The sequence below is a fragment of the Pseudomonas sp. 2822-17 genome, assembly GCF_002742485.1.
GTDB lineage: Bacteria > Pseudomonadota > Gammaproteobacteria > Pseudomonadales > Pseudomonadaceae > Aquipseudomonas > Aquipseudomonas cyclaminis.
Window position 1 is genome coordinate 115,344 of the sequence record NZ_LJRZ01000371.1, and the last position, 89,807, is coordinate 205,150.

Here is an 89,807-nt window from a genome sequence, read left to right on the forward strand (position 1 = left end):
TTCCTGCAAAGCGACAAGGTCGATTTGATCCTCGCCAACATGACCGTGACGCCGGAACGCAAGGAAGCAGTGGACTTCACCAACCCCAACCTGAAAGTCGCGGTACAGGCCCTGGTGCCTAACGACAGCGCGGTCAAAAGCCTGGATGACCTAGCCACCCGCACCACCATCGTCACCACTGGCACCACCGCCGATATCTGGCTGACCAAAAACCACCCGGACTGGAAACTGCTCAAGTTCGAGAAAAACTCCGAGTCGCTGCAAGCACTGTCGGCTGGCCGTGGCGATGCCTACGCCCAAGACAACCTGGTGCTGTTCAGCTGGGCCAAGCAGAACCCTGGCTATCGTGTGCTGGAAGAGAAGTTAGGTGATGAAGCGCCGATTGCGCCGGCGGTGAAGAAGGGCAACATCGAACTGCGCGACTGGGTGAACGCCGAGTTGGCCAAGCTGGGTGAAGAGAAGTTTTTGCTCAAGCTGTATGACCAATATGTGCGTAAAGAACTGAGCGATGAGACCAAGCCGGAGAGCGTGATTGTTGAAGGCGGGAAGTGGCAGGGCTGATTCTTCATTGATGCTACTGGCCGCATCGGGGGCAAGCCCCCTCCCACATTTGACTGTATTCACACATCAGAATCTGTGAAACCAACCCATTTTGGGAGGGGCGATGCGACGATTCGACTTGCCCCGATGAGGCCAGTGAATCACCTCAAAACGTGCTGGCCCATGCAGATAAGGAACCCTGAACTAAGCTCACAGTCGCATACACACTGGCACATCGCATCGCGCACAAGGAGTCTGCATGGGCGGTCGTATTTCCACTTGTATTGTCGGCCTGGGTTTAGTGGTGTTGCTGAGCGCTTGCGGCCAGGAAAAGGCCGAACCCAAGCAGCATTCCCGGGTCTTTGTGCAAACCGTGCAGTCGGCGGATTTTGCCGCGGCGGTCACACTGACCGGGGATATCCAGGCCCGTGTGCAAACCGACCTGTCCTTTCGCGTCGGCGGCAAGATCATCCAGCGCATGGTGGATGTGGGTGACCGCGTGACCGCCCGGCAAGTGCTGGCCAAGCTCGATCCCAAGGATTTGCAGACCAGCGTCGATTCCGCCCAGGCCCAGGTCGTGGCGGAGCAGGCGCGGGTCAAGCAGACGGCGGCAGCCTTTGTGCGCCAGGAAAAACTGCTGCCAAAGGGCTACACCAGCCGCAGCGAATACGATGCCGCCCAGGCCGCGCTGCGCAGCAGCCAAAGCGCCCTGGCCGCTGCCCAGGCTCAACTGGCCAATGCCCGCGAGCAACTGGGCTACACCTCGCTGATCGCTGAAACGCCCGGTGTGATCACCGCTCGCCAAGCGGAAGTCGGCCAGGTGGTGCAGGCCACTGTGCCAATTTTCAGCCTGGCCAGCGACGGCGAGCGTGATGCGGTGTTCAACGTTTACGAATCCCTGCTGGTGGAACCGCCGCCCGATGCGCCGATCACCGTCAGCCTGTTGGATAACCCGAGTATCAAGGCCCAGGGCAAAGTCCGTGAAGTCACGCCTGCCGTGGCGGCCAACACCGGCACGGTACAGGTGAAGATTGCGCTGCAATCGCTGCCCAAAGGCATGCAGCTCGGTTCGGTGGTCAGCGCCACCGCCAATGGGCAGGCCAAGCGGAGCGTAGAGCTGCCGTGGTCGGCATTGACCAAAGACTTGAGTGAACCCGCGGTGTGGCTGATTGATGGCGACGGCAAGGCGCAACTGCACAAGGTCACGGTGGCCCGTTACCTCACCGGCAAGGTCATCATCGGCGATGGCCTTACAGGCGGTGAAAAAGTCGTGGTAGCCGGTGGGCAATTGCTGCACCCCGGCATGCTGGTCGAGATTGCCCAGCAGGGAGCCCAGCCATGAAGCGCCTGACGCTAGCCCTCGCCGCCAGCCTGCTGCTGGCGGCCTGCTCCAAGGAAGAGGCGCCGCCCGAGCCCGTGCGCCCGGTGCTGTCCATGGAAGTGAAGGCCGAAGACCAGGAAACCCTCGGTCGCTTCGCCGGCACCATCCAGGCGCGCTATGAAAGCAATCTGGGCTTTCGCGTTCCGGGACGTATTGCCCGCCGCGCCGTGGATGTGGGGGCTGAAGTGGAGAAGGGCGCCTTGCTCGCTGTGCTCGACCCCACGGATCAGCAAAACCAATTGCGCGCCGCCCAAGGCGACCTCGCTCGCGTCCAGGCGCAATTCATCAACGCCCAGGCCAACGCTCGTCGCCAGCAGGAATTGTTCAACCGTGGCGTCGGCGCCCAGGCGCAACTGGATATCGCCCAGACCGACCTGAAAACCACCCAGGCCTCACTCGACCAAGCCAAGGCTTCGGTCAACCAGGCCAAGGACCAGCTCAACTACGCCGAGTTGCGCACCGACCACGCGGGCATCGTCACCGCCTGGAACGCCGAGGCTGGCCAGGTGGTCAGCGCCGGCCAGCAAGTGGTGACCCTGGCGCGCCCGGACATCAAGGAAGCGGTCATCGACCTGCCAGCCGGCCTCGCCGAGCGCCTGCCACCTGACGTGGTGTTCCTGGTCGCCAGCCAGTTGGACCCCAGCGTCAACACCACCGCCATCGTGCGCGAGATCGAACCCCAGGCCCAAAGCGCCACCCGCACCCGTCGCGCCCGGCTGACCCTGAGCGATACGCCTGCCGCATTCCGCCTGGGCACCGCCATCAGCGTGACCTTGAGCACGGCCATCGCGCCGCGCCTGGAATTGCCCCTCAGCGCCCTGCAAGACGTCGACGGCAAGACCCGCCTCTGGATCCTCGACACCCAAAGCCAGACCGTGCAACCGCGTGATGTCAGTGTCGTCAGCCGGGACAGCCACAGCGCGGTGCTCAACGGCGGCGTCAAACCCGGCGAACGTGTCGTCACCGCTGGCGTGAACAGCCTGAAGCCCGGGCAAAAAGTCAAAATCGACGAGGACAGCCCGCGATGAAAGGGAGCTTCAACTTATCCGACTGGGCCCTCAAGCATCAGTCCTTCGTGTGGTACCTGATGTTCGTCGCGCTGTTGATGGGCGTGTTCTCGTACATGAACCTGGGCCGCGAGGAAGACCCTTCGTTCACCATCAAGACCATGGTGATCCAGACCCGCTGGCCAGGCGCGACCCAGGAAGAAACCCTCAAGCAGGTCACCGACCGCATCGAGAAAAAACTCGAAGAACTCGACTCCCTCGACTACGTGAAAAGCTACACGCGGCCGGGCGAGTCCACGGTGTTTGTATTTCTCAAGGACACCACCAGCGCCAAGGCCATCCCGGAAATCTGGTACCAGGTGCGCAAGAAGATCGACGACATTCGCGGCACCTTCCCTCAGGGTTTGCAGGGGCCGTCATTCAACGACGAGTTCGGAGATGTATTCGGCTCGGTCTACGCCTTTACCGGCGACGGCCTGTCCATGCGCCAGTTACGCGACTATGTGGAGCAGGTGCGCGCCGAGATCCGTTCGGTGCCGGGGCTGGGCAAGGTCGAGATGATCGGCCAGCAGGACGAAGTGATTTACCTGAATTTCTCCACGCGCAAACTGGCCGCCCTGGGCGTTGACCAGCGCCAGGTGGTGCAGAGCCTGCAATCGCAGAACGCCGTGACCCCGGCGGGCGTGATCGAGGCCGGGCCGGAGCGGATTTCGGTGCGCACGTCGGGGCAGTTCGCCTCGGAAAAGGACCTGGCCAACGTCAATCTGCGGCTCAATGACCGTTTCTATCGCCTGGCGGACATCGCCGAGATCAGCCGCGGCTACGTCGACCCGGCGCGGCCGATGTTCCGGTTCAACGGCAAACCGGCGATTGGCCTGGCCATCGCCATGCAGAAGGGCGGCAATATCCAGTCGTTCGGCAAGGCCCTGCACACCCGCATGGACGAACTGACCGCCGACCTGCCGGTGGGCGTCGGGGTGCACAAAGTCTCCGACCAGGCCGAAGTGGTGGAAGAGGCCGTCGGCGGCTTTACCAGCGCGTTGTTTGAAGCCGTGATTATTGTGCTGGTGGTGAGCTTTATCAGCCTCGGCATGCGCGCCGGGTTGGTGGTGGCGTGTTCGATTCCGCTGGTCTTGGCGCTGGTGTTCGTGTTCATGGAATACAGCGGCATCACCATGCAGCGGGTGTCGCTGGGCGCGTTGATCATCGCCCTCGGCCTGTTGGTGGACGATGCGATGATCACCGTGGAGATGATGATCACGCGCCTGGAAAAGGGCGAAACCAAGGAGCAGGCCGCGACCTACGCCTATACCTCGACGGCGTTCCCGATGCTCACCGGTACCTTGGTGACCGTCGCCGGTTTCGTGCCGATTGGCCTCAACGCCAGTTCGGCTGGCGAGTACACCTTCACCCTGTTTGCGGTGATTGCCGTGGCGATGCTGGTGTCGTGGGTTGTGGCGGTGCTGTTTGCGCCGGTGATCGGTGTGCATATCCTCAGCGCCAAGGTCAAACCCCACGACGCCGAGCCTGGGCGCATCGGGCGCGCCTTCAACGGCGGCATGCTCTGGGCCATGCGCAACCGCTGGTGGGCCATCGGCATTACCGTGGGCTTGTTCGTCGCTTCGGTGTTCTCGATGCAGTTCGTACAGAACCAGTTTTTCCCGTCGTCGGACCGTCCGGAAATCCTCGTCGACCTCAACCTGCCGCAAAACGCCTCGATCAACGAGACGCGCAAGGCCGTTGACCGCCTGGAAGCGATCATCAAGGACGACCCCGACATCGCACGCTGGAGCACCTATATCGGCCAGGGCGCGATTCGGTTCTATCTGCCCCTCGACCAGCAGTTGGAAAACCCGTACTACGCGCAGTTGGTGATCGTCAGCAAAGGCCTGGAAGAACGCGGCGAGCTGATTGCGCGCCTGCAAAAACGCCTGCGTGATGACTTTGTCGGCATCGGCAGCTTTGTGCAGCCCCTGGAAATGGGCCCGCCGGTGGGGCGTCCGATCCAGTATCGCGTATCCGGCAAAGACACCGACCAGGTGCGCAAGCACGCCATCGAACTGGCGACGCTGCTGGATAAAAACACCCATTTGGGCGAGATCATCTACGACTGGAACGAGCCCGGCAAAGTGCTGCGCATCGACATCGCCCAGGACAAGGCAAGGCAACTGGGGCTGTCGTCGGAAGACGTGGCCCAACTGATGAACAGCGTGGTCAGCGGCGCGTCGGTGACCCAGGTGCACGACGATATCTACCTGATCAACGTGGTCGGCCGTGCTGAAGACGCCGAACGCGGCACCCCGGAAACCTTGCAGAACCTGCAGATCGTCACGCCCAACGGCACCTCGATCCCGCTGCTGGCGTTCGCCACCGTGCGTTACGAACTGGAGCAGCCGCTGGTGTGGCGTCGCGACCGCAAGCCGACCATCACCATCAAGGCCTCGGTGCGTGACCAGATGCAGCCGACGGATCTGGTCAAGCAGCTCAAGCCCGAGATCGATAAATTCAGCGCCGGTTTGCCGGTGGGTTACAAGGTCGCCACGGGCGGTACCGTGGAAGAAAGCGGCAAGGCCCAAGGCCCGATCGCCAGCGTGGTGCCGTTGATGCTGTTCCTGATGGCGACCTTCCTGATGATCCAGCTGCACAGCGTGCAGAAGATGTTCCTGGTGGCCAGCGTGGCGCCGTTGGGCCTGATCGGCGTGGTGCTGGCGTTGATCCCCACGGGTACGCCCATGGGCTTTGTGGCGATCCTGGGCATCTTGGCGCTGATCGGCATCATCATTCGCAACTCGGTGATCCTGGTGACGCAGATCCACGAATACGAAGTGGCCGGCTACACGCCGTGGGATGCGGTGGTGGAAGCCACCGAGCACCGGCGTCGCCCGATTTTGCTCACGGCCGCAGCGGCCAGCCTGGGCATGATCCCGATTGCGCGTGAGGTGTTCTGGGGGCCGATGGCGTACGCGATGATTGGCGGGATTATCATCGCCACCTTGCTGACGCTGCTGTTTTTACCGGCGCTGTATGTGGCCTGGTACAAGATCCGCGAGCCCAAGCAGGAGGAACGCGTTTAACGGGCGGAGTGCGGTCAAAATGTGGGAGGGGGCTTGCCCCCTCCCACATTTGGAAATGTGTTGCTTCTACGGTTTTTGCCATACGCTGGCCAGCCACGGCTGCTGTTCGCGCGGTAATCCGGCGGGCCGATAGTAGTGCTCCAACTCCACAAACCCCGCCGTCGTCAGCAACTCTTGCCACGCCGCCAAGTCGTGATACGACCCATACCGCGGCCCGTTCCAGCCTTCCTGGTTCTCACCCCGTGGATTTGAGCTGAACAGCACGCCCCCAGGCTTCAATGCGCCATGCAACTGCTTGAGCACACGCGGCAGTTCCTGCTTGGGGATATGAAACAGCACTGCATTGGCAAAGATCCCGTCGAAGCGCTCATTGGGTAAATCCAGCTTGAGAAAATCCTGCTGCAACACCTCGCAGCCGCTGTCTTCACGCGCCATCTGCGCAAACCGCTCCGAGCCGTCCAGCCCGACGGCGATGTGGCCCATGCGGGTAAAGGTCTGCAAATCCCGCCCCGGCCCGCAGCCGAAATCCAGCACGGTGAACGGCGCCGCGCCTTGGATATGCCGCAGCAGCGCGTCGATGTTCTGGCTGACATCGTGGTCGCGGGTGCCTTCACGGAAGTCCTCGGCCACTTTGTTGTAGTGGCCGAGGGTAGTTGAGGTGATCTGGTTGAGGTCGTCGGGCTTGAGGGTCATGACGGGGAATACCGGGCGCTGAGATGGCCCGACTATACCTCACCTCTTGTTCAGCACCCGCGCCAGGCGATCGCCGCCCAGTTGAATCACCGCCACCAGCACCACCAGCAGCACAATCACGGTGAGCATGATCTGCGTGTCAAAACGCTGATAGCCGTAGCGGTAGGCAATGTCGCCCAAGCCGCCTGCACCAATCGCGCCGGCCATGGCGGACGAGTTGATCATGGTCACCAGCGTAATCGTAAATCCGCCGACAATTCCCGGCAGCGCTTCCGGCAACAGCACGTGCCAGATGATGTGCCAGCGACGGCAGCCCATGGCTTGTGCGGCTTCGATCAGACCGTGGTCGACCTCGCGCAGGCTCACCTCGGCGATCCGCGCAAAGAACGGCGTGGCAGCGATGGTCAGCGGCACAACGGCGGCCCATACGCCGTAGGTAGTACCGACGATCAGCCGGGTGAACGGGATCAAGGCCACCATCAGAATCAAAAACGGAATCGAGCGGAACAGATTGACGAAGGCCCCGAGCACGCGGTTCAGCGCCGGCGCCTGGTAGATGCCGCCCTTGTCGCTGGTCACCAGAAACACCGCCAGTGGAATCCCCACCAGCAACGCGATCAGCGACGACACGCCGACCATCAACAAGGTGTCGATGGCGCCCTGCAATAAACGATCAAACCACATAGCCCAGCACCTCCACCTGTTGTGCCCAATTCGCGGCGCGGTTGCGCAGTTCTTCGGCGCTGTGGGGGGAGCCATTTACCGCCAGCAGCAATTGCCCCAAGGCATGGCCCTGGATGCGTTCCACGCCGCCTTGCAACAAGCGCACGCGCCCGCCGAGGGCGCTGAACAGCGCCGCCAGGTCCGGTTCATCGCTGGCACTGCCGGTGAACTGCAAGCGCAGCACCACGGCGGCGTCCGTGGACGAAGGCGTGCTCTGCAAACGGCTTTGCAGTTCTTCCGGCAGCCCGTGTTGCAACGGCGCCAGCAGGGTTTTGCTGACCTCATGCCGAGGGTTGCCAAACACTTCCCACACCGGGCCTTGCTCGACGATACGCCCGTGTTCCAGCACCACCACGCGGTCGCAGATGTCGCGGATCACCGCCATTTCGTGGGTGATCAATACGATGGTCAGGCCCAGGCGCTGGTTGATTTCGCGCAGCAGGCCGAGGATCGATTGCGTGGTCTCCGGGTCCAGCGCCGAGGTGGCTTCGTCGCACAGCAAAATTTGCGGGTCGTGCACCAGTGAACGGGCGATGCCCACGCGCTGTTTCTGCCCGCCGGACAGCTGCGCCGGGTAGGCCTTGTGCTTGTCCTGCAAACCCACCAGCTCCAGCAGTTCGCGCACCTTCTGCTCACGCTGGGGCTTGGGCACGCCGGCGACTTTGAGCGGCAGCTCGACGTTCTGCCACACGGTCTTGGCCGACATCAGGTTGAAGTGCTGGAAGATCATGCCGATACGCCGACGCAGCGCCACCAGGCGGTCTTCGTCGAAGTCGCCGATGTCCACCTGATCGATCAGTACGCGCCCGCTGCTCGGTTGTTCCAGGCGGTTGATGGTGCGGATCAACGAGGATTTACCCGCGCCGCTGCGGCCGATGATGCCGAACACTTCACCGCGCTGGATCGCCAGGTCGATGGCTTGCAAGGCATGCACCGTGCCGTCGTAGGTCTTGCCCAGGTTGATAAAACGCACATGGGCGCGGTTCAGGTCCGGATGCAGTTCAGTCTGCTCGGCGTCCCTGGGCGGTGTGCCCAGGTCGCGCAGTTGGGTGTTGGCGGCGGTCATTTTTTAGCTTCCCAGCCCACTTGGTAGAGCTTGCCCAGGGATTTATCCAGGGCCGCGCGCACCACCGGCGAGTGCTGGTAGATGTCGACGAACTTGATCACGCGCGGGTCAGTTTTGCTTTTCGGTTGGATCACGAACTGGATCACGTATTCCGGGTGGTCGAGGCCGTCAAACAGCAGCGCCGATTCAGCATCGAAGGTCTTGGACAGGCGGATATAGGCCGGATAGCCCTGCACCAGGTCGGCGTCGTCATAGGCGCGCACCAGTTGCACGGCCTCGACTTGCAGGATTTTGATTTTCTTTGGATTGGCGACGATGTCTTCTTCGGTGGCCTTATAGCCTACGCCCGGCTTGAGCGTGATCAGCCCGGCCTTGGCCAGCAGTTGCAGGCCGCGACCGCTGTTGATCGGGTCGTTGGCGATGGCCACGCTGACGCCTTCGGGCAGTTCGTTGAAGCTTTTGTACTTCTTCGAATACAGCCCGACGTTGTTGATGATGCCCGGCGCGTAGGGCACCAGGTCAAACCCGGCGGCGGCCTTGGCGTTTTCCAGAAAGGGGATGTGCTGGAAGTAGTTCACGTCGATATCGCCGGCGGCCAGGCTGACGTTGGGTGCGATCCAGTCGGTGAATTCCACCAGCTCGACGTTGAGGCCCTGCTTGCCGGCTTCGGCGACGGCGGCTTCCAGGGGAATCGCGAAGGCGGCAGTGGTGCCGACTTTGAGCGGCGCATCGGCGGCGAACACCGCCGAGCTGAACAACCCGAGGGCCAGGGCCAGTGCTTTGACTGGGTGGGAGAGCAGTATTTTTTTCATGGTTTATTTCCAGTCATAAGTTATTAGTGCAAACAGTGCAGATCCAATGTGGGAGGGGGCTTGCCCCTCTCACATTTTTTTGTTCAGTGGCGGTAGGTTGATCCGGTGTGTTGTTCGGGTAGGCGAGCACTGGTGTGGAAGACTTTTTCGCGCAGCGTTCCGGTCTCATAAGCGGTCTTGTACGAGCCCCTTCGCTGCAACTCCGGCACGACCAGATCGATAAAGTCCACATAGCTCTCCGGCGTCACAATCCGCGTCAGGTTGAACCCATCCAACCCGGTTTCGCTGATCCAGGATTCCAGCTCATCCGCCACCTGCTCCGGCGAACCCACCAAGGTGATGTAGCGCCCGCCCAAGGCGTGCTGCTCCAGCAATTTGCGCCGGGTCCAGTCGTTGTTCTGCAGGTTTTTGGTGGCTGACTGGATGGCATTGCTCTTCACGTACTGGATCGGTTCGTCCAGTTCGTACTCGGCAAAATCAATCGCGGTGGACGCCGAGAAGTGCGCCACGCCGGCCTCTGCGCTGGCGTAGCTCAGGTATTCGGCGTGCTTGGCCCAGGCCTGCTCTTCGGTAGCGCCAACGATCACGTTGAGGCCCATGAACACCTTGATGTCATCCGGATTGCGTCCGGCCCCGACTGCGCTGGCGCGCACCTTGTCGACCTGGGCTTTGGTCGACGCTTTGTTCTGCCCGCTGATAAACACGCACTCGGCATGGCGCCCGGCGAACAGCAAGCCACGGTCCGAACTGCCAGCCTGGAACAACACCGGCGTGCGCTGTGGCGACGGTTCGCACAGGTGATAACCCTCAACCTGATAGAACTCGCCGTGGTGCTCGACCTTGTGCACCTTGCCCGGCTGCGCGTAGATCCGTTGCGCCGGGTCGTTGATCACCGCGTCGTCTTCCCAGCTGCCTTCCCAAAGTTTGTACAGCACCTCCAGGTACTCATCGGCCTGGTCGTAGCGGCGGTCGTGCTCGACCTGCTCGGTAAGGCCCATGGCCTTGGCGGCGCTGTCGAGGTAGCCGGTGACAATGTTCCAGCCTACCCGGCCACGGCTCAGGTGATCGAGTGTGGACATGCGTCGGGCAAACAGATACGGCGGCTCATACGTCAGGTTGGCGGTGAGGCCGAAGCCCAGGTTTCTGGTGACGGCCGCCATCGCCGAGACCAGCAGCAACGGGTCGTTGACCGGCAGTTGGATCGACTCCTTGAGCGGTACGTCGATGGAGTGTTGGTAGACGTCGTACACGCCGACGATATCGGCGATAAACAAACCGTCGAACAGCCCGCGCTCCAGGGTTTGCGCCAACTCAGTCCAGTACTCGATGGTCTTGTACTGGGTGGACGTATCCCGTGGATGGGTCCACAGACCGTGGTTGATGTGCCCGATGCAGTTCATGTTGAAGGCATTGAGCAGGATTTTTTTCTTTGCCATCAAATGGTCCCCCGCAGTGGCGGGTTTTCATCGTTGAGGTAGTAATTGCCCACCGCGTGATACTTCCAGCGCACCGGGTCGTGCAGGGTGTGCACCCGTGCGTTGCGCCAGTGGCGGTCGAGGCCGTGTTCGGCCAGGGTCGCCTGGCTGCCGGCGAGTTCGAACAGCGTGCTGCCGGCGGCGAGGGAAATTTCGGTGCTCAAGGCGCGCACTTCGGCCACCGCAATCGAGGCGGCGGCGACGGTATCGGCAGTGGTGTCGGCCTGGGCGCGGTCGAGGTATTCGCCCGAGCGTTCCAGCAGTGCTTCGGCGGCATGGAGACGGACGCTCAAGTGGCCGAAGCTCTTGAGCGTCAACGGGTCTTCAGTCGCTTTGTCGTTGCCGGAATCGATCCACGGGCGGGTCTTGGTGCGCACAAAGTGCAGCGCGTCCTCAAAGGCGGCGCGGGCGATGCCGGTGTCGATGGCGGCGTGAAGGATCTGCGCCAGCGGGCCGACCGTTGTCGGGCGTTCGAAGGCGCTCTGGAACGGGATTACGTCCTGGGCGGCGACCCACACGTTGTCGAACACCACCGAGCCGCTGCCGGTGGTGCGCTGGCCAAAGCCGCTCCAGTCGTCGATCACACTCAGGCCTTCGCTGTCGCGCGGGACAAACGCCAGTTGCTGCACGCCGTGCTCATCCACCACCGACGTCGGGATGTGTTGCGCGTAAATCGCACCGGTTGAGTAGAACTTACGGCCAGTGATGCGAAAACCGTCGCCGTCGCGGGTGATGCTTGTGACGCGGTCGTGAGCGGTCTTGGTGCCAAGTTCGGCCAGGGCGTTTCCGAAGCGTTGGCCGGCAAGGACTTCGGCGTACAGGCGTTGTTGCTGCGCCGGGCTGCCGTTCACGCGCAGCACTTCCAGGGCGTAGAAGTGGTTCTGCGGGATCTGGCCCAGGGAGGCGTCGGCCTGGGCGATCAGCGCGATGACCTTGGCCAGGGTGGCGTTGGATACACCGGCGCCGCCGTACGCCTTGGGCACGCTGATGCCCCACAGGCCGGAGCGCGAGAACACGTCCAGCTCGGGCAAGGGCAGGCGGCGCTCACGGTCGCGCAGGATGCTGTCACGGCGAAAGTCTTCGGCCAGGTCGCTGGCGACAATAAGGGCTTGTTCATCGCTGGTGATCACCGCGACGTGATGAGAAAGGGTCATGCGTATTTCTCCAGAGGTCTGGTCGGTTAAATCCAGGAGTGACGAGCGGGTAACGTGCCGTTCAGGCGATAGGCGCCGATGGCGTGATACTTCCAGCGCACCGGGTCGTGCAGCGTGTGCACGCGCGCGTTGCGCCAGTGCCGGTCGAGGTTGAACTCGGCGAGGGTGGCGCGGCTGCCGGCCAGTTCGAAGAGCTTCTCGCTGACCAGCAGCGACACTTCGGTGGTCAACACTTTGGCCTCGGCCACGGCGATTGAGGCGCGTGCGGCGGACTGCGCGGTGATCGGCGCGGCGCTGACCTGGTCCAGCACCTGGCCGGCCTTGCGCAGCAGCGCTTCGGCGGCGTGCAGTTCGATCTTCAGCCTGCCGATGTCGGCGATCACATACAGGTCATCGCTGGCGCGTTCGACCTTGGCGTCGATCCAGGGGCGCGAGCGTTCGCGAACGAAAGCGATGGTGTCATCAAGGGCGCCACGGGCGATGCCGGCGTCGATGGCCGCCTGGATCAATTGCGACACGGCGCCCTGGATGTTCGGGCTGTCGCCGATGCGCCAGTTGTCGACCACCAGCTCGGCGTCGACCGGCACCTGGTCCAGCACTACGGTGCCGCTGGCGGTGGTGCGTTGGCCGAAGCCGGACCAATCATCGACGATGCGCAGCCCTTCGGTGCCCCGGCGCACGAATGCCATGACTTGCTTGCCGTCGTCGTTCAGCGCCTTGATCGCTACCCAGTGGGCAAACAACGCACCGGTGGAGTAAAACTTCTGGCCGCTGATCACGTAACCGTCGCCCTTGGCGGTGATGCGTGCCTTGAGTTCCAGGGTGTTCCTGGTGCCCCGCTCCGGGCCGCCGTTACCGATGCGCCAGCCGTCGAGCACGCTCTGGAACAGCTGCTTTTTCTGGCGCTCGGTGGCCGCGCCCTGCAACAGGTGCAGGATGCCGAAATGGTTTTGCGGGATCTGTCCCAGGGCCGGGTCTGCCGCGCTGATGATCGCGAACACGTCGGCCAGGGTCACGAAGGACACTTGCGGGCCGCCGTACTCGCGGGGAATGGAAATACTGCCCAGCCCGCTGCGGGTGAACTGTTCGAGCTGCGCCCATGGCAGCTTGCGTTGCTGGTCGCGCGTGGCGGCTTGCAGGCGCGCGGCCTGGGCCAGCTCGTGGGCGGCGTTCAGCGCTTGGGCGTCGTTGCGCAGCACGGCGGCCGTCAACAGCAGCGGTGCCACGTCCAGATCTCGTTGGGGGGGTGTTAGAGCCAAGTTAGACATCAGCGCCGCTCCTTGGCTGCACGTAATGCCCTGGCGTTGCGCACCGGGGTAATTCTGACCATACCGACCTCGCATTCAATGAAATGAAAACAGAAAAATCAAAGAGGTCCGGTGGTCCGGTGCATATACCCTAAGCGTGTTAAATATTTAAATAAACTAACTTTTGGGAATATGCATAGAAGGGCAGTCACCCAGGTTCGCAGGGTGAGCCGAGCGGGCGGGGTTGATAGACCGGCGCGGCGCCGGCCGGGCGGGTTGGCGCGCAGGCGGCAATGCGTAACGTGCGGGCTGGCGCCCAGCGCGAATTATTGCCGACACGGTCCAGAATGCAGTAGGTCACTTCCAGGCGGCTGTCGTCACCGGCCTCGACAATCAACGTCGACGGCACCCACACCTGTACCGCGTGGCCGACGGCCTTGGGCTGAATCTTCGGCAGGTCCAGGCGCACGTCGCCCCAGCGCAGGGTGATGGCGTCGCCTGTGGTCATGTTCAGATAAGGCTCGATGGTCAGCGGGATCCCCCGCCGTACCTGGCTGGCGTTGACGCCATAGCGGCGAATGGTTTCTGGCAGGCCGACCGGGGCCAGGTTCTGGTTTCATCGCTGTAGAGTGCGCAGGGCAGGCCTCCCGGAGGCGTAGTTTTCACGCGCAGGTGCGCCATGGCCGAGCGTGCCGGAGCGCGGCCGATCTGCATGACCTGGTAATGAACCTGGGCGACACCCTCCTGCACAAAACTTTCCGGAACCCGCAGGCGAGTGGGCATGCCGACCTTGCACGCGGTCACCCGCCGTGAGGCCGCAAAACAGTTGTTCCAGAACAGTTCGATCAGGTCGCCTTCATCCATGCCGGGGTAGGGCGCGATATCCACCAGCAGCTGTGTGGCTGCCAAGGCATTGATGCCGTGTCGAAGGGCCTGGGGCAGCGTCGGGGCGATGAGCCGTGCCGGGGGTGCGATGCGCGTCATAAGTAATCTCCTTGATGCAGCCAGCAGCAATCGTTCCAGCCCTTTGGCGCGGGTGCGCAGGGGGGCTGAAAGGAACGATTCAGTGAGTAGCCGGGATAGGATCCAATCCTCTGGGCCTTAGATAAGAGGGTTGGCCAGGGAGCGTCAATGGCGGCAAAAGGCTAAACGGCGGGTTTGGGGATATTCAGATGGGTCTGACTGGGCGGGGTGTTTTAAGGGGCGAGAGCGGGGGTGTTTTACCGGTGTGCGCGCGGACTTCCTGTAGGAATACAAACGATGGAGAGGAAGCGATCTGCCTCTCCATATTCAGGCGCGCGTCAGTGAGCCAAAAACTTGCTCAGGAACTGTCGGGTGCGTTCTTCCCTGGGGTTGGCAAACAACGCCTTGGCTTCGCCTTGCTCCACGATCACGCCCTTGTCGAAAAAGATCACACGGTTGGCCACGTCTCGGGCAAAGCTCATTTCGTGGGTGACGATGACCATGGTGCGATTCTCTTCAGCCAGGCTGCGGATGGTCGCCAACACTTCACCCACCAGCTCCGGGTCGAGGGCCGAGGTTGGCTCGTCGAACAGAATCACTTCCGGCTCCATGGCCAACGCACGGGCAATCGCCACGCGCTGTTGCTGGCCACCGGACAGGCGCCGTGGGTAGGCGTCTTCCTTGCCCGCCAGGCCAACCCTGGTCAGCAGCTTGCGCCCGAGGGCAACAGCATCTTCGCGCGGCATCTTCTTGACCACGCAGGGCCCTTCGATGACGTTTTCCAGCGCTGTGCGATGGGGGAACAGGTTGAAGTTCTGGAACACAAAACCCACGTGTTGACGCAGGCGCCGCACCAGGCCTTGCTGCTGGTTGAGCGGTTTGCTGCCGTCGATCTGGATGTCGCCCACCTTGATACGGCCGCTGGTGGGTTCCTCAAGGAAATTCAGGCAGCGCAGGAAGGTGGTCTTGCCGGAACCGCTGGGGCCGATGATGGCGACGACTTCGCCTTCCTTGACCTCAAGGTCGATACCGTTGAGCACCACCTGACCGTTGAATTGTTTGGTCAGTTTTTCAACCACGATCATGCTTCAAGACTCCAGGTCATGCCGGTTGACCCGGTCTTCCAGACGGTTTTGGAAATGCGCCAGGATGCTCGCCAGTACCCAGTAGATCAGGGCGGCGGACAGATACATGGTGAAAATTTCAAAGGTACGCGCCGACACCAGTTGCGCCTGGCGAAACAGCTCCGGCACCTGGATGGTGGCGGCCAGCGCCGTGTCCTTGACCAGCGAAATAAAACTATTGCCCAGCGGCGGCAACGCAGTGCGCATCGCTTGCGGCAGGATGGCCCGACGCAGGGTCTGCGCGCGGGTCATGCCGATACTGGCCGCGGCTTCCCACTGGCCACGCTCGATAGACGCGATGGCGGCCCGCAGGATTTCACAGGCGTAGGCGGCCATGTTCAGCGAAAAGCCGATCATGGCGGCCGGGATCGGATCCAGCTCGATACCCACTTGCGGCAAGCCGTAGTAGATCAAGAACAGCTGTACCAGCAAGGGCGTGCCGCGAAAGAACGACACGTAGACGCGGGCAGTCCAGCTCAGCAGCTTGAAGCGCGACAGGCGCATCAACGCCAGGCCGAAGCCCAGCAGCAAGCCGAAAAACATGCCGCCGAGGCTGAGGATCACCGTGTAATACGCGCCCTTGAGCAGAAAGGGCGCGGAGTCCAGCGCGAGTTGGAGACTTGCCTCCATTATTGAGTGACGTCAGCGTTGAAGTACTTCTCGGACAGCTTCTTCAAGGTGCCGTCGGCGCGCAGCTTGTCGAGGGCCTTGTTCACCGCTTCCAGCAATTCAGGCTCGCCTTTGCGCAGGGCGATACCGGATTCCTGGCGGGAGAAGGCATCGCCGGCAGCGGCGGTTTTCGGGGCTTTCTTGGCGTATTCCAGGGCGGCCAGGCGGTCGATCAGGATGGCGTCGATACGGCCGACGTTCAGGTCCTGGAATTTGGTTGGGTCATCGTTATAGGTCTTGATGATGGCTTTGGGTTGATTGTCCTTGAGCCATTGTTCGTAGTTGGTGCCCAGGCCGACACCGACTTTTTTGCCGGCCAGGTCGTCAGCGGTCTTGATGCTGTCGACGTTCTTCTTGAGCACCAGCGCCTGGATACCGGAGACGGTGTAAGGCGTGGAGAAATCGTACTTCTTCTTGCGCTCTTCAGAGATGGTCACCTGATTGACCACAGCGTCCAGGCGCTTGGATTCCAGGGCAGCGAGGATGCCGTCCCATGGCGTGGCCTGCAGCTTGACCTTGACGCCCAGCTCCTTGGCCAGAGCTTCGGACAGCTCGACTTCGAAACCGCTGAGCTTGCCGCTTTCATCGACGAAGCTGAACGGTGGGTAGGTGCCTTCCAGGCCGATCTTGATCTCGCCGGCCTTTTTGATGTTGCCCAGTTGCTCGCCGGCAACCGCTTGGCCCAGCAGCCCGGCGCCGAGCGCCAGACCCAAAGTGCCGACCAGCAAGGTGCGACGGAATACGGAAATAGTCATGAAGAGCCCCTGTGTTTTTTATGGTGAGCGAAGCAGATGACGCAGTAGTCGTATCCTGCCTTAAAGCGCGAAGCGCGTCTTCGCCTTCGGCGCGATGATAAAGGCAGGTTTTAAGACTTGAAAATAATATAAAACTTAATTCATATTCCATTTTTGAATATAAGTTGGATCCAGTGTGGGAGGGGGCTTGCCCCCGATGCCGTCGGGTCAGCCAGCATATTTGTTACTGATCGACCGCAATCGGGGGCAAGCCCCCTCCCACCTATAGCCCGCGTTTATTCAGTTGAAAACCGAGTCATAAGCAAACAACGCCGGCGCCCCACCGGTGTGCAGGAAAATGATTGGCCCATCTTCAAAGCGTTGACGCCCGATGCCGTCCAGCAGACCGGCCATGGCCTTGCCCGTATAGACCGGGTCCAACAGCAGGCCTTCCTGGCTGGCCAACAGTTTGATCGCGGCCAAGGTGCCGGCGTTCGGTTCGCCATAGCGCGGACTGAAGTATTCGTCCCACAGGATTACCTTGAACGCTTCGGGGATATCCACACCCAGCAACTCGGCCGTGCGCTCGGCCAGCCCTTGCACTTTCGGGCGCTGGGCTTCGTCGGTGCGCGACACGGTGATGCCCACCACCGGCAGATTCGGCAGCGCTTCGCTCAACGCCAGGGCCAGGCCGCTGTGGGTACCGGCACTGCCGGAAGCCAACACCACGGCGGCGAATTCGATGCCGCTGTCTTCGATCTGCGCGGCCAGTTCCAGGCCGGCGCGCACATAACCCAGGGCGCCGAGGGCATTGGAGCCGCCGATGGGCACCAGGTACGGCTTCTTGCCGCTGCTGCGCAGGCGATCGGCGAGGGCGTTGAGTTGGTCGTCGACGTTATCGAGGTTTTCCACCAACTCAACTTTAGCGTCGAACAGTTCCAGCAGCAGGCGGTTGCCGTTGCCGAGGTAGTTGGGGTCGTCGGTGCCGGTGGGGTTTTCCAGCAGCGCGACGCAGCCCAGGCCGAGTTTGGCGGCGAGGGCGGCGGTCTGGCGTACGTGGTTGGACTGGATCGCGCCAGCCGTCACCAGCGTGTCGGCGCCCTGGGCGATGGCGTCGGCCGCGAGGTATTCGAGTTTGCGCAGCTTATTGCCGCCCATGGCCAGTGGCGTGGTGTCGTCGCGCTTGACGTAGATGTCACGTCCCAACCAGGTCGACAACCGTTCGAGTTTTTCCAGGGCGGTGGCGCCGCCGAGCAGGTCCAGGCGGTTAAAACGGTCGAGCTGTTGCTTGATCATGGCTACGCACGGTGGCTAAGGGATAAAGCGACTATAGGCAGGCACTTTTCATCGGGCAACCGTCAATCGCTTATGCCCGATGGTTCTTAGCATCACACCATTGGTTCTTAAGGGCGGCCGAGGTGCATACCGTAAAGTGATTGCCATTACGTCAGGAGTGAATACCGTGAGTGAGCGTTCCAGCCATTGGCAATTACAGACCATCGTCAGCCAGTTGCGCGGTGCCCGAGACGCGTGGCGAACGCGCAATGGGCGCTTGAGCGGCGAGCATGGCGGCCGCGAGTTGCCGTCCCGAGAAGCCGTTGCGCAGATCCTCGAAGCTTTGTGCGGCGCACTGTTCCCGATGCGCCTGGGGCCGGCGGATCTGCGTGAAGAAAGTGAAGACTTCTACGTCGGCCATACCCTCGACGTCGCGCTGAATGCGTTGCTTGCCCAGGCACGCCTGGAGCTGCGTTATGCCGCGCGGCAGGGCGGCCAGGACGACAGCCAGATTGATGCCCACGCCATCCGCCTGATCCAGGATTTCGCCCTGGCCTTGCCGTCCCTGCGCAGCCTGCTGGACACCGACGTACTCGCCGCCTACCACGGCGACCCGGCCGCGCGCAGTGTGGATGAGGTGTTGCTGTGCTACCCGGGGATTTTGGCGGTGATTCACCATCGCCTGGCCCACCACCTGTACCGCGCCGGTTTGCCGCTGCTGGCGCGGATCAGCGCGGAAATCGCTCACTCGGCCACCGGCATCGACATTCACCCCGGCGCACAGATCGGCCCGAGTTTCTTTATCGACCATGGGACGGGTGTGGTGATTGGCGAAACCGCGATCATCGGCGAGCGGGTGCGTATCTACCAGGCCGTCACGTTGGGCGCCAAGCGCTTCCCGGCGGATGAAGACGGGCAGTTGCAGAAGGGCCATCCGCGTCATCCGATCGTCGAGGACGATGTGGTGATCTACGCCGGGGCGACGATCCTGGGGCGAATCACCATTGGCAAGGGTTCGACCATTGGCGGGAATGTGTGGCTGACGCGCAGTGTGCCGGCTGAGGCGAACATCACCCAGGCGAATCTGCAGCATGATGATGGGGCGCAAAAGTAGAGAACCTGCACCGGTCACCTGTGGGAGGGAGCAAGCCCCCTCCCACATTTTGACGGCATTCCACACGGAGACCGTGTTTCAGTCAGCAGTCGCTGAACGATTTCCTTTGCTCACCCGTCATACCACTCAGCCCTGCGATTAGTCCCGGACCGCCTATTCATGTTTAACTTGAACGCTCGTTCAAGTTAAACCCGGTGGTTCGCTGCCCGCTCACAACAGGAGGCTTACCTTTGCTGAGTCCGTTATTTACAGCCACATCCTTCAACCTCGGGGTGCATCGTTCATGAGTGCATCGTCCACCCCTGCCAGCGGCCAAGTGCGCATGAATGCGCCGGTTTTCTATTTCGCCGCGACCTTCATCCTGCTGTTCGGCATCACTGTCATCGCTATCCCGCAACAGGCCGGTGCCTGGCTGCTGGCGGCGCAAAACTGGGCGGCCAATACGGTCGGCTGGTACTACATGCTGGCGATGACCCTGTATCTGGTCTTCGTGGTGGTCACCGCGCTATCGGGCTACGGCAAGATAAAACTCGGTGCCGACCACGACGAGCCCGAATTCAGTTACCTGTCCTGGGCCGGCATGCTGTTCGCGGCCGGCATCAGCATCACGCTGTTTTTCTTCTGCGTATCCGAACCCCTGACGCACCTGGTGCAGCCGCCACAAGGCGCGCCGATGAACGCCGATGCGGCGCGTCAGGCCATGCAGATTCTGTTTCTGCACTGGGGCCTGCACGGCTGGGGCGTGTTCGCGTTTGTCGGCATGGCGCTGGCGTATTTCGCCTACCGGCATAACCTGCCGCTGGCGTTGCGCTCGGCGCTGTACCCGCTGATCGGCAAGCGCATCAACGGCCCCATCGGCTATGCGGTGGATGGCTTCGGCATCATCGCTACGGTGTTCGGTCTTGGCGCCGACATGGGCTTTGGTGTGTTGCACCTTAACTCTGGCCTCGATTATCTGTTCGGCATTGCCCACACCCAGTGGATTCAGGTTGGCCTGATCACGTTGATGATGGGCGCGGCGATTCTGGTCGCAGTAGCCGGCGTCGATAAAGGCGTGCGGGTGATGTCCGACATCAACATGCTGCTGGCCTGCGCGCTGCTGCTGTTCGTGTTGTTTGCCGGGCCTACCCAGCATTTGCTCAATACCCTGATCCAGAACATCGGCGATTACCTCGGTGCGCTGCCGACCAAGAGTTTCGACGTCTACGCCTACGACAAACCGAGCGACTGGCTGGGCGGTTGGACGGTGTTCTACTGGGCCTGGTGGATCGCATGGTCGCCGTTCGTGGGCCTGTTTATCGCACGGATTTCCCGTGGCCGTACCATTCGCGAATTCGTGTTCGGCGTGCTGCTGATCCCGCTGGGCTTCACCCTGGCATGGATGTCGATTTTCGGTAACAGCGCCATCGACCAAGTGCTCAACCACGGCATGGCCGCGCTCGGTCAGTCGGCCATCGATGACCCGTCGATGAGCCTCTACCTGCTGCTGGAAACCTATCCGTGGAGCAAAACCGTAATCGCGGTCACGGTGTTCATCAGTTTCGTATTCTTCGTCACCTCGGCCGATTCGGGCACGGTGGTCTTGTCGACCCTGTCGTCCAAGGGCGGCAATGCCGATGAAGACGGGCCCAAATGGCTGCGGGTGTTCTGGGGCGCGATGACGGCGCTGGTCACCAGTGCCTTGCTGTTCGCCGGCAGTATCGACTCGCTGAAATCGGCGGTGGTGCTGACCTCGCTACCGTTCTCGCTGATCCTGCTGCTGATGATGTGGGGGCTGCACAAGGCGTTCTATCTGGAGTCGCAAAAGCAGATCGCACAGTTGCATTCGTTGGCGCCGATCTCGGCTTCACGCAAAGGCAAGGGCGGCTGGCGCCAGCGCTTGAGCCAGGCGGTGCATTTCCCATCGAGGGATGAGGTGTACCGTTTCCTTGAGTCGACGGTGCGCCCGGCGATTGAAGAAGTGACGGCAGTGTTTGTCGAGAAGGGCCTCTCGGTGGTGACCCAGCCGGATCCGTCCAACGACAGCGTCAGCCTGGAGATCGGCCATGGCGAGGAACATCCTTTCGTCTACCAGGTGCAGATGCGCGGCTACTTCACGCCGTCGTTCGCCCGTGGCGGCATGGGCTCCAAAGAGATCAACAACCGCCGCTATTACCGGGCGGAAGTTCACTTGAGCGAGGGCAGCCAGGACTACGATCTGGTGGGCTATACCAAAGAGCAGATCATCAACGACATCCTCGACCAGTACGAGCGGCATTTGCAGTTCCTGCACCTGGTGCGTTGAGGTGATCTTGTCGTTCCATTCGGGCAGCCATTTGCTGTAAAACGAAAGGGCAGACTTAAGCGATTCAGCTGGTTAAAAGGCCTGGGAATAACCTTATTCCCAGGCCTTATTTGCCCTAAGCCCAGAGAGGATTCGATGACGTACATTGCTGCCGAAAACCGCTATGAATCTATCCCGTATCGCCGCGTAGGCCGCAGTGGACTGGTGCTGCCCGCACTGTCCCTGGGGCTGTGGCACAACTTTGGCGACAGCACCCCGATCGACACCCAGCGCGCCCTGTTGCGCACCGCGTTTGACCTGGGGATAAACCACTTCGACCTGGCTAACAACTACGGCCCGCCCTATGGCAGCGCCGAGATCAATTTCGGCCGTTTGCTGCGCGAAGACTTCAAGCATTACCGCGACGAATTGATCATCTCCAGCAAGGCCGGTTGGGACATGTGGCCCGGCCCTTACGGCCAGGGCGGCGGCTCGCGCAAATACGTGCTGGCCAGCCTTGACCAGAGCCTGCAACGCCTGGGCGTCGACTACGTGGACATTTTCTACTCCCACCGTTTTGACGCCGACACCCCGCTGGAAGAAACCGCCAGCGCCCTCGCCACGGCCGTGCAACAAGGCAAGGCGTTGTACATCGGTATCTCGTCGTATTCCGGGGTGAAAACCCGTGAAATCGCGGCGCTGCTCAAGGAGTGGAAAGTGCCGCTGCTGATCCACCAGCCGGCCTACAACCTGCTCAACCGCTGGGTAGAAAAAGACCTGCTGGATACCACCGAAGAACTCGGCGCCGGCTCGATCGCTTTCACGCCACTGGCCCAGGGTTTGTTGACCGACAAATACCTCAATGGTGTGCCAGCGGATGCACGGGTCAATCGTCCAGGCGGTGGTTCGTTGCAGGCCAAGCACTTGTCCGAAGCCAACATCGCCCACGTACGTGCGCTGAACGAAATCGCCCAGCGTCGTGGCCAGAGCCTGGCGCAACTCGCACTGGCCTGGACGCTGCGTGATCCACGGGTCACCAGCGCGCTGATCGGCGCGAGCCGGCCGGAGCAGATTATCGAGAACGTTGGTGCGCTGAAGAACTTGAGTTTCAGCGCGGAAGAACTGGCGGAGATCGATCGGTTTGCGCAGGAAGGTGGGATTAACTTGTGGGAAAAGCCATCGACGGCTGAATGACCTGACACAACTGGGTCAAAAGTGTGGGAGGGGGCAAGCCCTCCCACATTTGATTTGCAGTGTGGCTAAAAAGGCACATCCCCCAGAATCGTCGCCCGGTGCATCACCCGCCGTTGTGGCCGGTAGTCATCCACCGCGTAATGCTGGGTCACGCGGTTGTCCCAGAACGCCACGTCATTCTCCTGCCAGCGCCAGCGAATGGTGAATTCCGGGCGCGTCGCGTGGGCGAACAGCAGCTTGAGAATCGCTTCACTCTCGGCCGGTTCCAGTTCGTTTATTTTGGTCGTGAAACCATCACTGACAAACAGCGATTTGCGCCCGCTCACCGGATGCGTACGCACCACCGGGTGTGACAACGGCGGGTTCTTTTTGCGGGTTTCTTCCCAGCGCAACAGGTCTTCTGCGGTGTTGCCGAAGCGCTCCAGCGGGAAGGATTTGGTGAAGTCGTGAGTCGCGGTCAACCCATTGAGCAGCACCTTCAACGGCTCGGACAACGCCTCATACGCCGCAATCCCACTGGCCCACAACGTGTCGCCGCCAAACGCCGGCAACAGTTTGGCACTGAGCACCGCGCCGAGCGCCGGGGTGGGCAGGAAGGTCACGTCGGTGTGCCATACGGCGTTGTCGCGCACGTCGGTGACGGCGGTGTCGAGAATCAGCACTTCGGGCTGTTCCGGCACGTTGGGGTAGATCGGGTGAATGTGCAGGTCGCCGAAATTCGCCGCGAACCGCGCCTGTTGTTGCGGGGTGATGGCCTGGTCGCGGAAGAACAGCACCGAGTGAGTCAGCAGCGCCTGTTCGATGGCGTCGCGCTGTTCGAGGTTCAGAGGCAGGGTGATATCGACGCCACTGATCTGGGCGCCCAAGGCGGTGCTTAATGGCGTAACGGTCAGGCGGCTCATTTAATTCTCATCACTCAGTGTGCCTGGCCATGCCAAGGCACTAATTTACGCTGCAGGGCGCGCAGGCCCATTTCCATGGCGAAAGCGATCAGGGCGATGACCAGAATCCCCAGCACCACCACATCGGTGACCAGGAACTGCGCCGCCGACTGCACCATAAAACCCAGGCCGCTGGTGGCCGCGATCAGCTCGGCAGCGACCAAGGTGGACCAGCCCACACCCAGGCCGATGCGCACCCCGGTGAGGATATCGGGCAGGGCGCTGGGCAGGATCACATGGCGGATCAGTTGGGCGCGGGTAGCGCCCAGCGACTGCGCAGCGCGCAGCTTGGCCGGGTCGACGGTGCGCACCCCCGTCGCGGTGGCGATGGCAATCGGTGCAAAGATCGCCAGGTAAATCAGCAGCACTTTGGACAGCTCGCCGATGCCGCACCAGATCACGATCAATGGCAGGTAAGCCAAAGGCGGAATCGGCCGGTAGAACTCGATCAGCGGGTCGAGAATCCCACGGGCGATGCGGTTGGAGCCGATGGCGATGCCCACCGGCACGGCGGTCAGCACCGCAAAGCCCAGGCCCAGGCCGATGCGGCTGAGGCTCGCGCCCAGGTGCTGCCACAAGGTGGAGTCCATGTAGCCCGTGGTGGCCAGCAACCAGCCCTTTTGCAACACGGCGGATGGCGGCGGCAGGAACAGTGGTTCGATCAAGCCGGTGGCGGTCACGGCCCACCAAATGGCCAGTAACGCGATTAGCGTCAGCAGGCTGATCCAGCGCGTACTCAGACTGCGGCGCACCGGAATCAGCACCGGCGTGATGGCGGTGGCGGGGAGTTCGTAGCTGCTCATGCGGACACCTGCCGTTGCGAGAACACTTTGCCCAGCACGTGTTCGCGGGTCTCGATAAAACGCGGGTCGGACTTGATCGCCCGCGCCGATTCGCCGGCCGCGTAGCGTTGGCCGAAGTCCAGGCGCAGGCGCTCGACGATCTGGCCGGGGTTGGGCGCCAGCAGGATCAGATCAGTGGCGAGGAACACGGCTTCTTCGATGTCATGGGTGATCAGGAACACCGGCTTGGCCGTGCGCCGCCAGACTTGTAGCAATAACTCCTGCATCTGTTCGCGGGTAAAGGCATCGAGGGCGCCGAAGGGTTCGTCCATCAACAACACCCGTGGGTCTGCCGCCAAGGCACGCGCCAGGCCGACACGTTGCTTCTGGCCGCCGGAGAGCTGCCAGATACGGCGGCTGTCGAAACCCGCCAGGTCCACCAGCGCGAGCATTTCCCGGGCACGTACTTCGCGTTGCGCCTTGGGTACCCCGGCCAGTTCGAGGCCAAAGCCGACATTGGCCAGCACATCCTGCCAGGGCAGCAATGCATCGTCCTGGAACACCACGCCGCGCTCGGCGCTGGGGCCTTTGACCGGCACGCCATCAAGGGTGATGCGCCCGGCAGAAGGCTCGACAAAACCGGCAATCAGGTTCAACAGCGAGGTCTTGCCACTGCCGGACGGGCCAAGGGCCACCAGCAATTGCTGGGGGCCCAGGTCGAGTGAAATATCCGCCAGTACCGGTTCCGGGGCACCTGGGTACTGTGCGCTGATGCGCTCCAGTTGTAGCAAGGCCATCGCGATGAACTCCTTGAATCAGTTAGTGATGAACTTGGCGCTGACGTAAGGGGCGTAGTCCGGCAGCACGGCGTCGACCTTGCCTTGTTCCTTGAGGAACGCAGCGGTATCGGTTACGGCCTTGGTGGTCGGTGCGCCGAGCAGGGTCACCTGGTCCGCGGCCAACGGGTAGACGTTGCCTTGCAGCAGCAGCGGAATATCGCTGGCTTTTGCGCCGGAAAGCTTCACCAGTTTGTCGACGTTGCCTTTGTCGGCGAGCCAGGCTTGTGGGTCTTTGCGGTAGGCGGAGTAGGCATCCAGAGTGACTTTGGCGAAGGCCGTGACGATTTCCGGGTGCTTCTCGGCAAAATCCTTACGCACGATCCACGCATCGAAGGTTGGCGCACCGAACTTGGCCAATTCGCCGGAGGTGATCAGCACTTTGCCGTTTTCCTTGGCCACGCCCAACGCCGGGTCCCAGACGTAGGTGGCGTCGATGTCACCGCGCTTCCAGGCGGCGATGATCGCCGGTGGCGCGAGGTTGAGGATGGTCACTTTGGCTGGGTCGATGTTCCAGTGCTTCAGCGCGGCCAGCAGGCTGTAGTGGCCGGTGGAGACGAAAGGCACGGCGATTTTCTTGCCGATCAGGTCCTGGGGGCTGTTGATCCCCGAGCCATTGCGCGCCACCAAGGCTTCGGCGCCGCCGATCTGGGTGGCGACGAGGAAGGTTTGCACTGGAACTTTGCGTGTGATCGCTGCGGTCAGCGGGCTGGAACCGAGGTAGCCGATCTGCACGTCGCCGGAAGCGATGGCGGCAATGATATCGGCGCCGTTGTCGAATTTGCGCCAGTCGATCTTGGCGTTGGTGGCTTTTTCATACGCACCGTCGGCCTGGGCGACTTTGGCCGGGTCTACGGTGGTCTGATAAGCGATGGTCACATCCGCCGCCTGGGCAAACAGGCTGGCACCGGCCAGTGACAATGCGGCCAAGAGGCGCAGAGGGGTAAGCAGTTTCAAGGGGAAGCTCCTCAATCAGGCGGCCGAGGGTCGGCGTGTGAGGAGACTAAATGATCTAAGAATCCGAAAATAAATAACATTTTCGAATTAGCTTATGTGGAGAACAGCTGCAGCGGGTTTTCAGTCAAGTGAAGGCAAATGTGGGAGGGGGCTTGCCCCCGATAGCGGTGGAGCTGCCAGCTAATGTGTAGCTGACCCACTGCAATCGGGGGCAAGCCCCCTCCCACATGTCGAGCCAGATTCGGCTTCAGTCAGTTGCTGATGGCCAGGATGCTCGCCTGGTACGACCCGACAAACACATCAAAATCGCCCACTTCGTTCTGCTCCAGCTCCGCCTGCTGTGCCAGCGATTTACGCGCCAGTTCTTCAAACCGCGTCTGTTCCTCGGCAGCCAGTGGCTCCTGGCGGAAATACTCGGCATGCAGCTGGCTCTGGTGCAGGGAGAACTGCGCAAAAGTCTCTTTGCGCTCAGCCATCGCTGCCAGTACCTGGGCCGACGGCGTCAACGCCGGGTCGTTGATTTTCGCCAGTTGGGCGTCCAGCGCCTGGCTGTGCTCGCTGATACCGTGGCTCTGATCGAGCAGGGCGGCCAGCGGTGCAATCTTCTCCAACAGTTCGGTGGCCCATTCCTTCATGTCCACCGGCGCGCCGTCGCGCTGCAATTGCAGGCCTGGACGGCGACCTTCCTTGACCACGCTGAGGAAGTTGGCGGTGGCATTGCCGCACGCAGTGTTGGCGAACAACGGGCTGTCGTTCAGCGCGCAGTACAGCAGGAATGCGTCGAGGAAACGCGACTCCGGCAGATCGATGCCCATCGGCAGGAACGGGTTGATGTCCAGGCAGCGCACTTCGATGTACTGGATGCCACGGGCCACCAGCGCCTGGATCGGCCGTTCGCCGGTGTAGGTCACGCGCTTGGGGCGGATGTTGGAGTAGTACTCGTTTTCGATCTGCAGGATGTTGGTGTTGAGCTGCACCCACTCACCGTCCTTGTGCGTGCCGATTTCGACGTATGGCGCGTAGGGCGTTGCCACCGCTTCACGCAGGCTGTCGGTGTAGCTCGCCAAGTCGTTGTAGCACGGCGTAAGCCCGGCTTGGGCGTTGCTCTGGTAACCCAGGTCGCTCATGCGCAGGCTGGTGGCGTAGGGCAGGTACAGGGTGTCGGCGTCGAGCACTTCCAACTGGTGCGAGCGACCGCGCAGGAAACCTGCGTCCAGGGCCGGCGAGGCACCGAACAGGTACATCAGCAGCCAGCTGTAACGGCGGAAATTGCGGATCAGCGCGATATAGGCCGTGGACTGGTAGTCGCGGTCGGTGCCGACGAATCCTTCAGTCTCCTTGAGCAACGGCCACAACTGTTCCGGCAGGGAAAAGTTGTAGTGGATGCCGGCGATGCACTGCATGGTCTTGCCGTACCGCAGGGCCAGGCCCTTTCGGTACACGTACTTGAGCTGTCCGATATTGGAGGTGCCGTAGTAGGCAATCGGAATATCTTCCTCGGCCGGCAACGGGCACGGCATCGAAGGGCTCCACAGGTATTCGCTGCCCAGCTTGGTGTAGGCAAATCGGTGGATCTTGTCCAGGTTGCTCAGGGTGTCGGCCGGGTTGGGCAGGGCTGGGGTGATGAACTCCAGCAGCGATTCCGAGTAGTCGGTGGTGATCAATTCATTGGTCAACGCGGCGCCCAGGGCTTCCGGGTGCGGCGTTTGCGCCAGGCGACCTTCACCGGTGACACGTAGGCATTCACGCTCGATGCCATGCAGGCACTGCTCTAGCAGGGAGAGGTGTTCGCGCTTGCCGAGCAGAGCCAGGCGGCGGTTGAGAAGTTCGCTCAAGTTGGATTCCTTCACGCGTCAGTCGCCCCAATATGGGGGTGGGCAGGACGGTCTACAAGGGTGAAGTTAAAACTGGCGTGATCGCCTGGTTTTGAGTCTATTTGACCCGCGGTAAATAAAGCCTACTTCACTCCATGAATTGGGCCATAGCGCAGCGGGAAAATTCCGACGCCGTTATCGCAGCGCCGAAATTAACTCAAATCGAGGGTGGGGAGCTATAGGACAGCGAAGGTGCCCTGTGCTTTTGCGACAAGTCTTTCGTCCTGATACACATCGGCTTCGACCACCAACGTGCGCCGGCCGGCGTGAATCACCCGGCCGGTGCACAGCACATCCCCGTCTTCCACGGCGCGGATGTAGTTGATCTTGCACTCGATGGTCGCGCTCTGCTGGTCAAAACCATGGCTGCTGGAACAGGCCAGGCCCATGGTGATGTCCACCAGGCTGAAAATCGCCCCGCCATGGAGCTTGCCCGCACGGTTGCGCAAGTGCGGCTCCAGGGTCAGGGCCACCTGTGCAACGCCTTCTTCAAGGTGTTGCAGGCGGCAGCCGATCAGTTCGCTGAACGCGCTCTGAGTCAAACCGGCCGGGATTTCCATCAGCGTTTCTTCAACTGCTTGGCGTTGGCGAACAGCGAGGCCATGGCGTTGTTGCTTGGCGCTGCAGTTGCGGTTTCCTTGCGCGGTTGACTGCTTTCGGAGCGGTTCTGCGACTGGCGCGGTGCCGAGCCTGGGCGTGCGCCACGGGCGCCGTCGATTTTCTCGCCGGGGGTGTCGCTCATGCGCATCGACAGGCCGACGCGTTTGCGTGGAATGTCGACTTCCATGACTTTGACCTTGACCACATCACCGGCTTTCACCGCTTCGCGTGGGTCCTTGATGAATTTCTCCGAAAGCGCGGAGATATGCACCAAACCGTCCTGATGCACGCCGATATCCACAAAAGCGCCGAAGTTGGTCACGTTGGTCACGACACCTTCGAGGATCATGCCCAGTTGCAGGTCCTTGAGGTCTTCCACGCCCTCCTGGAACTCCGCGGTCTTGAACTCCGGGCGGGGGTCGCGGCCGGGTTTTTCCAGTTCTTGCAGGATGTCGGTGATGGTCGGTACGCCGAAGGTTTCGTCAGTGTACTTCTTGGGGTCCAGGCGCTTGAGGAATGCGGCGTCGCCAATCAGCGAGCGGATGTCGCGGTCGGTTTCGGCGGCAATGCGTTGGACCAGTGGATACGCTTCCGGGTGAACGGCCGACGAATCCAGCGGATTGTCACCGTTCATTACGCGTAGGAAACCAGCGGCTTGTTCGAAGGTTTTCTCACCTAGGCGTGCGACCTTTTTCAGCGCGGCGCGGGTTTTGAACGCTCCGTTCTCGTCACGGTGAGTGACGATATTCTGCGCCAGGGTGGTGTTCAGGCCGGAAATACGTGCCAACAGCGCGACCGAGGCAGTGTTTACATCCACGCCGACCTTGTTTACGCAGTCTTCCACCACCGCATCCAGGCCACGCGCCAGTTTCAGCTGTGACACATCGTGCTGGTACTGGCCGACACCGATGGATTTAGGGTCGATTTTCACCAGCTCGGCCAGTGGATCCTGCAGGCGGCGGGCAATGGACACGGCGCCACGGATCGACACGTCGAGGTCCGGGAATTCCTTGGACGCCAGCTCCGACGCCGAGTACACCGAAGCCCCTGCCTCCGAGACCATGACCTTGGTCATCTTCATGGCTGGGTATTTTTTGATCAGCTCGGCGGCCAGCTTGTCGGTTTCACGGCTGGCGGTGCCGTTGCCGATGGCGATCAGGTCCACCGCGTGCTTGGCGCACAGGGCGGCGAGGATCGCGAGCGTCTGGTCCCACTTGTTATGCGGCACGTGCGGGTAAACCGTGGCGTGATCCAGCAGCTTGCCGGTGGCGTCGACCACCGCGACCTTGCAGCCGGTGCGCAGGCCAGGGTCAAGGCCCAGGGTGGCGCGCGGGCCGGCCGGGGCGGCCAGCAGCAGGTCGTGCAGGTTGTGGGCGAACACGTTGATGGCTTCGGTTTCGGCGCCATCACGCAATTCGCCCAGCAGGTCGGTTTCCAGGTGGGTGTAGAGCTTGACCTTCCAGGTCCAGCGCACCACTTCGCCGAGCCACTTATCCGCAGGACGATTCTGGTTCTGGATGCCGAATTGTTGACCGATCATGCCTTCGCACGGGTGCATGCTGCCCGGCAGCTCGTCGCCGACTTTGAGCGCGGAGCTGAGAATGCCCTCGTTGCGGCCACGGAAAATCGCCAGGGCACGGTGGGACGGCATGCTCTTGAGCGGCTCATCGTGTTCGAAGTAATCGCGGAACTTGGCGCCTTCTTCCTCTTTGCCGGCGATGACGCGAGCACTGAGGGTGGCTTCCTGCTTGAGGTACGTACGCAGTTTTTCCAGGAGGCTGGCGTTTTCGGCGAAGCGCTCCATGAGGATGTACTTGGCGCCTTCGAGGGCGGCCTTGACGTCGGCGACGCCTTTTTCGGCATCGATAAAGCGAGCAGCTTCGGTGTCCGGGGTGAGCGACGGGTCGTTGAACAGGCCGTCGGCCAGCTCGCCCAGGCCGGCTTCGAGGGCGATCTGGCCCTTGGTACGACGCTTTTGTTTGTAGGGCAGGTAGAGGTCTTCAAGGCGGGTCTTGGTGTCGGCGAGCTTGATGTCGCGCTCAAGCTGTGGGGTCAGCTTGCCCTGTTCCTCGATGCTGGCGAGGATACTGATACGCCGTTCGTCGAGTTCCCGCAGGTAGCGCAGGCGCTCTTCCAGGTGACGCAGTTGGATGTCGTCGAGGCTGCCGGTCACTTCTTTTCGGTAACGGGCGATGAAGGGCACCGTGGAGCCTTCGTCCAGTAGAGCGACGGCCGCTTCGACCTGTTGGGGGCGTACACCGAGTTCTTCGGCGATGCGGCTGTTGATGCTGTCCATAAATCCACCTGAAATTCTTAGAAGCAGCTCGCAGGCCCGGAAAACAAGGCCTTGCGCGGCTGGTTGAGCGGCCTGACGGGCGCCGCTGCCTGGGTCAAGAGGCTGCCTATTGACCCTCGAAATCGAAAAAATCACCGCAAGCGGGTAAAAAAAGCCCCGGCAGTAAACGGTAACGATCTGACATTGCCCTGCACGGAGGCGCCGCATTATAACCAGCGTTCTGTCCTTGAGGGCTACTGCGCCAGTGGTTGTACGGCGCGGGTTTGCTGGCAGTCGAGGAAAAATCTGCTAACAATGCACACGGTGCGTATAACGGCAGCTAGGCCATAATGCGCGCCGAGATAAGAGGAGCATCCAATGAGCAGCACTGCACAAACTGCTGAAGGCGAAAAAATTCTCATCGTAGATGACGATCCGGGGCTGAGCAGCCTGCTGGAGCGATTCTTCAATTCCAAGGGCTACCGTGCCCGCGCGGTGCCAAACACCGAGCAGATGGATCGCCTGCTGGGGCGCGAAGTCTTCAATCTGGTCGTACTCGACCTGATGCTGCCTGGCGAAGACGGTCTGACCGCTTGCAAGCGCCTGCGCGGCGTGAACAATCAGATTCCAATCATCATGCTCACTGCCAAGGGCGATGAGCTGAGCCGCATCAAGGGCCTCGAACTGGGCGCCGATGACTACCTGGCCAAACCCTTCAACCCGGATGAGTTGATGGCGCGGGTCAAGGCCGTATTGCGCCGTCAGGCACTGCCAGTACCGGGCGCGCCGGGCAGCGAAGATGAAAGCGTTACCTTTGGCGACTACGAACTGTCGCTGGCCACCCGCGAGCTCAAGCGTGGCGACGAAGTGCACATGCTCACCACTGGCGAATTCGCAGTGCTCAAGGCCCTGGTGATGAACGCGCGTCAGCCGCTGACCCGCGACAAGCTGATGAACCTGGCCCGTGGTCGGGAGTGGGACGCCCTGGAGCGCTCCATCGACGTGCAGATTTCCCGTCTGCGCCGGATGATCGAGCCGGACCCGTCCAAACCACGGTACATCCAGACGGTTTGGGGTGTGGGCTATGTGTTCGTGCCGGATGGCACCGCCACCAAGTGATCGATGATTTGCACGGCGGGCATTCTGGCGTTTGACTCCGTGAGGGTCGACGGGATGCCCGGCGTCTGCAATTCTGCGAGCGCCGTTCGTTCCTGCAAGGTGTCCAGCTGTCATCTATGAAAACCCCGCTGTGGTTCCCACAAAGTTTCTTTTCCCGCACCCTTTGGCTGGTGCTGATCGTCGTTCTGTTTTCCAAGGCACTTACGCTGGTTTATCTGTTGATGAACGAAGATGTGCTGGTGGATCGACAGTACAGCCACGGTGTCGCCCTGACGCTGCGCGCCTACTGGGCCGCTGATCCCGAGAACCGCGAGAAGATCGCCAAGGCCGCCACCCTGGTGCGCGTGGCGGGCGCGGGTGTGCCCGAGGGCGAGCAGCATTGGCCCTATAGCGAGATTTACCAGCGCCAAATGCAGGCCGAACTGGGTGAAGACACCGAGGTCCGTCTGCGTATGCATGTGTCTCCGGCATTGTGGGTGCGTGCGCCGAGCCTGGGTGAGGACTGGCTGAAAGTGCCGCTATACCCCCATCCGTTGCGGGGGCAGAAGATCTGGAACGTGCTGGGCTGGTTCCTGGCGATCGGGTTGCTTTCAACGGCATCCGCGTGGATTTTCGTTCGCCAGCTCAACCAGCCCCTTAAACGGCTGGTGTTTGCCGCCCGGCAATTGGGCCAGGGGCGTAGCGTCCGTCTGCCGGTAAGTGATACGCCCAGTGAAATGACCGAAGTGTACGGCGCGTTCAACCAGATGGCGGAGGACGTCGAACAGGCCGGACGCGAACGTGAGTTGATGCTGGCCGGCGTGTCTCACGACCTGCGCACGCCGCTGACGCGATTGCGATTGTCCCTGGAATTGATGGGCAACCATACCGACTTGACCGACGACATGGTCCGTGACATCGAGGACATGGATGCGATTCTCGACCAGTTCCTTGCGTTTATCCGCGATGGCCGCGACGAGGTGGTTGAGGAAGTCGATTTGACGGATCTGGTGCGCGAAGTGGTCGCACCCTACAACCAGAACGGCGAACAGGTGCGCATGCGCCTTGAGCCGATCCAGCCGTTTGCGTTGCGACGTGTGTCGATGAAGCGTCTGCTGAACAACTTGATCGGCAACGCCTTGCATCACGCGGGTTCGGACGTGGAAGTGGCTGCGTACGTATCGGGCGACAGTGCCGCGCCCTATGTGGTGCTGAGTGTGATGGACCGCGGAACAGGGATCGATCCGGCGGAGCTGGAAGGTATTTTCAACCCGTTTACCCGTGGGGACCGCGCCCGTGGAGGCAAGGGCACTGGGTTGGGGCTGGCGATAGTGCGGCGGATTGCCTCGATGCATGGCGGCAATGTTGAGTTGCGTAACCGCGAAGGCGGCGGCCTTGAGGCGCGGGTGCGTTTGCCGCTTGGTTTGATGCTACCCAGAGACGCGGTTTAGCAAACAACGCAGATCAAAATGTGGGAGGGTGCTTGCCCTAATGCCAGTCCGCTAACACTGTGCCTGTGGCGGGGGAGCGAGCTTCCTCGCCACAGTTTTTTTACCCTTACGGCTTCAAGCCCCTAGCCCTTGCCCTTGGTCCTGGTCATATTCGGCCCACCATTTTTCTCCAGGTGCTGAATGATGATTCCCGCCACATCCTTGCCGGTGGTGGTCTCGATCCCTTCCAGCCCCGGCGACGAATTCACCTCCATCACCAGCGGCCCATGGTTTGACCGCAGGATATCCACACCCGCCACGGCCAAGCCCATCACCTTGGCCGCCCGCAATGCGGTCATGCGCTCTTCTGGGGTGATCTTGATCAGGCTGGCACTGCCGCCACGGTGCAGGTTGGAGCGAAACTCTCCAGGCTTGGCCTGGCGCTTCATTGCCGCAATGACCTTGTCGCCCACCACGAAGCAGCGGATATCCGCACCACCGGCTTCCTTGATGTATTCCTGAACCATGATGTTCTGCTTGAGGCCCATGAACGCCTCGATCACCGACTCGGCTGCCGTTGCGGTTTCACACAACACCACGCCGATGCCCTGGGTGCCTTCCAGTACCTTGATCACCAACGGCGCGCCGTTGACCATCTCGATCAGGTCCGGGATGTCATCGGGGGAGTGGGCAAACCCGGTGACTGGCAGGCCGATGCCTCGGCGGGACAGTAGTTGCAGCGAACGCAGTTTGTCTCGCGAGCGCGCAATGGCCACGGATTCGTTCAAGGGGAACACCCCCATCATCTCGAACTGGCGCAACACCGCGCAGCCATAGAACGTCACCGAAGCACCGATACGCGGGATGACGGCATCAAAGCCTTCCAGCGGTTTGCCGCGGTAATGGATCTGCGGCTTGTGGCTGGCGATGTTCATGTAGGCACGCAACGTGTCGATCACCACCATTTCGTGGCCACGTTCGGTGCCGGCCTCGACCAGGCGGCGGGTGGAATACAGACGCGGGTTTCGCGACAGCACAGCAATCTTCATGCAGCACCTGGGGCAGAAATAGTAGAGACCGGGAACACCGGCTTGTCTTGAACGTACTTGATGCCTGGGTTGACGACCAATTGGCCGTCAATCAGCGCCTTGGATCCCAGCAGCAAGCGGTAACGCATGGCCTTGCGGCAGGCCAGGGTGAATTCCACCCTCCATACCCGATCACCCAACGCCAGTGTGGTGCTGATCACATAGCGCACCTGCGCGTGACCGTTGGAGCTCTTGATGGTTTTCATCGTCACCAGAGGCGCTTCACAGCGGCGGTGGCGCAGTTGCACAACAGTGCCCAGGTGCGCGGTAAAGCGCACCCACTGCTCACCGTCACGCTCAAAGGGCTCGATATCGGTGGCATGCAGGCTTGAGGTGCTGGCACCGGTGTCGATCTTTGCGCGCAGGCCTGCCACTCCCAAGTCGGGAAGTGCCACCCACTCACGCAGACCCACAACGGTCAAATGGTCAAATGTCTTCAAAATGAGTAACCGATCAATTCGCCCAGGCTTTCGGTGAAACCTCGGCCATTGCTTTGAATGCAGGCTTGGCGAACCAATAGCCTTGCATCAGAAATATTCCACAGTCAGACAGAAAGTCGCGTTCGCCGGCACTTTCGATGCCTTCGGCGATGACAGTAACGCTCAACTGCTCACAGATTGTGACAATCCCCTTGACGATCACCTGACGGACACGATCCTGGTCGACGTCGCGGATTAGCGCCATGTCGAGTTTGATAAAGTCAGGTTGGAAATCAGCCAGCAGATTCAGCCCCGAATAGCCCGCGCCGAAGTCGTCGATGGCGGTCTTGAAGCCGAACTCGCGGTATTCACGCAGAATATTCGTCAAATGGCGATAGTTATCTACATGCTCGCTTTCGAGCGTCTCGAAAATCAGTTTGTTCAGCGGGAAATTGTGCGCGCGAGCCGCCTCCAGGGTGCTGCGGATGCACAACTCCGGACGGTACACGGCGTTGGGCATGAAGTTGATGGATAGGTGGGTTTGCATCCCCAGGGCGGCGGCACCGGCAATCGCCTGGGTGCGGCAGCGCTGGTCGAAGCGGTAGCGGTTGCTTTCGTTGACTTGGTCCAGCACCGACAACGCCCCTTCGCCTTGTGGACCGCGCACCAAGGCTTCGTGGGCAAAAATCGAATGATCCCGAAGGTCTACGATTGGCTGGTAGGCGAAAGCAAAATCGAAACCCAAAGGTTCGTTTTGCTGGCAGCCTACGCAACGCTGGTCAGGCGAGGTGAGTGAAGTGGGAAAGTCGGTCACGGCGTATCCTCGCGAAAACAGAATGCTATCTGGCGTATCTTAGGTGAGCCTTGGGGTTTATGCGTCGAAGGGTTTCAACGGTAAAGTTGCGACATTTTTCAGAGCGAGGAATTCAAGTGGCTCAAAAGCAGGAAGAGGAAGAAAAGGTCCGTCTGGACAAGTGGCTGTGGGCGGCGCGTTTCTATAAAACCCGTGCCCTGGCCAAGGCCGCCATCGAGAGCGGCAAGGTGCACCATCGCGGCGAGCGCTGCAAGCCGGGCAAGGAACCGCGTGTCGGCGATGAGTTCCAGATTCGTACCGGTTTTGATGAAAAAACCATCGTGGTCCAGGCACTTTCAATCGTGCGCCGTGGTGCGCCTGAGGCTCAGGCTCTTTACGCCGAGACTGAAGCCAGCATCGCCAAGCGCGAAAATGCTGCGGCGATGCGTAAGGCAGGGGCTTCAGGCCTGACCACCGATGGCAAGCCGAGCAAGAAGCAGCGTCGCGATCTGTTCAAGTTTCGCGGCAGTGGCAATGACGACTAACTGCGTCAATTACCAGTCAAAAGCAGATCCCGTGGGGGAGGTAGCGCGCTCCCAGATGTAGCCTGTGGTGCTAATGGGGTGCGCGCAGAAAACTCAAGCGCCCGATCAATGGCCATTTGGCCATCAGCCCAAACACCGGCGTCGTTGCCCGCCTCAGCATTCCCGACACCACCGCCGCAAACGGCGTGTAATAACCCCAGCCCGTCGCCGGAGCTTCCACTTGGCTTGGAACAAACCCGGATTGTTCATAAACTGTCCCTCTTCGCTCTATTCAAGCGCTCTGTTTCCAGAAGAAAGCCGCACCAAAACGGTGCTAAAGCGTTTAACGTTATAAACCTTGTAATCAATTCGTCATCAATTCAGATACCCAGACCTATGACTGATCTACCGGATACCGACTTCACCCAACGTTTCATCTTCGACGAGAGCGACGCCCGCGGCGAGATGGTTTCGTTGGAACTGAGCTATGCCGAAGTCCTCGCCAAGCACGCCTATCCGGAGCCGGTCGCGCAACTGCTTGGAGAGCTGATGGCCGCTGCGGCGTTGCTGGTGGGCACCATGAAGTTCGACGGTTTGCTGATCCTGCAAGCCCGCTCCGAAGGCCCGATCCCGCTGCTGATGATCGAGTGCTCCAGCGAGCGTGACATCCGTGGCCTGGCCCGTTACGAGGCCGACCAGATCGCTGCGGACGCGACCTTGGCTGACCTGATGCCGAACGGCGTTTTGGCGCTCACCATCGACCCGACTGTGGGCCAGCGCTACCAGGGCATCGTCGACCTCGACGGCAAAACCCTCTCGGAATGCTTCACCAACTATTTCGTGATGTCCCAGCAAGTCGGCACCAAGTTCTGGCTCAATGCCGACGGCAAGCGCGCCCGTGGCATGCTGCTGCAACAACTGCCGGCTGACCGCATCAAGGACGACGATGATCGCGCTGAAAGCTGGCGGCACACCATCGCCCTGGCCGACACCCTGAAAGCCGAAGAACTGCTGGGCCTGGACAACGAAACCATTCTGCACCGCCTGTACCACGAAGACCCTGTGCGCCTGTTTGATGCGCAAAACCTGCGCTTCCATTGCAGTTGCTCCCGCGAGCGTTCAGGTAACGCCTTGGTCAGCCTCGGCCTGGAAGATGCGCAAAACCTGGTGGTAGAACACGGCGGCAATATTGAGATTGACTGCCAGTTCTGCAACCAGCGCTATCTGTTTGATGCTGCCGATGTCGCCCAATTATTTGCCGGCGCAGGCATCGACACCCCATCCGACACCCGCCACTAAAACGTTTAAGCACAGGTAAATCACCTGAGAAATGCCGAGATAGCGCTGTTCTGACGGGAGGGCCCTACTCTTTTTGGGCTTTTCTGGCATAATCCGGCCCACTTTTTTCGCGGTAGTAGTGCGCAACTTTCTACTACAAAACGTTTGGAGCACTCGGCCATAGGCCGACGGGGAACCTCATGACGCAAGCCAATAACGCCGTATACACCGATCTGAGTGTTGACGATCTGGTCAAAGAAGCCCTGCAGCGCGGTGAAGGCGTGCTTGCCGATACTGGCGCACTGGTCGTAGAAACCGGTCACCGCACCGGTCGTTCGCCGGTTGACCGTTTCATCGTTGAAGAGCCTTCCACCCAGGACGCTATCGCCTGGGGCCCGATCAACCGCAAGTTCCCGGCCGACAAGTTCGATGCCCTGTGGGCTCGCGTCGAGGCTTTCAATAACGCGCAGGAGCACTTCGTTTCCCACGTTCACGTAGGGGCTGCCGAAGACCACTACCTGGCCGTGAAGATGACCACCCAGACTGCCTGGCAGAACCTGTTCGGTCGTTGCCTGTTCATCAACCCGGCCCAGTACAACCCGGCCGGCCGTGACGAATGGCAAGTGCTCAACGTGGCCAACTTCGAGTGCGTGCCAGAGCGTGACGGCACCAACTCCGACGGCTGCGTGATCCTCAACTTCGCACAGAAAAAAGTGCTGATCGCCGGCATGCGTTACGCCGGTGAAATGAAGAAAGCCATGTTCTCGGTGCAGAACTTCCTGCTGCCGGCTTCCGACGTACTGCCGATGCACTGCGCCGCCAACATTGGCGAAGCGGGCGACGTCACCCTGTTCTTCGGCCTGTCCGGCACCGGTAAAACCACCCTGTCGGCCGACGAAAGCCGTTACCTGATCGGTGACGACGAACACGGTTGGGGCGAAGGTGTGGTGTTCAACATCGAAGGCGGTTGCTATGCCAAGTGCATCGACCTGTCCGAGAAGAACGAGCCGGTCATCTGGAAAGCCATCAAGCACGGTGCAGTATTGGAAAACGTCGTGATCGACGACGCCAAGCACGCCGACTACGCCGACGTGAGCCTGACCCAGAACAGCCGCGCCGCGTATCCGCTGGAGCATGTTGCCAAGCGTTCCGAGAAGAACCTGGGCGGCGAGCCAAACGCAGTGATCTTCCTGACCTGCGACCTGACCGGCGTGCTGCCACCGGTGTCGATCCTCAGCGAAGAACAAGCGGCCTATCACTTCCTGTCCGGCTACACCGCACTGGTGGGTTCGACTGAAATGGGTTCGGGCAGCGGCATCAAGTCGACCTTCTCCACCTGCTTCGGCGCGCCGTTCTTCCCACGCCCGGCCGGTGAATACGCAGAGCTGCTGATCAAGCGCATCCGCGGCTTCGGCTCCAAGGTCTACCTGGTCAACACCGGCTGGACCGGCGGCGGCTATGGCGTTGGCAAGCGCTTCAACATTCCGACCACTCGCGGCGTCATCGCAGCGATCCAGAGCGGCGCGTTGATCGGTGCGCAAACCGAACACCTCGACACCATCAACCTCGACGTGCCACTGTCCGTACCGGGCGTTGAAACTGGTCTGTTGAACCCACGCAACACCTGGGCTGACAAAGCCGCTTACGACGAAGCGGCGAAGGCGCTGGCCGGTCTGTTCGTTGAGAACTTCAAGAAGTTTGAAGTGAGCGATGCGATCAAGGCTGCGGGTCCTAAGTTGTAAGACTCGTTTGTTGTGAAAAAGCCGCCTCTTGTGGGCGGCTTTTTTATTAGTTACGTTTTCTTGTTCCGGTAAGTTCTTTTTCAAAATCTTTTATTGTCTTTATATCCTTTTCAATTTCTTCGGAGGCAGGCATGGTTTCATATAGGCCAGGTGCTGTGTCATGTCCTTTGAACAGTGCGCTGCACTTCCCCATTGCTGTTTCAATAATTTGGATGTCGTCGTCACTAATGTCTTTTAAGCGTTTCAGACGGTTTGTCTGTATCGCGCGACCGAAGCGCTCTACAACTTTGTTTAGTAGCTTTTCTTCAACAAGGCGTTCCCAGGCTTCTCGTAGGTATCCGTAGAATGAGCCTGCTTGGTTGTTATAATCTATCTCACTAATTAGCTCGGTTTTTTTAAGCTCTCGAAGCATAGCATCTAGTTGAATTATTCTTTTAGAGGTTGGCAATGCATCCCATGGGAGGGAGTTTTTTACTATGCCTGAGTTTTTTAGGCTACGGTCCAAACTCGCTATCTGGATATTAGGGTTGGTCGAGGTTTCTGCCTCTTCAAGTAGGAGTTTTAAGAAAACAATTTCGTGAGTGAAAATAATGACTTGTCTGTCGAGCGACTCTTTGATTAAACGGCGAGCGATTTTCAATCGCCATTTATGGTCTAGAGAGTTTACTGGGTCATCGAAAATAACACCGGATCTGCGGTTGTCTGCTTTAAGTTCTGCCAGAATACTGGCGAGTGCCAAACATTTTTGTTCGCCTTCGCTGGCGATTTGGTGAACGCTGATTGATTTTGATTCTGCTAAAGAAATTTTGAATAGTTGTGATCCATTACTACTTCTAGTATTTGCGCTTACGCTGTAATTTCTGAACCCGAGTTCTTCTAGTTCTGTTGTAAAGTAATCTTTTAGAGAGGTGGTTAAGTAGGTTTCGCTTATTGAACTGCTGAGTTGTGTAATGGTCCTTGGGTTAGTTTGGAGTTTTATTTTTGAATACGCGTCATGTTGTTTTTTTCTTTTTATCTCTGCTTCAATGTTGGTTTTGTTATCTAGTAAGATTTTTTTCGAATTCAGTTCTCTTACTGTATTTTGTTTTGCGAGGAAAATAGTTTCTAATGCAGAATCGTCAATGATTTTTGATAGCTCAGATTGTAGAAAGTCGACGTATTCTGTAATTTCTGTATAAATGGACGAATCAAAGTTGTTGATGCTTTCTGTTATGCGCTCAATGTCTCCGTTTAAAATCGTCTCTTTTATCTCTGCGAAGTCTTTTTCAAGCTTGCTTGTTTTACTTGCGAGATTAAGTATATTTTCATTGGTTTGTGTAATCACGGACTCAAAGGGTTTGATTTCTAAAGTAATAGTCTTAATAAATGAGATTTTATCTGATAGTGCTTTGGCGGCTTTGTTTGAGTTTATCTGTGTTTGATCTTTTGCATATGCTTCGAACCGGGCGAGTCTAGCGCTTGAGCTTTCAGATATTTTTTGCAAGCATAAAGGACAGTTTTTATCTTGCTCTGGTGGGAATTTAGAGTTTTGCCCTGTTGTGATGAAAAAACTCTCAGCAGCAGTCCATAAAGATTTCCAGACGGGTGAGCCGACATTTTCTATCGGTAAGTCAGCAAAAGCATAAGTTCGAGCTAGTTCTGCTGCCTGATGCGTATGGTTTTTTTCATTATCAAGTCTCAAATAGTCTTCAAGAAAGATTTTAGAAGTGATTAGTTGTGATTTTTTTATTGCTTCTATCAGAGGTGTTATTGATTTTATCTTTAGATCTATTGTTTTTCTTAGCTCTGCTGCTGTCTTGGATTTAAGGTTTAGTAGCTCCGTTTTTAAGGACTCAAGATCAAGTAGCTCTTGTGCTGTTATACAAGCTGAGTCAAGCTGGGCTGATGTTGTTTTGTGAGAAAGGCTGTTGATGAATTTGCTGGAACCTGTGTTTTCTTCAGTAGTAGGTAGAGGGAGTGGTTTTGATATTGCTTTTATTTTTTCATCTGCTGCATCTCTTATTTTATTATTTGCGGCTATTAATTCATCTAGTAGGTGTAATCCGGCAGGCCGGTAATCCAACTCTCCTTCTTTTTCCAAATAGTGAAATGCTGATTTTGCATCAAAAACTCGGATGGATTTTAATTCGGAGATGTCTTCGGCTTTGTAGATCCATTCTACGTGGGCGGGATCAGATTCTCCAACTTGATAGGATATGCTGGCGGAGAGCTTGCTAGGTTGTGCGAAAAAGGCATTCCCGATCACGACAGGCTTTTCGCCTCTGGTCAGGCATGCATTCTTAAGTATTTTTGATAGACTTGATTTGCCCGATCCGTTGTCTCCATAAACGACTGTTAGTCCTGTTTTGGCAAACTCTAGAATTTGATCAGTCGCTAGTGCAGAGATATTAAATGTAGGTCCTAATGATTTTAATGTTACTGGGTGTTCTTCTATGCGGAATCCAGTTGAAGATATAGGGACCGAAAAAGATTCAAAGTCTTCGAATTGCTCTGGGAAGCCAGCCTCTTTTCTTGATATCCGGTAAAGGAGTGTCTGGTCTTCGATGTTTAATTTTTGCTTTTCAATAAGCAAGCGGATTGCATGCTTCCACCAAATGGGCCTATTCGGTTCGTTAATCCAATCAACAATCTGTGCTATGGCGCTCATATTATTTTCCTTTTTAGAATGTGCACTTGCGTAGAGTTTTATGGTCCTGCAATTCAAGCTGTTAAAAGTTATTTGTGTTTGTGGTTTTTGAAGGTTGGTATGTTTTTTATATTTCGTAAGGATTTTGCAGAGAGTTCTCGATCTAAACAAAGATTTTCCGAGTGGATGTGCGTATTAGATTTTGTGTATGCTCGACTCGCATACGTAGCGGAGAAAAGCAATGCGGGGTAGTTTTGAGGCGTTAGAAATTTCCGTTTTGTAGAAAACATTTTCCATCCTTAGTCAGTTCCGTCCGACCGAGAAAACTCTGCTCTGGTCAATCTATCCAGACTAGTTCGAAATAGTGTCAATTTGCTAGCTTTACTTGTTAGTCAGACCGAGACTTTGGTCGTGCTATGAATCAGAGCGGACATTCAGTTCACGCCGATAAATGCAAAATAGCTGCTCCTATCACCACTAAAGCTACACCCAGCATTTGCACTGTCGACAACCGCTCCTTAAAAAACACAAACCCCAGAATCGCCGCAATCCCACCTGACAACGTACTGATCACCGTCACTACCGACACCGATCCCGCCATCGCTCCCCACGAAAACGCCGAAAATCCACCCAGGTTCATCAGGCTTGCCCCTGTCAGCGTGGCGCAGTTTTTCAGCGGCGGAATTTTCAAGCCGTCCTTGATCTTCAGCATCATCACCACTAGCACGCACAGCCCTACCAGGTAGCCGAGCCACAGCATGGTGATCGGCCCCAGCGCCGGCAGCGTGTAGCGACCTTGCAGCCAGAAGCTCGTGCCGTACAGCAACGCGGAAAGCATCGCGTAGGCGATGGAGCGGTTTGAGCTGTCGTGTGGGATGCCAGTGTCCTTGTGGATGCTGGAGAGGATCACGCCGATGACGCACAGGGCGATGCAGCCGAGTGGGATCAGGCTGATGTGTTCGCCGCTGGCCCAGGACAGCAGGGTGGTGACGACGCCGTAGGACGTCACCAGCGGCGCCACGATGGCGGCTTTGCCCAGGGCGAAGGCCTTGGACAGGGCAAGGGCGCCGGAGACGGTGAAAAGTGCGGCGGCAATGCCCAGCAGCCAGACGCTCATCGAGGCGGTCAGGGATTTGAAGAGCAAGGCGGGGAAGATGACCAGCAGCAAGGTCATGATCACGAAGCCGAGGGCCTGACCGAAGTACACCGCGCGCTTAACGCCAACGGCCCTGGCGTTGAGACCCACGAGGAAATCCGTACCACCCCAGAGCAGGGCGGCCAGCAGGCCCATTGTTATGTCCATGTAGGTCCTTGTTGTTTTGAGCGCGGCTTGCCAGGTTAGCGTAGATCCAATAAGGCCACCGCAGAGTGCCAGAATCAATCGAGGTGAACGTTTTGGGGCTGCTGCGCAGCCCAGCGCGGGACAAGCCCGCTCACCACAGGGTTATGTGTCAGCCTTAAGAGTTATGTAGATACCCATGCCTATCGGGGGCAAGCCCCCCTCCCACATTTGAGTTCCGGTGTGTTTGGAGTCGGCGTTCGCTCAGCTCAGGTTTTCCAGTGTCTGCGTGTCCCAGCTGTGCGTCTTGATGGCCAGGTAGAGCATGCCGATGGTCAGCGGGACCTTGTCGCCATGCCCCTTGCCCCGGCGCTTGAGGAAAACATCAAAGACCGGCGGGTTGAAGTAACGGTAAGTGTCGTAGTCGCCCAGGTCGAGGGCGAATTCCTGCTCCAGGGCGTCCATGAGTTGTTTGGCTTCATTGCCGTCACAGCCCAGGTCGAAATTGAGTGAGGTTTGCAGGCGGATGGTCTTGTGTTTCGGCAGGCCGATTTCCTCGTGCAGCAGTTGCAGGAGTTGCTGCATGACGGGGTCTGCGGGGAAGTTGGGGGCGAGGTTCATGGTGGGGGCACGCAGGAGTGGGTGGGGGGGACGATTGCTTTGGTAGCGGTACTTGTTCTGGCTGGTTAGCAAAATGATGCCTGTTACAAAAGCGATGACCGGCAGGCTCTCTATCAGTGAATCCCTTATCCAAGAGGTGGCGCAGAATAAGATTGTCGGACCGCTTACCACAAGGACGAGTCCAAAACCTGTTCTGAATATGGGCCGCTTGATTGTTTTGTCGGCTAAGGCGGCAAGGGCCCAGAGTAGGATCAGGCTGATCCAATGGATGTATTCGATCATTGTATTAGCCACCTTGGAACTGCCGGACCATCGCCGAGAGCGATCGCTGAGGACCGATGCCTCCGTTGACCTGAGCGTCGAGCCCTATAACGACGTCACCCGCGTGGTAGCTACGAATGAGGCACTTGATAGCGAGACCCACGGCTGCACCGGCGGCGAGTCCAATTGCTGGCGATGCGAGGCTCATTGGCGCTGATACGGCACCGCTGATTAATCCTGAAATGATTTCACCGCGAATGTTGAGCAAATCGGCATGTTGCCGGGTGAGTGGCTTCGAGATAGCGACTGTCATTTTGCAAGGCAAATCACGGGCGAGCATTTTGTCGTATAGGTCCACCTTTCGTTGGCGCAACGCATTTGCGGATGTGCCTGCCTCTGGGAGGCAGAGGTTTGCCAGTGCGTGCCGTTCGGCAGGTAAGACAATAAGGCGGAGCACCGTGAAGGTGATTCCGTAATGACCGATGTATTGAGTCCTTTCGATGTTCACGGGTTTCTGCCAAGAAAGTTGAGACCGCGCTATTTTCATTCAACTGCGGGTAACTTCTGTAGAGGGCTAAGCAGGTGTTTGGAGCAGTTTGGGAAGGGGATGTCGCTGTGTTTAGAGGTTTCCTACAACTGTTTCCGGTGTTTGTGGCTTGGCAGCGACCTTGCTCACCAGTTCGGTCTGGCTTTGACGTTGCGCAACTCCCCGGCCCAGTCGTAGATGTCACCGAACAGCGTGCGATGGATGTGTTGCAGGCGGTCGAGGTCGTAAGGAGGTGGAAAGAGCGGCAGGTTGCCTACCGCGATTTCGGATAATTCACGCTCGGCCTGGTGCAGGCGTGCTTCGTCGAGCAAATCGAGGCGGTTACGCAGGACGCAGCTACCGGGGTAGCAGTACGGATCCTGGCCCACCCCGTATTTGTCGAGCATCAGCGTGGGGTGTTGCGGTACTTGGCAAGGACGGCTTCGCGGGTCGGCAGGGGTTTGTCGACGTCGGCCGGTTGGGTGTCGAAAGCGCAATGCTTCGGCGGGTAGGCGGGATAAAAACCACGTCACATTTTGTATAAAAACTCCGCCAGTCGGCTGAATTCAGCGTATGTTTCACCGCAAAATCTTGTAGGGCGATTCCGCCCGCTACTTAAAGGGAGTTAAGCATGGGTTTGCTTCGTGTCGCTTCGGCGATGTCATTGTGTGCGTTGGCTTTTGCTGTCCAGGCCGAGCAGTTGCCGATTGAAGTACTCAGCGCCGTGGTCAAGGACCAGAAAATCGCCGACGCCGAAGTGCTGCTGCAACGTAACGGCGCGCAGAATGTGGTGGGCCGCACCAACGGCCAGGGCCAAGTCACTCTGAGCAGCGAGGCCGCCGACGATGCCAGCAACCTGCTGATCATCAAGAAGCCCGGCTATTCCAACCTGGTTGTGAAATGCCCGTGCAAGGGCATGACCTACGCCATCAGCCCGGTGATGGACAACCTCGACGGCCTGCGCGTCGTGTTGACCTGGGGCCAGACACCGGCAGATCTCGATTCCCACATGATCTTCCCCGGCAACAACATCTACTTTGATAACCAGAAAGGCACCGACGCCGAGCTGGACGTGGATGACACCGACAGCTACGGCCCGGAAACCATCACCCTGCAGAAAAAACACTACGGCGAAAGCTATGTCTACGCCGTGCATGACTACAGCAACGGTAGTAATCCGGGTTCGCGCCAGCTGTCCAGCAGCGAAGCCAAAGTGTTTGTGTACATGGGCCAGTCGTTGGTGCGTACTTATTACGTGCCCAAAAACCGCAGCGGCAACTTGTGGACCGTATTCCGCATGACCGGCAGCGGCGACTTCCAGGACATCAACACCTTCAGCGGCGTCACCGTGAATGCGGCGAATGTACTCAATGAGGTCAAACCGCTGCTCAATGACAGCGTTGCAGTGACCGCGGTTACTGTCAGCTCTTCCGTACAAACTGATGCGAAGCGTCTGAACCTGCAAGGCGAAGCCGCCTACCAAGCGGGTAATCTCGACCAGGCCATCGACCTGTTCCGCCAGGCCATCGAGTTGGACAATGGCTTCGGCAAGGCCTACGGCAACCTCGGCCTGGCCTATCAGAAAGCCGGTAACACGGCCGAGTCGATCTGGGCCAACCGCAAGGCTATCGCCCTGGCAACCGGTGCAAATGCTGCGACGGTACGCGCCGGCGCCTACTACAACATTGCGCGGATCTACGAAGCGGCGGGGCAGTTCCCGGATGCGTTGCGTCACTACCAGTTGGCCAAGGAGCAAAAGGCTAATCCGGTGTATGACACGGCGATTGAGCGGGTGCGCAATCGCTGATTCAGTTGTAGCGCAGTTCTGAAAATGTGGGAGGGGGCTTGCCCCCGATAGCGGTGGGTCAGCCAGCTTATTTGTCGCTGACCCGCTGCAATCGGGCGCAAGCCCCCTCCCACATTTGGTTTGTGGTGTTCCTACAGCCACAGTCGAACTTGTCGAATTTGGCCCAAGGCCATTGCTGCACCCTGTGTATCATCCTGTCTCTCTTTTCCATGCGACCTTTCTCGATTCGCTGAGCTTACTGGGCTACGTTTTTAAGCCACCTTCAGCGGTCAATGGAGTGACAGCCTATGCACGACACCCTCCAGCAGGTCTTTGGTTACCCCCAGTTTCGTTTGGGCCAGGAAGAAACGGTCAGTGCCGTTCTGGCCGGTCGTTCGGCGGCCGCAATTTTCCCTACTGGGTCGGGTAAATCCCTGTGTTATCAGCTGTCGGCAGTGTTGTTGCCGCACCTGACGCTGGTGGTCTCGCCGCTGTTGGCGTTGATGCAGGACCAGTTGGGCTTTTTACAGCGCCATGGCATTTCGGCAGGCAGCATCGATTCAGCCCATAGCCGCGAAGACGCCAATGACGTCATGGCCCGCGCCCGTTCCGGTGAACTGAAAATCCTGATGATTTCCGTAGAGCGCTTGAAGAACGAGCGTTTTCGCAACTTTCTGCAAAGTGTGCAGATCTCGCTGCTGGTGGTGGACGAGGCGCACTGCATTTCCGAGTGGGGCCATAACTTCCGTCCGGACTACCTGAAGCTGCCGGACTACCAGCGCCAGTTCAAGATCCCACAAGCTCTGCTGCTGACGGCTACAGCCACGCCCAAGGTGATTGCCGATATGCAGGCGAAGTTCGCCATTGCGCCGGGTGATGTGGTGACCACGGGGTTCTACAGGCCGAACCTGAACCTGTTGGTCGAACCGGTCAGCGGTGCGGATAAGCGCCGTCGCCTGGTGCAGTGGATGAACGAGCGCGCGAACCAGCCGAGCATCGTCTACGTCACCCTGCAGAAAACCGCTGAACAGATCGCCGAGCATCTGAATCGCAATGGTATCCAGGCCGAGGCGTATCACGCCGGTTTGCCCCACGATAAACGTGAGGGCATCCAGCAGCGCTTCATGGGCGGGCGTTCCAATTGCATCGTTGCCACCATCGCGTTCGGCATGGGCATCGACAAGAGTGACATCCGCAATGTGGTGCACTTCGACCTGCCCAAATCCATCGAGAACTACAGCCAGGAAATCGGCCGTGCCGGGCGTGATGGGCAGCCCTCGGACTGTCTGGTGTTGGCCAACCGTGACAGCCTGAATGTGCTGGAAAACTTTGTGTACGGTGACACGCCTGAGCAGGAGGGTATCCGCCGGGTGCTGGAGGACTTGCAGGCGGCGCGCAGTGAAGGGCAGTGGGAGTTCTTGCTGAGGTCGCTGTCGGACCACAGCAATATCCGCGAGCTGCCACTCAAGACGCTGCTGGTGCAGTTGGAACTCAAGGGCGTGATCGCACCGCGCTACGCGTTTTATGCCGAGTACCGGTTCAAGTACTTGATCGAACCTGAAGCGTTGCTGGCGCGGTTTTCTGGTGAGCGGCAGCAGTTTGTCGCGGCGATTATCCAGGTGTGCAAGCGTGCGAAAACATGGGCGACGGTGGATTTCGATGCGCTGTATCAACAGCACAATGCCGAGCGCAATCGCGTGGTGAAGGCGCTGGATTACTTCCAGGAACAGGGCCTGATCGAGCTGGAAAGCAAGCAGATGACGGAGGTCTACAGCCTGCTGAACACCGACTTTGATCCACAGGTGCTGAGCGCCGAGTTATACACAGGCTTCAAGCAGCACGAGGTGACGGAAGTGGCGCGGATTCACGCGATGCTTGATCTGTTCGCCACCGAGCAGTGCCTGGGTCAGCGCCTGGCCCAGTATTTTGGTGATGAAAAAGCCCCTCAACGCTGCGGACATTGCTCGGTCTGCCACGGCCATGTGGCGCACTTGCCGTCACCGCCAGGCCTACCGCCGCTTGTGGATAAAAATTTCATGGGGCTGTGCGGTGATTTTATCCACAGGCATCATGAGCACACGGGCGAACTGCCGGGTGCGGAGCGGCTGACGCGCTTTCTCGGTGGCATCAGCGTGCCGCTGTTTACCAAGCTGAAGGCGCGGGGCATTCCCGGTTTTGCAGCGCTGGAGGACTACCCCTATGCCGACGTCCGCAGCTGGTCCGAAGTCCATTTGAATGACCTGTAAACCCACATTCACCCGAGGTGCCCATGCCTGATTCAGTGCCACAGCGTGCCGATTACCCTCACTTCCAACCGATCATCACGCGTTGGCACGACAATGACGTGTATGGCCACGTGAATAACGTCACCTACTACAGCTTTTTCGATACGGCGGTGAACACCTACCTGATCGAGCAGGGTGGGTTGGATATTCATGGCGGCGACGTGGTGGGGTTTGTGGTGAGTTCGGCGTGCGATTACTTTGCGTCGATCGCCTTCCCCGAGCGTATCGACATCGGCCTGCGTGTGAGCAAGTTGGGCAATAGCTCAGTGCAGTATGAGTTGGCAGTGTTCAAGGCAGGCGAAGAAGAAGCCTGCGCGGCGGGGCGCTTTGTGCATGTTTTTGTGGACCGGGGGTCGAACCAGCCGGTGACTATTGCGGGGCTGTTGCGCGAAGCGTTGCAGCGGTTGGTCATCCAACCCTGATTTTTCAAGCTGCACTGAAGCAAATGTGGGAGCGGGCTTGCTCGCGAAAACGGTGAGTCAATCAGCACATCTCTAGCTGAAAGACCGCCTTCGCCAGCAAGCCCGCTCCCACATGGGTATGCAGTGTTCGTTAAACCGCGAGCTTACCGGTGACGGTAGTGATGCTTGTTCTTGCGATGCCCGTAGGCATGGCCGCGGCCTGGGTGATCATCACGGTCATAGCGACGGTAGTCACGGCCACGATCACGACGATCATCGTCATCGCTCTTGTTGCCCATGTAGTTGCCCAGTGCACCGCCCGCGCCACCGCCGGCGGCAGAGCCGATCAGTGCACCGGTGCTGCCGCCGACACTGCGGCCTACGACGTTGCCGCCGGCTGCGCCCAGCGCGCCGCCAATAGCGGCTTCGCCACGGCTGCGCTTGTCGGCGCCGACTGCACTACCACCTGCTCCGCCCAGGGCCGCGCCGATGGTCGAACCGGTATTGCCGCCCAATTGCTGGCCGACGACAGAACCTAGAACCCCGCCCAATGCGCCGCCTACACCGGCTTCGGTGGTGCCACCGGCCATGGCTGCGCCACTGACCAGGCCAAGGGACAACAAGAGAATCGAGGAGAACTTCATTCGGGAAACCTCAAGAGGATGACGGCGCGATCCTGAGGCTGTATTGACATGGTGACAATAGAAATCCGACCAGTAACACGAGTTGTACACAATTCGCTAAGTTACTGTTTTAGATCGGGAACTTAAGTGATTTTTGCGGGTCATTAGCTACTTCGGAACGGCCGCTTTTATGCAAAAGCGGCCTTTTTTGTGTCCGAAATGATCAGTCAGGCCGTACGCGCCATTATCAGGCCATTGTCACTCGCGGCCTCTAAACGGATCGCCACGAACTTTGACGTTGGCGTATGGCTGCCATCCCCAGTGCTTTCCAGAGGCACCAGCGGGTTCACTTCCGGGTAGTAAGCGGCTGCCTGGCCTGCCGGAATATCAAATGCCAGCAAGGTGAAGCCTTTCACACGACGCTCACGGCCATCTTCCCACAGCGACACGATGTCGGCCTTCTGCCCTGGCTTGAAGCCCAGGCGGATGATGTCGGCCTCGTTGACGAACAGCACATCACGCTGGCCTTTTACGCCGCGATAACGGTCGTCCAAGCCATAAATGGTGGTGTTGTACTGATCGTGGGAGCGCATCGATTGCATGATCAGGTCCGGTACCCGGCCCGTGGCGTGGGTGCGTTCGTGGATCAAGTCTTTGGGCAGGATGTTCGGGCGGAAGTTGGCCCGGCCCGACGGGGTGTTCCAGCGGCGTGCGCCGGCAGAGTTACCCAAGTAGAAGCCACCTGGGTTTTTGATTTTCTCGTTGAAGTCCTTGAAGCCCGGGATGGTGTCGGCAATCAGGTCGCGGATGCGGCTGTAGTCGGCCACCAGCCAGTTCCAATCCACCGGCTTGCTGCCCAGCGTCGCGGCGGCAATGCCGGCGAGGATTGCCGGCTCGGATTTCATCAGCTTCGACAGCGGTTGCAGTTGGCCGTTGGAGCCGTGAACCATGCTGAACGAGTCTTCTACCGTGACCGCTTGCGGGCCATCGGCCTGGATGTCGATGTCGGTACGGCCCAGGCACGGCAGGATCAGCGCGTCCTTGCCATGCATCAGGTGGCTGCGGTTGAGCTTGGTGCTGATCTGCACGGTCAGGTCGCAATTGCGCAGCGCTTCGAAGGTGCGCGGGCTGTCCGGGGTGGCTTGGGCGAAGTTGCCGCCCAGGCCGATAAACACTTTGGAGCGGCCTTCCAACATGGCGTGAATCGCTTCCACCACGTTGTGGCCATGGGTGCGCGGTACCTGGAACTTGAAGCGACGCTCCAGCGAGTCGAGGAACGCCACCGGTGGGCGCTCGTTGATGCCCATGGTGCGGTCGCCCTGCACGTTACTGTGGCCACGTACCGGGCACAGGCCGGCGCCTGGCCGACCGATGTTGCCGCGCAGCAGCATCAGGTTGGCGATTTCCTGGATAGTCGGCACCGAGTGGCGATGCTGGGTGATGCCCATCGCCCAGCACATGATCACATTCTTGCCTTTGGCATACATGCGCGCCGCTTGCTCGATCTCCACCAACGGCAGCCCGGACTGCGCGACGATTTCATCCCAGGAGGTGTCGTCGATCTGGCCCAGGTAATCAAGCACGTTGGTGGTGTGCTCGTTGAGGAAGTCGTGGTCGAACACGGCTTCCTTGCCTTCGGCTTGCGCCTGGCGCTCCCACAGCAGCAGGAACTTGGCCATGCCGCGCAGGATGGCCATGTCGCCACCCAATGCGGGGCGGAAGTAGGCGGTGTTGGTCGGCTTGTCACCGTTGGTGAGCATTTCCAGCGGGTGTTGCGGATGCTGGAAGCGCTCCAGGCCGCGCTCTTTCAGCGGGTTGATACACACCACCTGGGCGCCGCGTTTGACCGCTTCACGCAACGGTTCGAGCATGCGCGGGTGGTTGGTACCAGGGTTCTGGCCCCAGACGAAAATCGCGTCGGCATGTTCGAAATCATCAAAGGTCACGGTGCCTTTGCCGACGCCCACGCTCTGCGCCAGGGCCACGCCGCTGGCCTCGTGGCACATGTTCGAGCAGTCCGGGAAGTTGTTGGTGCCGTAGGCGCGCACGAACAACTGATACAGGTATGCCGCTTCGTTACTGGCCCGGCCCGAGGTGTAGAACTCGGCCATGTCTGGGCTGGGCAGTGCGTTGAGATGTTTGCCGATCAGGTCGAAGGCCGCTTCCCAGCTGACCGGTGTGTAGCGGTCGCTTTCGGCGTCGTAGCGCATCGGCTCGGTCAGGCGGCCCTGGTATTCAAGCCAGTAATCGCTCTGTTCCAGCAGTGCAGTGACGCTGTGTTTGGCAAAGAAGGCCGCATCCACACGACGTTTGGTGGCTTCCCAATTGACCGCCTTGGCGCCGTTTTCGCAGAACTTGACCATGCCGCTTTCCGGCGAGTCGCCCCAGGCACAGCCCGGGCAGTCGAAACCGCCGTTCTGGTTGGTCTTGAGCATCATGCGCAGGTTCTTCAGTGCGTTGTCACTGGTCAGCCAGGCCTGCGCCACGCTGATCAGCGCGCCCCAGCCACCCGCCGCGCCTTTATACGGCTTATAGCGCGGGGTTGGGGTTTGGTCGGCTTGATGATGATTGCTCACGGCTGGTTCTCCATCGCAGGGCTGTAGACCCGCGGCGCACTTTTCTGCGGCAGGTGGATGAGATTGAGGTTATGCCGGCGTGCCCATTGCAGGGCCAGGCCGGTAGGCGACGACAGGCTGACCAGGGTCTGGATGCCTGCGCGCAACACTTTCTGGATCAATTCGAGGCTGCAACGGCTGGTGACAATCGCCAGTCCGCCGTCGGTCGGGATCTTTTGGCGGATCAGCGCACCGATCAACTTATCGAGGGCGTTATGGCGGCCGATGTCTTCGCGGCCCAGTAACAATTCGCCCTGGCTGTTCATGAACACCGCCGCATGTACCGCGCCGCTGTATTGGCCCAAAGGTTGGAAGGCGCTGATGCGCTGGCGCAGGCCATCAAGCCATTCCGCTGGGGGTAGCGGTGCGCCGGGCAAGACTTCAAGGTCCGGCAGGGCTTGTTCCACCGCCTCTACACCGCATAAACCACAGCCGCTGGTACCCGCCAATTGACGACGTTGCTGCTTGAGGTTCCAGAACGCGCGGCTGGAAATCTGCACCTGGGCGTACTGTGTCGAGCCGGAGCCACTGAGTTTCAGATCATAAATGTCGCTAACGTCAGCGATAATGCCGCTGCCGACGCTGAAACCGACGATAAAGTCTTCCAGATCCGTCGGCGTGACCAGCATCACCGCCTGGCTGATGTCGTTATAGGCGATCGCCAACGCCACTTCTTCCGCCAACGCAGTGCTGGCGACCTCTGTGTGTTCGAGATTGCAGTATTGATAGCTCTGGCTGGCGGCGGGCGCGGGCGTTTCAGAGGCGGGCGCCGCGCAGACTGGGCGCTTGGCGTTCATGGGGCAGTACCACCGGCGGATTGATCAGTGTTTAGACTAGGCGCGACAAAGCGTCGCGTCTAATTGCCAGTACTGATCTACCGATAGATGGCGTCGATCAAGACTCGGTTTGCGATTTCTGAAACAGCGCGAAACACGCCTCGGCCAACGCAGAGCGCGGTGCACTGCGGCGCATGATCAGCCCAAGACGCGCGAGGGTGTGGGCATCCTCGATAGGTTGCAGGCGCAAGTGCTCGGTGAGCGCATCCAGGCCGCCGTCCAGCGGCATTACCGCGCAGCACAGTCCGCCGTGCACCGCTTGCAGCAACTGATGGACGGCATCGGTCTGCAGCAGCGGTTGGGGGGTGAGCCCACGGCTGTGGAAGTTGTGGTCGATGGACTGGCGAAAGTGCATGCCGCTGGTGAGCATGCCCAAAGGCAACTCGATCAGTGCTTCCCAGCTCAACGGCTTGTCACCAAAGCTGAAGAACCGCTGGTCGTAGAGCAAGCCCATGCGGGTTTCTCCCAGGGCCAGCGAGTCAAAGCGTTCATTATCCAAACGTTCCAGATAAGAGACGCCCAGGTCCAAGCGGTTGCTCGCCAATTGTTCAAGGATTTGTTCGGAGCTCAGGGCCGAGAGCTCAAAGCGCAGGCTCGGGTGCTCTTTATGCAGTTGCTGCATCAACGCCAACGGATCAAAGCTCGACAGTGGCACCACGCCCAAACGCAATGTGCCCACCAGGTTGCCGCGACAGGCAGCGGCTTCAGCCTGCAAACCGTCATACGCCGCCAGCACGGTGCGGGCCCACGCCAGCACCCGTTCGCCGGGCGCGGTGAAACCTTCGAAACGCTGGCCGCGATTGACCAACGGCAAGTCCAACTCTTCTTCGAGGCTGCGCAGGCGCATCGACAGGGTGGGCTGGGTGATGTGGCAACGTGCCGCTGCCTGGCCGAAGTGACGGGTTTCGTCGAGGGCGATGAGGAATTTCAGCTGTTTGATGTCCATCTTCGCTCCAGGGCTTATTCCAATGGCGGGGGGATTCTAGCGCGTTTGGGTCTTTGGCCGGGCTGGAACCCAAATCTGTAGGACTGGTCTAGTCTTGGGCATCTGGAATACAACTACCAAGGAGAGCGCACTAATGAGTATTTTCAGCTTTATCAAAGAAGCCGGCGAAAAGCTTGTCGACCTGTTGACGCCGGGTAATGCGAACGCGAGTGAGCAGTTGAAAGACCACGTGTCGAAGGTGGGTCTGGGGAATCCGAATGTGCAGGCCACGGTGGATGGCGACAAGGTGACCGTGACGGGGGAGGTCGCTACCCAGGAAGAGAAAGAGAAAATCCTGCTGGCGCTGGGCAACATCGCCGGTGTTGCCAGTGTGGATGACCAGATCACTGTTTCCGGGCCGGCGGTTGCCGCTGCCCGTTTCGTCGTAGTGAAAAAGGGCGACACCCTGAGTGCGATCTCGCTGGCGGTGTACGGCAACGCCAATCAGTACAACAAGATTTTCGAGGCCAACAAGCCGTTGTTGTCGCACCCGGACAAGATCTACCCGGGTCAGACACTGCGTATCCCTGAGTAAAAGTGTGGGAGGGGCTTGCCCCCTCCCACATTGGGTTCAGAGTCCCGCAATGAGGTCGCGGTAGTCCTCTACTGCTGCAAACTCCGCCGTGTCCTTGGGGCCTTTTTTACTGTCCGGCTCTTTTACCGCCAGCAGATGCCCTACACCAAAATCCCTGGCGCTACGCAGGATCGGCAAGGTGTCGTCGATAAACAGGCTGCGCGAAGGATCAAACTGGATGTCAGCGTGCAGGGCATCCCAGAATTGCGGGTTTTCCTTGGCAAAACCGTAATCATGGGAGCTGATCAATCGCTCGAAATACGGCGCCAGTTCAATGCGTTCCAGCTTCAATGACAGCGAATCACGATGGGCGTTGGTGATCAGGATCACACGCTTGCCGGCCTGTTTGATCGCGGCCAGAAAGGTGTCGGCATCCGCGCGCAAGGCGATCAAATGGGCGGTTTCCAGCTTGAGCTCGCGCACCGGGATCTTCAGTTCCGCGCTCCAGAAATCCAGGCAATACCATTGCAACTGTCCGGCGTTACGCTCGAACAGTGGCAGCAATTCCATCTCGGCCATGGCCCGGCTCACCCCGTGCAACTCGGCGTAACGCTGGGGCAGGTGTTCCATCCAGAAGTGGTTGTCGTAATGCAGATCCAGCAAGGTGCCGTCCATGTCCAGCAGGACGGTGTCGATGGCGTGCCAGGGCAAAGAGGGCATGGGGCGTTCTCATGTAAGTAAAGATATCCGACACAGACAATCGGAAAAGCCACGGTATAGTAACCCGATCACGCCAAGGAGCCGCTTATGCGCCAGAAACCCACCGTCCTCGCCCGCGAAATAGTCGCCAGTAGCCGTTTGTTCCGCGTGGAGGAAGTGCAATTGCGCTTTTCCAATGGCGTTGAACGGACCTACGAGCGCCTGGTGGGGCGTGGTGCCGGCTACGGCGCGGTGATGATCGTGGCAATGATCGACGAAGATCATGCCTTGCTGGTGGAAGAGTACTGCGGCGGTACCGACGAATATGAGTTGTCCTTGCCCAAGGGCCTGATCGAACCGGGCGAAGACGTGCTGGCGGCGGCAGACCGTGAGCTCAAGGAAGAAGCCGGCTACGGCGCGCGACAGTTGGAACACATTACCGAGCTGTCGCTGTCGCCTGGTTATATGAGCCAGAAAATCCAGGTGGTGCTGGCCACCGATCTTTATGAAGAGCGCCTGGAAGGCGATGAGCCCGAGCCGATGCGCGTGGACCGGGTCAACCTGCGCGAGCTGTCGCAGTTGGCGCAAAACGAGCAATTCAGTGAAGGTCGCGCCTTGGCGGCGTTGTACCTGGTACGAGACCTGTTGATCCAGCGTGGAGCGTTTAGCGCATGAGCGAACTGTTTTTAGGCCACTCGTTTATCGCCCCCGTGATCGAACTGGCTCGCCAGGCGGGAGAAGTCATCCTGCCGTACTGGCGCGCCGATGTGGCGGTGACCTCCAAGGCCGACGATTCGCCGGTGACGGCAGCAGATCTCGCCGCCCACCATCTGATTCTCGCTGGCCTTACCGCGCTGGACCCAAGTATCCCGGTGCTGTCCGAAGAGGACGCCGATATCGATCAGAGCGTGCGCGCCGGCTGGACGCGTTGGTGGCTGGTGGATCCGCTGGACGGCACCAAGGAATTTATCGCTGGCAGTGAAGAGTTCACCGTCAATATCGCCCTGATTGAACACGGGCGCGTGGTGTTCGGTGTGGTGTCGATGCCTACCAGTGGCCGTTGCTACTTTGGCGGTGCGGGGTTGGGCGCCTGGCGCTCCGATGTGAACGACGCACCCAAACAGATCCAGGTGCGCGCAGCGCCAGCGTCGGGTGAGGCGTTTACCGTGGTTGCCAGCCGTCGACATACCAGCCCTGAGCAAGAGCGTTTGCTGGATGGGTTGAGCGCTGACCTGGGCGAGTTGAAGTTGGCGAATATCGGCAGCTCTTTGAAGTTCTGCCTGTTGGCCGAGGGCAGCGCCGACTGCTACCCGCGCCTGGCGCCGACTTCGCAGTGGGATACGGCGGCGGCTCAGGGCGTGCTCGAAGGCGCGGGAGGCGAGGTGCTGGAGTTGAGTGGTGAGCCGTTCAGCTACCCGGCGCGAGAATCGTTGCTGAACCCGTTTTTCCTGGCATTGCCGGCGAAGGCCGCGTGGCGCGAGCGGTTGTTGACCTTGGCAAGATCTTAAAACCATCGCAGATCAAAATGTGGGAGGGGGCAAACCCCTCCCACATTTTTTTTGTGTATTGGCTTCTAGCGGTGCAGGACGTATTGGCCGGTGAAGGCCACTGCGTGTTCCTCATCGCCCTCATTCACAATCCACGTCTCCAGCGCCAAGCGCGCCCGGCCGTAGCGCTTGTAGGTCGCCAAAAAGCGCTTCCACACTTTCTCCTCCGGCGCCGCGCACACAGCGGTCGCATCCCGCGTCACTGGCAGTGGATAACTGATCTGCCCTTCCTGAATCACGATATGCCCGTCTTCAACCCCTTCCTCGCGCAGTTGCAGGTGCAGCCAGCCCCAACCGGCCAGCACCGCGCCGCAGTAGAGGCTACCGCCGAACATGGTGCTCTTGTGGTTGATATTGGCTTGCAGGGGCAGGTGCAGCCGCAGTTGCCCGCCTTGCCAGTCGAGCACCTTGAGGCCCATTTCCCGGGTTAGGGGGATGTCGTGGTGCAGGACGGATTCCAGGTAACGGCTGTCGCGGCTCATGGGGGCCTCTTGGTGGGTGGGCAGGGTCATTCGTCGTCAGCGCTTTGGTTGGCGAAGTTCAGGCCGTGCTTGCGCAGTTTGTCGTGCAAGGTCTTGCGCGGCACGCCGAGGGCTTCTGCGAGGCTGCGCATGGAGCTGTGGGGGCGGGTCAGTTCGGCGGCGATCAGGCTTTTCTCGAACTGCTCGACTTGCTCGCTCAAGCCGCCTGGCGTTGAAGTCAGCACATTGCTGGCGGTATTGTCCGGCGTGCTGTCGAGTGCCAGTTCCAAGCCCAGCGCAAAGCGCTCGGCGGCGTTCTGCAATTCCCGCACATTGCCCGGCCAGTTGTGACGCAACAACAGTGCGCGTTGGCCCGGCTGCAGCTCGTGCAACGTCAGGCCGTGGCGGCTGCTGGCTTCGTCGGCGAAGTGCTGGAACAGCATCAACGCATCTTCACCGCGCTCGCGCAGCGGCGGAATGCGCAGCGGCGCGACGTTGAGACGGTAATACAAGTCGGCGCGGAAACGGCCCTGGTCGGCGGACTGGCGCAGGTCTTCCTTGGTGGCGGCGATGATACGGATATCCAGCGGGATCAGTTGATTGCCGCCCAGGCGTTCTACTACGCGCTCCTGCAACAGGCGCAGCAGTTTGACCTGTACATCCAGGCTCATGCTTTCAATTTCATCGAGGAACAAGGTGCCGCCGTTGGCAAATTCGAACTTGCCGATGCGGCGTTTCTGCGCCCCGGTAAAGGCGCCGGGTTCGTGGCCGAACAGTTCGCTTTCGACCACCGATTCCGCCAGGGCACCGGCGTTGATCGCCACAAACGGGCCGCTGCGGCGGCTCGACAGGTCGTGCAGTGCACGGGCCACAACTTCTTTGCCGGCGCCGGTTTCACCCAGGATCAGCACGTCGGCCTTGGTCGCCGCCAGTGCGCCGATCTGCTCGCGCAGCCGCAGCATCTGTGGCGAGTGGCCTACCAGGCGCGTGCTCAGTTGCTGGCGGTCGCTGAGGGCCAGACGCAGGCTGCGGTTGTCCAGTACCAGGCGGCGCAGGGCCAGAGCGCGACGTACGCTGTCGAGCAGCGAATCGCTGGCAAAGGGTTTTTCAAGGAAGTCATAGGCGCCGGCGCGCATGGCCTGTACCGCCAGCGGCACGTCGCCGTGGCCGGTGATCAGCAGCACCGGCAGGTCGGGGTCCTGGCCGTGGAGTTCAGCCAGCAGTTCCAGGCCGTCCATGCCGGGCATGCGGATGTCGCTGACCACGACGCCCGGCCAGTCCCGCGACAGGCGCGCGGTGAGGCCGGTGGCTTCGCCCAGGGTCAGGACTTTCAGCCCGGCCAGGTCCAGGGTCTGGCACAGGGCCTGACGCAGGTGCGGATCGTCGTCGATCAACACCACCTGAATCTGGTTATCGATACTCATACACTGCGGTCCTCGGACGGTTGCAGACTGACGCCCGGCGAGCCGGCACGCAATTTCAGGGTTAACAGCGCGCCACCTTCCTTGTGGTTGGCGAACGACAATTCGCCGCCAAAGGCACGCATCAGGGTCTCACAGATCGCCAGGCCCAACCCCAGGCCCTGGGTGCGGGTCTTGGTGGTGTAAAACGGCTCGCTGGCACGGCCCAGCGCTTCCATGCAAAACCCTGGGCCATTGTCGCGGATGTACAGGTTGACGCCCTGCGCGGTGGTTTCGGCACTCAGCCAGAGTCTGCGCGGTGGGCCTTTTTCGGTGAGGGCGTCGAGGGCGTTGGCCAGCAGGTTGCCCAGCACTTGGCGCAGACGGGTTTCGCCGGCCTGCACCCACAGCGTTGCTTCCGGCAGGTCACGGATCAGTTCCACTTCCATCGACCGCCGCCGCTTGGCCAACAGCGCGAGCGCGTCGTCCAGCGCCGGTTGCAGGGCCACGCTCTCCGGCGCATGCCGGTCGCGCCGGGCGAAGGCGCGCAGGTGGGCAATGATCGAGGCCATGCGCCCGGTCAGTTCGCTGATCAACTTGAGGTTGCCCCGCGCATCGGCGGTGCGTTCATGGTCCAGCAGGATCTCGGCGTTTTCCGCGTAGCTGCGAATCGCGGCCAGGGGCTGATTGAGTTCGTGGCTGATACTCGCCGACATGGTGCCCAACGCCGACAGCTTGCCCGCTTGCACCAGATCATCCTGGGCGCGCACCAGTTCCTGCTGGGCGTGTTCGCGCTCCAGCACTTCTTGTTTGAGCCGCCGGTTCAGGCCTTCCAGGTCGCTGGTCCGTTCGACCACTCGGGCTTCCAGCTCGCGACGCGCCTTGGCTTCAAACGCGATGCGATCCAGGTAATGGCGGCGTCGTTGCATCATCAAACCGAGCAGCAACATCAGCACCAGCAGCGTGGCGCCGCCCACCGCAACCACCGTGCGCACCGGGCGGCTGATCAAGGATTGCGGCGCGAGGATTTCCACATTCCAGCCGGTCTCGGCGATGGCCGTGGATTGGCGCAGCCACGCGGTGCTGCTCAGGCTCAGCGGCTGTGGGTCGCGGGTCGGGTAGGGCTGGATCGCAATGATCGCCTGGCGTTCTTCGTCAGTCAGTGGCCGAGTGGCACGGAACCGCCATTGCGGGCGCGAGGTGAGGATCACCACGCCGTTGTGGTCGGTGACCAGCAGTTGTTCAGGCGTGTTGCCCCACAGGCTTTCGGTGTGGTCCAGGTCGACCTTGACCACCAGCACGCCGATGATTTTGTCACCCTCGCGCACGGCGGCGGCGAAGAAGTAACCGCGTTTGGCCGACGTAGTCCCCAGGCCGAAAAACCGCCCCAGGCGCCCGGCCATGGCTTCGCTGAAGTAGGGGCGGAACGAGAAGTTGCGCCCGACAAAACTGTCCTGTTTATCCCAGTTCGAGGCGGCGAGGGTCTTGCCGGTGGTATCCATCAGGTACATCACTTCCACCCCGGCCTGGGCGGCGACGTCCTTGAGCAGCAGGTTGGCGTTGACCTGGTGGCTGCTGACGTTCGGCGCCTCCAGCACGGTGCGCAGGGCGGGCAAGTCGCCCAAGATCTGTGGCAGCACTTCATAGCGGTGCAGGGTGCCCAGCAGGTTGGCGACGTACAGGTCGAGGGTCTGGCGGTTCTGCCCGGCCAGTTCGCTGCGGTAGTAGCGCTCGGCCAAGTGCTCCAACGGCCACAGCAGCGGTGCCAGGCACAACGCCAGCAGGGCGAGGCTGCGCCAGCGGGGTCTTCGCGGAAGGGATGGAGTCATGGGAGTCGTGCGCCTGTGGGTACAGGCGCATTATGCCTAGTGCTGCTGTGCAAGACACTCGCGCAATGCGTCTTGCCAGTGTGGCTGGCTGACGTGCCACTGTTGCTGCAAGCGGCTGCAATCGAGGCGTGAGTTCAACGGGCGCTTGGCGGGCGTCGGGTAGGCGCTGGAGGGGATCGCCTCCAGTTCGGCACAGGCTTTGCCCTCGGCGCGCAGGTGCTCGCCAATCGCCTGGGCGAAGCCGAACCACGACGTCTCCCCCTGGGCAGTCAGGTGATAGACGCCCCATTCCCCGGCCTTGCACGCCTGCCAACGCTCGATCAGTGCGCGGGTACTGCTGGCAATGGTCCCGGCCCACGTCGGCGCGCCGATCTGGTCGGCCACGATGCGCATCTGTGGTTTCTCTTGCAGCAGGCGCTGCATGGTCAGCAGGAAATTCTTGCCGTGGTTGGAGTAGACCCAACTGGTGCGCAGGATCAGGTATTGGCCGCCCACGGCCGCAATCGCCTGTTCGCCCGCCAGCTTGCTTTGGCCGTAGACGCTCAACGGGTTGGGCGTGTCGGCTTCGGTGTAGGGCGCAGCCTTGCTGCCGTCGAACACGTAGTCGGTGGAGTAGTGAATCAGCGGAATGCCCAGGGCCTTGGCTTCCTCGGCGAGGATGCCGGGGGCGATGGCGTTGATGTCGAAGGCGGCGTCCGGTTCGCTTTCGGCCTGATCGACCGCCGTGTGGGCGGCGGCGTTGATGATCAGGTCGGGGCGATGGGCGCGGGTTTGCTCGCGGATCTGCTGCGGTTTGGCCAGGTCGAGCTGCTCGCGGCTGAGCACAATCAGTTCGCCCAGCCCCTGAAGGCGCTGTTGCAGTGCTTGGGAGACTTGGCCACGTTGGCCGGTAATCAGAATCTTCATGGGAACAGATCGGCCTCCATCAGCAGTTTGCCCGCCTGGTCCTTGGCGGACAGTTGGGGCGGCTCGGTCAGCTCCCAGTCGATAGCCAGCGTCGGGTCATTCCACAGGATGCTGCGCTCGGCGCTCGGTTGGTAGTAGTCGGTGGTCTTGTACAGGAACTCGGCGTAGTCGCTCAGCACTACAAACCCATGGGCAAACCCTTCCGGCACCCACAACTGGCGGTGGTTTTGCGCCGATAGGCGTACGCCCACCCACTGGCGGAAGTTCGGCGAGCTGCGGCGAATGTCCACGGCGATGTCGAGCACTTCGCCCGCCGTGACACGCACCAGTTTGCCTTGGGTGTGCTCCAGTTGGTAATGCAGGCCCCGCAGCACGTTTTTTTGCGAGCGCGAGTGGTTGTCTTGCACAAACTCGCGCTTGAGCCCGGTGGCCTCGGCAAAGGCCCGGGCGTTGAAGCTTTCGTAGAAAAAACCGCGTTCGTCACCGAACACTTTTGGTTCGAGGATCAAGACGCCGGGAAGCGATGTATCGACGACATTCACTGGTTGTCTCCCGCCAGGGAATACAGGTACTGGCCATAACCGGTCTTGCCGAAGTATTTGGCGCGTTCGAGCAGGTGTTCGCGGTCGATCCAGCCGTTGCCATAGGCGATTTCTTCAAGGCACGCCACTTTGAGGCCCTGGCGGCGCTCGATGGTCTGCACGTACTGCGAGGCGTCGAGCAAACTGTCGTGGGTACCGGTATCCAGCCAGGCGAAACCCCGACCAAAGCGCTCCACCTGCAAGTCACCGCGCTTGAGGTAAGCGTTGTTGACGTCGGTGATTTCCAGTTCACCTCGCGCGGAGGGTTTGACCGCCTTGGCGATGTTGATCACGTCATTGTCGTAGAAATACAGGCCGGTGACGGCATAGCTGGATTTCGGCACGGCGGGTTTTTCTTCGATGGACAGGGCGCGACCTTCGCTGTCGAAGTCGATCACGCCGAAGCGCTCCGGATCTCTGACCCAATAGCCAAACACCGTGGCGCCTTTGCCGCGATTCACCGCCGCATGCAACTGCTCGCTGAAGCGCTGGCCGTGGAAAATGTTGTCGCCCAGGATCAGGCATACGGGGTCGTTGCCGATGAACTGCTCGCCAATCAGGAAGGCTTGCGCCAGCCCGTCCGGCTTCGGTTGCTCGGCGTAGCTGAAGGTCACGCCAAACTGGCTGCCGTCACCCAGCAGGTTGCGGTATTGCGGTAAGTCCGCCGGGGTGGAGATCACCAGGATCTCCTTGATGCCGGCCAGCATCAGTACCGAGATCGGGTAATAGATCATCGGCTTGTCGTAAACCGGCAGCAGTTGTTTGGAGACACCCAGCGTGATGGGGTGCAGGCGCGTGCCGGAGCCGCCGGCCAATACGATTCCTTTCATCATGCGATCAGATCCTTCATGTCGGTGTTGCCCAATCGTTCACCCTGATAACTGCCATCCTGGACCCTGCGGCACCATTCCAGGTTATCGAGGTACCACTGCACGGTTTTGCGCAGCCCGGTTTCAAAGGTTTCTTCGGGTACCCAGCCCAGCTCGCGCTCGATTTTGCTGGCGTCGATCGCGTAGCGTTGGTCGTGGCCTGGACGGTCTTTCACGAACGTGATCAGGTCGGTGTAGTGCTCGACGCCCTGCGGGTGTCGGGGTGCCAATTCCTCCAGCAAGTGGCAGATGCTGCGCACGACGTCGATGTTCTTTTGCTCGTTGTGGCCGCCGATGTTGTACGTCTCGCCGACCGCGCCGTGCGTCACGACGGTGAGCAGCGCACGCGCATGGTCCTCTACAAACAACCAGTCGCGCACTTGCAAACCATCACCATAGACGGGCAACGGCTTGTCCGCGAGGGCGTTGAGGATCACCAGCGGGATCAGCTTTTCAGGAAAGTGGAAGGGGCCGTAGTTGTTCGAGCAGTTGGTCAGCAGCACGGGCAGACCATAGGTGCGCTGCCAGGCGCGGACCAGGTGGTCGGACGCGGCTTTGCTGGCCGAGTAGGGCGAGCTGGGCGCGTAGGGCGTGGTTTCGGTAAACAGATCGTCCACGCCGTGGAGGTCGCCGTAGACCTCATCGGTCGAAATATGGTGGAAGCGAAACGCGCTCTTGTCCGGCCCGGACAGTGTTTGCCAGTAGCCTCGGGCAGCTTCCAGCAGGCTGTAGGTGCCGACGATATTGGTCTGGATAAAATCCGACGGACCGTCAATCGAACGGTCGACGTGGGATTCAGCGGCCAGGTGCATGATCGCGTGGGGCTCGAAGCGCGCGAGCACTGCGCTGACGGTGGCCTGGTCGATGATGTCGGCCTGGACAAACTCATAGCGGCTATCGGACGCGATGCTGGTCAGCGATTCCAGATTGCCGGCGTAGGTGAGTTTGTCGAGGTTGAGCACTTCATGCTCGGTGTGCTGAATCAGGTGACGTATCAAAGCAGAACCGATAAAACCGGCGCCACCGGTAATGAGAATGCGCATGACGGGGGCCCTTTTTCCTTAGACGGACGTTCAGTGAGTGGAGCATAGCGGGTGTTATGGCGCTGGTCAGGGCGGTCTGTGTGTGGGGGTTGCGCAAGCCCCCCGAACAATGGCGATATACACGTCTAAAAAATTGAGGCCACCCCCATGCTGCTCGCCACGTTGATCCACCGTGCCAGTCTACCCTGCCCGCAAGTAGGCCCCGATCAGGCGGCTCAACTCCTTGCGGAGCATTACGGCCTTAGTGGCACGTTGCAGTCACTGGGCAGCCAGCAAGACCTCAATTACAAAGTCGACAGCTCCCGTGGCCGGTTTGTTCTCAAAATCTGCCGGGGCGACTACGCGGCGGTGGAGTTGCATGCCCAGCACGCGGCCCTCAACACATTGCAGGGCGTGCGCGTGCCCAAGGTCATCAAGGCACTGAGCGGTGAGGAGCTGCTGACCGTGACGCTCGACGGCCAGACCCTGCACCTGCGGTTGCTGGACTACATCGACGGTCAGCCGTTGACCCATCTGCCGCATCTGGGGCGCGATGTGATTGCAGGCTTCGGTGACCTGTGCGGTCGCATGAGCCTCGCGCTGGCTGGCTTCACCCACCCTGGCCTGGAACGCACCCTGCAATGGGACCCGCGCCATGCCAGTGAACTGATCACCCACCTGTTGGCCACCCTGGAAAACCTGCCCCACCGGGCCGCGCTGGAACAGATCGCCGAACAGGTTGAAGCGCGCATCCGCCCCTTGGCCGAGCGCCTGCCGTGGCAGGCCGTGCACATGGACATCACTGACGACAATGTGGTGTGGCAACGCGATGCCCAGCGGCACTGGCAACTTCAGGGCGTTATCGATTTCGGCGACCTGGTGCACACCTGGCGCATTGCCGACCTGTCGGTGACCTGCGCCGCCCTGTTGCACCATGCCGAGGGCGACCCGTTTGCCATCCTGCCGGCGGTCCAGGCGTGTCATGCGGTTACGCCGCTGCAACGTGAGGAATTGCAGGCGCTGTGGCCGCTGATCGTCGCCCGTGCGGCAGTGCTGGTGTTGAGCAGCGAACAGCAGCAGCGCCTGGATCCGGATAACGCCTACCTGTTGAAAAACGCCGAACACGAGTGGGAAATTTTCCATGTAGCGACGTCGGTGCCATTTGAACTGATGGCGGCTGCGATTCTCAGCAGTGTCGGCGAGACGCTGGCGCCGATTGCCAGCGAGGACTTCGCCCCGTTGCTCCCCGGTCTGGTGGGGCGGGAGTTTGCGCTGATCGACCTGGGCGTGCTCAGTCCGCATTTCGAGGCGGGCAATTGGGAAACGCCTGGGGTTGACCGTCGGTTATTGGATGAAGCCGCAACCGTGCATGGGTTGGCGGCCAGTCGGTATGGGCAATATCGTCTGTCGCGTACCTGCCCGGACAGCGCCGCCGAGCCAGACACTTTCGCGCTCCATGTGGAGCTGCATTTGCCCCATGGCACGTTGCTGGAAGTGCCTTTTGCCGGGACGCTGCACCAGGGCGGCGATGGCCTTGTGAGTGTGCGAGGCGTCGAGCTGAGCGTACGGCTATGGGGAGTGAACACCTCATTGAAGCCGGGCTCATTGCTGGTAAAAGGGCAAGTTCTGGGCGAGGTTCGTGCGCCGCTGACCGTGCAACTGTGCCGCGCCGAACTCGAACCGCCGCTGTTTTGCACGCCGTCTCGCGCCTTGGCCTGGCAAGCCTTGTGTCCATCGCCCGCCGCCTTGCTGGGGCTGGCGTGCGATGCCGAACCGGAGCTGGACCCTCACGCGCTGCTGGCCCGCCGTGACGCCAGTTTTGCCCGGTCGCAAAAACACTATTACGTCGATCCGCCTCGCATCGAACGCGGCTGGCGCAACCACCTGATCGACATGCAGGGCCGGTCCTACCTGGACATGCTTAATAACGTCGCGGTGCTGGGCCATGGCCACCCACGCATGGCGGCGGTGGCGGCGCAGCAATGGTCGCTGCTCAATACCAATTCGCGGTTTCACTATGCCGCAATTGCCGAGTTTTCCGAGCGCTTGCTGGCGTTGGCGCCGGCGGGCATGGACCGGGTGTTCCTGGTCAACAGCGGCACCGAGGCCAACGACCTGGCCATCCGCCTGGCCTGGGCCTACAGCGGCGGGCGCGACATGCTCAGTGTGTTGGAGGCTTATCACGGCTGGTCAGTGGCGGCGGATGCGGTGTCCACCTCGATCGCCGACAACCCCCAGGCGCTGAGCAGCCGCCCGGACTGGGTGCACCCGGTGGCTGCGCCGAATACTTATCGCGGTGAATTCCGTGGGCAGGACAGCGCGCCGGACTACGTACGAAGCGTGGAACACAACCTGGCGAAAATCGCCGCAAGCAAACGTCAGTTGGCCGGGTTTATCTGTGAGCCGGTGTACGGCAATGCCGGTGGCATCTCTCTGCCGCCGGGTTATTTGCAGCAGGTGTACGGGTTGGTTCGCGCCCAGGGCGGCGTGTGTATCGCCGATGAGGTGCAGGTGGGTTACGGCCGCATGGGGCATTTCTTCTGGGGCTTTGAAGAGCAGGGCGTGGTGCCCGACATCATTACCATGGCCAAGGGCATGGGCAACGGCCAGCCACTCGGCGCCGTGATTACGCGCCGAGACATTGCCGAGGCGCTGGAGGCTGAAGGGTATTTCTTCTCGTCGTCAGGGGGCAGCCCGGTGAGTTGCCGCATCGGCATGGCGGTGCTGGACGTGATGGAGGAAGAAAAATTGTGGGAAAACGCCCAAGAGGTAGGCGGGCATTTCAAGGCGCGCTTGGAAGCACTCATTGATCGCCACCCCTTGGTGGGTGCGGTTCACGGTTCCGGTTTTTATCTGGGCCTGGAGTTGGTGCGCGATCGGCAAACCCTGGAGCCGGCGACTGAAGAGACCACGCTGCTGTGCGACCGTCTGCGCGAGTTGGGGATTTTCATGCAACCGACCGGTGACTACCTGAACATCCTCAAAATCAAGCCGCCGATGGTGACGTCTAAACGGAGCGTGGACTTTTTTGTCGACATGCTGTCGAAGGTGCTCGATGAACACTTGTGATTAATCGATTGTTATCGGTTATTCCCTGTCATATTTATCGATCATGCTGTTTGATTGCTTTTAAAGCCGATTTTTATCCGTTATAAAGTCGGCTTCTACCCCCATTCGGAGCCCTGATCGCCATGACCACCCTGCACAGCACACCCCGCGCCGATGGCTTCCACATGCCCGCCGAATGGGCGCCACAGACGCAAACGTGGATGGTCTGGCCCGAGCGCCCGGACAACTGGCGTCTGGGTGGTAAACCGGCGCAGGCGGCGCACGTGGCGGTGGCCAAGGCCATTGCACGGTTTGAACCGGTGACCGTGGCGGTTTCTGCCGGCCAGTACGAAAACGCCCGCGCCCGTTTGGACGTGCCGAATATTCGTGTGGTGGAAATGTCCAGCGACGACGCTTGGGTACGCGACACCGGCCCGACGTTCGTGATCAACAACAGCGGCGAAGTGCGCGGCGTGAACTGGGATTTCAACGCCTGGGGCGGTTTTGATGGCGGGCTGTACTCGCCGTGGAATCGCGACTCACAGGTGGGCGGCAAGATCCTCGAAATCGAACGTGCGCCGCGTTACCGCACCGAAGGTTTTGTTCTGGAAGGCGGTTCGATTCATGTCGACGGCGAAGGCACGCTGATCACCACCGAAGAATGCCTGCTCAACCGCAATCGCAACCCGCACCTCGACCGCGCCCAGATTGAAGCGGTGCTGAGTGCCAACCTGGCTGTGGATAAGATCATCTGGTTTCCGGATGGCCTGTTTAACGACGAAACCGACGGCCATGTGGATAACTTCTGCTGCTACGTGCGCCCTGGCGAAGTGTTGCTGGCCTGGACCGACGATGTGCAAGACCCGAACTACGCACGCTGCCACGCGGCCATGGACGTGCTGCAAAGCAACACCGACGCCCAGGGCCGCCCGTTTACAGTGCATAAAATGCCGATCCCGGGGCCGCTGTACGCCACGCAGGAAGAATGCGCAGGTGTCGATCCGGTGGACGGCACCCAGGAACGCAACCCGACCGTGCGGTTGGCCGGTTCCTACGTCAACTTCCTGATCGTCAACGGCGGCATCATCGCGCCAAGTTTCGACGACCCGCTGGACAGCGAAGCCAAGGCCATCCTGCAGAACCTGTTTCCGCAACACGAAGTGGTGATGGTGCCCGGCCGTGAACTGTTACTGGGCGGCGGCAATATCCACTGCCTGACCCAACAGCAACCGGCACCGCACAAAAACTGAGTGCAGTTGTAACAGCGCCTTTCCAGAAGTGAGGCGCTACTCGGTATCAGCGCCCACAGCAAGCCCCCGGCCCCGTAAGGCCGGGGGCTTTTTTGTGTCTATCTGCCTGTAGATACGCCACATTGGCATAGCTCTTGTATCGGTGTTGCCACAGTGGCCCAAGGTGATGACTGCACGGTTCTGTCATAAACCTTGAGTAAGTTAGCCGCTCAAGCAGTAGGAGAGAGCGCTGAAATGAACGCCGATATCAACCCGATGTACACGCGCACCTTCCACCCTTCACGGGTTAACAACGACACGATCCATGCGCTGGGGCAGTGGTTGAAGGAGCACGGCACGCGGCAGGCCCGGCAGCAGCCGGATCTGCGCAGCGTGATGAGTGAACGCTACCCGGTGGGGCTGTTCAGCGAGGATGAAGTGCATGCGTTGTGTGAGTTGATGTGTAACTGAAGGACACTCAAAGCCAAATGTGGGAGCGGGCTTTAGAAACTGTAAGTGCCCGTTACCACCAGGTTACGCGGCTCGCCCGGCTGAATCTGCGCCACGCTGGTCGCCGATTCGTAGTAAGTCTTGTCGGCGATGTTGTTCAGCGCCGCCCGCACGTCCCATTCCTTATGGCGGAACCCGACCAGTCCATCCCAAGTGCCATAACCGGGTAGGACCACGGTGTTGAGGTTGTCAGCGTAACGGTCGCCCACCAGCGTCAGGCCGGTTTCCGCGTACCAGCCCATTTCCGGTTTCCAGGTGATAAACAGGCTCGCATTGCGCTTGGCCACATCGCTGACGCGTTTGCCCTCAAAGCCGTTGTTGTCCTTCTCGACCTTGGCATCCTGCACGCCGATACCGCCGCGTACAGACCAGTTGCCGACGATCTTGCCGGTGGCGGTCAGCTCCACGCCACGCGAGCGTTGCAGGCCACTGAGCAGGGTGATGGTACGGTCCAGCGGGTCGCTGGTGCGGCGGTTGTAGAGTTCCAGTTCGTACACCGCCAGAGTGGTGCTCAAGCGGTCGTCGAGCCAGTCGCTTTTCACGCCGATTTCTTTCTGCTTGGTCATCTCGGGGCTCAGGTCGTTGACGCTGCCGGCGGCGTTGGGGGTGATGCCGATCAAACCGCCACCGGCCGGGGAGAACGTCTTGCTCCATGACGCATAAAACGAGTGGTGCTCCAGAGGCGTCCACACCAGGCCAAAACGTGGGCTGGCCTTGCGGCTGTCGACCTCCTGCTGAATATGGGTCAGCTTGTTTTTGGTGCTCACTTCAAACACGTCGTAACGCACGCCGGCCAGCACTTGCCACTGATCATTCAGGCGCAATTGGTCCTGGACGTAAATGGCGCGGCTTTCGACTTCGGTGTGGTTGTTGCTCGACATGTTCATGCGCCCGGTGTGGCTCAGATGACGATTCGGCCGGTTGAGGTCAAGCGCCGGTACGGTCGGGCCAGCACTGTACAGCTTCGGATCGCGACGTTGACTGCCCAGCTCAAGGCCGGTGAGCAGGCGGTGTTCCAGGCCGTAGGTGCTGAAGCTGCCTTCGAGCTCGACGTTGTTGAATATGTTGAGGGTGGTCAGGTCCTGTTGCCAGCGTTGGCGCGTCACGCTGTTGTTCAAACGGTTGTAGGCGGTTTGGTAGGTGTTGTCGAAATCGCTGTCGAGCTTGAACACACCGAGGGTCTGGCGCAGTTGCCAGTTGTCGTTGAGCTCATAGGTCAGCTTGGAGCGCAGGGACTGGGTTTTGTCGTCGATGTAGTCGCGGCCGTCGCCGTAGGTGGTGCTGCGGCTCACATCCGCCGGGCGCCCGTTGACGCCGGGCACGCCGCGATCCGGCGTGCGGTTGTAGCGGCTGTATTCGTATTGCACCAGCCAGTTCAGGTCAGGCGTGAGCTGCCAGCTCATGGACGGCGCAAACAGTTGGCGACTACCGCTGATGTCATCGCGAAAACTGTTGTTGTCCTGGTTGCCCATGTTCAGGCGCAGGCTGATGTTATCGGTGGGGTCAGTGCTCAGGTCCGCGTACAGACTGCGCATATCATTGCTGCCGCCCTGTGCCTCGATGCTCGACTTGTGCCCGGCCGTTGGCAGCTTGCTCACGCGGTTGACGATCCCTCCCTGACCGCCTCGCCCGTAAAGCACTGCCGCCGGCCCTTTGAGCACTTCGATACGCTCGATGTTATGCAGATCGCGCACGTATTGGCTGTCGTCGCGAATGCCGTCCAGGTAGAAGTCATTGCTCGCGTCAAAACCACGGATGCGCACACTGTCGAAGCGCGTATCGGCGCCGCTGCTCACGTTGGGGATGCCGCTCAACGCCTGGCCCAGGTCGTTGGTGCCGTAGGAGCGCAGGCTTTCGGTCTTCACCGAATCAATGGCCTGGGGCACATAACGCACCGCAGTGGCGGTGCGTGTCGCAGTGCTGGTTTCCTTGACACGCGGGTCGTCTTCGTCAGCTTCGGCGCTGATCGAGGTTTCGGGCAAGGTGGTGGCCGCACAGGCAAAACCGGCAGACAACAGAACAGAGAGCCCAAGAGTGATGGGCGTCAGGCGAGGGGCAGGCATGGGGAAATGTATCCAAAGTGTTTGGGAGGAAAAGCGCGCTAATGGTAATGCTTTGCATTTGCGCGCGTTATCTATTACCAAACGTATCGGCTTTGAAATATGTTGCGAGATGTGTTCTTTGGCGATGCGCGACAGATTTTTTGTCGTTTTCAGAAAGGCCGTAGGCCGTTGCTTAGAATTATTTCGCCTAAATACAGACGATTCACGAAATTGACACATAGTTCAACGCGCGACTAGGATTGCGTCCAACGCCTGTGGCTAACCGCCATGACTCATCCAACAAGAAAAGGCCCGCGCCATGTTAAGTCGTCCGCGGGCCTTCTTTTTTTCGGAGAAAGTCGACACCAGAAAATGCGACATGGAGCCTGGTGTCACTGCGCGTACTCAACCAGAAATAAGGAATACAAGAAAATGTTGAAGCAACGGATGAGTCTGATCGCTCTGGGGATTTTGAGCGCATCGGCAGCAATGGCAAACGACCAGGAGCAATCCAAGGGTTTCGTTGAAGACAGCCACCTGAACATCGCTGCACGTAACGCTTACATCAGCCGTGACTACAAAAACGGCAAGCAAGACAAAGCCGAATGGGGCCAGGGCTTCATCGGCAAGTTCGAGTCCGGCTTCACCCAAGGCACCGTCGGTGTAGGTGTGGATGTGATCGGTCAATACGCGATTCGTCTGGACGGCGGCAAAGGCCGCAGCGGCGCGGGCGGTATCGACTTCTTCAAGAAAGGCGCCAGCGGCGCAGCAGCCGACGACCTGTCCAAAGGCGGCGCGGCGGTGAAGTTCCGCGTGTCGAACACCGTGCTCAAGTACGGCGATCAAATGCCGGCCGTGCCTGTGCTGCAGTACGACAACTCGCGTCTGTTGTCGGAAACCTACACCGGCACCTCGATCGTTTCCAAAGAGATCGAAGGTCTGCAACTGGATGCAGGTCGCTTCACCAAGGAAGCTCGCAAAAGTGCTGAAGGCACCGACAGCGGCAACTTGAAAAACATCAGCTACCTGGGCGGCAGCTACAAGTTCACCGAAAGCCTGTCCGCTGCGCTGTACGCGTCCGACATGGAAGACGTGCTGAAGAAGCAATACGTCAACGTGAACTACGTACTGGCCCTGCCAGAAAAGCAGTCGCTGACGTTTGACTTCAATGGCTACAAAACCAAGCTGGACAAGAGCTTTGCCTCGCAGCGCGGTGATGAAGACGCCCGCGACAACAAAATCTGGAGCCTCGGCGCCACCTGGGCTGTCGGCCCGCACACCTTCACCCTGGCCCACCAGCGCAGCACCGGCGACACCGGCTACCTGTACGGCGGCTATCGCGATAATACCCGCGACACCGGCATCGGCGACGGTGGCAACACCATCCTGCTGGCCAACTCCTACTGGTCCGACTTCAACGGCAAGGACGAGCGTTCGTGGCAAGCCGCGTACGGTATCGACTTCACGACCTTCGGTGTGCCTGGCTTGAGCTACAACGTGGCCTACGTGCGCGGTACCAACATTGACGACGGCAGCGGCCGCGGCAATGGCACCGAGCGTGAAATCTTCAACCAGTTCAAATACGTTGTTCAGAGCGGTCCGGCCAAAGACCTGAGCCTGCGTGCTCGCGCCTCATGGTTGCGCGTTTCCAACAACGCCAGCAACTACAACGTTGGTGGTAACGAACTGCGTCTGTTCGCCGACTACCCGATCAACGTTTTCTAAGTGATCGCACGTCGCGCCTGATTCAAGGCGATAAAAAACCCCGACTGGTTCGGGGTTTTTTTATGGGCGCGGATCAGTCCTCGCGGCTCTGTAAAATACTGCGGGCCAGCGCTGCATTTTTGTAATCGAGCATCAAGGACAGCCCCTCGTAGGGCTCGATCTTTTTATTGTCGATACAAAGCTGTGCCATCAGCAGCAACACCTGGCGTTTCTTCTTATTGATGCGCACACCGGGTACGCCGAACGCTGCTTTGCGCGTCGCAGGTAAGGGCGCCTCAGGCGTCAATTGCAGCGTTATCCAAATACCCTGCACGAATTGCAGCGAGATCTCTTCGATATGTTCGATGGGCAGCGGCTGCGCCAGGTTATTGAACACAAAATGCTCAGGCGTCAGGCGCAATGCGGTCTGCGGCGCACGCTTGAATCGACGGATGCCCAGCCACAGGAGGCCCAGCCCGATAACACCCAGGCACGCACCTGCGCCGACCGCCGACAACGGCGTGCCTTTCAAACGCTCCGGTGCGAGCCAGACCCGGCTCAGGATAAACACCCCACCCAGCATAAAGGGCAGCCCCGCCAGCGCCATCAACGCGCCTCGCCATGCGCTGCCCTCATGCAATGCACGCTCGCCTTCGGCCGACGCGGCCAAGGTTTCCAGCAGGTGGGTATGCTCGGCGTTCTCCGACACTGCCACTTCCATCACATCGCCAGACAACTGCTCGCGCAGTGCCCGTGGTGCGCTGAAGCAGGCATCGATCTGCGCATTCGCCGCGTCGCTGTCCACCGTGCGGGTTGCGCTGCGCAGGGCATCGTCCAGCGGCACGTTCAGCGCTTGCAGGCGTTCGCCGTTGGACGGATGGGAGTCGGTCGGATGGGGTTGATGAATCGCCAGGGCTTCGGGCGGCAGTTGCAATGGGCACTCACGCAAGGCCGCGAGCACGGCGTCGGGCAGATCTTTTGCCGACCCGGCTTCACACACCGCCAACAATGACTCCTCAACGTGCGGCTGCAACACCGACACGCGCAACAGCGCCGACGCCGCCGCGGCATTGCCGACCAGCCGCGCACCGGCCGCATCCGCCAGCAATTCGCGCTCGCGGCTCCAGTGGTTCACCGCGTCATCAAAGCGCTGCATGAAAAACACACCGAACATGAACGACGGCCGCATCAGCCGTCCCTGAATAAAATCGCTGGCCAGCATCGTGTCCAACAGCGCTTCCAGGCTGCGATTGACCCCGTCGTAGATTGGTAAAAAGCGCAGGCTGTAATCCGTGTCCTGCCCCGCAAAGTGCGCCAGCTCATGGCCGATCACCGCGCCGACTTCCTCGTGGCTCAGCAGGCCCAGGTACAGCAGCGGCAGATGCAAAGTGCGCCCGCGCAGCGCCGTGTTCGCCGGTTGCACAGTGGCCGCGCTGGACGTCACGTAAAAGCTCTGGGCCAGGCTCACCACAATATGATCCGGCGGCAGCGCGCCGAGTTTGCCCGCCAGTTCATTCACATGGCGCCACAACCCTGGCGCCTGTTCGGGCGTGACCACCTGCCCGAACATCTCCAACGGTTCAGGCATGAACATCCCCAACATGTGACGCAACTGTTTAAGCAACTGCCAGATCGAGTACAAGCAAAACGCCGCAACCACCCCCAGCACCGCCATCAGCTTGACCTCGCCACTGCCCAGCCGGCCGATATGCCACATCGCCAGACCTTCGTAGCTCAACGCCAAAGCAACCGCTGCCGCCATTGCCACCACATGGCTGACCAGCACGTAAGGCAGCAAACGGCTGCCCAGGGAGAACACGTGCAGCAACCTTTCCCGCGACTGCTGCGCCCGGCGTCCGGCCCAGTGCGTGCTGGCCAGCGCTGTCACACCGATCAATGCCGCTAGCAGGCCCAGGCCTATGACCCACGGTGCGACGGCGCGTAGCACGCGGTTGATCTTATGGGCCGTGGGCAGTTCGGATTCGATTTTTTCCAGGCGAGAGAGGGCCAACTGTACGCTGATTTTTTCATTGGTCAGATCGAGCATGGTTGCCGGATCCTTGGCCGCCAGCGCCTGGAGTTGCTGTTTAGCGATGTCCACGGTGATGTGGTAATCGATCATTGCAGTGGTGGTTTCGTCAGCACGCTGACGCTCCCAGCCACCGAGGGCGGCCAGCAACAGCGGGAAAACGACCAGGAGGCAGATCAGTTTCAGGGCGTTCATGGGAGTCCGTTCACGACGCGGAGGGTGTTCAGGTTTATACCGAAAAAAGCGTTCCAAGCCGAGATGCGCTTCTGTGGGATTGGGTATCTACACAACGCTCGAAGGCTGGCCCACAACTCTGTGGTGAGAGGGCTTGTCGAATCGTCGCACCGCCCGCGCCGGGCTGCGCAGCAGCCCCAATAAAGACACTGAGATTTTCCTGTTAGAACCCAGCGCCTGGCTATGGGGCCGCTGCGCAGCCCTACTTACAGCCCGGTATTCCCAGGCGCCTCCAACACCTTCACCACATCATCAATCACCGCCTTGCTCATCTCCTGCAAATAATGCGACGCCCAGGCATAACGGTCCGTCTCCTTCGTCATCGCCGCATCTTCGGCGAGCAGCTTGGCAACGTGGAGCAAATCGGAAACATGGTGCAAGGCTTCATGCAGGGAAACACCGCTGTTGACGCGGAACAGAGGTTGGTCGGAGTGAAAGGAGAAAGGGGTGACGCCGAGGGTGGTTAACGCGGATGTAGGTGTAGCGGTCATTGGTGGAACTCCCGTATCGATTGAGAGCTACCACGTTCGTTCTCAGGCGAATGGGTGGCAGCTGTGCGCAGGCTGAGAAACCGGAGATACAGGAACCCGGCAGACCCGAAGGTCTCCCACGCACAGCCGCCATTGCACGAATTTTAAGGCGAAAAAAAACGCCTTCAAAATCGGGTGTTGGGGGCGCTTGGTGCGCCTGCATCTTGCCGGGTTCTCAGGCCCGATCGCTGAATTGGCAGCGATGGGGGGAGGTTAGCGTGGTGAGCGGCGAGGAGCAATCGGGAAAATAGATTGGTTGATTTTTCAGTTTGTCTTGAAGGGTTGCCACATGGCGGGATGTCATTATTTTTTTATGGGTAGGCCATAATTATTGGCAATACATAATTCAGCATAAAGGATGGAATCTGGAGTTTTGGCGCGAAAAGGTTGATTCAACAGGTAGGGAGGTGAAGCGGAAGGGCTGTTTGAGGATGAATATCCCAGAAACAACGAAGCCTCTGCATTTTTGCAGGGGCTTGGTTTTACATGGTGGCACCAGGAGTCGAACGATCTAATAAGTTATTGAATTAGCTGATTAATACTTAAAGACCTGTGCGATTCTACCTCTAAAACTACCTCAAGGTCCTCGTACGCCTGAGGATCTTGCTTGACGTTACTAACGGCGAAGGGCCGGAGTTGCCCCCACAGCGGCCGGTCATTTGTCTATGAGAGTTGGGCCGTTGATGTGTCAACTATCAACCACGTTAGAGTTAGAGTAGGTCCATGGTGGCCATGGAATCAGCCATGCGGTAGCCCATCGCTTTGTAACCCGCCTGGCGCTTATCCCACATCCTCAGCAGCGCGACATTACCATCGTCAACGAAGTCGATCACTCGCACGTCGGTCTTATCGGCGTGCGTTCGATGCAACCGCCCCGCATATTGCTGAAGGATTCCTTTCCATGAGATGGGCATCGCCAGCACCAGCGTGTCCAACGGCGGGTGATCGAAGCCTTCACCTACTAGTTTTCCTGTTGCCAACAGCACCCGTGGAGCATCTGGGGGAAGGGACTCAAGCTCATGCATACGGGAAATGCGCTGTTTCTTAGGCACTCGTCCATGAAGCGTGAAAAGGTTATGCACGCGCGGCTTCAATTCTAATTCAAGGACATCCACATGTTCCGTCCGCTCCGTTAACACTAGAATTTTTCTACCCTCGCTGTACGCCTGCTCAATCTCCGAGACGATTTTGGCTGTCCGCTCAGAGTCGTCGGCTAGACGCCGAAAAACGTCCTGAATCCCAAAGCCGTCGGGGACCACTATTGGTTTGGGCAGCAATCGAGGCACGACAGAGAGGTCATGGGGCGCACTCGCAGGTCGAGCAGCAGAATGTCGGATCGGTCCGCACTGCATGAAAATAATGGGCTGCTGCCCATCTCGGCGCACTGGGGTTGCAGTGAGTCCCAGTACGTACCGCGCTGTAGCGCTTCTCAGTAGTGCCTCGAATGACACTGCTGATATGTGATGACACTCATCAACGATGATCTGGCCGTAATTTTTTACCTGATCGCTGATCTCGCCTTTTCGCGATAACGACTGCATTACGGCAATGTCGATGATGCCTGTAAGTTTCGCTTTTCCGCCCCCAAGAGTACCAACGACACCATTCCCGACTCTCAAGAACGCCTGCAAGCGCTCTTGCCACTGCCTTAATAGTTCTGTCCGATGCACAAGCACCAACGTGTTAATGCCACGTGCGGCAATCAACGCAGCAGCACTCACTGTTTTACCGAAAGCTGTCGGTGCGCAGAGGATACCGGTGTCATGACTTAGCATTGCGCTGACAGCAGCCTCTTGGTCAGAACGCAGGGTCCCGAGAAAGCTCACGTCGATGGGGTTGCCCGCGAAGCGTTCGTCTTTAAGAATAGGGGTAACCCCGTTTTCCTCTAAAAGCTCCAGCGCAGCATCCAAACAGCCACGTGGTAACGCAATATGTTTGGGGAAGTTCTGGGCACAGCCGATAATCCTTGGCTTGTTCCACACTGACATGCGCATGGCCTGAGCTTTGTAGAACTCAGGATTTTGAAAGGCAGCGAGCCGGACAAGCTGGTTTGCCAATGGCTGTGGCAATTCCGACTTTTCAAAGTAAATTAAGTTAGCCAGCGTGATGTTGACAGCAGCAGGCAACGGGCATGTCAATTTACGTGATCTCGATTCACGATCTTTCCAAGGTTCTGCATCACCTTCGTCATCGACATAGGCGACCCCTAGAGGGTCCCGATTACCCATCGCCTGGCTAATAACGGGCTGGATATCTTCTGGACTCATGCGCTGAATCGATGCCAGGAAGGCCCATTGATCAGGATGAGGCTCAAGCGAGTCGTCTACAAAAACGCTATTGTTTTGGGCTCTGGCCCGCTTTTGTAAAGGGAGCGCGATGAGATTTCCAAAGCCGCCTTTGGGCATATAGTCCTGGTTTGGAAACAGTCGATCATAGGAGCTGAGCGCCAACTGGCGGGTGCGCTCACAGGCACGACTGATGATTGCGGCACCGAGGCGGCGCGCATCGCAGGCAGGAACATTACGCTCAAAGAAAATCCAGCCATGAGCCCCTTGGCCTGAGCGCGATATTTCCAGGGCCACCGGGACGTTCAGCTCATGGCACGACTGTACAAAAGCTTTGGAATCATCACGCCATTCGGCCTCATCGAAGTCGACTGCCAAAAAATAACAAGTGTCATCAGAGAGTAGGGGGTAGATACCAACGACCACTTCGCCCGCCAGATGGCGATAGACCACCTCATCGGTCAGCGGAAGCAGCTGGCGGTTACCGCAGTCGCCACATTTAATTCGGGGCTTCTCACAAACACCAGGCTTCCATTCGTTTGCGCAAGCGGGTGCGTATCCTGATTTGCCTGCCTTGCTTTCCCAGCGGATGGGATAAACGTCCGTCCTACCACGAAACAAGCTTCGGAATAGGGCAAGCTTTCCATCAGTATCGAGTTGCTGTGATTGTTCTGCTTGGACAATCGCTATCTTGACTGGCTCAGCAGGCGGGCGCCATTCGATGCCATGAGCATCCAGCAAGGCAACCAATCTTGCATTCTCAGCCCTTAGCTTTGCCACCAGACTAGTGTCTATCACCGCCTTCAGCCTCTACGTCTCAGGTGAAGCCTGTAGCCTCGAGCTACAACCCTCAGTCCATCAGTAAAACATAGAGGTTATCAAACAACAGAGGTTAGGTTCAGGGGCTCAAGAGGTCCGCCCTAATCCCAATCAAATTGTTGGCTGGCTCAATCTGCCAGTTAGGGATACAGAGCGCGCAGTTGCTGGCATTCGGCTAACGTTGAAAATTCCAGGATTTTCCTAGGCGCAGAGTGATCAGGCTTGTGGTCAGCAGGTAGTAGTAGCGCGTCGATTTCGAGTTTGAGTTCATGTGGTGGTTCAAAAACCAAACGAGATGCTTTCTTTGCCATGTCCATGGATTATCTCGGTTCCAGCGTTCAGAAATGGCTGCTTGAATAGTCTTGGCCTGGCGGATGTGACGTTCTCGTGTGGCATGTGCTCCAGTCAGTGCCCCAGCCAAGAAGATCTCCATATCGAATGGTTTATTCATACCCGACCACCGATGTACGCCGATACCACGTCGATTCGACCGTGTCCCAGCTCATAGCTGATTTGTAAGCGTGCCTCTCGATCAAGGCATGGATCGAGGCGCCTACCCCTGCCACCGTTGATGGGCGCTAGGTGATGGGTGATCTGCTCATAGCGTTCGCATGCATAAGCCGCGCGCAATTCGTGGAAGCCTTTGAGGTTGTGCGTATGGAGGATGTCTCGGGCGGGGCGTATGACACTCGGTTGGAAATCGAGGTAGCTCTCGTTCGGTGCCAGCAGGTTGCGGCTACCGTCGGGAGAGACCTGTTCGGCGTACCTGAGCGCTTCGCGAATATGGTCATCCACCCTGATCCAACGAGGCGCGGTTGCGCCGCCGCGGCCACCTTTGGTGCCATCCTGGATGTTGATCTTGTCGTAGTGTTCGGCTTCTCTTCGCAGGCGCGGAAGGTCGGCCAAGATGGCCTCGCGCAAGCGCATGCCGGTGGCTCGCGCCAACTGGGCGATGGCCGCCGCACGCGGCATTTGGTGTTCGCAGAGCACGTCGAGGATCCGCTTCACGTGTTCGCGGTCTTGGCCTTGCGGCACCGAGCGACGAACACTGTTCCGCCGCATTCCCAGCGTCTTGCTCGGACTGAGCACTTTCACATACTGATCACCGCGAAGTGCGGCCATGGTTCGGTTTACGCTGGACAACCGGTTTTGCGCGGTGGCGATGCTGATAGCGCCTTGTTCAACTTGGTGACGCAGATGACCGGCGTAGTCCAGCAAGATCCGCCAATCAATTTGCCTCGCATCGTTAAACCCGGGCCCATCCTCAGACCGACACCATCGTACAAATGCCAGCCAACGATCACTGTGCGCTTTGACGGTCCCGTAATGCCCTCCGCCGAACATGTCTTTTAACGCCTGCGGCCCGGCATAACTCAGTTGCCGGCCATAGCCAAAATTGCGCCCGCCACGTTTACCTACCAGTGCCATGATCGAACTCCTCTCGAAGCCAAAAAGTTTCAAACCTTCCTCACGTCATCCCGCCACGAATGTTGAGTGTTATCAGGGATCAAGGCCCCTGCGACCTGTGAGGGTTGTCCTCTAACGCAGGACTGGCGGCTCTTTACGACCGGGAGCTTGGGCATCTCATGATCTGACCTCCTGAACACTTCCAAAAAGAAGTGGGTGGGTGGAGGCTGCACTGGCTGACGAGACCAATGCCGCGAGATCCTGAGTCGGGTGAAGGCAGTGATGCGATGACCGGGGCATGCCTGACTGTCAGTCAGGTGCAGTCCATTCCTTGGGCTGCGGCACCATCATCGGCATCGCTGTTGCTGGTGACTTCGGTGTTTGTCACGCCGATTGTCACGAGGGGGAATGCCGCAAAGCCTTGTACAAGTTGGGCTGCAGCAGCGGTAGGAGCGCCCGTCTCTTTCCGGAAGAAAGAGACGGGCGCAGGTTGGCGCAATGAAATGGCCAAGCGGATAAGTTGCTGCAGGGCAGCTATGAAAGGGGATGAGTTGCCGCAGTGGGCACACTGGTAAAAGTAGGCATCCATCACATCGCTGTGAGCGTGCGAGCTGCCGGACGCTAATCGCACTTTGGGAGAACCACCACGGTGTGGCGTAGCCTTAAAGGTTCTGGCTACCTGGGTTGCTGTCAACGACAGCGCTTTGCCCGATCTTTTCTGCGCCTGTGGATAATTCGGGTTAAGGCTCGAACTTTTGGGAGTTCTGCGGCTGTGGATGAAATTACTCACCGATGGAAATCTGTAGTTTTCCACAGACAGTTGCGTGGGCTTTAGATTAGGTGAGGTCCATTCAGCATGGCGGCTTTACACCCCTGCTTGGATGGAGCCTCTTGGACAAGCAGGTCAGCGAGATTTCGAGAACGTACGCTCACTTTGCTGTGGACTAAAGGTGACAGCTCCATTTTCTTCTCCCTAACGCCCCTCAATCAACGCCCGCTCCTCCAACCAGATCTCTTGAACAAATTGATCCGTAATCGCATAAATCCCATGCCCGCGACGCATGATGATGTTCTCCGCCACCAGCGCAATCACCACGGGTTGAATTTCTTCAACCCGCACTTCGCGACCTACCGTCTTGGAATATTCCGCCGCCGCATCAGTAGAGAAAATCCCCCGAGCATCGCCTTCCGCAGACGCGATCTTGTTGAAAATCGCCTGAGCCAGGCTGCCTAACTGTTCGACTTTTTCAAGCTCAATACTCGCCGCTGCCGAGCGTAAGGTGCTGGCGATTACGGGTAGGAAAACATCGGGTTCACCGTCCTGCTGCAAGAGTTGACGCAATGCCTTGAGCATTTCTTCAGGTCGATTGCCCAGGGTATTGAAGGCTTCGACTGCGGCCCCAAGTGAGGGGAGCTTTTCCTTCTTCACCGTCATTGCCAGTCGGTTGAGCAGGAATTCCACGTAGTCGCCCTTCAGCAGCGGGTACGCGGCCGATGTCGCACCGGAAAACGCTTGGTTGCGTTTGGCGGTCAGCTCGCTGACCTGGGCTCTGTGGGAGCCTGTGCCGATAAAGAGGAAGTAGCCCGGCGTATTCGGGCGCGGGTTGATTGCATCACGCGCAGCTTTGAGTGCCAGGAGCAGTTGGTTGCCATCGTCGGAGGAAATGGCATGTTGCACCTCGTCGATGATCAGCACGAGATCGGTCTTCGCTTGGTCGACAACCTCTGTGAGTGCTTGCGCCAGTGTGGGGCCGTCGGGGTTGCCGATGCTGTCGAGTTTGAAACCGAACTTGAATCCTGCTGCGCCTAGATCGACATTGCTGACGCGCTTGAGCGTTTCCAGGATTGAAGAGCCCGGCGTTTGCAGTTCTTTGAGGGTTTTGTGGATGGCGTTGTGCACGAGCGTCGCCGGGTTGGCCAGCGTGTCGCTCCAGAGGTCGACGTAAATCACCAGGGCGCCTGCTGCTTCCAGGGCGGGGATCAGGTCGCTGCGCAGGAAGGTCGTTTTACCTGTACGGCGCAGGCCAGACAGAAACAGACCCGAGCGCAGACCTTCATCTAATACGCCTGGATTGAGAAGCTGGTTTGCCATCGACTCGGCCAGTTCAGGGCGCTGAAATATGCTGCTCATGCAATTATCCCTTTTTATGGATACGCCATAATTATTGCCAGTACATAATTTAGCATAAAGGATGAAATCTGGAGTTGTGGCCGAAAAGACGTGATTCAAAAGGAAACGACGTGAAGCGGGAAGGGGAGATCGAGGATGAATATCCCAGAAACAACAAAGCCCCTGCATTTCTGCAGGGGCTTCGTCTTATATGGTGCCGGCACCAGGAGTCGAACCCGGGACCTACTGATTACAAGTCAGTTGCTCTACCAACTGAGCTATACCGGCGTGTTAGGGCGACGATTATAGCGACTGCAAAGGTTCTGTAAACCCCTGAAATCTGACTATTTTTGCGAAAACCCAAGTTTTCGCAAATCTCCCCGCATTTATGCGTGTCACCCGCCCAAAATCAACGCTCGTGCATCGCCTCTGCGCGGGATTTGATGATGGGTTTGAGCAGGTAGCTCAGGATGCTTTTCTTGCCGGTGATGATGTCCACCGAGGCGACCATGCCGGGGATGATCAGCAGTGGCTTCTCGTCGGTGCCCAGGTGGCTGCGGTCGGTGCGTAGTTTGATGATGTAGTAGGTGTTTTTCTTCTCTTCATCCATCACGGTGTCGGCACCGATGGTTTCGAGTTTGCCTTTGAGGCCGCCGTAGATGGTGTAGTCGTAGGCGGTGAATTTGATCATTGCTTCCTGGCCGGGGTGCAGGAAGGCGATGTCTTGTGGGCGGATTTTTGCTTCGACCAGCAGGGTGTCGTCCAATGGGACGACTTCGGCCATGTCGCTGCCGGGCTGGATCACGCCGCCAACGGTGTTGACCAGCATCTGCTTGACGATGCCGCGCACGGGGGAGGTGACCATGGTGCGGCTGACGCGGTCTTCCAGGCCTTTGGACGTGGCCTGCGCCTTGCTCAGGTTGGTGCGGGCTTCGTTCAACTGGGCCAGGGCTTCGCTGCGGAATTTGCCGCGGGTTTCGTCGACTTTGCGCTGCACTTCGTTGATGGCGGCCTGGGCGCGGGGGATGGCCAGTGTGGTGCCGTCGAGCATGCCGCGGGTTTCAACTTCCGAGCGTTTGAGGCGCAGCACTTCGACCGGCGAGATGGCGCCCTGTTGCACCAAGGGTTCGGACATGCCGATCTCCTGGCGCAGCAGGTTCAGGCTGTTGCGGTACTGCTCCTGCTTGGAGCTGAACTCGCGCAACTCTTGCTGGCGTTGCAGCAGTTGTTGTTGCAGCCCGCCAATCTCGTCGGCCAATTGCTGGCGGCGGCTGAGGTACAGCGATTCTTCGTTCGAGGCCTGGTTGGGCACGGCTTTGCGTGCGGCATCGGTGATGTTCAGTGGGCGGTTGTCGACTTCCGCACTGAGACGTTCCACGCGCAGTTCCATGGCCACGCGGTCGGCTTCGGTTTCGCCGACGTTGGAGGCAAACCGGGTGTCGTCCAGGCGGATCAGCGGCGCGCCGGCTTCGACGATCTGGCCTTCGTGCACATAGATCTGGGCGACGATGCCGCCCTCCAGGTTCTGGATCTTCTGGATGCGCGACGACGGGATGGCCTTGCCTTCGCCCTTGGTCACTTCGTCGATGATTGCGAAGTGCGCCCACAACACGAGGAATACGAAAAAGCCGATCACGGCCCAAATGGTCATGCGCACGATGCGGGGTGCGTCGTCGATCAGTGCCTTTTCGACTTCGGGCAGTGGCTGATCATCGAGCGAGTCGCTGCCCTTGAAGTAGCGGAAGATAACGTCTTTCCAATGGCCTGGGCCGGACTTAAGCAACACTGATCTGCCCCTTTTTCAGCGCTTCCATAACGGCCGCTTTTGGACCGTCTGCGAGGATCTGGCCACGGTCGATCACCAGCAGGCGATCAACCAGGCTCAACAGCGAAGCACGGTGGGTGACGAGAATCACCGTCTTGTTTTCGATCACCGACTGCAAGCGCTGCTTGAGGCGCTCTTCACCGGTGTTGTCCATGGCGCTGGTCGGTTCGTCCAGCAACAGAATCGGCGGGTTCAGCAGCAGCGCACGGGCCAGGGCGACGTTCTGGCGTTGACCGCCGGAGAGGTTCTGCCCGCGCTCGCCCACTTGCAGCTCGTAGCCTTGCGGGTGCAGCCTGGCGAATTCATGCACGCCGGCGAGTTCTGCGGCTTGCAGCACCATCTCGTCGTCCACGTAGCGGGCGCCCGAGACCAGGTTGTCACGCAAGGTGCCGGCCAGCAGTTGGATGTCCTGGGCGACGTAGCCGATGTTATGGCGCAATTCGCTGACGTCGATCTGGCGGATGTCCACACCGTCCACCAGCAACGAGCCGGAGTCCGGTTGATACAGGCCCACCAGCAGCTTGGCCAGGGAGCTTTTGCCCGAGCCGCTGCGGCCGATGATGCCGATTTTTTCGCCAGGGCGGACATTCAGGTTGATGCCGCGCAGGGCCAGGTTTTGCTGGTTCGGGTAAGTGAAGTCGACCTCGCGGAACGTCATCGCGCCTTGCAGCGTTTTGCGGCTGAGCGGGCGTTCGTCGAAGTTGCGTTCCTGCGGCAGCTCCATCATCTGGTCCACCGAGACCATCGTCACCTTGGCTTGCTGGTAGCGTGTCAGCAGGCCCGACAGCTGGGCCAACGGGCCGAGTGCGCGACCGCTGAGCATGTAGCACGCCACCAGACCGCCCATGCTGAGGGTGCCGTCGATGATCTGGTACACGCCGAAGATAATCATCGCCACGCCCGCCACTTGCTGGATCAGCAAGGTGATGTTCATCGCCAGGCCGGACAGCACTTTGACCCGCAGTTCGAGGCGGCTGAGGGTGCCAATGGTTTGTTCCCACTGGTACTGGCGTTCGCTTTCGGCGTTGTTGACCTTGACCGCGTCCAGCCCGGCGAGGGTCTCGATCAGGCTCGACTGGCGCTCGGCGCCCAGGGCCATGGTGCGCTCAAGTGTCGCGGTCAGTGGCTTTTGCAGGAAATGGCCGATACCCAATGCCAGCGGGAAGGCGACAATGGGAATCCATACCAAGTGGCCCCCCAGTAGCGCGATCACGCCGAGGATGATCAGGGTAAAGGGCAGGTCGATCAGGCTGGTGAGGGTCAGGGACGTGAGGAAGTCACGCATCCCCTGGAACTCGTGGATGTTGGAGGCGTAGCTGCCGACGCGCGCCGGGCGCATTTTCATCGACATGCCCACGATGCGCTCGAACAGCGTCGCGGAGATAATCAGGTCGGTTTTCTTGCCCGCAAGGTCCAGGCACAGGCTGCGCATCATCTTGAGCAGCAGGTCGAACAGGTACGCGCCACAAATACCGATGGCCAGCACCCACAAGGTGGCGGTGGCCTGGTTCGGCACCACGCGGTCGTACACGTTCATGACAAACAACGGCGCAGCCAGGGCGATCAGGTTGATCACCAGGCTCGCGGCGATGGCGTCGGCGTACAGCCAGCGGGAGCGTTTGAGGGTGTCTTTGAACCACGAGCGTGCGCGGGGGATCAGCGTGCCGCTGGTGACGTCAAATTTATGCTGTGGTTGGGCGAAGAACACCCGACCGCTGTAATCCTGAGTCAGCGCCTCGCGGGTGACCTGGACTTCGCCGCCGTCGCTTTCGCTGAGCAGCAGGCGGGCGGTATCACCTTCCCATCCCAACAGCACCGCACTGCGTCCTTCCTTTAATAGCAGCAAGGCCGGCAATGCGATGGACGGGATCTGCTCCAGCTTGCGCTGCAGCAAACGCCCCTGCAAACCCGCCCGCGCTGCTGCGCGCGGCAGCAAGTCGGGGCTCAGGCGCTGCCCCGCCAAGGGCAGGCCGGTGGTCAGCATGGCTCGGCTGGCAGGCTTGTAATGCAGCGAGCAGAGAGCCAACAACCCATCTAGCAATGGGTCGTCATGCTGAGCGCGGGGGTCATGGTGAAGTGGCGCCAAACCTATTTCAGAATCCAAGCTGACTCTCTCTTAAACGGTTGTGTGGTCCAACGCCGTCAAGAATCAGTTCATCCCTGGCAGGTTTACCGACGGTTTAATATCGTTTTGCACAACTGATGCCATCGGAGCAACGACGCCCTGGCTTCTCAGCAGTTGGCCCATGTCAGCCTTGATACGGTACTGGGTGTAAACGTAGAGGCTTTTGATCTGTGCCAGACGCTGCTGAGCGGTGAACAGTTCGTTCTCGCTGTCGAGCAAGTCGAGCAGTGTACGCTCACCGAGGCTGAACTGCTGCTGATACGAGGTGCGCACTTTGGTGCTGCGGTCGACGTACTGCTGCGCGATGGGCACTTGCTGGCTGGCATTGTTGTAAGCGTTCCACGCCAGGCCCAGTTCTTCGTTCAACTGGCGCAGGGCGTTGTTGCGGATATCCAGCGCCTGAGTGGCTTGGGAAGCCTTGGACTGCAGGCTGGCCTTGTCGCTGCCGCCGTTGTACAGGTTGAACTGCATGTTCAGCATCGCGGAGTAGCCATTGTCATGGCCTTCTTCGCCGCCGATGTTGTTGTTGGCCGAACGTTGCAGCACCGCATCAAAACGCGGGTAGAAGGTCGACTTGGCAGCTTCGTACTGCTTCTCGGCAGCAGCGATGTCCGATTCGGCCGAGCGCAGTACCGGGCTGTTGGCAATCATCGCGCGGCGTGCTTCATCCAGGCTGGCGGGCAGGGCGGTCACGATGCCCATTGGCCGTTCCAGCTGGTCGGGCTCTTTGCCGACAACGCTGAGGAAGTTGGTGTTGGCGTCTGCCAGGTTGGTCTGCTCGGTGATCAGGTTGTTCTGCGCCTGCGCCAGTCGGGCTTCGGCCTGGTCCATGTCCGCCATTCTTCCGACGCCACGGCTGGTGCGCAGTTTGATCTGGTCAAAAATGCGTTCGTGGCTCTTCAGGTTGTCTTCTGCCAGCTGCACCATCTCACGACGGGTCAGGACATCCAGATAAACCTGGGCGACGGTCAGCGCGGTGCGCTCGGAAGTATTGAGCAGCGCATACCCACGGGAATTGGCGGTGGCTTGTTGGCGACCGACTTCATTGACGGTGCCAAAACCCTGGAACAAATTTTGTTGCAGGCGGATGGTCGACTCGCCGCGGTTCAGGGTTTTCCAGTCATGGCTGTTGCTGGCGGCACGGGTCGACGTGTTGTCCGAGCTTTCGCGGCCATAGCCGCCCAGCAGGTCGACTTTAGGCAGGTAACCGCCCTGAGCCTCTCTGACCTGATAGTCAGCGGCAATGCGCGCATTGATTGCTGCCTGGATCTCCGGGTGGTTTTTCACCGCATCTTGCATGGCTTCGGGCAGGGTCTGAGCCTGGACGAAACTGGCGGCTAGAGCAAAAGGCACAGCTTTAAGAAAGTGCAAACGCATTCTGATGTTTCCCCGGGGATTGGTTGCCTGAAAAACCGCAACAAACTTGGAATATTGCATTGGAGTGGCAACTCGAAATGCCCGTTTTTCTAGGGCGCCGGAGGGCGCAAACAGAAAGTCGCGAGGCCGCATAAATATCAATGTGACATTACCTGGCGGATTGTTTAGGATGACGCCCAATAGGTCAATACCTTGACGGAAAAGTAATTTTTCTGACGAGACAACAAAATATTGACGCCAAAGTTTTTTCCAAGAAATTAAGTACTCCAGCTACTGAATCGGCACCAGCGAAAGGGCCGGTCTCCTTGATGGATACCCCCTGAACGGTAATACACGGAGAGTCTTTTATGAGCAGCGTTGCGGTCGTCAAAAGCATTGTCGGTCAAGTGTTCGCGGTTTCCCCGGAAGGGATTCGTCGCCTGCTTGTAGAAGGGGATCGCCTGTTCGCGGGTGAGCAAGTCGATACCGGCGCATCGGGCGCTGTCTCGCTGGAACTGGCCGACGGCCGGATCATCGATTTGGGTCGCGACACTCAGTGGAGCGCAAACGCTCCTGATTCTGTCACCGACCTGAGCGCCGCCACTGCTCAAGCCGCACCGTCCGTTGCCGAACTGCAGCAAGCCATCGCTGCCGGCGCCGACCCGACCCAAGACCTCGAAGCCACCGCTGCCGGCCCGGCCGCCGCAGGCGCAGACGGTGCCGTGGGTGGCGGCCACAGCTTTGTCGTGCTGGAAGCCACCGCAGGCGTGGTTGACCCGACCATCGGCTACCCCACGACCGGCTTGAATGCCGGTGACGCCGTAGGCACTACCCAAACCGGCGCCGACAATAACGGCGTCGATCCGCGCAACGTCACCATCACCCTGACCGCCACGCCGAGCATCACCGAAGCCGGTGGCGTCGTGGTTTACACCGTATTCATCACCCAGGCACCGACCAGCGACCTGACCGTCACCTTGTCCAACGGCCTCTCCGTTGTGATCGCCGCTGGCCAGACCTCGGGCGTGCTGAACGTCACCTTCGCCGGCAATGACACGCCTTACCTGGACGCCTCGTCGATCTCCGCCACCATCGCCGGCACCTCTGGCGGCGGCAACCTGATCATCACTACCGACCCGGCGGCAGCGGTCACGCAGATCGCGGACACCATCGACACCACCACCGTCACCCTGACCGCGACTCCGTCGGTGAACGAAGGCGGCCAGATCGTCTACACCGCCACCGTGACCAACGCGGCGCAGACCGACGTTGTGATCAAGCTGTCCAACGACCTGAGCATCACCATCGAGGCCGGTAAAACCACCGGCACGGTCACAGCCGACACACCTGCCAACCTGGCAGATGGCAAGGACCTGGCCGTCAGCGTCACGATCACCGAGGCGACCGGCGGCAATTACGAAAACCTGGCAATCAATCCCGCGCCAGCCACTTCCACTGTGGTTGCTGTGGATGATCCAAGCGTTTTGGTCGCCGATACCAACACTATTGCCGAAGATGGCGTCGCTACCGGCAACGTGCTGAGCAACGACAGCGACATCGATAACGTGCTGACTGTCGCCACCTTCACAGTAGGCAACACGACCTACAACGCGGGCCAGACGGCTGACATCGAAGGTATCGGTTCCGTCACCATCGGGACTGATGGCGCGTACGTGTTCACCCCGGTCAAGGATTACAGCGGCGAAGTGCCGCAGATCGGTTACACCACCAATACCGGGTCGAGCAGCACGCTGACGATCACCATCACGCCGGTCAACGATGCGCCGGTGATCGACGTGACGGGCACGACCCTGGTCGAAAACACCGCCGTCGCGGGCAGCGTGGCAGGCACGTTTGTTATCCGCGACGCTGAAACGCCGGCTGGCCAACTGACGGTCACGTTCACGGGCGACAACAACAAAGATGGCTACTACGCCATCGTCGACAACACCGTTGTACTGACGCAGAAGGGCGCTGACTTCGTCAACGCCGGCAATCAGCTGCCGCAGATCGACCTGACTGTTACCGACCCCGAAGGCCTAAACTCCAACGCAGCTGGCCAGCCGACCGTGACCCTGGTCAACGACGTGCCGGTGATTGAAATCACGGCTAACACCATTGTTGAAGAAACGGCGGCGGCGGGTACTGTTGCGGGCACTTTTGTTGCCACAGACGAAGAAACGCCGCGTGAAAACCTGACGATCAGCTTCACTGCTGGTACCAACGCAGACGGCTATTACAGCCTCTCCGGCAACAATGTCGTGCTGACCCAAAAAGGTGCTGATTTCGTCAACGCTGGCAACCAACTGCCGAAGATCGATCTGACCGTCACCGACGCTGGTGGCCTCAGCTCCACCGGCGAAGGCCAGCCGACTGTGACCCTGGTCAACGACGTTCCGCTGATCGACATCACGCCGACCACCATCGTCGAAAACACCGCCGAAGCAGGCACCGTCGCCGGTACCTTCAACGCCCGTGACGAAGAAACCCCGCGTGAAAATCTGACGATCAGCTTCACTGCTGGCACCAACGCAGACGGCTACTACGCCATCTCCGGCAACGACGTCGTCCTGACCGCCAAAGGCGCCGAATTCGTCAACGCCGGCAACCAACTGCCGAAGATCGACCTGACCGTCACCGACGCCGGTGGCCTTAGCTCCACCGGCGAAGGCCAGCCGACTGTGACCCTGGTCAACGACGTTCCACTGATCGACATCACGCCGACCACCATCGTCGA

71 protein-coding genes, 1 tRNA gene and 4 pseudogenes (1 of these 76 only partly in view) are annotated in these 89,807 nt (G+C 59.6%); 23 read left to right on the top strand and 53 right to left on the bottom strand.

The annotated features are described in order from the left end of the window. The 4 genes from AOA60_RS10575 to AOA60_RS10590 form a co-directional block, all read left to right on the top strand. Positions 1-561 carry the 3' portion of a transporter substrate-binding domain-containing protein gene (locus tag AOA60_RS10575; protein WP_099584379.1) on the top strand. Its footprint begins 288 nt before the window's first position, so the window shows 561 of its 849 coding nt (coding positions 289-849); its start codon lies off the left edge, out of view; the stop codon is at positions 559-561. 238 nt (positions 562-799) lie between these two features. Beyond that, on the top strand, positions 800-1,882 hold the full coding sequence (locus AOA60_RS10580; RefSeq protein WP_099584380.1) for an efflux RND transporter periplasmic adaptor subunit: 1,083 nt from the start codon (positions 800-802) through the stop codon (positions 1,880-1,882). Continuing rightward, the gene (locus AOA60_RS10585) at positions 1,879-2,949 is read left to right on the top strand and encodes an efflux RND transporter periplasmic adaptor subunit (RefSeq protein WP_099584381.1); all 1,071 of its coding nucleotides are present in this window, start codon (positions 1,879-1,881) and stop codon (positions 2,947-2,949) included. Before AOA60_RS10580 ends, AOA60_RS10585 begins: the two co-directional genes overlap by 4 nt. Then, positions 2,946-6,002, top strand: a complete 3,057-nt coding sequence (locus tag AOA60_RS10590; protein ID WP_099584382.1) for an efflux RND transporter permease subunit — start codon at positions 2,946-2,948, stop codon at positions 6,000-6,002. Before AOA60_RS10585 ends, AOA60_RS10590 begins: the two co-directional genes overlap by 4 nt. A 66-nt stretch (positions 6,003-6,068) precedes the next feature. On the opposite strand, the gene AOA60_RS10595 is transcribed toward AOA60_RS10590, so the two are convergent. From AOA60_RS10595 to AOA60_RS10650, 12 genes and pseudogenes are all read right to left on the bottom strand, one after another. Then, positions 6,069-6,695 carry a bifunctional 2-polyprenyl-6-hydroxyphenol methylase/3-demethylubiquinol 3-O-methyltransferase UbiG gene (locus AOA60_RS10595; protein ID WP_099584383.1) on the bottom strand — a complete coding sequence of 209 codons (627 nt, stop codon included), beginning with the start codon at positions 6,693-6,695 and terminating at the stop codon, positions 6,069-6,071. Positions 6,696-6,734: 39 nt separating this feature from the next. Next, a complete protein-coding gene (locus AOA60_RS10600) occupies positions 6,735-7,379 on the bottom strand; it encodes a methionine ABC transporter permease (RefSeq protein WP_056858169.1) in 645 nt (214 codons plus the stop codon). Next, positions 7,369-8,484, bottom strand: coding sequence for a methionine ABC transporter ATP-binding protein (locus tag AOA60_RS10605; protein ID WP_099584384.1), 1,116 nt, complete (start codon positions 8,482-8,484; stop codon positions 7,369-7,371). The genes AOA60_RS10600 and AOA60_RS10605 overlap by 11 nt, the downstream gene beginning before the upstream one ends. Beyond that, positions 8,481-9,296, bottom strand: coding sequence for a MetQ/NlpA family ABC transporter substrate-binding protein (locus AOA60_RS10610; RefSeq protein WP_099584385.1), 816 nt, complete (start codon positions 9,294-9,296; stop codon positions 8,481-8,483). Before AOA60_RS10610 ends, AOA60_RS10605 begins: the two co-directional genes overlap by 4 nt. 83 nt (positions 9,297-9,379) lie before the next feature. Continuing rightward, positions 9,380-10,732: an LLM class flavin-dependent oxidoreductase gene (locus tag AOA60_RS10615; protein WP_099584386.1), complete on the bottom strand. Its 1,353-nt coding sequence runs from the start codon at positions 10,730-10,732 to the stop codon at positions 9,380-9,382. Continuing rightward, positions 10,732-11,925, bottom strand: coding sequence for an SfnB family sulfur acquisition oxidoreductase (locus AOA60_RS10620; protein WP_099584387.1), 1,194 nt, complete (start codon positions 11,923-11,925; stop codon positions 10,732-10,734). The genes AOA60_RS10615 and AOA60_RS10620 overlap by 1 nt, the downstream gene beginning before the upstream one ends. A 26-nt stretch (positions 11,926-11,951) precedes the next feature. Further along, a complete protein-coding gene (locus AOA60_RS10625; RefSeq protein ID WP_099584388.1) occupies positions 11,952-13,193 on the bottom strand; it encodes an SfnB family sulfur acquisition oxidoreductase in 1,242 nt (413 codons plus the stop codon). 187 nt (positions 13,194-13,380) lie between these two features. Continuing rightward, positions 13,381-14,156 (bottom strand): annotated as a pseudogene (locus tag AOA60_RS10630) (hypothetical protein). A 317-nt stretch (positions 14,157-14,473) separates the two neighbouring features. Beyond that, positions 14,474-15,220, bottom strand: a complete 747-nt coding sequence (gene tcyN, locus AOA60_RS10635) for an L-cystine ABC transporter ATP-binding protein TcyN (protein ID WP_099584389.1) — start codon at positions 15,218-15,220, stop codon at positions 14,474-14,476. A 3-nt stretch (positions 15,221-15,223) separates the two neighbouring features. Beyond that, the gene (tcyL, locus tag AOA60_RS10640; RefSeq protein WP_099584390.1) at positions 15,224-15,889 is read right to left on the bottom strand and encodes a cystine ABC transporter permease; all 666 of its coding nucleotides are present in this window, start codon (positions 15,887-15,889) and stop codon (positions 15,224-15,226) included. Then, positions 15,889-16,683, bottom strand: coding sequence for a cystine ABC transporter substrate-binding protein (tcyJ, locus tag AOA60_RS10645; RefSeq protein ID WP_099584391.1), 795 nt, complete (start codon positions 16,681-16,683; stop codon positions 15,889-15,891). Before tcyJ ends, tcyL begins: the two co-directional genes overlap by 1 nt. A 279-nt stretch (positions 16,684-16,962) precedes the next feature. After that, the gene (locus AOA60_RS10650; protein ID WP_099584392.1) at positions 16,963-17,958 is read right to left on the bottom strand and encodes a D-cysteine desulfhydrase; all 996 of its coding nucleotides are present in this window, start codon (positions 17,956-17,958) and stop codon (positions 16,963-16,965) included. Positions 17,959-18,124: 166 nt separating this feature from the next. Here AOA60_RS10650 and epsC point away from each other — a divergent pair, with 166 nt between their 5' ends. The 3 genes from epsC to mgrA all read left to right on the top strand — a co-directional run bounded on the left by epsC (position 18,125) and on the right by mgrA (position 22,508). Further along, complete coding sequence (gene epsC / locus AOA60_RS10655) at positions 18,125-19,051, top strand: serine O-acetyltransferase EpsC (RefSeq protein WP_099584393.1); 927 nt, start codon at positions 18,125-18,127, stop codon at positions 19,049-19,051. Between the two features lie 322 nt (positions 19,052-19,373). Then, a complete protein-coding gene (gene betT, locus AOA60_RS10660; protein ID WP_178075348.1) occupies positions 19,374-21,335 on the top strand; it encodes a choline transporter BetT in 1,962 nt (653 codons plus the stop codon). A 135-nt stretch (positions 21,336-21,470) separates the two neighbouring features. Further along, on the top strand, positions 21,471-22,508 hold the full coding sequence (gene mgrA, locus AOA60_RS10665; protein ID WP_099584395.1) for an L-glyceraldehyde 3-phosphate reductase: 1,038 nt from the start codon (positions 21,471-21,473) through the stop codon (positions 22,506-22,508). Between the two features lie 65 nt (positions 22,509-22,573). On the opposite strand, the gene tauD is transcribed toward mgrA, so the two are convergent. The 7 genes from tauD to AOA60_RS10700 all read right to left on the bottom strand — a co-directional run bounded on the left by tauD (position 22,574) and on the right by AOA60_RS10700 (position 30,794). Next, positions 22,574-23,410 (bottom strand): taurine dioxygenase, encoded by an 837-nt coding sequence (gene tauD, locus AOA60_RS10670; RefSeq protein ID WP_099584396.1) that lies wholly within the window; start codon positions 23,408-23,410, stop codon positions 22,574-22,576. A gap of 14 nt (positions 23,411-23,424) precedes the next feature. After that, the gene (gene tauC, locus AOA60_RS10675) at positions 23,425-24,252 is read right to left on the bottom strand and encodes a taurine ABC transporter permease TauC (protein ID WP_099584397.1); all 828 of its coding nucleotides are present in this window, start codon (positions 24,250-24,252) and stop codon (positions 23,425-23,427) included. After that, positions 24,249-25,028 carry a taurine ABC transporter ATP-binding subunit gene (gene tauB / locus AOA60_RS10680; RefSeq protein WP_099584398.1) on the bottom strand — a complete coding sequence of 260 codons (780 nt, stop codon included), beginning with the start codon at positions 25,026-25,028 and terminating at the stop codon, positions 24,249-24,251. The genes tauC and tauB overlap by 4 nt, the downstream gene beginning before the upstream one ends. An 18-nt stretch (positions 25,029-25,046) precedes the next feature. Next, positions 25,047-26,024, bottom strand: a complete 978-nt coding sequence (tauA, locus tag AOA60_RS10685; RefSeq protein WP_099584399.1) for a taurine ABC transporter substrate-binding protein — start codon at positions 26,022-26,024, stop codon at positions 25,047-25,049. Positions 26,025-26,275: 251 nt separating this feature from the next. Then, positions 26,276-27,859 carry a glutamate--cysteine ligase gene (gene gshA / locus AOA60_RS10690; RefSeq protein WP_099584400.1) on the bottom strand — a complete coding sequence of 528 codons (1,584 nt, stop codon included), beginning with the start codon at positions 27,857-27,859 and terminating at the stop codon, positions 26,276-26,278. A gap of 215 nt (positions 27,860-28,074) precedes the next feature. Further along, the gene (locus AOA60_RS10695) at positions 28,075-28,458 is read right to left on the bottom strand and encodes a PaaI family thioesterase (protein ID WP_099584401.1); all 384 of its coding nucleotides are present in this window, start codon (positions 28,456-28,458) and stop codon (positions 28,075-28,077) included. Continuing rightward, on the bottom strand, positions 28,458-30,794 hold the full coding sequence (locus AOA60_RS10700) for a Tex family protein (RefSeq protein WP_099584402.1): 2,337 nt from the start codon (positions 30,792-30,794) through the stop codon (positions 28,458-28,460). Before AOA60_RS10700 ends, AOA60_RS10695 begins: the two co-directional genes overlap by 1 nt. 357 nt (positions 30,795-31,151) lie before the next feature. On the opposite strand from AOA60_RS10700, the gene ompR reads away from it, so the two are divergent. Then, complete coding sequence (ompR, locus tag AOA60_RS10705) at positions 31,152-31,892, top strand: two-component system response regulator OmpR (protein WP_099584403.1); 741 nt, start codon at positions 31,152-31,154, stop codon at positions 31,890-31,892. 116 nt (positions 31,893-32,008) lie between these two features. After that, positions 32,009-33,322 (top strand): ATP-binding protein, encoded by a 1,314-nt coding sequence (locus tag AOA60_RS10710; RefSeq protein WP_099584404.1) that lies wholly within the window; start codon positions 32,009-32,011, stop codon positions 33,320-33,322. A gap of 122 nt (positions 33,323-33,444) precedes the next feature. On the opposite strand, the gene rimK is transcribed toward AOA60_RS10710, so the two are convergent. Genes rimK through AOA60_RS10725 form a run of 3 tightly spaced genes read right to left on the bottom strand, consistent with a single transcriptional unit; the run spans position 33,445 to position 35,622 of the window. Next, a complete protein-coding gene (gene rimK / locus AOA60_RS10715) occupies positions 33,445-34,350 on the bottom strand; it encodes a 30S ribosomal protein S6--L-glutamate ligase (protein ID WP_003171022.1) in 906 nt (301 codons plus the stop codon). Continuing rightward, positions 34,347-34,811, bottom strand: coding sequence for an ATP-dependent zinc protease (locus AOA60_RS10720; RefSeq protein WP_177411590.1), 465 nt, complete (start codon positions 34,809-34,811; stop codon positions 34,347-34,349). The genes rimK and AOA60_RS10720 overlap by 4 nt, the downstream gene beginning before the upstream one ends. 31 nt (positions 34,812-34,842) lie before the next feature. Further along, positions 34,843-35,622: an EAL domain-containing protein gene (locus AOA60_RS10725; protein WP_099584406.1), complete on the bottom strand. Its 780-nt coding sequence runs from the start codon at positions 35,620-35,622 to the stop codon at positions 34,843-34,845. A gap of 116 nt (positions 35,623-35,738) precedes the next feature. Between AOA60_RS10725 and AOA60_RS10730 the strand changes: the two genes are divergently transcribed. After that, complete coding sequence (locus AOA60_RS10730) at positions 35,739-36,146, top strand: RNA-binding S4 domain-containing protein (protein ID WP_003236026.1); 408 nt, start codon at positions 35,739-35,741, stop codon at positions 36,144-36,146. 70 nt (positions 36,147-36,216) lie between these two features. Here AOA60_RS10730 and AOA60_RS33855 read toward each other — a convergent pair. Continuing rightward, positions 36,217-36,354, bottom strand: a pseudogene (locus AOA60_RS33855) (phosphoesterase); the annotation flags it as partial. 167 nt (positions 36,355-36,521) lie between these two features. Here AOA60_RS33855 and hslO point away from each other — a divergent pair. Next, positions 36,522-37,424, top strand: coding sequence for an Hsp33 family molecular chaperone HslO (hslO, locus tag AOA60_RS10740; RefSeq protein WP_099584407.1), 903 nt, complete (start codon positions 36,522-36,524; stop codon positions 37,422-37,424). Between the two features lie 179 nt (positions 37,425-37,603). Beyond that, the gene (locus tag AOA60_RS10745) at positions 37,604-39,145 is read left to right on the top strand and encodes a phosphoenolpyruvate carboxykinase (RefSeq protein ID WP_099584408.1); all 1,542 of its coding nucleotides are present in this window, start codon (positions 37,604-37,606) and stop codon (positions 39,143-39,145) included. Between the two features lie 46 nt (positions 39,146-39,191). Here AOA60_RS10745 and AOA60_RS32235 read toward each other — a convergent pair whose 3' ends face one another. From AOA60_RS32235 to AOA60_RS10775, 6 genes and pseudogenes are all read right to left on the bottom strand, one after another. Further along, positions 39,192-41,792 (bottom strand): AAA family ATPase, encoded by a 2,601-nt coding sequence (locus AOA60_RS32235; protein WP_143522419.1) that lies wholly within the window; start codon positions 41,790-41,792, stop codon positions 39,192-39,194. 418 nt (positions 41,793-42,210) lie between these two features. Further along, positions 42,211-43,062 (bottom strand): DMT family transporter, encoded by an 852-nt coding sequence (locus tag AOA60_RS10755; protein ID WP_099584410.1) that lies wholly within the window; start codon positions 43,060-43,062, stop codon positions 42,211-42,213. Between the two features lie 252 nt (positions 43,063-43,314). Continuing rightward, positions 43,315-43,671 (bottom strand): DUF1493 family protein, encoded by a 357-nt coding sequence (locus tag AOA60_RS10760; protein ID WP_099584447.1) that lies wholly within the window; start codon positions 43,669-43,671, stop codon positions 43,315-43,317. A gap of 286 nt (positions 43,672-43,957) precedes the next feature. Continuing rightward, complete coding sequence (locus AOA60_RS10765; protein WP_099584411.1) at positions 43,958-44,440, bottom strand: hypothetical protein; 483 nt, start codon at positions 44,438-44,440, stop codon at positions 43,958-43,960. Between the two features lie 185 nt (positions 44,441-44,625). Next, positions 44,626-44,865: pseudogene (locus AOA60_RS10770) on the bottom strand (cell filamentation protein Fic); the annotation flags it as partial. Beyond that, positions 44,865-44,948, bottom strand: a pseudogene (locus tag AOA60_RS10775) (DUF2559 domain-containing protein); the annotation flags it as partial. The pseudogenes AOA60_RS10770 and AOA60_RS10775, both read right to left, overlap by 1 nt. A gap of 141 nt (positions 44,949-45,089) precedes the next feature. Between AOA60_RS10775 and AOA60_RS10780 the strand changes: the two are divergent. The 3 genes from AOA60_RS10780 (at position 45,090) to AOA60_RS10790 (ending at position 48,951) form a co-directional block, all read left to right on the top strand. Further along, entirely contained in the window at positions 45,090-46,265 is a 1,176-nt protein-coding gene (locus tag AOA60_RS10780; RefSeq protein WP_099584412.1) for a tetratricopeptide repeat protein, read from the top strand. Between the two features lie 287 nt (positions 46,266-46,552). Further along, on the top strand, positions 46,553-48,490 hold the full coding sequence (locus tag AOA60_RS10785; RefSeq protein ID WP_099584413.1) for an ATP-dependent DNA helicase RecQ: 1,938 nt from the start codon (positions 46,553-46,555) through the stop codon (positions 48,488-48,490). 23 nt (positions 48,491-48,513) lie between these two features. Continuing rightward, a complete protein-coding gene (locus AOA60_RS10790; protein ID WP_099584414.1) occupies positions 48,514-48,951 on the top strand; it encodes a thioesterase family protein in 438 nt (145 codons plus the stop codon). A 143-nt stretch (positions 48,952-49,094) separates the two neighbouring features. Here the strand turns inward: AOA60_RS10790 and AOA60_RS10795 are convergent, their stop codons facing one another. From AOA60_RS10795 to AOA60_RS10810, 4 genes are all read right to left on the bottom strand, one after another. Continuing rightward, a complete protein-coding gene (locus AOA60_RS10795; protein ID WP_099584415.1) occupies positions 49,095-49,574 on the bottom strand; it encodes a glycine zipper domain-containing protein in 480 nt (159 codons plus the stop codon). Between the two features lie 206 nt (positions 49,575-49,780). Continuing rightward, the gene (locus AOA60_RS10800) at positions 49,781-52,129 is read right to left on the bottom strand and encodes an FdhF/YdeP family oxidoreductase (RefSeq protein WP_099584416.1); all 2,349 of its coding nucleotides are present in this window, start codon (positions 52,127-52,129) and stop codon (positions 49,781-49,783) included. Further along, positions 52,126-52,965, bottom strand: a complete 840-nt coding sequence (gene fdhD, locus AOA60_RS10805; protein WP_099584417.1) for a formate dehydrogenase accessory sulfurtransferase FdhD — start codon at positions 52,963-52,965, stop codon at positions 52,126-52,128. The genes AOA60_RS10800 and fdhD overlap by 4 nt, the downstream gene beginning before the upstream one ends. A gap of 97 nt (positions 52,966-53,062) precedes the next feature. Then, positions 53,063-53,950 carry a LysR family transcriptional regulator gene (locus AOA60_RS10810; RefSeq protein WP_099584418.1) on the bottom strand — a complete coding sequence of 296 codons (888 nt, stop codon included), beginning with the start codon at positions 53,948-53,950 and terminating at the stop codon, positions 53,063-53,065. 133 nt (positions 53,951-54,083) lie between these two features. Between AOA60_RS10810 and lysM the strand changes: the two genes are divergently transcribed. Next, positions 54,084-54,524 carry a peptidoglycan-binding protein LysM gene (gene lysM / locus AOA60_RS10815; protein ID WP_099584419.1) on the top strand — a complete coding sequence of 147 codons (441 nt, stop codon included), beginning with the start codon at positions 54,084-54,086 and terminating at the stop codon, positions 54,522-54,524. Between the two features lie 36 nt (positions 54,525-54,560). Here lysM and yrfG read toward each other — a convergent pair whose 3' ends face one another. Next, a complete protein-coding gene (yrfG, locus tag AOA60_RS10820; RefSeq protein ID WP_099584420.1) occupies positions 54,561-55,223 on the bottom strand; it encodes a GMP/IMP nucleotidase in 663 nt (220 codons plus the stop codon). A gap of 87 nt (positions 55,224-55,310) precedes the next feature. Between yrfG and nudE the strand changes: the two genes are divergently transcribed. Next, positions 55,311-55,877: an ADP compounds hydrolase NudE gene (gene nudE / locus AOA60_RS10825; RefSeq protein WP_099584421.1), complete on the top strand. Its 567-nt coding sequence runs from the start codon at positions 55,311-55,313 to the stop codon at positions 55,875-55,877. Then, positions 55,874-56,710 carry a 3'(2'),5'-bisphosphate nucleotidase CysQ gene (gene cysQ / locus AOA60_RS10830; protein WP_099584422.1) on the top strand — a complete coding sequence of 279 codons (837 nt, stop codon included), beginning with the start codon at positions 55,874-55,876 and terminating at the stop codon, positions 56,708-56,710. Before nudE ends, cysQ begins: the two co-directional genes overlap by 4 nt. Before the next feature lie 65 nt (positions 56,711-56,775). Here the strand turns inward: cysQ and AOA60_RS10835 are convergent, their stop codons facing one another. Genes AOA60_RS10835 through rfbB form a run of 7 tightly spaced genes read right to left on the bottom strand, consistent with a single transcriptional unit; the run spans position 56,776 to position 63,838 of the window. Then, positions 56,776-57,231 carry a YiiD C-terminal domain-containing protein gene (locus tag AOA60_RS10835; RefSeq protein WP_099584423.1) on the bottom strand — a complete coding sequence of 152 codons (456 nt, stop codon included), beginning with the start codon at positions 57,229-57,231 and terminating at the stop codon, positions 56,776-56,778. Positions 57,232-57,257: 26 nt separating this feature from the next. Next, the gene (locus tag AOA60_RS10840; protein WP_099584424.1) at positions 57,258-58,634 is read right to left on the bottom strand and encodes a sigma-54 dependent transcriptional regulator; all 1,377 of its coding nucleotides are present in this window, start codon (positions 58,632-58,634) and stop codon (positions 57,258-57,260) included. Next, complete coding sequence (locus AOA60_RS10845) at positions 58,631-60,439, bottom strand: ATP-binding protein (protein ID WP_099584425.1); 1,809 nt, start codon at positions 60,437-60,439, stop codon at positions 58,631-58,633. Before AOA60_RS10845 ends, AOA60_RS10840 begins: the two co-directional genes overlap by 4 nt. Positions 60,440-60,475: 36 nt before the next feature. Beyond that, entirely contained in the window at positions 60,476-61,345 is an 870-nt protein-coding gene (gene rfbD, locus AOA60_RS10850; protein WP_099584426.1) for a dTDP-4-dehydrorhamnose reductase, read from the bottom strand. Beyond that, entirely contained in the window at positions 61,342-61,887 is a 546-nt protein-coding gene (gene rfbC, locus AOA60_RS10855; protein WP_099584427.1) for a dTDP-4-dehydrorhamnose 3,5-epimerase, read from the bottom strand. Before rfbC ends, rfbD begins: the two co-directional genes overlap by 4 nt. Next, positions 61,884-62,759 (bottom strand): glucose-1-phosphate thymidylyltransferase RfbA, encoded by an 876-nt coding sequence (gene rfbA / locus AOA60_RS10860; RefSeq protein ID WP_099584428.1) that lies wholly within the window; start codon positions 62,757-62,759, stop codon positions 61,884-61,886. Before rfbA ends, rfbC begins: the two co-directional genes overlap by 4 nt. Next, positions 62,756-63,838 (bottom strand): dTDP-glucose 4,6-dehydratase, encoded by a 1,083-nt coding sequence (gene rfbB / locus AOA60_RS10865; protein ID WP_099584429.1) that lies wholly within the window; start codon positions 63,836-63,838, stop codon positions 62,756-62,758. The genes rfbA and rfbB overlap by 4 nt, the downstream gene beginning before the upstream one ends. 147 nt (positions 63,839-63,985) lie before the next feature. Here rfbB and AOA60_RS10870 point away from each other — a divergent pair, with 147 nt between their 5' ends. The 3 genes from AOA60_RS10870 (at position 63,986) to AOA60_RS10880 (ending at position 68,565) form a co-directional block, all read left to right on the top strand. After that, a complete protein-coding gene (locus tag AOA60_RS10870) occupies positions 63,986-66,886 on the top strand; it encodes an aminotransferase (protein WP_099584430.1) in 2,901 nt (966 codons plus the stop codon). Positions 66,887-67,008: 122 nt separating this feature from the next. Further along, positions 67,009-68,115 carry an agmatine deiminase gene (aguA, locus tag AOA60_RS10875; protein WP_099584431.1) on the top strand — a complete coding sequence of 369 codons (1,107 nt, stop codon included), beginning with the start codon at positions 67,009-67,011 and terminating at the stop codon, positions 68,113-68,115. Between the two features lie 234 nt (positions 68,116-68,349). After that, complete coding sequence (locus AOA60_RS10880; protein WP_099584432.1) at positions 68,350-68,565, top strand: hypothetical protein; 216 nt, start codon at positions 68,350-68,352, stop codon at positions 68,563-68,565. A gap of 32 nt (positions 68,566-68,597) precedes the next feature. On the opposite strand, the gene AOA60_RS10885 is transcribed toward AOA60_RS10880, so the two are convergent. Further along, positions 68,598-70,667: a TonB-dependent siderophore receptor gene (locus AOA60_RS10885; RefSeq protein ID WP_099584433.1), complete on the bottom strand. Its 2,070-nt coding sequence runs from the start codon at positions 70,665-70,667 to the stop codon at positions 68,598-68,600. Positions 70,668-71,078: 411 nt separating this feature from the next. Between AOA60_RS10885 and AOA60_RS10890 the strand changes: the two genes are divergently transcribed. Then, complete coding sequence (locus tag AOA60_RS10890) at positions 71,079-72,371, top strand: OprD family porin (protein ID WP_099584434.1); 1,293 nt, start codon at positions 71,079-71,081, stop codon at positions 72,369-72,371. Positions 72,372-72,444: 73 nt separating this feature from the next. Here the strand turns inward: AOA60_RS10890 and AOA60_RS10895 are convergent, their stop codons facing one another. From AOA60_RS10895 to AOA60_RS10945, 11 genes are all read right to left on the bottom strand, one after another. Further along, complete coding sequence (locus AOA60_RS10895) at positions 72,445-74,574, bottom strand: M48 family metallopeptidase (protein WP_099584435.1); 2,130 nt, start codon at positions 74,572-74,574, stop codon at positions 72,445-72,447. Positions 74,575-74,819: 245 nt separating this feature from the next. Further along, complete coding sequence (locus AOA60_RS10900; RefSeq protein ID WP_099584436.1) at positions 74,820-75,104, bottom strand: DUF3077 domain-containing protein; 285 nt, start codon at positions 75,102-75,104, stop codon at positions 74,820-74,822. A gap of 749 nt (positions 75,105-75,853) precedes the next feature. After that, positions 75,854-78,226, bottom strand: coding sequence for a DEAD/DEAH box helicase family protein (locus tag AOA60_RS10905; protein WP_099584437.1), 2,373 nt, complete (start codon positions 78,224-78,226; stop codon positions 75,854-75,856). Between the two features lie 196 nt (positions 78,227-78,422). After that, positions 78,423-78,698, bottom strand: a complete 276-nt coding sequence (locus AOA60_RS10910) for a hypothetical protein (RefSeq protein WP_080932528.1) — start codon at positions 78,696-78,698, stop codon at positions 78,423-78,425. After that, positions 78,695-79,675: an integrase domain-containing protein gene (locus AOA60_RS10915; RefSeq protein ID WP_099584438.1), complete on the bottom strand. Its 981-nt coding sequence runs from the start codon at positions 79,673-79,675 to the stop codon at positions 78,695-78,697. Before AOA60_RS10915 ends, AOA60_RS10910 begins: the two co-directional genes overlap by 4 nt. Before the next feature lie 292 nt (positions 79,676-79,967). After that, on the bottom strand, positions 79,968-80,444 hold the full coding sequence (locus AOA60_RS33860) for a hypothetical protein (protein ID WP_256592822.1): 477 nt from the start codon (positions 80,442-80,444) through the stop codon (positions 79,968-79,970). Between the two features lie 183 nt (positions 80,445-80,627). After that, complete coding sequence (locus AOA60_RS10925; protein ID WP_099584440.1) at positions 80,628-81,785, bottom strand: AAA family ATPase; 1,158 nt, start codon at positions 81,783-81,785, stop codon at positions 80,628-80,630. A 191-nt stretch (positions 81,786-81,976) separates the two neighbouring features. Continuing rightward, a tRNA-Thr gene (locus AOA60_RS10930) sits at positions 81,977-82,052 on the bottom strand. A gap of 121 nt (positions 82,053-82,173) precedes the next feature. Continuing rightward, positions 82,174-83,550, bottom strand: coding sequence for an HlyD family type I secretion periplasmic adaptor subunit (locus AOA60_RS10935; RefSeq protein WP_099584441.1), 1,377 nt, complete (start codon positions 83,548-83,550; stop codon positions 82,174-82,176). Beyond that, complete coding sequence (locus AOA60_RS10940; protein WP_099584442.1) at positions 83,540-85,693, bottom strand: type I secretion system permease/ATPase; 2,154 nt, start codon at positions 85,691-85,693, stop codon at positions 83,540-83,542. Before AOA60_RS10940 ends, AOA60_RS10935 begins: the two co-directional genes overlap by 11 nt. A gap of 45 nt (positions 85,694-85,738) precedes the next feature. Continuing rightward, positions 85,739-87,091 carry a TolC family outer membrane protein gene (locus AOA60_RS10945; protein WP_099584443.1) on the bottom strand — a complete coding sequence of 451 codons (1,353 nt, stop codon included), beginning with the start codon at positions 87,089-87,091 and terminating at the stop codon, positions 85,739-85,741. A gap of 347 nt (positions 87,092-87,438) precedes the next feature. Between AOA60_RS10945 and AOA60_RS10950 the strand changes: the two genes are divergently transcribed. After that, positions 87,439-89,807, top strand: a 2,369-nt coding sequence (locus tag AOA60_RS10950; RefSeq protein ID WP_143522420.1) for a retention module-containing protein, incomplete at its 3' end; no start/stop codon positions are given.

Excerpts from the sequence above, each read along its gene's own strand:
- rfbD (WP_099584426.1), bottom strand. The coding sequence starts at position 61,345 with ATGAAGATTCTGATTACCGGCCAACGTGGCCAAGTCTCCCAAGCACTG.
- tcyJ (WP_099584391.1), bottom strand. The coding sequence starts at position 16,683 with ATGACTATTTCCGTATTCCGTCGCACCTTGCTGGTCGGCACTTTGGGT.
- nudE (WP_099584421.1), top strand. The coding sequence starts at position 55,311 with ATGCGCCAGAAACCCACCGTCCTCGCCCGCGAAATAGTCGCCAGTAGC.
- AOA60_RS10650 (WP_099584392.1), bottom strand. The coding sequence starts at position 17,958 with ATGATCAAGCAACAGCTCGACCGTTTTAACCGCCTGGACCTGCTCGGC.
- AOA60_RS32235 (WP_143522419.1), bottom strand. The coding sequence starts at position 41,792 with ATGAGCGCCATAGCACAGATTGTTGATTGGATTAACGAACCGAATAGG.
- AOA60_RS10785 (WP_099584413.1), top strand. The coding sequence starts at position 46,553 with ATGCACGACACCCTCCAGCAGGTCTTTGGTTACCCCCAGTTTCGTTTG.
- AOA60_RS10700 (WP_099584402.1), bottom strand. The coding sequence starts at position 30,794 with ATGGACAGCATCAACAGCCGCATCGCCGAAGAACTCGGTGTACGCCCC.
- AOA60_RS10925 (WP_099584440.1), bottom strand. The coding sequence starts at position 81,785 with ATGAGCAGCATATTTCAGCGCCCTGAACTGGCCGAGTCGATGGCAAAC.
- AOA60_RS10895 (WP_099584435.1), bottom strand. The coding sequence starts at position 74,574 with ATGAACGCCCTGAAACTGATCTGCCTCCTGGTCGTTTTCCCGCTGTTG.
- mgrA (WP_099584395.1), top strand. The coding sequence starts at position 21,471 with ATGACGTACATTGCTGCCGAAAACCGCTATGAATCTATCCCGTATCGC.
- AOA60_RS10590 (WP_099584382.1), top strand. The coding sequence starts at position 2,946 with ATGAAAGGGAGCTTCAACTTATCCGACTGGGCCCTCAAGCATCAGTCC.
- AOA60_RS10915 (WP_099584438.1), bottom strand. The coding sequence starts at position 79,675 with ATGGCACTGGTAGGTAAACGTGGCGGGCGCAATTTTGGCTATGGCCGG.
- tauC (WP_099584397.1), bottom strand. The coding sequence starts at position 24,252 with ATGAGCAGCTACGAACTCCCCGCCACCGCCATCACGCCGGTGCTGATT.
- AOA60_RS10760 (WP_099584447.1), bottom strand. The coding sequence starts at position 43,671 with ATGAACCTCGCCCCCAACTTCCCCGCAGACCCCGTCATGCAGCAACTC.
- AOA60_RS10880 (WP_099584432.1), top strand. The coding sequence starts at position 68,350 with ATGAACGCCGATATCAACCCGATGTACACGCGCACCTTCCACCCTTCA.
- ompR (WP_099584403.1), top strand. The coding sequence starts at position 31,152 with ATGAGCAGCACTGCACAAACTGCTGAAGGCGAAAAAATTCTCATCGTA.
- rimK (WP_003171022.1), bottom strand. The coding sequence starts at position 34,350 with ATGAAGATTGCTGTGCTGTCGCGAAACCCGCGTCTGTATTCCACCCGC.
- AOA60_RS10615 (WP_099584386.1), bottom strand. The coding sequence starts at position 10,732 with ATGGCAAAGAAAAAAATCCTGCTCAATGCCTTCAACATGAACTGCATC.
- AOA60_RS10780 (WP_099584412.1), top strand. The coding sequence starts at position 45,090 with ATGGGTTTGCTTCGTGTCGCTTCGGCGATGTCATTGTGTGCGTTGGCT.
- AOA60_RS10910 (WP_080932528.1), bottom strand. The coding sequence starts at position 78,698 with ATGAATAAACCATTCGATATGGAGATCTTCTTGGCTGGGGCACTGACT.
- AOA60_RS10845 (WP_099584425.1), bottom strand. The coding sequence starts at position 60,439 with ATGACTCCATCCCTTCCGCGAAGACCCCGCTGGCGCAGCCTCGCCCTG.
- betT (WP_178075348.1), top strand. The coding sequence starts at position 19,374 with ATGAATGCGCCGGTTTTCTATTTCGCCGCGACCTTCATCCTGCTGTTC.
- lysM (WP_099584419.1), top strand. The coding sequence starts at position 54,084 with ATGAGTATTTTCAGCTTTATCAAAGAAGCCGGCGAAAAGCTTGTCGAC.
- rfbA (WP_099584428.1), bottom strand. The coding sequence starts at position 62,759 with ATGATGAAAGGAATCGTATTGGCCGGCGGCTCCGGCACGCGCCTGCAC.
- AOA60_RS10580 (WP_099584380.1), top strand. The coding sequence starts at position 800 with ATGGGCGGTCGTATTTCCACTTGTATTGTCGGCCTGGGTTTAGTGGTG.
- AOA60_RS10885 (WP_099584433.1), bottom strand. The coding sequence starts at position 70,667 with ATGCCTGCCCCTCGCCTGACGCCCATCACTCTTGGGCTCTCTGTTCTG.
- AOA60_RS10610 (WP_099584385.1), bottom strand. The coding sequence starts at position 9,296 with ATGAAAAAAATACTGCTCTCCCACCCAGTCAAAGCACTGGCCCTGGCC.
- AOA60_RS10900 (WP_099584436.1), bottom strand. The coding sequence starts at position 75,104 with ATGACCGCTACACCTACATCCGCGTTAACCACCCTCGGCGTCACCCCT.
- AOA60_RS10600 (WP_056858169.1), bottom strand. The coding sequence starts at position 7,379 with ATGTGGTTTGATCGTTTATTGCAGGGCGCCATCGACACCTTGTTGATG.
- rfbB (WP_099584429.1), bottom strand. The coding sequence starts at position 63,838 with ATGCGCATTCTCATTACCGGTGGCGCCGGTTTTATCGGTTCTGCTTTG.
- AOA60_RS10745 (WP_099584408.1), top strand. The coding sequence starts at position 37,604 with ATGACGCAAGCCAATAACGCCGTATACACCGATCTGAGTGTTGACGAT.
- AOA60_RS10835 (WP_099584423.1), bottom strand. The coding sequence starts at position 57,231 with ATGAGCCGCGACAGCCGTTACCTGGAATCCGTCCTGCACCACGACATC.
- cysQ (WP_099584422.1), top strand. The coding sequence starts at position 55,874 with ATGAGCGAACTGTTTTTAGGCCACTCGTTTATCGCCCCCGTGATCGAA.
- tcyL (WP_099584390.1), bottom strand. The coding sequence starts at position 15,889 with ATGGAGGCAAGTCTCCAACTCGCGCTGGACTCCGCGCCCTTTCTGCTC.
- AOA60_RS10870 (WP_099584430.1), top strand. The coding sequence starts at position 63,986 with ATGCTGCTCGCCACGTTGATCCACCGTGCCAGTCTACCCTGCCCGCAA.
- AOA60_RS10890 (WP_099584434.1), top strand. The coding sequence starts at position 71,079 with ATGTTGAAGCAACGGATGAGTCTGATCGCTCTGGGGATTTTGAGCGCA.
- AOA60_RS10755 (WP_099584410.1), bottom strand. The coding sequence starts at position 43,062 with ATGGGCCTGCTGGCCGCCCTGCTCTGGGGTGGTACGGATTTCCTCGTG.
- AOA60_RS10840 (WP_099584424.1), bottom strand. The coding sequence starts at position 58,634 with ATGAGTATCGATAACCAGATTCAGGTGGTGTTGATCGACGACGATCCG.
- AOA60_RS10810 (WP_099584418.1), bottom strand. The coding sequence starts at position 53,950 with ATGGACATCAAACAGCTGAAATTCCTCATCGCCCTCGACGAAACCCGT.
- tauD (WP_099584396.1), bottom strand. The coding sequence starts at position 23,410 with ATGAGCCGCCTGACCGTTACGCCATTAAGCACCGCCTTGGGCGCCCAG.
- AOA60_RS10620 (WP_099584387.1), bottom strand. The coding sequence starts at position 11,925 with ATGACCCTTTCTCATCACGTCGCGGTGATCACCAGCGATGAACAAGCC.
- AOA60_RS10795 (WP_099584415.1), bottom strand. The coding sequence starts at position 49,574 with ATGAAGTTCTCCTCGATTCTCTTGTTGTCCCTTGGCCTGGTCAGTGGC.
- AOA60_RS10945 (WP_099584443.1), bottom strand. The coding sequence starts at position 87,091 with ATGCGTTTGCACTTTCTTAAAGCTGTGCCTTTTGCTCTAGCCGCCAGT.
- AOA60_RS10695 (WP_099584401.1), bottom strand. The coding sequence starts at position 28,458 with ATGGAAATCCCGGCCGGTTTGACTCAGAGCGCGTTCAGCGAACTGATC.
- AOA60_RS10605 (WP_099584384.1), bottom strand. The coding sequence starts at position 8,484 with ATGACCGCCGCCAACACCCAACTGCGCGACCTGGGCACACCGCCCAGG.
- AOA60_RS10625 (WP_099584388.1), bottom strand. The coding sequence starts at position 13,193 with ATGTCTAACTTGGCTCTAACACCCCCCCAACGAGATCTGGACGTGGCA.
- AOA60_RS10790 (WP_099584414.1), top strand. The coding sequence starts at position 48,514 with ATGCCTGATTCAGTGCCACAGCGTGCCGATTACCCTCACTTCCAACCG.
- fdhD (WP_099584417.1), bottom strand. The coding sequence starts at position 52,965 with ATGAACGCCAAGCGCCCAGTCTGCGCGGCGCCCGCCTCTGAAACGCCC.
- AOA60_RS10710 (WP_099584404.1), top strand. The coding sequence starts at position 32,009 with ATGAAAACCCCGCTGTGGTTCCCACAAAGTTTCTTTTCCCGCACCCTT.
- tcyN (WP_099584389.1), bottom strand. The coding sequence starts at position 15,220 with ATGATCGTGGTTGAAAAACTGACCAAACAATTCAACGGTCAGGTGGTG.
- AOA60_RS10595 (WP_099584383.1), bottom strand. The coding sequence starts at position 6,695 with ATGACCCTCAAGCCCGACGACCTCAACCAGATCACCTCAACTACCCTC.
- AOA60_RS10585 (WP_099584381.1), top strand. The coding sequence starts at position 1,879 with ATGAAGCGCCTGACGCTAGCCCTCGCCGCCAGCCTGCTGCTGGCGGCC.
- aguA (WP_099584431.1), top strand. The coding sequence starts at position 67,009 with ATGACCACCCTGCACAGCACACCCCGCGCCGATGGCTTCCACATGCCC.
- yrfG (WP_099584420.1), bottom strand. The coding sequence starts at position 55,223 with ATGCCCTCTTTGCCCTGGCACGCCATCGACACCGTCCTGCTGGACATG.
- hslO (WP_099584407.1), top strand. The coding sequence starts at position 36,522 with ATGACTGATCTACCGGATACCGACTTCACCCAACGTTTCATCTTCGAC.
- tauB (WP_099584398.1), bottom strand. The coding sequence starts at position 25,028 with ATGGCCTTGCTACAACTGGAGCGCATCAGCGCACAGTACCCAGGTGCC.